This is a genomic window from Cupriavidus mimosae (assembly GCF_023952485.1).
GTDB lineage: Bacteria > Pseudomonadota > Gammaproteobacteria > Burkholderiales > Burkholderiaceae > Cupriavidus > Cupriavidus taiwanensis_C.
This window is the reverse complement of sequence record NZ_JALHRY010000006.1, coordinates 54897-166801: the sequence shown is the minus strand read 5'-3', so window position 1 is coordinate 166801 and position 111905 is coordinate 54897. Positions and strand designations below refer to the sequence as shown.

The following is a 111905-nucleotide window of genomic DNA, read 5'->3' as shown; positions in this document are numbered from 1 at the left end:
TCAGAAACCGATTACTGCTTGGCGGCCGGAGCCGAAGCGTCAGCAGCCGGAGCCGAGGCGTCAGCAGCCGGGGCCGAAGCGTCAGCAGCCGGAGCGACCGGGGCTTCAGCAGCCGGAGCCGAAGCTTCAGCAGCAGGAGCGGTAGCAGCCGGAGCAGCCGTATCAGCGGCCGGCGCGGCAGCTTCTTCCTTCTTGCCGCAAGCAGCGAGAGCAACAGCGGCCAGCAGCGATGCGATCAGGAGAGACTTCTTCATTGTTCGTCCTTTAACTTGTAATAACGAAAAACAGGCGATGAATAATTACCGGTAATTATCGCTCTTGAACTGCAAAATTAGGCCCTCCCGGGTGCCGACATATGCAGTGGTCCACAGTACTAGCCAGCCAACGATTATATCCGCGTTTTCCCGGCTTGTGTAGCGCCGAAATTTGCTGATTCGCAATGTTACGCATTATTACAGCCGCGGCCCCAATTGCAACCATCCTTCCAGGGTCCAGTGATGGAATGTTTCCATCAGATCGGGCAGGTCGGCGCAGTTCTCTACCTCCTGCGCACTAAGCTGCCGATTATCGGCCAACTTCTTCAGCCACGGCATCAATTCGGCCGGCGGCTCGTAGGCTTCTCCGTTCAGGAAGAAATTGGCCCGGTCGTAAAGCGCAATCGATGCCGGCGCCAGCACCACCCCATGCCGGGACGCCAGTGTCGCATAACGGCGCAACGGAATGTCATCGATCTCTGCAAATTCAACGCCAGGCTTGGGCTCGGACAGATGGCTGCCCAGGAATTCCGACACCATCTGGCTGTTCCATTGCAGTGCCTTGAGCCGTTCCGCAACCGCCTTGGCCATGCCCGCCGGCAATTGCGCGGGACGCGTCGCGGCGCCTTCGCCGGCATCGGCATAACGGCCGCCGAGCTCGTCGTTGTCCTCCACCGTTTCCGACAGCCATGCCAGGAAGTGTCCGGCCAATTCGCGATAGGCGGGCGCGCGGAAACCGATCGAGCAGGTCATGCATTCGCCCTCGGCAATACCATCGTGCGCATATTGCGGCGGCAGGTACAGCATGTCGCCCGGTTCCAGCACCCATTCCTGTTCCGCGCTGAAGTCGGCAAGAATCTTCAGCGGCATGTCGGGGATCAGCTCGAGACTGGCCTGTGACGAAATGCGCCAGCGGCGCCGGCCTGAGACTTGCAGCAGGAACACGTCATAGGAGTCGAAGTGCGGGCCCACGCCGCCACCGTCGCTGGCGTAGCTGATCATCACGTCGTCGAGGCGGGCGTCGGGCACGAAGCGGAAGCGGCCCATCAGTTCCGCGGCCGCGGCATCGTGCAGGTTGACGCCCTGCACCAGCAAGGTCCACTGGCGGGTCTTGACGCCGGGCAGGTTTTCGCGCGCAAATGGACCATGCGCGAGCTTCCAGCGGTTGCGGAAGTGCGTCACCAGGCGCGATTCGACATCGTCGCGATCGGCGAGATCGAAAAGCGCATCGCGCGACACCGGCGGCACAATTCCCGGCACCGCCTGTCGAATGAGCAAGGGCTTGCGATGCCAGACATCCCGCATGAATGCAGCAGGCGTCATGCCACCAAGCAAGTCGAGCGGAGTGTCTGGATCGACGGGGCCAGGGGGCAGGGCCTGCGCGTATAATGCGGAATCGTTCATGGAGTCAAGAATTGAAAATCGCTAAGAACACGGTGGTGTCCGTGATGTACAAGCTATCGGACGCGCAAGGCAATCTGATCGAGGAGTCAGATGAAGCCATGGTCTATTTGCACGGCGGCTATGATGGCACGTTCCCCAAGATCGAGGAAGCGCTCGACGGCCATGACACCGGCTTCGAGACTCAGCTGCAGCTGGAGCCGGAAGACGCGTTCGGCGACTACGATGCCGACCTGGTGAAGGTCGAGCCGCGCAACCGCTTCCCCGAACCGCTCGAAGTCGGCATGCAGTTCGAAGGCATGCCCGAGGACGGCGACGAAGAAGACTCCGTCATCTACACCGTGACCGACGTGGCCGAGGACAAGGTCGTGCTGGACGGCAACCATCCGCTGGCCGGCATGGCGCTGCGCTTCTGGCTGAAGGTTTCGGAAGTGCGCGAGGCTACCGCCGAGGAAGTCGAGCATGGCCACGCCCACGGCGCCTCGGGCGTTGAAGTGGTGGACGAAGACGAGGACGACGATACCCCGCGCACGCTGCACTGAGCCTTCGCTTGCAGTGGTGTCATCAGGAAGCCGGCGGTTGCCGGCTTCTTTGCTTTGGCGCGCGTCAGTTCGGTGCCGGGGCATCCTTCAGCACCACCGCGAACGGCGACGCCGCGGCGGGCGTGATCACCAGTTCGGCCCATTGCGAGATCGTGCTGGTCGGTAGCGACACGCGCGTGAAGTTCTGCATCACCTTGCCTGCCGGGTCGCGCAGCGGCTTGTCGATGCCGAAGCCGCTGTCGGGCCCGCTACCGGCCGCGTGCACCAGCAACACCTGGCCGTTGAAGCGCGCGCTCAGGTCGCGCAGCTGCCGCTTGAACTCGAGGTAGCCGTCGCGCGTGCGATGGCGCATGAAGCCGTCGAGCAGCGTGGGCCGACCCTTCTTCTCCCAGCCGTTGGCGAAATGCGGATCGGCGTGGGCCACCACGACGATGCCGTTCAGGTCGCGCTGGCGCGCCAGCGAGAACGCCCGCGCCAGCCACTGACGGTTGGCTTCGCGCCGGTCCTCGAATTCGCTGTTGCGCCCGCCTTCGTCGCGGTAGTGGTTGTTGTCGCCCGGCACGTTGAGGCCGACGATCAGCACGTCGCCGACACTGATGCGCATGTTTTCGCGGAAGCTGCGGAACAGCGCCTGGTCCGATTGCCGCACCAGCGGTCGCGTCTGCCGTCCGAGCGTGGCGTCTTCCGGGAAGAACAGTTCGCGCAGCCGGCTCAGCCGTTCGACCGGGTCGAAGCTGCCGTTGACCGGCAGCCTGCATTCGGACCAGTCGGTTTCACCCGGCACATAGATCAGCGGCAGCGGCGACTGGTTCAGCAGCTGCTGGCGGCTGCTGAGCACGGCGTCGCTGCATGATTCCGTATCGCCCTTGATGCCTCCCGCATGGATCACAAGGTTCAGCTTGCGCTCGGCGAAGTGGTCGAGCAGCGCCGCCATGTTGGCTTCGGCGGCGGGCCATTGCGGCAGGTCGGCGATCAGCGCGACGCGCACCACCTGCGGCTTGGCCGGGGCCCGCGCCGCCAGCGCGTGCGGCGCGACAGCCGCCATGGTGGTCAGGCACAGCCATGGCAGCAGCAGGGTCGGCAGGGCCCGGCGCAGCGCCTTCATGCCGTATCGACCGCCTCGCCCGCCAGCGCCTTGAGCCGGTACAGCGCCTCCAGCGCCGCGCGCGGCGTCAGCGTGTCCGGATCCAGGTCGGCCAGCGCGTCGATCACGGCTGCCTGCTCCGGCGCCAGCGCGGCGCGGAGGGTGGCCGCCGCCGTGCCGGCATCGCCATCGTGCCAGGCCTCGTCCTCGTCAGGTGTCGGCGGCGCGGCGAACAGGTCGAGCTGCGGCGTGGGCGTGGCATCGGCGGATTGCTGCTCCAGCCAGGCCAGGTGCTTGCGCGCGGCGCGGATCACCGGCTGCGGCACGCCCGCCAGTTGCGCCACCTGCAGGCCGTAGCTCTGGCTGGCCGGGCCGTCCTGCACCGCGTGCAGGAACACGATGCCGTCGCCATGCTCGACCGCCGACAGGTGCACGTTGGCCGCCTGCGGAAACTCCTGTGGCAGTTGGGTCAGTTCGAAGTAATGCGTGGCGAACAGGGTATGGCTGCGGTTGTGCGACAGCAGATGGCGCGCGATCGCCCAGGCCAGCGCCAGGCCGTCGAAGGTCGAGGTGCCGCGGCCGATCTCGTCCATCAGCACCAGCGATGCCGGCGTGGCGTGATGCAGGATGCCGGCGGCCTCGGTCATCTCGACCATGAAGGTCGAGCGCCCGCCGGCCAGGTCATCGGCGGCGCCGATGCGGGTAAAGATGCGGTCGATCGGCCCGATCACCGCGCGCCGCGCCGGCACATAGGCGCCGACGCAGGCCAGCAGCACGATCAGCGCGGTCTGGCGCATAAAGGTCGATTTACCGCCCATGTTCGGGCCGGTGATCAGCAACAGCTTGCGCGCCTCGTTGAGCTGGCAGTCGTTGGCGATGAACGCCACCGACTCCGCCGCAAGCTGGCCCTCGACCGCCGGATGGCGGCCCTGCACGATATCGACCACGTTCTCGGCGACGCGCTCCGGCGCCGACCAGTCCAGCGTCTGCGCGCGCTCGGCCAGGGCCGCCAGCACGTCCAGCCGCGCCAGTGCGGCGGCGACGCGCTGCAGTTCGCCGATATGCGGCAGCAGTGCCTGCAGCAGGCCATCGTAGAGCTGCTTCTCGCGCGCCAGCGCGCGGTCCTGCGCCGACAGTGCCTTGTCCTCGAAGGCCTTCAGCTCGGGCGTGATGTAGCGTTCGGCGTTTTTCAGGGTCTGGCGGCGGCGGTAATCGTCGGGCACCTTGTCGGCCTGGCCGTTGGTGACCTCGATATAGAAACCGTGCACGCGGTTGAACTCGACGCGCAGGTTGGCAATGCCGGTGCGCGCGCGCTCGCGCGCTTCCAGGTCGATCAGGAACTGGCCGCAGTTTTCGGAGATGTCGCGCAGCTCGTCGAGTTCGGCATCGAAGCCGCGCGCGATCACGCCGCCGTCGCGCACCACGGTGGCCGGTTCTGCGGCGACGGCGCGCACCAGCAGGTCCAGGCAGTCGTGCGGCACGGCCAGGTCCTGCAGGGTCTGCGCCAGCAGCAGGCTGCCCTGGTCGTCCTGCAGGCAGGCCTGCACCTCGGGCAGCGCGCGCAGCGTGTCGCGCAGCGACGACAGGTCGCGCGGGCGCGCGTTGAGCAGCGCCAGCCGCGAGGTGATGCGCTCGACGTCGGCGAGCCGGCGCAGCGCCCCGCGCAGCGCGTCGGTGCCCTGGTCGATCAGCACGCCGATGGCCTGCTGGCGCGCCTGCGGCACCGCCGGGTCGCGCAGCGGGTGGTGCAGCCAGTGGCGCAGCGCGCGGCTGCCCATGGCGGTGCAGCAGGTGTCCAGCAGCGAGAACAGCGTCGGCGACTCGCCGCCGCGCAGGGTTTCGGTCAGTTCAAGGTTGCGCCGCGTGGCGGAGTCCAGTCCGACATACTCCGATTCGCGCTCGACCTTCACGCCCTGCACATGGCGCAGCGACTGGCCCTGCGTGGTGGCGGCGTAGTTCAGCAACGCGCCCGCCGCGCCCAGCGCGGCGCCCAGCCCGGCACAGCCGAACGGGTCCAGGCTGGCCACGCCCAGCTGCTCGCGCAGCCGACGCGTGCCGGCGTCCTGGTCGAAATGCCATTCCGGCAAGCGCGTGCGTGCGCACGCCAGCGCCGGCAGTTCGATGCCATCCGCATACAGCAGCTCGGCCGGGCGGATACGCTCCAGCTCGCGGCCCAGCAGCGCCACCTCGCATTCCATCAGCCGCAGCTCGCCGCTAGCCAGGTTCAGCCACGCCAGCCCGGTCTTGCTGACGCCGCGGCGCGTGGTCTGCTGGTGCACGGCCATCAGGAAGGTATCGGCCTTGTCGGGCAGCAGCGCGGCATCGGTCAGCGTGCCGGGTGTGACGATGCGCACCACCTTGCGCTCCACCGGCCCCTTGCTGGTGGCGGGGTCGCCGATCTGCTCGCAGATCGCCACCGACTCGCCCAGCTTCACCAGCCGCGCCAGGTACTGGTCCGCCGAATGGAAGGGGATGCCGGCCATGCGGATCGGCACGCCATTCGACGAGCCGCGCGCGGTCAGCGTGATGTCGAGCAGGCGTGCGGCCTTTTCGGCATCGTCATGAAAGAGTTCGTAGAAGTCACCCATGCGGTAGAACAGCAGGGTGTCGGGGTGGTCCGCCTTGATGCGTAAATATTGCTGCATCATGGGCGTGTGGCGGCTGCCTGCGGCGTCTGCCTGTGACTGTTCAGGGTCGGTTTTCTTCTGCAATCCCATTGCCATTTAGCCTGTCTGGCGCTGGGCTGCGTCGTGCAGCCCGATCCGCGCCGAGCGCACCTTGCGTGCCAGGAAAAAGCGCCCCCGCGGGGGCGGGCCGGGCGCTGCTCCGGCGGCCTGTGGCCGCGGCACGAAGGGGCGTTTTCGAATATGGGCGATATGGTACAGCACGGTGCTGCCGCCGAAGGGTCGCCGAAGGGCCGCCGAGGGGTCGCCGAGGGATCGCCGAAGGGCCGGCGACGTGCCGCAGACCGCTGCGCCGACCCGGATCAGCGGAACACCAGCACCGGGATGTCGCTATGGGTCAGCACTTTCTGCGTTTCGCTGCCCAGCAGCAGCCCGCTGAGTCCGCGGCGGCCATGCGAGGCCATGAAGATGACATCGCAGCCCAGGTCGCGGGCTGCATGGATGATGCCCTGGTACGGCGCCGAAGCGCTGGAGACGTGGCCGCTGCATGGCACGCCGGCCAGCGCGGCCGCGGACTCGACCCTGGCCAGTTCGCGGCGCGCCTCGGCTTCGACGCGCTGCTGGTAGGCGTCGCGCTTTTCGTGCGAGCTGTCGCTGGTCAGCACATAGGGATAGCTCTCCACGCACATGTACGGCGTGAGACGCGCGCCCGCGGTGCGGGCGAACTGGATGCCGGCGGAGACGGCCTGTTGCGAGAGCTCCGAGCCGTCGACCGGGAGCAGGATGTGCTTGAACATGGGATCCCTTTTCTGTTATGGGAGGCAATGGCGCGAAGCGGACGAAAGCGGGCGTGTGCTTTGGCGCCGTGCTCAGTTGGCCAGCGCGCGCCCGACGATCAGCGGATCCGCCTGGCCGATGGCGGTGGTGTCGCGGTTGGCATAGGGAAAGCGCGACAGGATGTAGCGCAGCGCATTGAGCCGCGCGCGCTTCTTGCAATCGGAGCGGATCACTGTCCAGGGCGCATCGGCGGTATCGGTATGCGCGAACATCGCTTCCTTGGCGCGGGTGTACTCGTCCCATTTGTCGAGCGAGGCCACGTCGACCGGGCTGAGCTTCCATTGCTTGAGCGGATGGATCTCGCGCTCGCGGAAGCGCCGGCGCTGCTCCTTCTGGCTGACCGAGAACCAGAACTTGAACAAGTGGATGCCGCTGCGTACCAGGTGCCGCTCGAAATCCGGCGCCTGCTGCAGGAAGTCCTGGTATTCGCGGATCGAGCAGAAGCCCATCACGTGCTCGACGCCGGCGCGGTTATACCAGGAGCGGTCGAACAGCACGATCTCGCCGGCCGAGGGCAGGTGCTGCACGTAGCGCTGGAAATACCATTGCCCGCGTTCGGCTTCGGTGGGCTTTTCCAGTGCCACCACGCGGGCGCCGCGCGGGTTCATGTGTTCCATGAAGCGTTTGATGGTGCCGCCCTTGCCGGCGGCGTCGCGGCCTTCGAACAGGATCACCACGCGCTGGCCGGTTTCGCGCACCCAGGCCTGGAACTTGAGCAGTTCCACCTGCAGGCGGTACTTCTGCTTCTCGTAATTGCGCCGCGACATTAGGTTCTGGTACGGATATGCGCCTTCGCGCCAGCCGGCTGACAGTTCATCGTCCGGGTGGCGCTGGCGGCCAGCCTGCCAGGCGGCCGGGTCGCCTTCCAGGATCAGGCTGCGCAATTGCGCGGCCTCGTCCGGCGCCATGCCGTCGAGCAGCGTGCGGATGGCGCCCAGCATGCCGCTGTCATCGCCGGCTTGGCTGGCGAGGATGTCCTGCATGCCGCTTGCCGCGAGTTGTACTGCGGCTTCGACGGCACTGTCGACTTCATTGCGCTGCGCCGACAGCGCCGAGCGGGTGGGCAGCACATCGCCCCTGGCGGTGGCGCGCGGCCGTGTGGTGGTGGGGATACGGGTGGGGATACGCGTGGGGAGGGTGTCGCGATCGGTCATCTGCGCGCCTCCGGTCAGGCCGTGGTGCGGCGCAGGATCTGGTAGAGCTGGTCCTTGAGCAGCAGCTTCTCCTTTTTCAGCCGCTCGATCTCGAAGGTGGACGCCGGCACCAGGCCCGCCTCCATGTTGTGGATTTCCTGGTCAAGCGAATTGTGGCGGTGGAACAGCCGCGCAAAGCGGGCGTCCTGCGTCTTCAGGGCGGTGATCTGGTCGCGATACTCGGGAAACATGCTGGCTCTCCTGTGGCTGGATCCGCGCGCACATGGCGTGGCGCATGGATTCATTCTGGTGAGCGCAGGGCGGCGCGGCCTTGACCAGGATCATGGCTCGCCGGGGAATGAGACGAGGCCGCAATGCGGGACGCACGGGCATTCGGCCCCGGGAAAAACAAACGCCCGCCGGGGTGCGGCGGGCGTGCTTGCTGGCATGGCCGCTCAGGCCATCTGCAGCGTCAGGCGGCGCTGGGCTTGGCGTTGTCCAGTGAGTACGGCGACAGCAGGCGCACCATCTGCGCAAAGGCCTTGGGGTTGCCGGCCAGCACTTCGCCTTGTTCCAGCTGGCGCGGCTCGCCGGCGTAATTGCCGACCAGGCCGCCCGACTCGGTGATCAGCAGCATGCCGGCGGCCATGTCCCACGGCTGCAGGCCGCGCTCGAAGAAGCCGTCGAGGCGGCCGCAGGCCACGTAGGCCAGGTCCAGCGCGGCGGCGCCCGGGCGGCGCAGGCCGGCGCAGCTGCGCGTCATCAGCGCGAAGATCTCGAGGTACTCTTCCACGCCTTCCAGGTCACGGAAGGGGAAGCCGGTGCCGATCAGGCAGTCGGCCAGCTTGTCGCGGCGGGTGACGCGGATGCGGCGGTTGTTGAGGAAGGCGCCGGCGCCCTTGGTGGCGGTGAACAGCTCGTCGCGGGTCGGGTCGTAGACCACCGCCTGCACCGGGGTGCCGCGGTGCAGCTGGGCGATCGAGACCGCGTATTGCGGGAAGCCGTGGATGAAGTTGGTGGTGCCGTCGAGCGGGTCGATGACCCAGGTGTACTCATGGGTGGCTTCTTCTTCAGTCCAGGACTGGCCGGACTCTTCCGCTAGAATGCCGTGTTCCGGGTAGGCCGTGCGCAGGATCTCGATGATCGCGGCTTCGGCGGCGCGGTCCACCTCGGTAACGAAATCGTTGTGTTGCTTGCGCGAGACGCGCACCAGATCGACGTCGAGCGACGCGCGGTTGATGATGGATCCCGCCTTGCGGGCCGCCTTGATGGCGATATTGAGCATCGGATGCATGAATCTCTCCAGGCTGGCCACGACCGCGCGGCGGGGCGCCAAAGCGCCGCTCGCCCGCCCATGGGCAGCTGACAACACAACGGATTGTAGAAGAACGTGGGGCGTCGCCGGCCTTGCTGCAGGACGCTTCGCAAATGTGTCGCGAACGTCTCGCGCGCATGCATAAACCTGGCGCCGCGCCAAAGAAGAACCCCGAATTGTATATGAACCCGGCAATTGATACGAGCCAGCCCGCCACCCCCACGTCAGGCGGGGATGCCTTCGGCCGCGTGCGCTTCGTGCTGGTGGGAACCAGCCATCCCGGCAACGTCGGCTCGGTGGCGCGGGCGATCAAGACCATGGGCTTCGGCAGCCTGGTGCTGGTCTCGCCGCGCGAGCCCGAAGTGCTGCGGCATCCCGATGCCGTGGCCATGGCCAGCGGCGCCGACGACGTGCTGGCCGCCGCCGTGATCGTCGACCAGGTCGACGCGGCCCTGGCCGGCGCCGCGCTGACCGTGGCCATGACCGCGCGCCAGCGCGAGTTCGGGCCGCCGCGGCTGCTGCCGCGCGCCGCCGCCGCGCGGGCCCGGCAGACGCTGTCCGGCAGCGGCGACGTGGCGTTCGTGTTCGGCAACGAGCGCTATGGCCTGCCCAACGAGGTGGTGGAGCGCTGCAACGCCGTGACCCATATCCCCGCCAATCCTGCCTATGCCTCGCTGAACCTGGCGCAGGCGGTGCAGCTGGTCGCCTACGAGATGCGGCTGACGCTGCTGGAGGCCGCCCCGGACGCGGGCGCCAATATCGGCTATGCTGGCGAGCCGGCCACGGCGGAACAGGTCGAGGCCATGTTCGGCCACCTGCAGGCCGGGCTGGAGGCGATCGGATTTCTCGATCCGTCCAATCCGCGCAAGCTGATGACCCGGCTGCGCCGTCTGCTGGCGCGCAGCGGCCTCGAGCGCGAGGAAGTGAACATCCTGCGCGGCATTGCCAAGCACATGCTGATTGCCGCGCAGAACCCGTCTGGCCCGCCGGCCGACCGGTGACAGGAGCAATGGACTGTGGCAGCAACCCGTAGCGATGTGATGTGGGACCGGAACGGTGCATGCCGAGGCGGCGTGGCCTGGGGTCTTGCCGCCGCGGGTGGGCGCAGGCCCGGTCGATGTTGATCGCAGCATCGCAGCAATGTCCCTGGCGGATCAGGGGCCAAACGCCGGCGCCGCAAGGCGGACCGGCAAATCCCTTACACTCCTGATCCTCTTCACCGGCCCCCGACCGCGCCGGCGACCCCGCCCCGGGCCCTGGCCCGCGTGTCGTGGCGCACCGCGCGGCACCACGACACGACCAAGATGTTCTCTCGCCTGAAGGAAGATATCGACACCATCATGCTGCGCGATCCCGCCGCGCGCAGCCGCCTGGAAGTCCTGACCTGCTATCCGGGCCTGCACGCGGTGCTGCTGCACCGGCTCGCGCACGCGTGCTGGCGCGCGGGCTGGCACTGGCTGGGCCGCTGGATTTCGCACTGGTCGCGCTTTTTCACCGGCATCGAGATCCATCCGGCGGCGACACTGGGCCGGCGCGTGTTCATCGACCACGGCATGGGCGTGGTCATCGGCGAGACCGCGCAGATCGGCGACGACTGCACCATCTACCAGGGCGTGACGCTGGGCGGCACCTCGCTGTACAAGGGCCAGAAGCGGCATCCGACCCTCGGTGTCGGCGTGGTGGTCAGCGCGGGCGCCAAGGTGTTGGGCGGCTTCGAAGTGGGCGACGGGGCGCGGGTGGGCTCCAATGCGGTGGTGCTAAAGCCGGTGCCGCCGGGCGCGACCGCGGTCGGCATTCCGGCCCGCATCATCCTGCCGGATGCGCCGTCGGTGCAGCAGGGTGCAAAGCAGGAGTTCTCGGCCTACGGCATCACGCCGAATGCCGACGACCCGGTATCGCTGGCGCTCAAGAGCCTGATCGACAATGCCGCGCTCCAGCACGACCGCATCGAGGCCGTGCTGGCCGCGCTCGACCGGCTTGGCGAACATCTGGAAAACACGCCGAACGATCCGTTCGATGCCAGCGAACTGCGCAAGCTGATGAAGTAACGGCGCGAGCGACGGCTGGCGCCGCTCAGTCCGTCTGCGGCAGCAGCCGGAAGCCGTCGTGGTCCAGCTGCAGCACTGCGGCGCGCGGATGCACGCCGTCCAGGTCCCAGTCGGTCAGCACCCAGCGCACGCCTGTGCCTTCCTCGTGGCGGGCAGGGCGATGGGTATGGCCATGGACCAGCAGCGACGCGCCTGCGGCGCCGAGCAACTGGGCCGCCGCCGCGGGCGCCACATCGCCATAGACCGCCGGTGCCGCGGCACCGGCCTCACGTTGCCTGGCGCGGTTGCCTTCGCTGTCGGCGCGCAGCTTGCGGGCCACCGCCAGGCGCGCGCGCAGCGGCAGCGCCAGGAACACGCGCTGCACCCAGCGCTTGCGGGTCCAGCGGCGAAAGCGGTTGTAGCGTTCGTCGTCGATGCACAGCATGTCGCCGTGGCTCAGTACCACGCGCTGGCCGGCGCAGTGGATCACGGTGGGGTCGGGCAGCAGCGTGGCGCCGGCGGCATTGGCGAAGCGCCGGCCCAGCAGGAAGTCGCGGTTGCCGTGCATCAGGTACACCGCCACGCCGCGCGCGGCCAGCGCGCGCAGCGCCAGCGCCACGCGTTGCGCGAACGGTGCCTCGGTTTCTTCGTCGCCGACCCAGAATTCAAAGAAGTCGCCCAGGATGAACAGCGTGCGCGCGTGCGCGGCGGCGCGCTCGAGCGTGCGCTCGAACGCCGCCAGCGTGCGCGGCATGCCGGGCGTCAGATGCAGGTCTGAAATGAACCACGCCGGCGCCTGTACCTCGAGGGGACCGGCCACCGGCGTGTGGGAGATTGCGGTCATGCGTGGTGTCGGGAGCGAAAGGCCCGCACGCGGGCGCGCACGGTACCGCAATCGGCAGGCATCGGCTTACTCGACGACGACGGCCTTCTCGATCACGACGTCTTCCAGCGGCACGTCCTGGTGGAAGCCCGAGCTGCCGGTGCGCACGCCCTTGATCTGCTCGACCACGTCGGTGCCGTCGACGACCTTGCCGAACACGGCATAGCCGAAGCCCTGCGGGGTCGGCGACGAAAAGTTGAGGAAGTCGTTGTCGACCACGTTGATGAAGAACTGCGCGGTGGCCGAGTGCGGCGCATTGGTGCGCGCCATCGCCACGGTGTAGCGGTCGTTCTTCAGGCCGTTGCCGGCTTCGTTCTCGATCGGGGCGTCGGTGTCCTTCTGCTTCATGCCGGGCTCGAAGCCGCCGCCCTGGATCATGAAGTTCTTGATCACGCGGTGGAAGATGGTGTTGTCGTAGTGGCCCTTGCGGACATACGACAGGAAGTTCTCCACCGTTTTCGGGGCCTTCTCGGCGTCGAGTTCCAGGGTGATCACACCCTTGTTGGTCTGCAGCTGTACCTTGGACATGGCGGTTTCCTCTGTTCGGTAATTATTTGACGACGGTGGCCGACTCGATCACGATCGGCGCGGCCGGCACGTTGCGCATCGGGCCGTAGGCCGTGGTCGGCACGGCCTTGATCTTGTCGATCGTGTCCATGCCTTCCACCACCTTGCCGAAAACGGCATAGCCATTGCCGTCCGGCTGCGGGTAGTCGAGATTCGGATTATCCACCACATTGACGAAGAACTGCGCGGTGGCCGAATCCGGGTTGCTGGTGCGCGCCATGGCAACCGTGCCGGCCTTGTTCTTCAGGCCGTTGCGGGCTTCCAGCGGGATCGGCGCACGCGTGGGCTTTTCCTTCATGTCGCGGTCGAAGCCGCCGCCCTGCACCATGAAGCCGTTGATCACGCGGTGGAAGATGGTGCCACTGTAGAAGCCGCTCTTCACATATTCCAGGAAGTTCGCGACGGTCTTGGGCGCGGCCTCGGGATAGAGCTCGACCGTGAACTTGCCGGCACTGGTGACGAACTGGACGCGCTCGGCGGCCTTCTGCTGGGCCAGCGCGCTGAACGAAGACAGCGCGAGGGCGCCTGCGGCCAGGCCGGCAATGACGATGCGACGGGAACGGATCATGAAGGGAACTCCGGTAAGTCGGGATGGACACGGCCCGGGCATGCCGCGCCGGGCCTGCGGATGCATGCGGTCAGTTGGCCGCCGGGGCGCTGGCCGGCGACTGGCGCGCGCCTGGCGCCACCTTGCGGCCGGTGGCCGCGGGTGCGGCCGGCTTCGGTGGCGCTGCCACGGCGGAAGCCGGCGCCAGCTGGCGCAGGCCGGCACTGGCGCGGGCATCGCCGGGATTGCGGCGCAGCGCTTCGGTGTAGGCCTGCTCGGCCAGGCGGCGGTAGAGGTCGCCCAGGTTGGTGTAGCCGACCGCGAAGGCGGGCTTGACCTCGGTGGCCAGCAGCAATTCGGCTTCGGCGCGCTTCAGGTCGCCGCGCTTGGCATAGAGCAGGGCGAGGTTGTTGTGCGGCTCGGGCAGCTCGGGAAAGTCCTGTGCCATCTCGCTGAAGGCCTGGATCGCTTCGTCCTCGCGGCCCGCCTGGGCCAGCGCCCAGGCACGCTGGAAGCGGGCCTGCGCATTGCGCGGGTTGGCGGCGAGCACGCGGTCGAAGCCCTTGATGGCGTCCTCGTAGCGGCGCGCGTTGGCGGCTTGCTGGGCCTCGCCCATGCCAGGGTCGGTCGACTGGATGCCGCCGACCGGCGAGGTCGGCACCGCCAGCGACAACGGGCCATTCTGCGCGGACGCAGGACCTGCCAGCGCCGCGGCCAGGGCCAGCAGCGGCAGGACGGTGCGGGATCCGCGCCGGCGCGTGCGCGTAGCGGAGACGGCAGAAAACGGGGAGGGCAGCGGCAGGCTCATTGAGGACGGGTCCGTTATACTCCGCGGCATTCTAGCAAAGCGGCAAGTGCGGCACGAAGGCGATGCCGCGGCGGCCAGGCGTGCGGTGTTTATGCACGACGTGCGTGCGCACGTGCATGCGCGCCGGCCGGCCGGGCCGCGGGTCCGACTCGCGCACCGCCTTCCGGTAAGATATGGGGCGCGACGGCATTGCGCCAGCAGCGGCGTTCGCGCTGCCTGCCGTGTGGAACCGGCAGACTCCTCTCACCACTCACTTCGTTTCATGCAGCCCCTCAACATCTACAACACGCTCGCGCGTGAGAAGCAGCCATTCGTGCCAATCGAACCCGGCAAGGTCCGCATGTATGTGTGCGGCATGACCGTGTACGACTATTGTCACGTCGGCCACGCGCGCGTGATGGTGGTGTTCGACATGGTGCACCGGTGGCTGCGCGCCGCCGGCTACGAGGTGACGTATGTGCAGAACATCACCGATATCGACGACAAGATCATCCGCCGCGCGGTCGAGAACGGCGAGACCATTGGCGAGCTGACCACGCGCTTCATCCAGTACATGCACGAGGATGCCGCCGCGCTGGGCGTGATCCGTCCCGACTACGAGCCGCGCGCCACCGACTACGTGCCGCAGATGCTCGACATGATCCGCAAGCTCGAGGCCAGGGGCCTGGCCTACCAGGCCAGCGACGGCGACGTGAATTACTCGGTGCGCAAGTTCGACGGCTACGGCAAGCTGTCCGGCAAGTCGCTGGAAGACCTGCGCGCCGGCGAGCGTGTCAGCGCCAACGATGCCAAGCAGGACCCGCTCGACTTCGTGCTGTGGAAATCCGCCAAGGCCAGCGAGCCGCCCGAGAGCAAGTGGGACTCGCAATGGGGCGCCGGCCGCCCGGGCTGGCACATTGAATGCTCTGCGATGAGCTGCGCGCTGCTGGGCGAGCATTTCGAGATCCATGGCGGCGGGGCCGACCTGCAGTTCCCGCACCACGAGAACGAGATCGCGCAGTCCGAAGGCGCCAGCGGCAAGCCCTTCGTCAACCTGTGGATGCACAACGGATTCGTGCGCATCAACGACGAGAAAATGTCCAAGTCGCTTGGCAATTTTTTCACCATCCGCGAGGTGCTGAAGGCGTACGACGCCGAGGTCGTGCGCTTCTTCATCCTGCGCGCGCATTACCGCAGCCCGCTGAACTACAGCGACGCGCACCTGGACGATGCGCGCCACGCGCTGACGCGCCTGTACACGGCGCTCAAGGACAGCCAGCCGGGCGGCTGCGCGGTGGACTGGGACGAGCCGCACGCGAAGCGCTTTGCCGAGGCCATGGGCGACGACTTCAACACGCCGATCGCGATGTCGGTGCTGTTCGACCTGGCCAGCGAGATCAACCGCACCGGCTCCACCGCGGCCGCGCGCCAGCTCAAGGGGCTGGCCGGCACGCTGGGCCTGCTCGAGCGTGACCCGCATACCTTCCTGCAGGGCGGCAAGTCCGCCGACGGCCCTTCGCCGGACGAGATCGAAACGCTGATCGCGGCGCGCAAGGCCGCCAAGGCCGAGCGCAATTTCGCCGAGGCGGACCGCATCCGCGCCCAGTTGCTGGAAGCGGGCATCGTGCTGGAAGACAAGCCGGGCGGTGCCACCGAGTGGAGGCGTGCTTGAACGCTGCCGCGCGCAAGCCTGCTACTGCCACGCCGCCCGCCACCGCCGGCCGGGCGAAGGCGGCCGGCCCGCGCCCGGGCAAGGCCGGCGCCAGGGAGGCGCCGCTGCCGGATGGCAAGGACACCAGCAAGGATGCCACGCGCTCCGCGGCAAAGGTCGCGCGTAACGCCAAGGCCGTGCTGCCGGAAGCCCAGGCGGTGCCGCTGCCGGTCGAGACCGTCGACGACGCCGTGCGCCCTGCATACTGGGACGAGGCCTGCGCGGACCTGATGAAGCGCGACCGCATCCTGCGCAAGATGATCCCCACCTACGGTCCCGCGCACCTGGTCTCGCGCGGCGACCCGTTCGTCACGCTGGCGCGCGCGGTGGTGGGCCAGCAGATCTCGGTCAAGGCCGCGCAGTCGGTGTGGGAGCGCCTGCACGCGGTGTGCCCGCGGCTGGCGCCGGCGCAGTTCCTGCGTGCCGGCCCCGAGAAGCTGGCTGGCTGCGGCGTGTCCAAGCGCAAGGCGGAATACCTGATCGATCTGGCCGGGCACTTCAAGGCCGGCACGGTGCATGTCGCGCAGTGGGCGCAGATGGACGACGAGGCCGTCATCGCCGAGCTGACGCAGATCCGCGGCATCGGCCGCTGGACCGCCGAGATGTTCCTGATGTTCAACCTGATGCGGCCCAATGTGCTGCCGCTCGACGACGTCGGCCTGATCAACGCCATCTCGACCAACTATTTCAGCGGCGAACCGGTTACACGCAGCGAGGCGCGCGAGGTGGCGGCCAACTGGGAACCGTGGCGCACCGTGGCCACCTGGTATATGTGGCGCAGCCTCGACCCCTTGCCTGTGACGTATTGAGCATCGCAACAACAAAATTTAACCGCGGGTGCAGTCCGGGCTATCTGGCAGGCGCTAAGATAGCGCCCAATTTCCGGTAGAATGCGCCCCTTCACAGACAGGTACGTGTGATTTTATGAAAACCACCTTCCTGGATTTTGAGCAGCCCATTGCCGAACTCGAGGCAAAGATCGAAGAACTGCGCTTCGTGCAGGACGATTCGGCTGTCGATATTTCCGAAGAGATTTCGCGGCTGGCCGGCAAGAGCCAGCAGCTGACCAAGGACATCTATGCCAACCTGACCCCGTGGCAGGTTGCGCAAATCGCCCGCCACCCCCAGCGTCCCTATACGCTGGACTACGTGCGCGAGATCTTTACCGATTTCCACGAGCTGCACGGCGACCGCACCTTCGCCGACGACCTGTCGATCATCGGCGGCCTGGCGCGCTTCAATGGCCAGTCGTGCATGGTGATCGGGCATCAGAAGGGCCGCGACACGAAAGAGCGCGCCATGCGCAATTTCGGCATGCCCAAGCCCGAGGGTTACCGCAAGGCCAAGCGCCTGATGGAGCTGGCCGACAAGTTCGGGCTGCCGATCTTCACCTTCGTCGACACCCCGGGCGCGTTCCCCGGCATCGACGCCGAAGAGCGCGGCCAGTCCGAGGCCATCGGCCACAACCTGTACGTGATGGCAGGGCTGAAGGTGCCGCTGATCGCCACCATCATCGGCGAGGGCGGTTCGGGCGGCGCGCTGGCGATTGCCGTGGGCGACGTGGTGCAGATGCTGCAGTTCGCCACCTACGCGGTGATCTCGCCGGAAGGCTGCGCCTCGATCCTGTGGAAGACCGCAGAGAAGGCGCCGGAAGCCGCCGAGGCGCTGGGCCTGACCGCGCACCGGCTGAAGGCGCTGGGCCTGATCGACAAGATCGTGAGCGAGCCGCTGGGCGGCGCGCATCGCGACTACAAGGGCATGGCGGCGCTGCTCAAGCGCTCGCTGGCCGAGTCGCTGCGCCAGTTCCAGGGCATGAGCGTGAAGGAATTGCAGGCGCGCCGCTACGAGCGCCTGCTGGCCTATGGCAAGTTCAAGGAAACCGGCGCCCAGGACTGACCCGTCCGCCCGGCTGACCGACAAGGTCGCACAGGCCCTGCAGGCCGGTGCGGCCTTTGTTGTTTCTGGCGGTGCCACCGCGGCGCCGCCGACGGTCGCAGTGGCGCTGTCGGGCGGGCGCGACTCGGTGGCGCTGCTGCATGCCGCGCGCGCGGCGGTGGCGCTGCCGGGCGATGGCGCGCGCGTGGTGGCGCTGCATGTCCATCACGGCCTGCAGGCCGAGGCCGACGACTGGGACCGCTTCTGCGCCGCGCTGTGCGCGCAGTGGCAGGTCGGCTATTTCGTGCGGCGCGTGTCGGTGCGGCCGTCGGCGGGCGAGGGCGTGGAAGCCGCCGCGCGCCGCGCGCGCTATGCCGCGCTGGCGGCGATGTGCGCCGACAGCGGCGCGCGCCTGCTGCTGTTTGCCCATCACCAGGACGACCAGGTCGAGACCGTGCTGCTGCGGCTGTTCCGCGGCGCCGGCGTGGCCGGCATGGCGGGCATGCCGGCGCTGCGCCCGCTGGATCCGCGCAGCGGCGTGATGCTGCTGCGCCCGTGGCTCGATGTGCCCCGCGCCGGCATCGAGGATTACTGCGCCGCCAATGCGCTGCGCTGGGTCGACGACCCATCCAATGCCGACGGCCGCTACGCGCGCAATGCTTTGCGCCAGCACCTGCCGGCGCTGCACGCGGCGTTTCCGGCGCTGGCGGTCAACGTGGTGCAGGCGGCCGCGCATTTTGCCCAGGCCGGCGCACTGATCGACCAGCTCGCCGCCAACACGCTGGCGACGCTGGCGCGTGCCGGCCGCGACGCCGACACGCTGTCCGAACTCGACCTGCCCGGCCTGCGCGCGCTGCCGGCGGCGCAGGCCGATGCGGTGCTGCGCCTGTGGCTGCGCGACCTTGGCGTGCGCGCCCCGTCCACCGCGCGGCTGGCGGCGATGCGGGAACAACTGATTGCGCACGCGGGCGGCGAGCCGGCCATCGCGCACGAGGGCCTGGTGCTGCGCCGTTTCCGCGCGCGCGTGCTGGCCTGCGTGCCGCCGCCGGCGGTGGCGCCCGCTCCGGTGCTGCTGGACTGGCGCGGCGAGGCCCGCATCGTGGTGCCCGCCTGGCGTGGCGAACTCCATTTCTTGCGCGACGACACCTTCGGCGTGCCCGAAGCGGTGCTGCGGCAGCCCTTGCGCCTGGCCGCGCGCAGCGGCGGCGAACGTATCGTGCTGCGCCCCGGCGGTCCCGCCCGGGCGCTGAAGCAGGCCTGCCAGGAGGCCGGCATCCCGGCCTGGCGCAGGGCATGGCTGCCGTTGCTGTGGGCAGGGGACACGCTGGTGCTGGCCGCCGGGCTGGGCATGCATCGCCGCTGGCCCGACGCAGCGCCGGCGCCGCGCTGGCGCGTGGCGTGGCATGCGCACGCGCCGACGCTGGCAATGCCACCGCGCTGACCTTGCCGAACGGCGGTTCGATGGCGTTCGGCAGCCGTCGGCATCACATCCGGTCTGGTACAGATAGTCCCCGTGCGCCTTGCCTGACCGGGCCGCTTCGTGTATTTTCAAGGGCTTTGCACAATCGCTGGCGTCGACAAGAAGATGGCTCTCATCGTTCACAAATACGGCGGCACTTCGATGGGTTCCACGGAACGCATCAAGAATGTCGCTAAGCGCGTGGCCAAGTGGCACCGCGCCGGTCACCGCGTAGTCGTGGTGCCTTCGGCCATGTCGGGCGAGACCAATCGCCTGCTGGGACTCGCCAAGGAAATTTCGCCCCAGCCCAATCCGCGTGAACTGGACATGCTCGCCTCCACCGGCGAACAGGCCAGCGTGGCGCTGCTGGCGATCGCCCTGCACGGCGAGGACATCGACGCCGTCAGCTACACCGGCTGGCAGGTTCCGGTGAAGACCGATTCGTCGTACACCAAGGCACGCATCGAATCGATCGACGACGAGCGCATCCTGGCCGACCTCGACGCCGGCCGCGTGGTCGTGATTACCGGCTTCCAGGGCATCGACGACGACGGCAACATCACCACGCTCGGCCGCGGCGGCTCGGACACCTCGGCCGTGGCGATTGCCGCCGCGATCGAAGCCGACGAGTGCCTGATCTACACCGACGTCGACGGCGTCTACACCACCGATCCGCGCGTGGTCGAGGACGCCCGCCGCCTGGACCAGATCACCTTCGAGGAAATGCTGGAAATGGCCAGCCTGGGCTCCAAGGTGCTGCAGATCCGCTCGGTGGAGTTCGCCGGCAAGTACCGCGTCAAGACCCGCGTGCTGTCGTCGCTGACCGACCCGCTTATGCCGCTCGAGCAGGAAATGCACTCGGGCACGCTGATCACTTTTGAGGAAGAAGACTCCACCATGGAAGCCGCTGTCATCTCCGGCATCGCCTTTGCCCGCGACGAAGCCAAGATCACCGTCCTGGGCGTGCCCGACAAGCCCGGCATCGCCTACCAGATCCTGGGCCCGGTCGCCGACGCCAACATCGACGTCGACATGATCATCCAGAACCAGTCCGTCGACGGCAAGACCGACTTCACCTTCACCGTGCCGCGCGGCGAGTACCAGCGTGCCCTGGCCATCCTGAACGATGGCGTGAAGGCACACATCGGCGCCGGCAGCGTGTCGGGCGATCCCAAGGTGTCGAAGGTGTCGGTGGTGGGCGTGGGCATGCGCTCGCACGTCGGCATCGCCAGCAAGATGTTCCGCACGCTGTCGGAAGAGGGCATCAACATCCAGATGATCTCCACCTCGGAAATCAAGATCTCGGTGCTGATCGACGAGAAATACATGGAACTGGCCGTGCGCGCGCTGCACAAGGCCTTCGAACTGGAACAGGCGTGATCCGTTCGTAAGCTTTTCTGGCGAGGCCGCAAATTTGTGTTGAGTCATCGATTTTTCATTGACCAACCCAGTCGGCATCGCTAGAATACGCGCTTCGTTGTGTGGCTCCCTCACACAACGCAAGTTTGGGAGACGTGGCCGAGAGGTCGAAGGCACTCCCCTGCTAAGGGAGCATCCGGGCCAAAACCTGGATCGAGGGTTCGAATCCCTCCGTCTCCGCCAATGACAACCGTCCTTGGCGGCGGAACCCCGGAAGATCGCGGTCTTCCGGGGTTTTGTTTTTTTGGGCGCCCCGCAGGGCGCATCCCGCACCATCGGCATCCATTCGGGTTGCCTTGCGCCACTCCCCTGATGCGTGCACCGATCTCCTTCCCTCCTTCGCCCTGGCGCGCTCCAGATTCATATTGAGCATCGGCTTTGCCGGTGCCAGAATTCCCTGCATGCGGAGGCGTGGCGCCGGTAGCTGGCCGGATCGCCGCGCCGGGATGGCGGGACGGATCGGGATGCACATGGACCGGGAACTGCTGCACCAGGCGTCGGAGGGTTCGGTACTGTTCGCGGATGTCAGCGGCAGTACGCGGCTTTATGAACGGGCGGGCAACGCCGCCGCCCTTGCCGCGGTCGGCCGTTGCATCGGTGCGATGAAGTCCTGTTCCGAGGCCTCGCAAGGCCGGCTGGTCAAGACCATCGGCGACGAGGTCATGGTGCTGTTTCCCTGCGCCGAGCAGGCCTTGCAGGCGGCATTGGACATACAGCGGGCGGTTGCCGAGCTGCCGCCCGTGGCCGGCTTCACCATGTCGTCGCACATCGGCTTCCATCATGGCCCGATCCTGTCCGATGCCTCCGGCGATGTCTTCGGCGATGCCGTGAACCTTGCCGCGCGGCTGTCCGGGCTCGCCGCGCGCGGACAGATCATCACCAGCAAGGATGCGGTGGCGGACCTGCCCGCGCCGCTGCGCCAGATGACGCGCTACCTGTACCCGATCCACGTGCGCGGCAGGACGCAGCCGGTCGAGTTGTACGAGGCGATCTGGCAGCAGGCCACCGACCTGACCCTGATCGCGGGATTCAAGGAGCCGCTGGCGCATGCCGCCTTCCTTACGTTGCGCTACCGGGACACCGTGGTCGAGATGAACGCGGTCTCGGCGCCGGTCACCATCGGGCGTGACGCCGGCATGACCATCGTGGTGTCGGACCGCCTGGCGTCGCGGTTCCAGGCCATGGCCGAGCCGCGCGCCGGCCGCTATGTACTGATCGACAGGAGCTCGAACGGCACTCACGTCAGCATGGACGGCGCCGAGCCATTCATTTTGCGCCGCGACGAGGTCACGCTGAGGGGGCATGGCTGGATCGGGTTTGGCCAGTGGACGGGGCCGAGCGCGGAGTGCATCGAATTCGCCCTGCAGGTGGACAAGACCAGTGCGGGGCGATAGCTGGAATTCGCATGAAAACGGCCGGGGAATTTCAGTTTTGAATTTCAGGCGGGCGTGGCGGCACTGAAAATCCTTTTGTAAATCAACAAGAGCGTCGGTGGCTCGTTTCTTGCGCCCACCAGGATGCAGGCGCATGCTGGTTCCCGCCTGCGATCCGCCATTCCCCATCACCCGACTTTCCGTGGCCAGCGCGCCCGGAGGGCCATTTTCTTGCCGCCATGGACTACCGCCCGATCCAATCCCTGCTGATTGCCAACCGCTCCGAGATCGCGATCCGCGTGATGCGCGCGGCCGCCGAGATGAACGTCCGCACGGTGGCGATCTATTCGAAGGAAGACCGCCTCGCACTGCATCGCTTCAAGGCCGACGAGAGCTACCTGGTCGGCGAGGGCAAGAAGCCGCTGGCGGCTTATCTCGATATCGACGACATCCTGCGCATTGCGCGGCAGGCCGGGGTCGACGCGATCCATCCGGGCTATGGCTTCCTGTCGGAGAACCCGGAGTTCGCGCAGGCCGTGATCGATGCCGGCATCCGCTGGATCGGCCCGTTGCCGGAGGTGATGCGCAAGCTCGGCAACAAGGTCGCGGCGCGCAACGCGGCGATCGCCGCGGGCGTGCCGGTGATGCCGGCCACCGATCCGTTGCCGCATGACCTGGAGGCGTGCAAGCGCCTCGCCGCCGGCATCGGCTATCCGCTGATGCTGAAGGCGAGCTGGGGCGGCGGCGGGCGCGGCATGCGCGTGCTGGAGAGCGAGCAGGACCTGGAGGGCGCGCTCGCCGCGGCGCGGCGCGAGGCGCTGGCGGCATTCGGCAACGACGAGGTCTACGTCGAGAAGCTGGTGCGCAATGCGCGCCACGTAGAAGTGCAGGTGCTGGGCGACACGCACGGCAACCTGGTGCATCTGTATGAGCGCGACTGCACCGTGCAGCGGCGCAACCAGAAGGTGGTCGAGCGCGCGCCGGCGCCGTATCTCGACGCTGCCGGCCGCAGCGCGCTATGCGAGTCGGCGCTGCGGCTGATGCGCGCGGTCGGCTATACCCACGCCGGCACGGTCGAGTTTTTGATGGATGCCGACTCCGGCCAGTTCTACTTCATCGAAGTCAATCCACGCATCCAGGTCGAACACACCGTTACCGAGATGGTTACGGGCATCGATATCGTCAAGGCGCAGATCCGCATCACCGAGGGCGGCCATATCGGCATGACCGAGAACACGCGCGATGCCGACGGCAGGATCGTGGTGCGCGCCGCGGGCGTGCCGGTGCAGCAGGATATCGCGCTGAATGGCCATGCGCTGCAGTGCCGGATCACCACCGAGGACCCGGAAAACGGTTTCCTGCCGGACTATGGCCGCCTCACCGCGTATCGCAGCGCGGCGGGCTTCGGCGTGCGGCTCGATGCGGGCACCGCCTATGGCGGCGCGGTGATCACGCCGTACTACGATTCGCTGCTGGTCAAGGTCACCACCTGGGCGCCGACCGCGCCGGAATCGATGCGGCGCATGGACCGCGCGCTGCGCGAGTTCCGCATCCGCGGCGTCGCGTCCAACCTGCAGTTCCTCGAGAACGTCATCAACCATCCCGCGTTCCGCTCGGGCGACGTCACCACGCGCTTTATCGACAAGACTCCGGAGCTGCTGGCTTTTGCCAAACGCCAGGACCGCGCCACCAAGCTGCTGCGCTACCTGGGCGAAGTCTGTGTCAACGGACACCCGGAGCTGAGCGGGCGCGCGCTGCCGTCGCTGCCTCTGCCCGCGCCGGTGCTGCCGGCGATCGACACCAGCGCCGCGCTGCCGTACGGCACGCGCGACCGCCTGCGCGAGCTGGGCGCGGAGAAGTTCTCGCGCTGGATGCTGGAGCAGAAGCGGGTGCTGCTGACCGACACCACCATGCGCGATGCGCACCAGTCGCTGTTCGCCACGCGCATGCGCAGCGCCGACATGCTGCCGATCGCGCCGTTCTATGCGCGCGAGCTGTCGCAGCTGTTCTCGCTGGAATGCTGGGGCGGCGCCACCTTCGACGTGGCGCTGCGCTTCCTCAAGGAAGACCCGTGGCAGCGCCTGGAGCAGTTGCGCGAGCGGGTGCCCAACGTGCTGTTCCAGATGCTGCTGCGTGGCTCCAATGCGGTCGGCTACACCAACTATGCCGACAACGTGGTGCGCTTCTTCGTGCGCCAGGCGGCCAGCGCCGGTGTCGACGTGTTCCGCGTGTTCGATTCGCTCAACTGGGTGCGCAATATGCGCGTGGCGATCGATGCCGTCGGTGAAAGCGGCGCGCTGTGCGAGGGCGCGATCTGCTATACCGGCGACCTGTTTGACCCGAAGCGCTCCAAGTACGACCTGAAGTACTACGTCGGCATCGCGCGCGAGCTGCAGCAGGCCGGCGTGCATGTGTTGGGCATCAAGGACATGGCCGGCATCTGCCGGCCGCAGGCGGCCGCGGCGCTGGTCAGGGCGCTCAAGGAAGAGACCGGGCTGCCGGTGCACTTCCACACGCACGACACCAGCGGCATCTCGGCCGCGTCGGCGCTGGCCGCGATCGAGGCCGGCTGCGATGCGGTCGACGGCGCGCTCGACGCGATGAGCGGGCTGACCTCGCAGCCCAACCTGTCGAGCATCGCCGCGGCGCTGGCCGGCAGCGAGCGCGATCCGGGCCTGGACCTGGAGCGCCTGCACGAGGCCTCGATGTACTGGGAGGGGGTGCGCCGCTACTACGCGCCGTTCGAGTCCGAGATCCGCGCCGGCACCGCCGATGTCTATCGGCACGAGATGCCGGGCGGGCAGTACACCAACCTGCGCGAGCAGGCGCGCTCGCTTGGCATCGAACACCGCTGGACCGAGGTCTCGCGCGCCTACGCCGAGGTCAACCAGCTGTTCGGCGACATCGTCAAGGTCACGCCGACCTCCAAGGTGGTCGGCGACCTGGCGCTGATGATGGTGGCCAACGACCTGAGCGCGGCCGACGTGTGCGATCCGGGCAAGGAGATCGCCTTCCCGGAATCGGTGGTGTCGCTGTTCCGGGGCGAGTTGGGCTTCCCGCCCGACGGCTTCCCGGCGGCGCTGTCGCGCAAGGTGCTGCGCGGCGAGCCGCCGGCGCCGTACCGGCCCGGCGACCAGATCGCGCCGGTCGACCTCGACGCGGCCCGCGCCGCGGGCGCGGCGGCGTGCGAGCAGCCGCTCGACGACCGCCAGCTGGCCTCGTACCTGATGTATCCCAAGCAGGCCGCCGAGTACCACGCGCATGTGCGCCAGTACAGCGATACCTCGGTGGTGCCCACGCCGGCCTACCTGTACGGCCTGCAGCCGCAGGAAGAGGTGGCGATCGACATCGAGCCCGGCAAGACCCTGCTGGTGTCGCTGCAGGGCACCCATCCCGATGCCGACGAAGGCAAGATCAAGGTCCAGTTCGAGCTGAACGGGCAGTCGCGCACCACGCTGGTCGAACAGCGCAGCACCGCGCAGGCCGCGACCGCGCGCCAGGGCCGGGCGGTGGCCGAGCCGGACAACCCGCTGCATGTTGCCGCGCCGATGCCGGGCTCGATCGTGACGGTGGCGGTGCAGCCCGGCCAGCGCGTGGCCGCGGGCACCACGCTGCTGGCGCTGGAGGCGATGAAGATGGAGACCCATATCGCCGCGGACCGCGATTGCGAGATCGCGGCGGTGCATGTGAAGGCGGGCGATCGGGTGGCGGCGAAGGACCTGCTGGTGGAACTGAAGGCCTGACAGCCGGCGTGGCCCGCCGCGTCGTTCAGTTAAGGGATCAATCACTACCGTCATTCCCGCGCAGGCGGGAACCCAGCGTCTTTGAAAGTCACTGGGTTCCCGCCTGCGCGGGAACGACGGTCGTTAACTGAATGAACGGCATTTCGGTCTTGCCGGGGTTTTTTTTGTCTGGATGACGCTGCAGCCGGGCGGCCATGCCTCGCCTTCGCGGCGCGTCCCGCAACATTGTTCCGGCCTTGGAACACTGTGTTTGCCTGGAACGGGCTTCTGCAATGTCGAAGCGCTGCTATCGTGTCGAGCCGTGATCAAAACAAAGCGGTGGCGCCTCGATCTCGCAGGCGCTGTCCGACAGATACGGATGTCAGTGAAGAAAAACACATTGTCAGGGGGGCTGCCGCGCGCGGCTCTGGTGTCGATTACGGCTGGCCTGCTGGCACTGCCGTCCGCCGCGGGCGCCGCGGGATTCTCGATGCAGGCGGGCTATGGGCGCGACAACCGGCACGGCGTGGAGAAATACGAAGTGTCGGCGCGCTGGGACGAGATCGTGCAGTGGCAGCTGTCGAACCGGCTGGCGCTGGCGCTCGACGGCGAGGTCAACCTTGCCAACTGGCGCGCGCTGCCGTCGCGGCCGTCGAGCCAGTTGACCGAGTTCGGCGTGTCGCCGATCTTCCGGCTCAGCTATGCGGGTGACCATATCACGCCGTTCGTCGAGGCCTCGGTGGGCCTGCGCGTGCTGAGCCACACCGAAATCGCCGGCGGCCACCGCATGGGCTCGGCCTTCCAGTTCGCCGACATGCTCGGCGTGGGCATCGCCTTCGGCAAGGCGCAGCGGCTGACCATCGGCTACCGCTTCCAGCACTTGTCCAACGCCGGGATCAAGGACCCGAATCCGGGCACCAACTTCAGCATGGGATACGTGCGCTACCGCTTCTGAGCGCTGGCGCCATCGTTCCAGCCGCAGGACGCTGCATCGCAATCCCGCCGTCTACCGCGCACTGGCCGCAGCACCTATCATCGCTTCATGGATCATTGCCGGCCCCGCATGGCCGGCATTCTCGGAGATCGACATGAAGCGCATTCTGGGTGTCTACAGCGCACCGCGTCCGCACTGGGTCGGAGATGGTTTCCCGGTGCGCTCGATGTTTTCGTACACCAGCCACGGCAAACAGCTGAGCCCGTTCCTGCTGCTCGACTATGCCGGCCCCGCCGACTTCACGCCGACGCAGCGTCCGCGCGGCGTGGGCCAGCATCCGCACCGTGGCTTCGAGACCGTGACCATCGTCTACAAGGGCGAGGTCGCGCATCGCGACTCGACCGGGCAGGGCGGCGTCATCGGTCCGGGCGACGTGCAATGGATGACGGCAGGCGCCGGCATCCTGCACGAAGAGTTCCATTCGCCCGCGTTTACGCAAAGCGGCGGCGCGCTGGAAATGGTGCAGCTGTGGGTCAACCTGCCGGCGCGCGACAAGATGGCCGCGCCGGGATACCAGGCCATCGTCGACCGCGATATCCCGGCGGTGCCGATGCCGGACGGCGCCGGCACGGTACGCGTGATCGCCGGCGAGTACGAAGGCAAGCGCGGTCCGGCGCGCACCTTTACGCCGATGCACGTGTGGGACATGCGCCTGAACCAGGGCGCCAGCCCGCGCCTGGCGCTGCCCGAGGGCTGGCATACCGCGCTGGTGGTGCTGCGCGGCAAGGTCACGGTCAACGCCGAGGCCACCGTGCGCGATGCCGAGATGGTGGTGCTGGATGGCGCCGGCGATGCGGTCAGCATCGAGGCCGGCACCGATGCGGTGGTGCTGCTGCTCAGCGGCGAGCCGATCGACGAGCCCATCGTCGGCCACGGTCCGTTCGTGATGAACACCGAGGCGGAGATCGCCGAGGCGTTCCGCGACTTCAGCAGCGGCCGCTTCGGCAGCATGGCCGCGGGTCGGCAGTAGGCAACCGGCAGCAGGCAGGCCGGGGCACAGCGGGCGCAACGCCCGCTACCGCCGTGCCGCCTCAGGCGAGCGTGAAGGTCGGCACCGGCGCGCCGCCGTCGCTGGGCGAGAATTTGACCTGCACCTTCTGGCCGATCCGCACTGTGTCGAGATCGCAGTCGACGATATGAGTCATCATGGTCACGCCTTCTTCCAGCTTCACGTAGGCGATGCAGAACGGGTTGGGGCCGGCGCGGCGCGTCACGCTGTAGGTGTAGATGGTGCCGCGGCCGCTGGCCTGCTTCCACGAGGTGGTGCCCATGCAGAACGGGCACAGCACGCGCGGATACCAGTGCGGCTTGCCGCAGTCGTCGCAGACCTTGACCAGCAGCTTGCCCTCGCGCGTGGCCTGCCAGAACGGCAGGTTGTCGGGCTGTTCGTCGGGCGCCTTGTAGACGGCGGGGATGTGGGGGGTCGTCATGTCAGTGCTCCCGCGCTTTATTCACGTTCAAGGATCAGGGTGGCGCTGCCGTGGCGCGAGCCCAGGTAGCCGCCGGTGCCTTGCGCCAGCGCGAGGTCGCAATTGGCGACCTGCACCGCGGGGTGGGCCTCGCCGCGCAGCTGGCGCACGGCTTCGATGACCTTGGTGATGCCGCCGCGGTTGGCCGGGTGGTTGTTGCACAGGCCGCCGCCATCGGTATTGAAGGGCAGCTTGCCGACGCCCGAGATCAGGTTGCCGTCGGCGACGAACCTGCCGCCTTCGCCCTTCTTGCAGAAGCCCAGGTCTTCCAGCTGCATCAGCACGGTGATGGTAAAGCTGTCGTAGATCGACGCGTACTTGATGTCGGCCGGGCTCACGCCGGCTTCGGCAAACGCCGTGGCGCCAGAGAAGCGCGCGCCCGACCAGGTCAGGTCGACTTCGCCGCCGAGCTGGCCCTTGATGTATTCGCCGGCGCCGCGGATCTTCACCTTGGGCCGCCGCAGCGTGGCAGCGATCTCCGGGCGCGCCACCACCAGTGCGCCGCCGCCGTCCGAGACCACGCAGCAGTCCAGCTTGTGCAGCGGATCCGAGATCATCGGCGAGTTCAGCACGTCTTCCACTGTGACCACGTCGCGCAGCATGGCGTGGGGGTTGTGCTGCGCGTGGTGCGACGCCGCCACCTTGACCCAGGCCAGCTGCTCGGCGGTGGTGCCGTACTCGTGCATATGGCGCATTGCCGCCATCGCGTACAGGTTGACCGTGACCGGGCTGAACGGGCTTTCGAACGGCAGGTCGGGCAGGTTGGCGCCCCAGTTGCGCGCCTGCGTGCCGGTGGAGCCTTCCGAGCGCGGCCGGCCCGCCAGCGTGATCAGCGCGACGTTGCATTTGCCGGCGGCGATCGCCTGCGCGGCGTGCGAGACATGGACCAGGTAGGCCGAACCGCCGGTATCGGTGGAATCGACATGGCGCACCTTCAGGCCGAGGTAGTCGACCATGTTGACCGCGCCCAGCCCGGGCGCGTCGCCGGCGCAGAAATAGCCGTCGACGTCGGCCAGCGTCAGGCCGGCGTCCTGCAGCGCGCCCTTGGCGCTCTCGGCATGCAGTTGCGCCACGGTCTTGTCAGGTGCCTTGCGGGTCGGGTGCTCGTAGGCCCCGACGATGTAGGCCTTGCCGTTGATGCTCATCTATTCTCCTTCGGTGCGTCAGGTGGTGCCAGCGGGGGCGGTGCGGGCGCAATGCTGGCACGGCGATCCCGAGAGTATTGCGTAGCTTGCCCGCTGCCTTGTATTCGGAAGTGCCGAAGGGTGTATTCGGTGCGGGCGGGGACGCGGCCATCCAGGCCTGGCGCGACGCACTTGGCGCGCGAACGATTGCGGCGACCGCTACAATCTGCGCTGGATATTTCTGAGTCTGAACCAAAAGGATCGATGACCTACATCGTTGAAGCGGTGGATGAGGCCCTGGGCCTGCTGATGCTGGTGGCCGAGCACCCTTCGCTGGGCGTGACCGAACTGGCACGGCGCGCCGGACTGACCAAGGCGCGCGCGTTCCGCCTGCTGACCACGCTCGAGCACCGCGGCCTGATCGCGCGCGAGTCGCCGGCGGCGGTCTACAAGCTCAGCTACAACGCGCTACTGGTGGGCAATGCCGCGCGCGAACAGTTCGACCTGGTCAAGCTGGTGGGCCCGCGGCTGGCGGCGATCGGCGCGGCCTGCGGCGAGAACGTGATCGTGCGCGTGCGCGACGGGCTCGAGTCGGTCTGCGTGGCGCGGCACGAGTCGACGCAATCGGTGCGGGTGCATACCGAGATCGGCAACCGGCGGCCGCTGCATGTGGGGGCCTCCGGCAAGCTGCTGCTGGCCTTCGCCGCACCCGAAGTGGTGGAGGCGGTGCTGGCGCAGCAGCTGGAACGCTTCACCGCTAAAACCATCATCGAGCCGCAGGCGCTGCGCGACGAACTGGCGGCGATCCGTGCCGCCGGCTATGCGGTCTCGGTCGGCGAGCGCGATGCCGACGCCGTCTCTGCCGCGGCGCCGCTGCGCGACCACAGCGGCGCCGCGGTGGCGTCGCTGAGCATTGCCAGCCCGGCCAGCCGCACCACGCAGCAGGCCCTGGACAGCCATGTGGCGATGGTGGTGGCGGAGGCCGCCAACCTGTCGCGGGCACTCGGCTACGCGGGCGGCTGAGCCAAGTACCGCGCGGCTACGTCCCGCGCACTTCCCGTCTCAAACGGCGCTTCGGCGCCGTTTTTTTTGCGCGCGATGCACGGCTCGGGGGTAAACCCTGCTTATCGGGACCCGCTCCGATGTCTTATCCTTCGATACACGGTATCACTGAATGAAACAATGTATCGGGAATCGAACCACCCCACCATGCCCAGACCCGCCGTCAACCTGGCGTCGCGCCGTGCCGCCGCCGTCGTGGCCGCCCTTGCCGCCGCGGCGCTACTCACCGGCGCGCGCGCCGTCAACGCCGCAAGCACTGCCGACCTGCGCATCGGCTACAAGGCCGAGATCAGCGCTGCCGATCCCCATGTGCTCGACGCCGCCGGACGCAACCTGTGGGGCCATGTCTACGAAACCCTGGTCGGCCTGGACAATGCGCTGCGCCCGGTGCCGCAGCTGGCCACTGCCTGGCGCCAGCTGGACGACCGCACCTGGGAATTCCAGCTGCGGGCCGGGGTGCGCTTCAGCAATGGCGAGCCGTTTACCGCCGAGGACGCGCGCTACTCGATCGAGCGCGCGATGAAGCTGCCGGGCGCGCGCACCTTCCGCACCTACCTGAAGTCGGTGGCGGCGGTGGAGGTCAGCGGGCCGCTGGCATTACGCGTGCGCACGCGCTCGCCCAACCCGGTGCTGCCGCAGAACGTGGGCATGGTGGCGATGCTGCCGCGCTCGCTCGGCGCGGCCGTGCGCGAGGCCGATTTCGCCCATGGCGGCGCCGCCATCGGCACCGGCCCGTACCGGCTGGTGGCGTGGGAGCATGGCCAGCAGCTGACGCTGTCGCGCAATCCGGACTACTGGGGCGGGCCGCAGCCGTGGCAGCGGGTGGTGTTCCAGTTCATCCCCAAGGAGCCGGCGCGGGCCTCGGCGCTGCTGTCCGGGCTGGTGGACGTGATCGACGCCTCGTCGGCCAGCATTGCCGAAGCCTTTGCGCGCACCAACGGCCGCATCCGCACCGTCGCCGCCACCTCGTACATGCTGAACTACCTGCAACTGGACCAGGCTCGCGCGGTCTCGCCCTATGTGCAGGACCACGCCGGCCAGCCGCTGGCGGCCAACCCGTTGCGGGACGTGCGGGTGCGGCAGGCGATCAGCCTGGCGATCGACCGCGACCTGATCGCGGCGCGCGTGACCAAGGGCGATTCCGTGCCGGCCGGGCAGATGGTGCCGCAGGGCTTCTTCGGCTTCGCCCCGGCGGTGCCGGCGCCGCGCGCCGACGTGGAGCGGGCGCGCTGGCTGCTGGCCCAGGCCGGCTATCCCCAGGGCTTCCGCCTGACGCTGCATTGCCCCAATGACCGCTACCTGAACGACGCCAAGACCTGCGAAGCGGTCGGGCAGATGCTGACCCGCGCCGGCATCCGCACCGAGGTGCGCACGCTGCCGTATTCGGTCTATATCACCCGGGCCACCTCGGGCGGCGCCGGCGGCAAGCCGGAGTTCAGCGCCTTCCTGCTCGGCATCGGCGCGGTCAGCGGCGATTCGCTCGAGCCGCTGGTGGCGGTGGCGCATGCGCAGGACAAGGCCGCCGGCCTGGGCGCCAACAACCGCAGCGGCTATGCCAACGCCGCCGTCGATGAACTGATCGGACAGGCCATGCGCACCATGGCGCCGGGCCTGCGCGAACTGGCGCAGCAGGGCGCGGCGCAGCGCCTGGCGGCCGACGCCGGCATCGTCCCGCTGCATCACCTGCGCGCCGCCTGGGCCTATCGCGACGGCCTCGTGGTGCAGCCGCGCAGCGACGGCTTCACCTATGCCGGCAATATCCGCCCGGCACCGCCGGCCGCGCCGCAACGCTGACGTGCCACTCCGTATCCGCCTCCCACCGGCTTCCTACCATGCTTGAAACCCTACTCAAACGGCTGCTGCAGAGCATCGCAGTGCTCTGGATCATGTCGGTGCTGACGTTCGGCGCGGTCAACCTGATCGGCGACCCGGTGCACCTGCTGGTCAGCCCCACCGCCACCGAGCAGGAGATCACCGAGGCGCGCCATGCGCTCGGCCTGGACCTGCCCGTGCCGCAGCAGTACCTGCGCTTCCTCAAGGGCGCGCTGCGCGGCGACCTCGGCGACTCCTTCGTCTACAACCGGCCCGCGATCGAGCTGATCGTCAGCCGCGTGCCGGCCACGCTGGAACTGGCGGTGACGGCGCTGCTGCTGTCGCTCGGCATCGGCATCCCGATGGGCGTCTACGCCGGCCTGAAGCCGCACAGCCGGCTGGCGCGGATGCTGATGGCGGCCTCGCTCGGCGGCGTGATCATGCCCACTTTCTGGATCGGCATGATCGGCATCCTGGTGTTCTCGGTGAACCTGGGCTGGCTGCCGTCGGGCGGGCGCGGGCCGGTCAGCACGGTGCTGGGCATGCCGCTGTCGGTGACCAGCTGGGAGGGCATCCGCTTCCTGCTGCTGCCGGCGCTGACCCTGTCGCTGTTCAAGATCTCGCTGGTGGCGCGGCTGACCGAGGCCGGCACGCGCGAGGTGGCGGGGCAGGAGTACATCAAGTTTGCCCGCGCCAAGGGCGTGGGCGGCGCGCGGCTGGTGCTGCGCCACGTGGTCCCCAATGTGCTGATTCCAATCGTGACCGTGGTCGGGCTGGAGTTCGGCCACCTGATCGCCTTCTCGGTAGTGACCGAGTCGGTGTTTTCGTGGCCCGGCATGGGCAAGCTGATCATCGATTCCGTGCTGGCGCTGGACCGCCCGGTGGTGGTGGCGTACCTGCTGGTCACGCTGCTGCTGTTCGTGGTGCTGAACCTGGTGGTCGACCTGCTGTACGTGGTGCTCGACCCGCGCCTGCGGCACAAGGCGGCCTAGTCCCTGCCGCCTCCATTCCCCGCTATCAAAGACTGAATACCGAAGACCGAGACCGAACCGATGTCCCTGCCTCTATCCGAAAACGATGAAGCCGTTCCCGCGCTCCCGGCGCCGGCCGCGGTCCAGCCGGCGCCAGCCGCCGCGCCGCCGGCACGGCCTTCGCTGCTGCGGCGCTTCTGCGCCAACCGTGTCGCCGCCGCCGCGCTGGCCTTGCTGCTGGCGCTGCTGCTGGTGGCCGTGCTGGCCCATGCGCTCAGCCCGCAGAACCCCTATGACCTCGCCACGGTGTCGGTGATCGATTCCGAGCTGCCGCCCGGCAGCACGGGCTATGAAGGCCAGGCGCACTACTGGCTGGGCACCGACGGCGCCGGGCGCGACCTGCTCAGCGCCATCTTCTACGGCATCCGCATCAGCGTGGGCGTGGGCGTGATCAGCGCGGTGGTGGCGCTGATGGTGGGCAGCGCGGTGGGGTTGGCCGCGGCCTACTCCGGCGGCGTGGTCGATGCCGCCATCATGCGCGTGGTCGACCTGCAGCTGAGCCTGCCGGCGGTGCTGGTGGCGCTGATCCTGCTGGCGGTGCTGGGGCAGGGGGTCGACAAGACCCTGCTGGCGCTGGTGATCGTGCAATGGGCTTACTTTGCCCGCACCGTGCGCGGCGCGGCCCAGGTGGAGCGGCGCAAGGAATATGTCGAGGCCGCGCTGGGCCAGGGGCTGCCGGCGCTGCGCGTGATGTTCCGCCATATCCTGCCCAACTGCATGGCGCCGCTGGTGGTGACCGGCACGCTGCAGATCGCGCATGCGATCACGCTCGAGGCCACCATGAGCTTCCTCGGCATCGGCCTGCCGCGCACGCAGCCGTCGCTGGGCATGCTGATCGCCAATGGCTTCGAATACATGCTGTCGAACAAGTACTGGATCAGCGTGTTCCCGGGCGTGGCGCTGGTGCTGCTGATCGGCTCGATCAACCTGGTGGGCGACCGCCTGCGCCGCGTGCTCAACCCGCGGCTGGAAGCGTAAGGAGCCCGGCATGGCACTACTGGAAGTTTCCGGCCTGAGCACCAGCTTCGCGTTCGCGCACGGGGCGGTGAAGGCGGTCGACGGCGTGTCTTTCACGCTGGAACCGGGCGAGATCCTGGGCATCGTGGGCGAGTCCGGCTCGGGCAAGTCGGTGACGGCGTTCTCGCTGATGAACCTGCTGGACCCGCCCGGTCGCGTCACCGGTGGCTCGGTCCGCTTCAAGGGGCAGGAGCTGCTGGCGTGCTCGCCGCGCCAGTGGCAGGCGCTGCGCGGCGACCGCATCGCGATGGTGTTCCAGGACCCGATGATGTCGCTGAACCCGGTCATACGCGTGGGCGACCAGCTCGCCGAGACCGTGCTGGTGCATCACCGCCGCACCCGTGCGCAGGCCCATGCGCAGGCGGTCGATGCGCTGGCGCGGGTCGGCATCCCGGCGCCGCGGGAGCGCATGCGTGCCTATCCGCACGAATTGTCCGGCGGCATGCGCCAGCGCGTGGCGATCGCCAACGCGCTGATCAACCGGCCCGACCTGATCATCGCCGACGAGCCCACCACTGCGCTCGACGTCACCATCCAGGCACAGATCCTCTACGAGATGAAGCAGCTGGTGCGCGAGACAGGCGCCGCGGCGATCTGGATCAGCCACGACCTTGCCGTGGTCAAGGACCTGGTCGACCGCGTCTGCGTGATGTACGCGGGCCGGGTGGTGGAGCAGGGGCCCGTCGCCGAACTGATCAGGCGGCCGCTGCATCCGTACACGCGCGGCCTGCTCGATTCGCTGCCGACGCCGGCGATGCGCGGCGCCACCCTGCGCGCGATTCCGGGCGCGGCGCCGGCGCTGGCCGCGCTGCCGCCGGGCTGCGCCTTCGCGCAGCGCTGCCCGCGCGCGCGCCCGGCGTGCGCCCAGGTCCCTGTCGAAACCACTGTGCGCGGCCGCACGCTGCGCTGCTTTTATCCCCTGGAGGCGGCATGACGGTCATGCTCGAAGCGCACAACCTGCAGAAACGCTTTCTGCTCAAGCCCGGCCTGCTCGCGCGCATGGCCGGCAAGCCGGCGCAGGCGGTGCATGCCGTCAACGATGTCTCGCTGCAGGTGCGCCAGGGCGAGGTGCTGGGCGTGGTCGGCGAGTCCGGCTGCGGCAAGTCCACGCTCGGGCGCATGCTGGCCGGCCTGCTGCCGCAGACCGGCGGCGAGATCGCATGGCAAGGCCAGCGCGCCGACATTGCTTCCGCCGCCTATCACCGCGCGGTGCAGATGGTGTTCCAGAATCCCTATGCGTCGCTGAACCCGCGCCTGCGCATCGGCCAGGCCATTACTGAAGGCGCGGTCTACCACGGCCTGATCAAGCGCTCGCGTGCCGCCGCGGCCGCCGGCGAGCTGCTGCAGCAGGTGGGGCTGGATCGCGGCTATGCCGAGCGCTATCCGCACGAGTTCTCGGGCGGACAGCGCCAGCGCGTGGCGATCGCACGCGCGCTGGCGCTGCGTCCGCGCCTGCTGATCTGCGACGAGGCCGTATCCGCGCTCGATGTCTCGGTGCAGGCGCAAATCATCAATCTGTTCATGCAGTTGCGGCGCGAGCACGCGCTGACCTATGTCTTCATCAGCCACAACCTGGCGGTGGTGGAGCATATGTCGGACCGCGTGGTCATCATGTACCTGGGCCGCATCGTCGAAAGCGGCCCCGCGCGCGAGGTGTTCGCCGCGCCCAACCATCCCTATACGCGCGCGTTGCTGGCCGACGCGCCGCGCCTGGGCGCCAGTCCGCCCGCGCACCAGCCCATCCGCGGCGAACTGCCCAGCCCGCTGGCACCGCCCGGTGGCTGCGCCTTCCATCCGCGCTGCCCGCACGCGAGCGCGCGCTGCACGACGCAGGTGCCGCTGCTGCGCGATATCGGCGGACGCCTGTCCGCCTGCCACCTGAATGACTAGATAGCCGCCGTCCGGCGCGGCCGGCTCACGCTCCCGATCAAACGGTTCCATCCCGCCCGCGCGGGATGGGCGGGTGCGTGCGCGCTGCGCGGGCGCAACACGCGGCAGTTGGACCACAGAGGGGGGATTCTTGCATGACAGACCACGACAGGGGAGCAACAGCATGAACGGTATCCACACCCGGCGCACACTCGCACGCGCCTGCCTCGGCGGCGCGCTGGCGCTGCTGTCGGCCGCGGCCGACGCAACGGTGACGCTGTATGGCCGCATCGACACCGACATCGAATACCAGAAGGGGCCCGAGGGCCGGGCCGCGCAGATGGCGGACAACGCCTCGCGCTGGGGCCTGCGCGGCAACGAAGAGCTGGGCGGCGGCCTGCGCGCGGCATTCGGCCTGGAGCAGGGTTTCGGCGCCGACGACGGCGTCGCCACCAACCCGCAGTTCCGCCATGCCTTCGCCGGCCTGCAGGGCGGCTTCGGCGCGATCGCGCTGGGCCGGCTGGATTCGGCCACGATCGTGGGTTCGCCGATCTATTCGCAGGTGACGCAGAACATCGACTTCGCCATCCACGATGCGGGCGCCACCGCGATCGGCACCAGGGTGCTGAATGCCCGCAACCGCGTATCGAATGCGCTGGGGTATATGACGCCGAGCTTTGGCGGCTTCTCGCTGCGGGCGCGCATGAACCTGGCGGGGCCGGATTCGACCACGCCCAATACCCGGCCGCCGGTGCAGGCGGAGGACGATTTCCGCCAGTTCGACCTGGGCCTGAACTACGCCGCCGGCAAGTTCTCCGCAGGCCTGGGCTATTCGCGCGATGCCAAGAGCGGCGGCCTGGTGGCCAACGATTTCCGCGACAAGGTGCAGGCGGTGGCTTCGTACGACTTCACCGTGGTCAACCTCTACGGCATCGTCGGGCGCGACCGCTACGCCGGCACCGCGACCACGCGCACCGACGTGCCGTACTGGCTGGTCGGCTTCTCGGTGCCGTACGGCGCGCACAAGCTCACCGTCAACTACATGCAGCGCGCGGTGCAGCGCGACCCGCAGGGCCGGCTCAGCAAGGTGCAGGCCGGCTACGGCTACAGCCTGAGCAAGCGCACCATGCCCTACGTCTTCTTTGACCGCGAGGATCCCAACTCGCACAAGTCCGGCGACACCGTGACCACGGTGGGCGTCGGCATTCAGCACAAATTCTGACCATGACGCTTCCGTATTCGCTGACTGAACCGGCCGGGGCGGCGCTGCCGCTGGTGGTGGATTCCCCGCACAGCGGCCTGCTGCATGCCGAGACCCTGCCGCTGGCGGCGCCGCCCGAGGCCCTGCTGTCGGGCTGGGACGCCTATGTCGACCAGCTTTTCGCGCATGCGCCGCGAGTGGGCGGCACCTTGCTGTGCGCCAACTTCCCGCGCTGGCTGGTCGACGTCAACCGCGCCCGCGACGATATCGACCCGGACCTGATCGACGGCGCCATGCCTTATGACGTGCGCCCCAGCGACAAGTCCGGCCGCGGCATGGGCGTGCTGCGCCGGCTGGCGCTGCCGGGCGTGCCGGTCTATGCCGCGACCCTGTCGCCGCATATGGCGGAATACCTGCTCAAGACCTACTACGACCCGTACCACGCGGCGCTGTCCGGCCTGCTGGCGCGCCACCACGCGCGCTGGGGCGCGGTGTGGCATCTCGACTGCCATTCGATGAAGTCGCGCGGCAATGCGATGAACCTCGACAATGGCGCGGCGCGGCCGGATTTCGTCGTCAGCAACGGCGACGGCGCGACTTGCTCGGCGGCGTTCATCGAGCTGGTGTCAGAGTGCCTGCGCAGCCTGGGCTACCAGGTGGCCATCAACTGGCCCTACAAGGGCGCGCAACTGATCCGCGCCTATGCCGATCCGGCGCGGCGGCGCCACAGCCTGCAGATCGAGATCAACCGGGCGTTGTACATGGACGAGGGCACGCTGGCGCAGCATGCGGGGTTTGCCGTGCTGCGCGGGCATCTCGACGAACTGCTCGAGCACGTCGCGGCCTATATCCAGACCGAACTGCCCCAGACCGAACTGCGCCACACCGAACTGCGCCGCTGAGCGCGGGTGCGCTCACACCACCTTGCCGGGATTCATCAGCCCGAGCGGATCGAGCGCGCCCTTGATCGCCCGCATCATGGCGAGCTCGACTTCGCTCTTGTAGTGCCGGTTTTCCTCGCGCTTGAGCTGGCCCAGCCCGTGCTCGGCCGAGATCGAGCCGTTATGCGAGCGCACGCTGTCGTGCACGATGCGGTTGACCTGGTCCTGGTGCGCCAGGAAGTCATCGTGGTCGACGCCTTCGGGGGGCGCCACGTTGTAGTGCAGGTTGCCGTCGCCGAGATGGCCGAAGGTCACCATGCGCGCGCCGGGAAAGGCGTTCTGCAGCAGCGCGTCGGTGCACTCGATAAAGTCCGCGACGCGCGATACCGGCACGGCGATATCGTGCTTGATGTTCTTGCCGTCTTCCACCTGCGCCAGCGGAATATGCTCGCGCAGGTTCCAGAAATCGCGCGACTGCTGCACCGATTCGGCCACCACCGCGTCGGCGACCACGCCGGCGTCGAACGCGGCCGACATCATGGTCTCGAAGATGCCGCGCGCATGGGCTTCGCTCTCGCTGTCGGACAGCTCCAGCAGCACCAGCTGCGGATGCATGTCGGCGAACGGATAGCGCAGCTGCGGGAAGTGCCGCGTCACCAGCGTCATGCTGAGCGCCGACATCAGTTCGAAGCCGGTCAGCATGGCGCCGGCGTGCGACTGGGCGATGGCCAGCAGCGCCAGCGCGGCGCGCGGGCTCTGCACCGCGGCCAGTGCCGTGACCGACGCGCGCGGCAGCGGGAACAGCTTCATTACCGCGGCGGTGATGATGCCCAGCGTGCCTTCGGCGCCGATGAACAGGTCGCGCAGGTCGTAGCCGGTGTTGTCCTTGCGCAGGCCGCGCAGCCCGTGCCAGGTTTCGCCCGAGGGCGTCACCACTTCCAGCCCCAGGCACAGTTCGCGCGTGTTGCCGTAGCGCAGCACCGCCGTGCCGCCGGCATTGGTCGACAGGTTGCCGCCGATGGTGCAGCTGCCCTCGGCCGCCAGGCTCAGCGGGAACAGCCGGCCGTGCTCGCGCGCCACCTCCTGCAGCTGCTGCAGCACCACGCCGGCCTCGACCGTGATGGTGTTGTTGAGCGGATCGACCTGGCGGATGCGGTTGAGCCGCTGCAGCGAGATCACCACCTGCGGCGCGCCCGCCACCGGCGTGGCACCGCCGCACAGGCCGGTGTTGCCACCCTGCGGCACCACGGCGATCCGGTGCGCGTGGCAGGCATGGACCACCTCGGCGACTTCCGCGGTGGTGCCGGGGCGCAGCACTGCCAGCGCCTCGCCGCGAAAGCGCTTGCGCCAGTCGGTCAGGTAGGGCGCCTGGTCGGCAGCGTCGGTCAGCACGTGCTGCGGACCCAGCGCGGCGCGGCACAGTGCGAGGAAGGAGTCTTGAGGCGAGGTCATGGAGATGGGTGGACGCGATTCAGGACTTGCGCGCCGCGGCCTTGGCGGCGGCGCGGGCGCGGCGCTTGTACGGGCGCAGGTAGAGGATGGTGCTGGTGAAGAACACCAGCGTCAGCGCCACCTCGACCCACGCCAGCGTGGACGAGGGCGCGCGGTCGCTGGTGGCGCGCACGATGCCCTCGGTGAAGAACAGCAGGATCAGCATCGACGACCACTGCATGGTGTAGCGGTTGCGCGTGAGCACGCCGCGCAGTGGCAGCAGCAGCGGCAGGAACTTGAGGATCAGCCACGAGCCGCCGGGCCGCAGCGGCGCCAGGAACCATTCCCAGGCAATGCACAGCGCCAGCAGCGCCAGCAGGCTGCCCACGCTGAGCCGGTACAGCCACGGGCTGTGCAGGGCCTGGTCGTTGTCCGCGGCGCGGGTCATGCCTGCGCTCCGGCCAGGCGCAGCGCGGTCTGCGCCAGCCGCCGGCCCATGGCCAGGGCCAGCGCCGATTCGTCTTCGGTGACGGGGCCGCGGTTGTCGCCGTGGGCATGGTGGCTGGGGCCGTAGGGCGTGCCGCCGGAGGCCGTGGTCATCAGGCCCTTCTCGGAATAGGGCAGGCCCAGGATCAGCATGCCGTGGTGCAGCAGCGGCAGCATCATCGACACCAGCGTGGTCTCCTGGCCGCCGTGCAGGCTGCCGGTGGCGGTGAACACGCAGGCCGGCTTGCCGGCCAGCGCGCCCGACAGCCACTGGGCCACGGTGCCGTCGAGGAAGTACTTCACCGGCGCGGCCATGTTGCCGAAACGGGTGGGGCTGCCCAGCGCCAGCCCGGCGCATTCCTCCAGGTCGCGCAGCTCGGCATAGGGCGGGCCGTCGGCGGGGATGTCCGGCGCGGTGGCCTCGCACACGGTGGAAACCGGCGGCACCGTGCGCAGGCGGGCCTGGGCGCCGGGGACGCTGTCGATGCCGGTGGCGATCAGTTCGGCAAGCTTGCGGGTGCTGCCGTGGCGGCTGTAGTACAGGACGAGGATCTCGGTCATGGAGCGGGACGGCCGGCGGTGAAGGGACGGCGAAGGGGCGATGCGCGAGGATGCCGGCAACAATGCGCGTATTATAGATGCGCCCCCCGCGCCATCTCCCGATGGCCACGCGCCGCACGCGCAACGGGGCCATCCTTGAATTCGACAGACGATCCGACAGACCAGATCCAGGAGGTTGCTTGCGCATGATTGGAGCCCGCGTCGCCCGCCTGCGCCGGGAATGGAACCTGCAAAAGGTGCGTGCCCTGGCGCGCTATGCGCTGCGCCGCGCCGCCGAAGACCGGCTGCCACAGGTCTCGGCCAGCCTGACCTTCACCACCGTGCTGGCGGTGGTACCGGTGCTGACCGTGGCCTTCGCGCTGCTGGCCGCGTTCCCGGTGTTCCGCGACTTCCGCAACGCCATCGAGGCATTCCTGTTCCAGAACCTGATCCCGGGCAACGTCAGCGAATCGATCCAGCGCTATCTCGGCATGTTCGCCAAGAGCGCGCGCGGGCTGACCGCGATGGGCCTGGGCGGGTTGATGGTGACCTCGGTGCTGACCATGCTGACGGTGGAAGACGCGCTCAACGCGATCTGGCGCGTCAAGCAGCGCCGCCCGCTGGCGCAGCGGGTGCTGGTGTTCTGGGCGGTGCTGACCTTCGGCCCGGTGCTGATCGGCGCGAGCCTGTCGATCAGCTCCTACCTGATCTCGATCTCGGCGGGCTATGTCGGCACCATGCCGGTGGGCCTGGGCCTGCTGGTGGGCGCGGCGCCGGTGCTGCTGTCGGCGCTGGCCTTTGCCTTCCTGTACACGGCGGTGCCCAACGCCTATGTCGAGTGGCGCGATGCCATCGTTGCCGGGCTGGTCGCGGCGGTGGCGTTCGAGTTCGCCAAGCGCGGCTTCGGCTATTTCATCACCGAGATCCCGGCCTACACCGCGGTCTACGGCACCTTCGCCGCGCTGCCGCTGTTCCTGCTATGGATCTACCTGAGCTGGCTGGTGACCCTGCTGGGCGCCACCATCGCCGCCAACCTGCCGGTGATCCGGCAGGGCTACTGGCGCCGCCGCAGCTTTGCCGGCAGCGAGTTCTTCGACGCGCTGGGCGTGCTGCTGCTGCTCTACCGCGCCCGCGACGAAGTGCCGCGCAGTGTCGGCGAACTGGACCTGAGCCGCAAGCTGCGGGTCGAGGCCGATTACCTCTCGAGCCTGCTGGACAAGCTCAAGGCCATGCACCTGGTCGGCCGCCTGCAGCAGGAGCGCGGGCAGGCCCACTGGGCGCTGCTGTGCGACCCGTCGCAGGTAACGCTGCGCACGCTGCACGACCGGCTGGTGCTGAACCTGCCGCGGCTGCCGCGCACGGCGCTCGCGCAGCATCTGCGCGGCGCCGATGCGCTCAAGTCGATCCTGGACAATCCGCAGCTGGACCAGACGCTGGAGGCGGTGTTCCGGCAGCAGCCGGTGGATTTGCCGCCGACGGCCGGCGATGGCGACGGGCAGCGGCCGCGGCGTGCGCTGGAGGTGGTGCCGCCGGGTTGGCATGGGCAGGTTTGATTTTTGGCTGGTTGGCGCTTGGTTGGGCGGATCTCGTTCTTGACGGGCGTGGGCTGTTTCGCCGGCCTAGCCGGGGATCTGCTTCTCGTTCGACGTTGGCGCTATTTAGGGTGGTCGCTGTTGGTGACATGCTGTCGGCTTTTGAACCGCGTGGTTCCGCCCTGCTGGGCGGGTCACTTTTTGGCCGAGCGCCAAAAAGTAACCAAAAAACGCGTCGCCTATGCGGCTGGCAATCAATTTCACGGCGTTGGTGGATCGAGCGGTGGTGCTTTCCGTTTTGGCGTGGTTGCCCGTTCGGCCCTGCTACGCTATGTGAGTCAGGGGCGGTGCCTGCGATCACCCACTATTGGACAATCCCAATGAGGGTGTAGGCAGCCTGCTGCCGGCCGTATCGCGGGGACGCCTGCGGCTGCTGCGCAGGCTCGATTGCGGTGACGAGCATGGGGCGTTTGCGCGAATGCCGCCAAATGCGTTGTGCGATCCGCCAGCCCAGTCGCACCGACAGCGCCAAGCGAGCGCAGCGACGCGTCCCGTGCCAGGGCCGATGCCGCGCGATAGGGCCGGCGCGCAGCGCAGCCGTAGGCGTTCCTACGGCAAGGCCGGCAGCAGGGACCACTCCGCGCTCTGGGCTCGTTCAACCAACACTTCAACGCCCCACCCACCGTGGTGCACCCCTGCGGCAGGCAGTCCAGCTATGTGAGGAAGCCCAGCCCCGTACGAAAGCCCCCCGGCCCACTACGATAAGCATGCCGCCCGCAGGGCAATCAACGCGCTTTTTGGTTACTTTTTGGCGCTCGGCCAAAAAGTGACCCGCCCAGCAGGGCGGAACCAGGCGGTTCAAAAGCCGACAGCATGTCACCGACAGCCCCTGCGACGCTTCTACAGCCGACAGCATGTCACCGACAGCCCCTGCGACGCTTCAACAGCCCACAGCATGTCAACCCCAACGACTACCCCCAATAAGCGCCAAGCCCCGTCCCCCCTTCAAAACGGAATCCTCCCCCGCCAGACATCGAAATACATCACCCAATCCCCCATCAGGCTATAGATGGGATGCCGAAACGTAGCCGGCCGATTCTTCTCGAAGCCAAAGTGCCCGACCCAGGCGAAGGCATAGCCCGCCACCACCGCGGCGAGCAGCCACCACAAATTGCCGGTCACGACCAGCGCCACCAGGCACAGCAGCGCCACCGTCGACCCGGCAAAATGCAGCCGCCTGCAGGTACGGTTCTGGTGTTCGCTCAGGTAGTAGGGATAGAAGGCCGCGAAATTCTCGAACTCGCGTGCGCGGACGTGGGCCATGGCTGTCTCCGGCAGGTCTTGTTTGCTGCAGTGTAGACCTTCCGTGCCGCGATGTAGGGCGGATGGCCGCCGGCGTAGCGGCCGTCCAGGGAACGGCGTCAGCCAGCCGCTACCACCTTGCGCGCGAACGCCGCCAGTGCATCCAGCACTTCATCCGGACGCTCGCCCATCAGCGCATGGCCGCACGGCACCGTCACCACGCTGGCCCGCGCCATCTTGCCGGCCAGTGCCTGGGCCGCCTTGGGCGAAGTCATCATGTCCTTGCTGCCGGTGATGAACAGCGCCGGGCAGGCCGCCGCCGCGGCGGCTTCCTCGCCATGGGCATAGGCGTTGCAGGCCGAGAAGTCGTTGTGGAACACATGCGCCTGCGGGTTGTTGCGCGACACCCGTTCCATCAGCCGCTGGCTGCCGCCGTGCATCCACGCGCCGGGTCCCGGCGACGACGGCTTGTTGGCGAGGCTCGAATGCGACCAGGTGTTGACCATGGCGATGGCATCGCCCTCGCGGTTGAGCGAGGCGTCCAGCAGCGCGTCCGAGACCTTCATCGGATACGCCGTGGCCAGCAGGCCGATGCCGCGCACCGCCTGCGGATGCCGTGCCGCGCATTCCAGCGCGATCAGCGAGCCCATGCTGTGGCCGAACACGAAGGCCGGCGCCGTAACGCCCGCGGCGGCCACCAGCGCCATGACCCAGTCCGCCATGGCCTCGACCGTGGCCAGCGGCGGGCCCTTGCTGCGGTTGTGGCCGGGCAGGTCCACCGCCAGCACCGAGAAGCCATGGTTGGCGAACCAGCGCGTCTGCAGCGCCCAGACACTGTGGTCGTTCTGCGCGCCGTGGACGAAGACCGCGCAGGGCAGGGCGGGATCGAAGGCTTTGCCGCCGGTATAGGCGTAGGCCGGCTGGCCGGCAAGATTCAGTTCCATCAGGCTTGCCCTCCCTTGTTGCCCGCGCCCATGGCCTTCTCCGCTGCCTTCAGGCCGCGCTTGAGATCGTCGATCAGGTCGTCGGCATCTTCCAGGCCGACCGACAGCCGGATCGTGCCTTCGGTAATGCCTGCCGACTGCAGCGCGGCCGCGTCCATGCGGAAGTGCGTGGTCGAGGCAGGATGGATCACCAGCGAGCGCGCGTCGCCGACATTGGCCAGGTGCGAGAACAGCGCCAGGCTTTCGATAAAGCGCTGGCCGGCCAGGCGGTTGCCCTTCAGGTTGAAGCTGAACACCGCGCCGCAACCGCGTGGCAGCAGGCGCTTGGCCAGTTCGTAGTCGGGGTGCGATTCCAGCTCCGGGTACGACACCGACTCGACCATCGGGTGCGAGACCAGGAACTGCACCACCTTGCGGGTGTTGTCGACATGGCGGCTCATGCGCAGCGGCAGGGTCTCCACGCCCTGCAGCAGCTGCCACGCCGCCATCGGGTTCATGCAGGCGCCGAAATCGCGCAGGCCCTCGCGGCGCGCGCGCAGCAGGAACGGCGCGACCGTGCTTTCCTCGGTGAACACCATGTTGTGGAAGCCCTCGTAGGGCTCGGACAGTTCCGGGAAGCGCCCCGAGGCCTCGAAATCGAAGGTGCCGCCCTCGGCCAGCACGCCGCCGATGGTGGTGCCATGGCCGCCCAGGAACTTCGTCGCCGAGTGGTAGAGCAGGCCGGCGCCATGGTCGAACGGGCGCAGCAGGTAGGGCGTGGTGAAGGTGGAATCCACCAGCAGCGGGATGCCGTGGTCCTGGCCAAGTTGCGCCAGGGTCGGGATGTCGAGCACGTCCAGCCCGGGGTTGCCCAGCGTCTCGCCGAACAGCAGCCGGGTATCGGGCCGGATCGCGGCGCGCCAGGCATCGAGGTCGCGCGCCTTGACGAAGGTGGTCTCGATGCCGAAGCGGCGCAGCGTGTAGTGCAGCAGGTTGTGCGAGCCGCCGTACAGCGCCGACGACGCCACGATATGCGAGCCCGCGCCCATCAGCGTGGCCACCGCCAGGTGCAGCGCGGCCTGGCCCGAGGCCGTGGCGATGGCGCCGGCGCCGTTCTCGAGCGCGGCGATGCGTTCCTCGAGTACCGCCACGGTGGGGTTGGAAATGCGCGAGTAGACGTGCCCCGCGCGTTCCATGTTGAACAGCGACGCGGCGTGCTCGCTGTCGCGGAACACGAACGACGTGGTCAGGTGGATGGGGGTGGCGCGGGCCCCGGTGGCGGGGTCGGGCGCGGCGCCGGCGTGCAGCGCCAGCGTGTCGAAGCGGGTTCCGGACATGGTCGGTCGGCCTTGAGTTGTCTCCGGCCAGCATCGTAGCATCGTGCGCCCGCCCACGCGCGCCGACGGCCCGCAAACCGGCCTCCCGCTTTACTTTGGCGGCGGGTTTGGGCTAGGATCGGCCAACGGGCACACAGTGCCCGCACACCCATAGACAGATAACAATGCGACCGGTATCGCCCCCGGAGCCACGGCCGGCGCGATACCCTCAGTTTCAGCTCAGTGTGAGCGCAGGCAGCGGAGACCAACATGAAAGTCAGCGACATCCTCCAGATCAAGGGCAATACGCTCTACACCGTGACGCCTGACACCTCCTTGCTGGTCGCCGTGCACACCATGGCCGAGCACGATATCGGCTCGCTGGTGGTGATGGAGTACGGCGACCTGGTCGGCATGCTGACCTTCCGCGAGATCATCGAGACCCTGGCCCGCAACCACGGCAACGTCGGCACCAGCAGCATCCGCAAGGTGATGGACGATGCGCCGCTGACCTGCACCATGGAAACCGATGTGAACGAGGTCCGTCGCATGATGCTGGAGCGTCACACCCGCTACCTGCCGGTGCTCGACAACCGCACGCTGATGGGCGTGATTTCGTTTTACGACGTCGCCAAGGCCGTAGTCGAGGACCAGAGCTTCGAGAACAAGATGCTCAAGGCTTATATCCGCGACTGGCCGGAAGAGCGCGCCGAGTGATGGCGCCGGGCCGCGCCGGCTGAAGCCACCCCAAGCCTCCTTCAGCCGCCTGACGCCGCCTGCGGAAATACCCTCGGTTGCCGCCACGCGGCCGCGGCAAGGTGGCGCCAAGGCCGCGGCTGCGGCACACTAGCCGGCGTTCCCGTTTCCGTTGGCGGTCCCCCGACCGACCGGCCCCTCCATGAGCCAACACAGCCAGTTCCGACTGCTCGGCCTGCGCCGTTTCGCGCCGTTCTTCTGGACCCAGTTCCTGGGGGCGATGAACGACAACGTGTTCAAGGTCGCTTTCACCTCGCTGGTGACCTACCACACGGCGCTGTTCGAGGGAGTCGACGCGCGCAGCGCGGCGTTCCTGATCTCGGCCATCTTTATCGCGCCGTTCGTGCTGTTCTCGGCCACCAGCGGGCAGATCGCCGACAAGCTGGAGAAGTCACGGCTGATCCGGCTGGTCAAGTCGCTGGAGATCGCCATCATGACGCTGGGCCTGGCCGGCTTTGCCTGGCACAGCGCGCCGCTGCTGTACGCCGGCACCTTCCTGATGGGGCTGCATTCGACGCTGTTCGGGCCGGTCAAGTTTGCCTACCTGCCGCAGCACCTGGACGAGAGCGAACTGGTCGGCGGCAACGGTCTGGTCGAGATGGGCACCTTCGTCGCGATCCTGATCGGCACGCTGATCGGCGGCGAGCTGGCCGGGCTGCAGCGGGGCGGCGCCATGGTCGGGCCGCTGTACGTGGGCGCGGCTTGCGTGATCATCGCCGTGGCCGGGCGGCTGGTGGCGGGCCGCATCCCGGCCTCGCCGGCGCCGCAGCCGGACCTGCGCATCAACTGGAACCCGTTTTCCGAGACCTGGCGCAACCTGGTGCTGGCGCGCGGCAACCGCACCGTGTTCCTGAGCCTGCTCGGCATTTCATGGCTGTGGTTCCTCGGCGCGACCTTCCTGACCTCGTTCTTCAGCTATGCCAAGGATGTGCTGGGCGGCGACCAGAACGTGGTGACGCTGCTGCTGGCGGTGTTCTCGCTGGGCATCGGCACCGGTTCGCTGCTGTGCGAGCGTCTGTCCGGGCGCCATGTCGAGATCGGGCTGGTGCCGTTCGGCTCGATCGGCATGACCGTGTTCGCGGTCGACCTGTACTTTGCCAGCCAGGGGCAGGCGCCGGCCGCGTTGAGCGGCATCGGCGCCTTCCTGGCCGCGCCGCACCACTGGCGCGTGCTGGCCGACCTGTTCCTGCTGGCGATGTTCGGCGGCTTCTACAGCGTGCCGCTGTACGCGCTGATCCAGAGCCGCAGCGCGCCCACGCACCGCGCCCGCATCATTGCCGCCAACAACATCCTGAACAGTTTCTTCATGATCGCGGCCTCGCTGCTGGGCGTGGCGCTGACCCAGGCGGGCTACACCATCCCGCAGCTGTTCCTGGTGGTGGGGCTGCTCAATGCGGTGGTGGCGGTCTATATCTATTCGCTGGTGCCGGAATTCCTGCTGCGCTTTATCGCGTGGATCCTGGTCCATACCCTCTATCGCCTGCGCCGCATCAACGCCGAGCGCATCCCCGCCGAAGGGCCGGCGGTGCTGGTGTGCAACCACGTCAGCTTTGCCGATGCGGTGGTGCTGATGGCGTGCAGCCCGCGCCCGGTGCGCTTCGTGATGGACCACAGCATCTTCAAGGTGCCGCTGCTGTCGTGGTTCTTCCGCCAGGCGCGCGCGATCCCGATCGCGCCGGCGCACCAGGACCCCGAGATGCTCAGGCGCGCCTACGACAGCGTAGCCCAGGCGCTGGACGACGGTGACCTGGTCTGCATCTTCCCCGAAGGCAAGATCACCGCCACCGGCGATATCAATCCGTTCAAGCAGGGCGTGCAGCAGATCATCCGCCGCACCCCGGTGCCGGTGGTGCCGATGGCGCTGCGCGGGCTGTGGGGCAGCTTCTTCTCGCGCAAGGGCGCGCCGGCGATGTCGCGGCCGTTCCGGCGCGGCATCCTGAACCGGCTCGAGCTGGTGGTGGGCGAGCCGGTGCCGCCCGAGTCGGCCACGCCGGAAGGCCTCCAGCAGATGGTGCAGGCCCTGCGCGGCGACTGGCGCTAGCTGACGCAAAGGCGATCCCCGATGATCACCCTCTACACCTTCGGCCCCGCCTTCGGGCTGCCCGATGCCAGCCCCTTCGTCACCAAGGCCGAGATGCTGCTCAAGCTGGCCGGCCTGCCGTACCACGCGCGCCCCGGCAGCCTGCGGCGCGCGCCCAAGGGCAAGCTGCCGTACCTGGACGACATGGGCCGGATCGTGGCCGATTCCACCATGATCCGCTGGCATATCGAAAAGACCTACCACATCGATTTCGACGCGGGCCTTGGGCCGGCCGAGCGCGGCATCGCCTGGGCCGCCGAAAAGCTGATGGAGGACCATCTCTACTGGGCCGTGGCGCGGGTGCGCTGGCTGGACCAGGCCAATTTCGACAAGGGCCCGGCCCAGTTCTTCCGCAGCGTGCCGGCGCCGGTGCGCGGGCTGGCCGAGCGGCTGGTGCGCTACAAGGTGCGCAAGACGCTGTGGGGGCAGGGCCTGGGCCGGCATAGCGAGGAAGAGCTGGTGGCGCTGGCGAGCAAGGGTGTGACCTCGATTGCCGACATCCTCGGTGACAAGCGCTACCTGATGGGCGACCGGCCGTGCGGGGCCGATGCCACGCTGTTTGCCTTCGCCGGCAGCCTGCTGTGCCCCGTATTCGACACCCCGATCCGCACCGCGGCCGAGGGGCATGCCAACCTGGTGGCCTATATGGACCGGATGCGGGTCGAGTTCTACCCGGAGCTGGCCGCCGTGCCGGTGGCGCAGGGCGTCGCCGCCTGACCTGCCGACGCCGCCGAGGCCCGCCCGAGCCCGGCCATTGGCCTTACAATGGAGGCCGTCCCCAATTCCTGTGCGGTTTCCATCATGTCCGGCAACACCCTTGGCCTGCTTTTCACTGTCACCACGTTCGGAGAATCGCACGGGCCCGCCATCGGCGCGGTGGTGGACGGCTGCCCGCCGGGCCTGGCGCTGACCGAGGCCGACATCCAGGGCGACCTGGACCGCCGCAAGCCCGGCACCTCGCGCCACGTCACCCAGCGCAAGGAACCCGACCAGGTCGAGATTTTGTCCGGCGTGTTCGAGGGCAAGACCACCGGCACCCCGATCTGCCTGCTGATCCGCAACACCGACCAGCGCAGCAAGGACTACGGCAATATCGTCGAGACCTTCCGCCCGGGCCACGCCGACTACACCTACTGGCAGAAGTACGGCATCCGTGACCATCGCGGCGGCGGCCGCTCATCGGCGCGCCTGACCGCGCCGGTAGTGGCGGCGGGCGCGGTGGCCAAGAAATGGCTGCGCGAGCAGTACGGCACCGAGATCCGGGGCTATATGTCGCAGCTGGGCGAGATCGCGGTGCCGTTCACCGACTGGTCGCATGTGCCGGAGAACCCGTTCTTCGCCGCCAACGCCGACATCATCCCTGAGCTGGAAACGTATATGGACGCGCTGCGCCGCGACGGCGACTCGGTCGGCGCGCGCATCGAGGTGGTGGCCAGCCACGTGCCCGTGGGGCTGGGCGAGCCGCTGTTCGACAAGCTCGATGCCGATATCGCGCACGCCATGATGGGCATCAATGCGGTCAAGGGCGTCGAGCTCGGCGCCGGCTTCGACAGCGTCGCGCAGCGCGGCAGCGTGCATGGCGACGAGCTGACCGCCGCGGGCTTCCGCACCAACAACGCCGGCGGCGTGCTGGGCGGCATCTCCACCGGGCAGGACATCACCGTGTCGCTGGCGATCAAGCCCACGTCTTCGATCCGCACCCCGCGCGAATCGATCGACAAGGCTGGCAACGCCGCCACGGTCGAGACCTTTGGCCGCCACGACCCGTGCGTGGGCATCCGCGCCACGCCGATCGCCGAGGCCATGCTGGCGCTGGTGCTGATCGACCACGCGCTGCGCCACCGCGCCCAGTGCGGCGACGTCCGCGTCGAAACGCCGCGCATTCCCGCGCAGGCCGGCCAGACCCGCTGACTTGACGCCGCAGCGCGCGGGCGGCCAAAGCGGGGCCGACGGCCCCGACCATGCCCGCTTCGGGCTCTTTTACCTGGGCTATTACGGCTACGTCGGCCTGATCTCGCCCTACGTCAGCCTGTACTTCGCCGACCGCGGCTTCGACCCGGTGCAGATCGGCGTGCTGATGGCGAGCTTCCAGGTCAGCCGCATCGTCGGGCCCTACCTGTGGGGCTGGCTCTCCGACATGATGCACACGCGCGTGCGCATCCTGCGCGTGAGCGCGTTCACCTCGCTGCTGGCGTTCCTGGTGCTGCCCGGTGTCGGCAGCTACGGCGGCATGATGGCGATGATGCTGACGCTGAGCCTCTTGACCAGCGCGATGTCGCCGCTGGGCGATGCCCTGACCATTTCCACGCTGCGCCGTTACGGCGCCTTCGACCACAGCTACGGTCGCATCCGCATGTTCGGCTCGCTCGGCTTCATCGGCGCGGTGCTGGCCGGCGGGGCGCTGTTCGAGGCGGTCGGCATGCGCGCGTTCCCGTGGGTGGCAAGCGCGCTGCTGGCAATCCTGGCGGGGGTGGTGCTGACCATGCGCGACGCCGTCGACGAGGGCCCGCGCACGCCGCCGCCGCGCGCCTTGCCGCTGCTGCGCCGCCCGGACGTGGCCTGGTTCCTGGCGTCGGCCTTTCTGATGATGTTCGCGCACGCGGCGCTCTACGTGTTCTACTCGCTGTGGCTGGAGACGCTGGGCTACAGCAAGTTCGCGATCGGCGTGATGTGGACCATCGGCGTGGTCGCCGAGATCGTCTTCTTCTACTACCAGGGCCTGCTGTTCGCGCGCCTGGCCCTGCGCACCATCCTGGCGGGCACTTTCGTGCTGGCGGCGCTGCGCTTCGGGCTGACCGGCTACCTGGCGCAGTTCGCGTGGCTGATGGCGGTGGTGCAGGTGCTGCACGCGGCCACCTTCGCCGCGCACCACAGCGCCAGCCTGAAGCGGCTGCAGGCGTGGTTTGCCGGACCGCTGCAGGGGCGCGGGCAGGCGCTGTACACCGGCATCTCCTACGGCGTCGGCGGCACGCTGGGCGGGCTGGCGATGGGCTGGACCTGGAACGCGCTGGCGCCGGCGCATACCTTCGGACTCGCCGCCGTGGCCGCGGCGGCGGGGGCCTTCTGCGCGGTGATGAGCTTTCGCGCGGAAGGCGACGGCGCGCTTCAGTCCAGCGCCGCGCAGACCCGCTCGGCGATCGCCAGCGACGAAGTCAGCCCCGGCGATTCGATCCCGAACAGGTGAACCAGCCCCGGCACGCCGTGCACGGCGGGGCCGTCGATGCGGAAGTCCGCGGCGGCTTCGTGCGGGCCGCTGATCTTGGGGCGGATGCCGGCGTAGCCGGGCTGCAGCGCGCCGTCGGCCAGTCCCGGCCAGTAGCGGCGCACCTCGTCATAGAACGCGTCGGCGTCTGCCGCATCGACGCCGTATTCGATCTCGTCGATCCAGCGCACATTGGGGCCGAAGCGCGCCTGGCCGCCCAGGTCGATGGTCAGGTGCACGCCAAGGCCGGCGGCCTCGGGCACCGGATAGATCAGCCGTGAGAACGGCGCGCGGCCGGCCAGCGTGAAATAGCAGCCCTTGGCGTAGTACTGCGGCGGGATGTGGGCCTCAGGCATGCCGTCGATGCGGCGCGCCATCTCCGGGGCCGTGAGCCCCGCCGAATTGACCACCGTGCGCGCCAGCAGCGTGGTGGTGCTGCCGTCTTCCGCGCCGATCTCGAGCCGGATGCCGTCCGCCGTGACCGCGCCGCCCAGCACCGGCGACTGCACCGCCAGCATCGCGCCGGCGTTTTCAGCATCGCCCAGCAGCGCCGTCATCAGGCCATGGCTGTCGACGATGCCGGTCGAAGGCGACAGCAGCGCCGCATGGCACTGCAGCTGCGGCTCCAGCGCCTGTGCTTCGGCGCGGTCGATCAGGCGCAGGTCGTCCACGCCATTGGCGGCCGCCCTGGCACGGATGCCGTCGAGCGTCGCCACCTGGGCCTCGCTGGTGGCGACGATCAGCTTGCCGCAGCGCTGGTGCGCCACGTGGCGGCTGGCGCAGTAGTCGTACAGCATGGCCTTGCCGCGCACGCACAGCTGCGCCTTGAGCGAGCCGGCCGGATAGTAGATGCCGGCATGGATGACCTCGCTGTTGCGCGCGCTGGTGATGGTGCCGAAGGCGTTCTCGGCCTCCAGGATGATCACTTCGCGGCCTTGCAGGGCCAGCGCGCGCGCGACCGCCAGTCCCACCACGCCGGCGCCGATCACGACGCAATCCACTGTTTCCATGGTTATTCCTTGCTTCAGGGGTCTCGATATATTTGGCTTCAGGCGGGCAGGCCCAGGCGCGCGGCGGCGGCCGCCAGGTGCTGCTGCGCGGCCTTGCGCGCGGCCGTGGCGTCGCCAGCGGCAATGGCTTGGGCCAGCGCGGCATGCTCGTGGTCGGCGGCGCGCGGCGCGCCGGTGGCGCTGCTCAGCCGCGCGGTGTTCTCCCACGCGCGCTGGCGCGCGGCCAGCATCTGCTGGCCGACGAAATCCGTCAGGCCGGTAAAGCAGGGGTTGTGCGCGGCTTCGGCAATGGCGTGGTGGAACGCCATGTCGGCCGCGGCGGCGCTGGCCATGTCGCCGTGCCCGTCGGCCTGCGCCTGCATTGCCGCCAGCGCGACGCGGATGGCCTCGACGTCGGCCGCGGTGCGCCGCCGCGCCGCCATCTCGGCGCAGGCGGTTTCCACCACCCGGCGCAGCTCGAACAGCTGGGCCAGCGTCGGGCCGCCATCGGGCGCGCTGGCCACGCGCCAGGCCTGGCCGCCCGGGGTGTCGGAGACATAGGCACCGGAGCCCTTGCGCGTGACCAGCACGCCGTCGGCCTTCAGCTGGGCAATGGCCTCGCGCACGATCGGGCGGCTTACGCCGAAGGCGTCGGCCAGCGCGGACTCGGCCGGCAGGCGCGCGCCCGCGCCGTAGCGGCCGGCAAGGATGTCGTCATGCAGGGTCTGCGCGATACGTGTGGCAAGCGAAGCCGGACGGGGCAGGAGAGTATTCATGGCGCTCGATGTGTCAAGCTGTCTGACAGCTTTTCCAGATTCTGGCCGCAATCTTGCGGCGCGTCAAGCTTGCCGGAGGTAACCGATGCTACACATACGACCTCGACCTCCATCGCCCCGGACTAAATTTCGCCGCGCTGACGCCGATAGAAACCCAATACAGGTGGCGGAGTCCGTGCGTCAGTTCCGCCCAGGGCTCGTCGCGTCCCAGCACGCCCACGCCGGGGCCAACTGCAAACCGCCATGATCCAGCTCACCCCTAACGATCTTCCCGTCGGCCATCCTCTGCCCTGGTCATTGCTCGATGGCGAGGGCAACCTGGTGCTCGGCAGCGGCAACATCATTCCCGATGCGCGCGACCTGGCGCTGGTGTTCCGCCACGGCACGGTGTGCCGCGACGATGCCGGCGACGAGGCCGCCGACGACCTGCGCCCCGCCAGCGGGCCGCTCGGCCTGCAGGTCGGCACGCTGCTGCATGTCAAGCTCGACGGCGAGGCCGCGCGCCCGGCCGCAAGCCGACTGATCGGCTTTATCGAGCAGGGCCTCTTTATCACCTGGCCGCAGCTGGGAGGGCGCGACCTGCCATTGCAGGCCGGCGATGGCGTAGTGCTGCGCGGCTTTTCCGGGCAGGCCATCCACAGCTTTACCTCGGCCATCACCGCCGTGTGCCGCAGCCCGTTCCGCTACCTGGTGCTGTCCGCGCCGGTGCAGCAGCACGCGACGCCGGTGCGCAAGGCGGCGCGCGTGCCGACCCGGCTGGCCGCGTACCTGACCGAACCCGGCGACGACGACGGCATCGGCAGCGGCGCCGCGCGCTTGTCGCTGCTGTCGGACCTCAGCACCGGCGGCGCGCTGGTGCAGACCACTTCCCCGGCCCCGGCGCCGGGCAGCCGCGTGCGCCTGCGCTTCAACCTGCGTACCGCGTCGCTGGACAGCGAGGTGGTGATCGATGGCTGGGTCCGCGTGGCGCCAGCCGCGGCCGCCGGCGACGATGCCGACTTTCCCGCGTTCGGCGTAGCCTTCGATGTGCTGGCCGAGCGCGAACTGACGCTGCTGCAGTGCTACATCTACGAACAGCTGCTTTCCAGCACCCGCATGCCGGTGCAGCCGGCCGCGGTAGCAGCCGTTTAGAGGGAATCCGCTAATGTTTTGATTGTCTCCACGGGTCGGGCCGCCTTTACTGCTTCCAACATAAAAAGACCCACCACCGAGGAGACCAGATGGAGCACGGCGAACACCACGCGTGCGGGCAACGCACGCCCGTAGCACGCAGGCAGCAGCAGTCCCGCAATTCCCGGCGCAGGCTGGCAGGCACCGCCGCGGCGCTGGCCACCGCAGCCATGCTGGCGCAGCCGGCACCCGTCGCTGCGGTCACAACCAATGGCGACTACGCGAAGACGCGCTATCCGATCGTGCTGGTCCACGGCCTGACCGGCGCGGCGAAAATGGCCGGCGTGCTCGACTACTGGTATGGCATCCCCGAAGTGCTCCGGGCCCATGGAGCGCAGGTCTATGTCGCCACGGTGCCGTCGTTCAACAGCGATGCCGAGCGCGCGCTGGCGCTGCAGGCCTATGTGCGCGCGGTCAAGCTGGAGAGCGGCGCCGACAAGGTCAACCTGATCGGCCACAGCCAGGGCGGGCCGACCTCGCGCGTGCTGGCGGCGATGTCGCCGCAGGACGTGGCCTCGGTCACCACTATCGGCAGCCCGCACCGCGGCAGCGAAGTGGCCGACACCGTGCTCGACCTGATCCACGGCGTCGGCACCATCCCGATCGCCGGCCCGGTGCTGGTCAGCCTGATTCAGGGTGTGTTCGATACGGTCGGCTGGTTCAACGGCATCAGCAACGGGCAGGCGCTGGACCAGGATGCGCTGGCCTCGCTCCAGAGCCTGACCACGCGTGGCGCCGCCGAGCAGAATGCGCGGCTCGACGCTACCTTGGTGCCGGGCACCAGGTCGGCGCTGGGCGCGGACTGCGACAGTCCCGGCGCCGTGTCCGAGCAGCGCCAGGCGCGCGACGCCACGGGCAATCTCGTCACTCATGCCCAGGCCGCGTATTCGTGGACCGGGCAGGGCGGCCCGCTCAGCCTGCTGCGCTCCAACCTGCTGGATCCGTCCACGGTGATGATGTCGACCTCGGCGGGGCTGATGGCACTGAAGGGCGCCGGCGCCAATGACGGGCTGGTCTCGGTGTGCAGCAGCAAGTGGGGGCGGGTGCTGGCCACCGGCTATTACTGGAACCATCTCGACGAGGTCAACCAGATGGCGGGGCTGTACCAGGATGCCGATCCGCGCACAGTCATCCTGAACCACGCCAACCGGTTGCGCAATGACCAGCTCTGAGCGTGCACCGCGGCTCTGGCTGGCCTTGCTGCCGGCCGGCGCCGCGGCCGCTGCGGTGTACTGGCTGACCATGCCGCCGGATCCGCCGCCCGTGCCGCAGCAGGCTGCAGCGGCGCGCGCCCGGGGTCCGTTTGCGCCATCGGCGGATCCGGCGCCCGCTGGCGCCGCCACCTGGCCATCGCTCGCCGGCGTGGAGATGCCCGCCGGTCCCGAGGCCGATGCCGCCGGCAACCTGCGGCTGACCCGCGCGCTGCGCACCTATTTCGATCATTTCCTGAGCGCGCGCCATGACGCCGGCGGCATCGATGCGCTCGACCCGCTGGTGCATGACGACATCCGCCGCCATGTGCCGCAGCCCGCGGCCGGGCAGGCGTGGCAGCTGTGGCGCCGCTACGTCGCCTGCCTGGCCGAGATCCTGCCCGAGGCCGCGCGCAAGCCGCTGGCGGATGCGGACGGCACGCTGGATGCGCAGCAGGTGCAGCAGCTGCGCGCGCTGCTGGCGCAGCGCAACGCGGCGCGCCAGCGTTGGCTGCCCGAGGTGACGCAGGCCTGGTTCGGCGACGAGCAGGCCTATGACGAGGCCATGCTGGCGCGGCTGGAGATGGTGGCGCAGGCGGGCCTGGACGACGCGCAGCGGCGGCAGCGGCTGGCCGAGCTCGACGCCACGCTGCCCGAGCCCGTGCGCGCGGCGCGCGCTGCCAGCGCGCGCCCGCAGGCCATCAGCCAGACCATCGCCGACCTGCAGGCGGCTGGACGCACCACACAGGACATCGGTGCCGCGCTGGCACAGGCCTACGGCCCCGAGGTGGCGCAGCGCTACCAGCAGCAGGCGCAGGCCGAGCAGTCATGGCAGCAGCGCTACCACGACTACGCCGCGCGCCGCGCGCAGATCGAGGCGTTTTCGGGGCTGTCGGAGCAGGATCGGCGGCAGCAACTGGACACGCTGCGCAGGCAGGCCTTCGACAATCCGAGCGAGGCGCTGCAGGCGGAGGTAGTCGACCAGGCGATGGCAGCGCGGCGGCAGGCACGCTAACGCCTCCGCGGTCGCATAAAAAGAAAACGGCACCGGAAAATACGGTGCCGTTTTCGATTGCCAGCGCGCTTGCGCGGCCGGCTTACATGCCGACGTAGTTCGGACCGCCGCCACCCTCCGGCGTCACCCACACAATGTTCTGGGTCGGATCCTTGATGTCGCAGGTCTTGCAGTGCACGCAGTTCTGCGCGTTGATCTGCAGGCGCTCCTTGCCCGAGGTTTCGTCCTGCACGAACTCGTACACGCCCGCCGGGCAGTAGCGCGACTCGGGGCCCGCGTACTTGTTCAGGTTGATGTCGACCGGCACGCTGGCGTCCTTCAGCGTCAGGTGCGCCGGCTGGTTTTCCTCATGGTTGGTGTTGCTGATGAACACCGAGCTGAGGCGGTCGAAGGTCAGCTTGCCGTCCGGCTTCGGGTACTCGATCTTCTGGCATTCGGCCGCCGGCTTCAGGTACACGTGGTCCGGCTTGGCGCGGTGGATGGTCCAGGGCGGGTTGCGGATGCCCAGCTTGGGCAGCAGCCATTGCTCGATGCCGGTCATCAGCGTGGCGGTGGTGCGGCCCTTCTTGAACCACTGCTTGAAGTTCTTGGCCTGCAGCAGTTCCTTGTACAGCCAGCTCTGCTCGAACGCGGCCGGGTAGGCGCTCAGCTCGTCGTGCTGGCGGCCGGCCTGCAGCGCGTCGTAGGCAGCCTCGGCGGCGAGCATGCCGGTCTTGATCGCGGCGTGGCTGCCCTTGATGCGCGAGGCGTTCAGGTAGCCAGCATCGCAGCCGACCAGCGCGCCGCCCGGGAACACGGTCTTGGGCAGCGACAGCAGGCCGCCGGCGGTGATGGCGCGCGCGCCGTACGACAGGCGCTTGCCGCCTTCGAAGTACTGGCGGATTTCCGGATGAGTCTTGAAGCGCTGGAATTCCTCGAACGGCGACAGCCACGGGTTGGTGTAGTCCAGCCCGACCACGAAGCCGACCGCGACCTTGTTGTCTTCCATGTGGTACAGGAACGAGCCGCCGTAGGTGGCCGGGTCCAGCGGCCAGCCGGCGGTGTGCACCACCAGGCCGGGCTTGTGCCTGGCGGGGTCGATTTCCCACAGCTCCTTCAGGCCGATGCCGTAGCTCTGCGGATCCTTGCCTGCGTCCAGGCCGAACTTGGCGATCAGCTGCTTGCCCAGGTGGCCGCGCGCGCCTTCGGCGAAGATCGTGTACTTGGCATGCAGTTCCATGCCCAGCTGGAAGTTGTCGGTGGGCTCGCCTTCCTTGTCGATGCCCATGTTGCCGGTGGCCACGCCCTTGACCGAGCCGTCTTCGTTGTACAGCACCTCGGCGGCGGCGAAGCCCGGGAAGATCTCCACGCCCAGCGCCTCGGCCTGCTGGCCCAGCCAGCGCACGAAGTTCGACAGGCTGACGATGTAGTTGCCTTCGTTGTGGAAGCACTCGGGCAGCAGCGCCGGGGGCGTGCCCTTGGAGCCGGTCTCGTTCAGGAACAGGAACTTGTCCTCGGTCACGGCCTGGTTCAGCGGCGCGCCCAGCTCCTTCCAGTTCGGAATCAGCTCGTTCAGGGCGCGCGGGTCCATGATGGCGCCCGACAGGATGTGCGCGCCGGGCTCGGAGCCCTTTTCCAGGACGCAAACATTGACGTCGGCGCCTTTCTCCTGCGCGAGTTGCTTCAGGCGGATGGCCGTGGCCAGGCCGGCGGGGCCGCCGCCGACGATGACCACATCGTATTCCATGGCTTCGCGCGGGCCGAACTGCTCCAGGAGCTGTTGCTGATCCATTTGTCTCTAACCCTCTGTTTCTTTGCTGCTAGCTGGCAATTGTGGGAAATGCGGTGATCGTTGTGCTGAGAACCCGGCCCGGGCGCGGCGCGGGGGCCGCCGGGGGAGCCGCGCGGGCGCGGCGCGGTGAATCGGCGCCGTTTGGCGATCGAACAGCGCTGGAACGGCGTCCGGACACGGTCGGATCGCGCGTTTTCCCTCTTTCCCTTTGCGGGCCAAGTTCTTAGAATCTCCGGCATTGTCCGGGACTCGCCACCCACAGGCAAGGATTTTTTTGGAACGGTCGTTCTTTTTTTTGATATGCTGCCTCCTGCTCCTGGTCAGGCCAGAGGGGCTCCCGCACAAGAGGTAATCATGGGTTTGTCGATCAATCTGGAAGGCAAGGTGGCGCTGGTGACCGGCGCCTCGAGCGGGCTGGGCTCGCGTTTCGCCACGGTGCTCGCCGCCGCCGGCGCCAAGGTGGTGCTGGCCTCGCGCCGCACCGAGCGGCTCAAGGAGCTGCGCGCCGCGATCGAGGCCGAGGGCGGCAGCGCGCATGTGGTGCGCCTGGACGTGACCGACCCGGACAGCATCCGCGCTGCGGTGGCGCACGCCGAGACCGAAGCCGGCGCCATCGATATCCTGGTCAACAACTCCGGCGTGTCGACCACGCAGAAGCTGACCGAGGTGGCCCCGGAAGACTTCGACTTCGTCTTCGACACCAATACCCGCGGCGCGTTTTTCGTCGCCCAGGAAGTCGCCAAGCGCATGATTGCGCGCGCCAAGGGCGCCGAGCGCAACGGCAGCCCGCTGCCGCAGGCGCGCATCGTCAATATCGCGTCGGTGGCGGGGCTGAAGGTGCTGTCGCAGATCGGCGTCTATTGCATGAGCAAGGCGGCGGTGGTGCACATGACCAGGGCCATGGCGCTGGAATGGGCGCGCCATGGCATCAATTCCAACGCCATCTGCCCCGGCTATATCGACACTGATATCAACCACCACCACTGGGATTCCGACGCCGGGCAGAAGCTGATCCAGATGCTGCCGCGCAAGCGCCTGGGCAAGCCGGAAGACCTCGATGGCCTGTTGCTGCTGCTGGCCTCGGACCAGTCGCAGTTCATCAACGGCGCCGTTATCACCGCCGACGACGGCATGGTCTGAGCGCCCGCACGCTGACACCGGGGGGCGCAGTCCCCCCGCATCCCGCCCACGCGCCAAAAGCGCCGCGAGATGCCCGAGCGCCAACCCTGGGCTTATCCGGTCCCCTTGGGCGCGCCGTCGTCAGTACGCGTCAATATTCAGAAATTTCGTGCGCGGCAGGCCAGTCTTGGCATAATCCGCCATGTCTGCAGATTAAGTCTTTACATACAAAGCGAGAACGCCGCGGTGGCCGCATGGCCCGAGCGGCCCTGGACCGGAGGCCGGGGAGATGGAGCAACAACAAGAGGCACGGCGCAACGCCGTGCCGCAACACGTCGTCGATTCCGCGGTGATCCCGCGGGCCGCCGACGAAGCGCAGGACGCTGAATTCCGGGTATCGCCCCGCCTCGAGGACTGGATTGGCGTGATCGTGATGGTGCTGCTGGTCGGCATCACCTTCGCCAACGTGGTGGTCCGCTATTTCACCGACGAGTCGTTCGCCTGGACCGAAGAGTTCTCGGTCTTCCTGATGATCGTGCTGGCCCTGGTGGCCGGCAGCGCGGCGGTGGCGCGCGACCGCAATATCCGTATCGAGTTCTTCTTCGAACGCGGCAGCGCCGCGCGGCAGCGGCGCCTGGCGATCCTGTCGGCGCTGGCGGTGGCGGTGATGTTTATCGCCCTGGCAGTGCTGGGCGCGCGCATCACCTGGGACGAATACACCTTCGGCGAGACCTCGCCCGGCATCGGCGTGCCGAGCTGGTGGTACTCGATCTGGCTGCCGGTGCTGTCGGCCGGCATCGCGCTGCGCGCGCTGGCGCTGATGGTGCGCAACGTGCGCGCGCTCAAGGCGCTGCATGAACAGAGCCAGTCGGCGACGGAGCGTGCGAAATGACGCTGGTTGCCATCATCCTGTTCGTGGTCTTTATTGGCCTGATGCTGCTGGGCGTGCCGATTGGCGTGTCGCTGGGGCTGGGCGGCCTGGTCGCGATCGGCCTGTCCAATCTCGATACGCAGATGTTCGGCCTGCTGGCGGTGCCGCAGAACTTCTATGCGGGGCTGGCCAAGTATCCGCTGCTTGCGATCCCGATGTTCGTGCTGGTGGGCTCGATCTTCGACCGTTCCGGCGTGGCCCAGCGGCTGGTGACCTTTGCCATCGCCGTGGTCGGGCGCGGCCCCGGCATGCTGCCGCTGGTGGCGATCCTGGTGGCGATGTTCCTCGGGGGCATTTCCGGCTCGGGCCCGGCCAACGCGGCCGCGGTCGGCGGCGTGATGATCGCGGCGATGTCGCGCGCGGGCTATCCCGGCTCTTACAGCGCGGCGGTGGTCGGCGCGGCGGCCGCGACCGACATCCTGATCCCGCCGTCGGTCGCGTTCATCATCTACAGCGTGCTGGTGCCGGGCGCATCGGTGCCGGCGCTGTTCGCGGCCGGCATGATCCCGGGCGTGCTCGCGGGCATCGCGCTGATCGTGCCGGCGGTGTGGCTGGCGCGCAAGCACAATATGGGCGCCGCCGAAGCCGCGCTGCCGCGCCCGCCGTTCTGGAAGAGCCTGCGCGAGGCCGCGTGGGGCCTGGTGGCGCCGTTCCTGATCCTGGGCGGCATGCGCGCCGGCTGGTTCACGCCGACCGAGGCCGCCGTGGTGGCGGTGGTCTATGGCCTGTTCGTCGGCATGGTGGTGTACCGCAGCATCGGCATGCGCGACCTGTTCACGATCTTCCAGGAAGCGGCCGAGACCTCTGCCGTGATCCTGCTGGTGGTCGCGCTGGCCGGCATCTTCGCCTATGCGCTGTCGACGCTGGGCGTGATCGACCCGCTGGCGCAGGCGATCGCCACCTCCGGGCTGGGCGAGTACGGCGTGCTGGCGCTGATCGTGTTGCTGCTGATGACGGTGGGCATGTTCCTCGACGGCATCTCGATCTTCCTGATCTTCGTGCCGCTGCTGCTGCCGATCGCCAATGCCTTCCACTGGAACCCGGTGTGGTTCGGCGTGGTGCTGACGCTGAAGGTGGCGCTGGGCCAGTTCACGCCGCCGCTGGCCGTGAACCTGATGGTGTCGTGCCGGATCGCCCGCGTGCGCATGGAAGAGACCGTGCCGTGGGTTATCTGGATGCTGCTGGCGATGTTTATCGCCATGCTGATGGTGCTGGCCTACCCGCCGCTGGCGACCTGGCTGCCTGACTACCTCGGCTATTGACCGCGGTCGATGTCATGTTTGCATTCACCAACAAGAACCTGACGCTTTTCCCCTGAGGAGATGAAATGAAACGTCGTGCCCTGATGCTCGCCACGGCCGCCGCCCTGGCCGCTTCCGCCTTCGCCCCCGCCGGTGCGATGGCCCAGACCTACAAGTCCGAATACAAGATGTCGCTGGTGCTCGGCCCGGCCTTCCCGTGGGGCAAGGGCGGCGAGATCTGGGCCGACCTGGTCAAGCAGCGCACCAACGGCCGCATCAACATCAAGCTGTATCCGGGCACCTCGCTGGTGGCCGGCGACCAGACCCGCGAATTCTCGGCGATCCGCCAGGGCGTGATCGACATGGCGGTGGGCTCGACCATCAACTGGTCGCCGCAGGTCAAGGAACTGAACCTGTTCTCGCTGCCGTTCCTGATGCCCGACTACAAGGCGCTCGACGCGCTGACGCAGGGCGAGGTCGGCAAGTCGATCTTCGCCACGCTGGAGAAGGCTGGCGTGGTGCCGCTGGCGTGGGGCGAGAACGGCTTCCGCGAGGTCTCGAACTCCAAGCGCGAGCTGCGCAAGCCGGAAGACCTCAAGGGCCTGAAGCTGCGCGTGGTCGGTTCGCCGCTGTACATCGAGACCTTTAACGCGCTCGGCGCCAACCCGACCCAGATGAGCTGGGCCGACGCGCAGCCGGCGATGGCCTCGGGCGCGGTCGACGGCCAGGAGAATCCGCAGTCGGTGTTCGCCGCCGCCAAGCTGTACACGGTCGGCCAGAAATACGTCACCACCTGGGGCTACGTGGCTGACCCGCTGATCTTCGTGGTCAACAAGCAGATCTGGGAAAGCTGGACCCCGGCCGACCGCGAGATCGTCAAGCAGGCCGCCATCGACGCCGGCAAGCAGGAAATCGCGCTGGCCCGCAAGGGCCTGGCCGAGGCCGGCGCGCCCGCATGGAAGGAGATGGAAGCCCACGGCGTCAAGGTCACGCACCTGACCCCGGCAGAGCACGACGCCTTCCGCAAGGCGACCGCCAAGGTCTACGACAAGTGGAAGAAGCAGATCGGCGCCGACCTTGTCACCAAGGCCGAAGGCGCGATTGCCAAGCGCTGAGTCATGAAGCAGGCCCGCCGGTGTCGGCGGGCCTGTTGCATTGGAGGCTTTGATGAAACACGTCTACACGGTGGTCATGCCGATCCGGTGGGGCGACATGGACGCGATGGGCCATGTCAACAATACCGTCTACTTTCAGTACCTGGAGCAGGCGCGCATCGAATGGTTGCGTCGCTTGGGCGCGGCGGCAAGGATGCGCAAGGGCAGGGGCCGGTCATCATCAATGCGCATATGACCTTTTTGAAGCAGCTGCGCTATCCGGGCCAGATCGAATGCCGGGTCTATGCGGGACAGCTGGGGCGCACCAGTTTCGAGACGCGCATGGAAATCCGGCGCACCGATCTGCCCGGGGTGGTGTGGGCCGAGGGCGGAGCCAAGGTGGTGTGGTGCGATTATGCGGCCGAGAAATCGGTGCCGGTGCCGGCGGAGATCCGGGCGATCATCGAAGGGTGATTGTTTTCCGTGTCAGTGAGCCACCAGCCGCTGCACCAGATCCACCGACGTGCTTGCCCCATACTTCTTCATCAGCCGTGCCCGATAGATATCGACCGTGCGCGGGCTTATCGCCAGCAGCTTGCCGATCTGCTTGCTGGTCTTGCCTTCCACCAGCTGCGCCGCGATCTCGCGTTCGCGCGCGGTCAGTTCGGCGGTGACCTGGCGCTTTTGCGACAAGTCCTCGAAAGTCCAGATGCCGGCACCGAGCGGCTGGCTGCGGTCCAGCGCGCGGCCGGTGACGTGGCACCAGAACAGCTCCCCGCCGGCGCGCTTCATGATGCGCTCGTCCGAATACATGCCGCGCTTGCCCATGATCGGCGCGATGCGCGCGCCGGTACGCTCGAACTCGTCGGCGGTGGGGTAGAGCACCTGGAACGACTGGCCCAGCAGGGCCTCGCGCGTGGTGCCGAAGATGCGGCAGACCTCTTCGTTGCAATCCTCGATCACGCGCTCGCGTGACAGCACCAGGCCCACGGGGGCGAGCTGGAAGGCGGTCTGGTAGTCGATGGCGGGCATCTGCTTATGTATTTTTACGTAATGGCGTAGCCGGCTGTGCTTGCGTATGCTGTCGGTCGGACGCGTTACGGCGACGGCCAACCGCCCGTTGCCGATTGTACCGTTACAATTTCCTTGCGTCGCCCGCCGCACTACCCGCCGGCGGGGAGATCGACAGGGACTACCGAGGAAGGAGCGAAGCATGAACAAGGTCTACGCCAGCGCCGCAGAAGCGCTTGCAGGCGTCGTCCGCGACGGCCAGACGATCGCTGTGGGCGGTTTCGGCCTGTGCGGCATCCCCGAGGCGCTGATCGGCGCGCTGCGCGACAGCGGCGCCAAGCAGCTGACCTGCATCTCCAACAACGCCGGCGTCGACGGCTTCGGCCTGGGCCTGCTGCTGGCCACGCGCCAGATCAAGAAGATGATCTCGTCCTACGTGGGCGAGAACAAGGAGTTCGAGCGCCAGTACCTGGCCGGCGAACTGGAACTGGAATTCACGCCGCAGGGCACGCTGGCCGAAAAGCTGCGCGCCGGCGGCTCGGGCATCCCGGCCTTCTTCACCAAGACCGGGGTCGGCACCATCGTCGCCGAAGGCAAGGAAATCCGCGAATTCGACGGCGAAAAGTACGTGATGGAACGTTCGCTGACCGCCGACGTGGCGCTGGTCAAGGCCTGGAAGGCCGACAAGGCCGGCAACCTGGTGTTCCGCCGCACCGCGCGCAACTTCAACCCGATGTGCGCGATGGCGGGCAAGGTCACCGTGGCCGAGGTCGAACAGATCGTCGAGACCGGCGAGCTCGATCCCGACGAGATCCACCTGGCCGGCATCTTCGTGCAGCGCCTGGTGCTCAACGCCAACCCCGAGAAACGCATCGAGCAGCGCACCGTGCGCGCGGCCAGCTAAGGAGACCCATCATGGCATGGACACGTGACGAAATGGCCGCGCGCGCCGCGGCCGAGCTGCAGGACGGTTTCTACGTCAACCTGGGCATCGGGCTGCCGACGCTGGTGGCCAACTGGGTGCCGGAAGGCATGGAAGTCTGGCTGCAATCCGAGAACGGCCTGCTCGGCATCGGCCCGTTCCCGACCGAGGCCGAGGTCGACGCCGACATGATCAACGCCGGCAAGCAGACCGTGACCACGCTGCCGGGCTCGTCGATCTTCTCGTCGGCCGACTCGTTCGCGATGATTCGCGGCGGCCACATCAACCTGGCCATCCTGGGCGCGATGCAGGTCAGCGAGAAGGGCGACCTGGCCAACTGGATGATCCCCGGCAAGATGGTCAAGGGCATGGGCGGCGCGATGGACCTGGTCGCCGGCGTCGGCCGCGTGGTGGTGCTGATGGAACACACCGCCAAGAAAAAGGACGGCACCGAGGACCTCAAGATCCTGAAGCAGTGCAACCTGCCGCTGACCGGCGTGGGCGTGGTCAACCGCATCATCACCGACCTGGGCGTGATCGACGTGACCGCGGACGGCCTCAAGCTGGTGGAGACCGCCCCGGGCGTCAGCCGCGAGGAAATCCAGGCGAAGACGGGGGCGCCGCTGCTGTAAGCAGGTTCGGGCGGCACGCCGATATCAGCAACCCCCTGCAAGCTATGCGCTTGCAGGGGGTTCTTGTTTTCAGGCTACCTTGAGCGTGAGGTGACCGATCGGCTCCGGCGCGGGGCTGACCGTGATTTCGATGTCGTATCCAAGCCGGTTCAGGCAGTCCATCAGCTTGCGCTCCGACAGGTTGGCGAAGTCGCGGCGCAGCAGTCCGGAGACTTTCGGTTGCGGGATGCCCATGCGGTGGGCCGCTTCAATTTCGAGCACCCCGGCGCTGCCAAAACCCTTTAGAGTCTTCGCCGCATCGAGCGCCGCCGGAAACGCAAGGCTTGATTTGAGTCAGGCTTCAGTCTGTCACAGGGGTCGGGTGGTGCTTCGGCCTATGTCGTGTGGACGACGCTGCTAGCTCTTTTGGCGAATGGCCCGGCTGCTGGCCTTGCCACTAAGCTGGCCGCTTTCCGTAGGGGCGTTGCCCTGCGGCGAACCGACTTGACGGAAGGTACGCGATGCCCGCTTCCCCCACCCGATCCCTGCCACTGGTCTACGCCTGCTCGGGCTGCTCCAGCGTGGCGCAGCTGGCCAATGCTTGCGCGGTGCGGCTGGACCGCAGCGGACGCGCGGAGATGTCGTGCATCAGCGGGGTGGGCGGTGGCGTGCCGGCGCTGACGCGGGTGGCGCGATCGGGCCGGCCGATCCTGGCGCTGGACGGGTGCCCGCTGGCTTGCGTGCAGGCGTGCCTGGCCAACGCGGGCGTGGTGCCGGACCAGCACCTGGTGCTGAACCGGCTGGGCGCGGTCAAGCGCCAGCACGGCGAATGCACCGAGGGCGAGACCGGGGCGGTGTGGCGGGAGGTCGAGTCGGCGCTCCAGCGCCTGGCAGGGGAGTAGGGCATGGCCGGATGCGCCGCGGCGCATCCGGCGCGGGGCCCGTCAGGCCGCCGGCTTGTTGTGGCGGCTGAACACCGAGGCCGCGCCGTCGGCCTTGACCAGCAGCACGTCGAAGGGATCCTTGCGCGGTCCCTGTTCCATGCCCGGCGAGCCGACCGGCATGCCAGGCACCGCCAGCCCGACCGCCCTGGGTTTGGCGGCCAGCAGTTTGCGGATATCGGCGGCGGGCACGTGGCCCTCGATCGCATAGCCGGCGATATGGCCGGTGTGGCAGGAGCCGAAGCGCTCCGGCATGCCGAAGCGCTTGCGGTATTCGCCGGTATCCTCGACGTCGTGCACCGTCACGGTGAAGCCGTTGGCGCGCAGGTGCTTGACCCATTCCTCGCAGCAGCCGCACAGCGGGCTCTTGTAGACGTCGATGGCCAGCGGTTTCGCCTGCGCGAACGCATCCGCCGCGGGCCCCAGCACGCCCACGGCGAGCGTGCCGAGCGCGAGCGCGCCCAGGGTCCCGAGAAAACGTCGTCGGTGCATCATGGCTTCTTCCTCCTTTGTGGCGCCCGGATATGGCGCCTTACTGCGCCACCCAGCCGCCATCCATGTTCCAGATCGCGCCGCGCACCTGGCGGGCGGCTTCGGACGACAGGAACACGGCCAGCGCGCCCAGCTCATCGGGCGTCACGAACTGACCCGAGGGCTGCTTCTCCAGCACCAGCTCGCGCTTGGCCTGCTCTACCGGGATGCCTTCCTTCTGCGCGCGGGCTTCGACCTGCTTCTGCACCAGCGGCGTCAGCACCCAGCCGGGGCAGATCGCGTTGGCGGTCACGCCGGTCTGCGCGGTTTCCAGCGCTGTGACCTTGGTGAAGCCGACGATGCCGTGCTTGGCCGCCACATAGGCCGATTTCTGCGCCGAGGCCACCAGCCCGTGGGTCGAGGCGACATTGATGATGCGCCCCCAGTTCTTCTGCTTCATGCCGGGCAGCGCCAGGCGCGTGGTGTGGAAGGCCGAGGTCAGGTTGATGGCGATGATCGCGTCCCAGCGCTCGGGCGGGAAGTCCTCGATGGCCGCGACGTGCTGGATGCCGGCATTGTTGACCAGGATGTCGGCGCCGCCGAAGTCGGCCTGGGCGTAGCGCATCATGTCTTGGATGTCGGCCGCCTGGCTCATGTCGGCGCCGTGATAGCCGACGCGGATTCCCTGGCCGGCTTGCGCGATCTCGTGCTTTGCGGCGTCCGCGTCACCAAAGCCGTTGACGATGATGTGGGCGCCCTGCGCCGCCAGCGCCTTTGCGATGCCGAGCCCGATGCCGCTGGTCGAGCCAGTCACCAGGGCGGTCTTGCCGTTGAGCATGTAAGCCTCCGTCGAGAGAAAGGGATGCCACGGCAGTACAGCCGCCGGATGGGCGGCGCGCGCCGTGGCGGTGCGCGCCCCGCGCGCGGGGCGCGGACACTGTGCTGTGGCATTGTACCCGCTGCGGCGTACAATCCAGCTTTGCTCAACTTCCGGCGGCGGCGCCTGCTGGCGCCTTGCGTCCGGTTTGCCAGGGAGTCCAGATGTCTGCCCGTCCGCGTCTCGGTTTCGTCCAGTGCATCAGTCCGGGGGGCCTGCACCGCATGGCCTACCACGAGTGGGGCGACCCCGCCAATCCGCGCGTGCTGGTGTGCGCGCACGGCCTGACGCGCACGGGGCGCGACTTCGACGCCGTCGCCAGCGCGCTGTGCGGTGACTATCGCGTGGTATGCCCGGACGTGGCCGGGCGCGGCCGCTCGGAATGGCTGGCCAATCCGGACAGCTACATCGTGCCGCAGTACGTGTCCGACATGGTCACGCTGATCGCGCGGCTCAACGTCGAGCAGGTGGACTGGTTCGGCACCTCGATGGGCGGCCTGATCGGCATGGGCCTGGCCGGCCTGCCGAAGTCGCCGGTGCGCAAGCTGCTGCTCAACGACGTCGGTCCTCGCATCGCACCGTCGGCGGTCGAGCGCATCGGTGCCTACCTGGGCCTGCCGGTGCGCTTCAAGACCTTCGAGGAAGGGCTGGCGTACCTGCAGACCATCAGCGCCTCGTTCGGGCGCCACACCGCCGAGCAGTGGCGCGAGCTCAACGCCGCCATCCTGAAGCCGGTGCAGGGCGCCGACGGCCTGGAATGGGGCTTGCATTACGATCCGCAGCTGGCGGTGCCGTTCCGCAAATCCACGCCCGAGGCCATCGTCGCCGGCGAAGCCGCACTGTGGCGCAGCTTCGAAGCCATCGAGGCCCCGGTACTGGTGGTGCGCGGCGCGCAGTCCGACCTGCTGCTGCGCGAGACCGTGGCCGAGATGGTGGCGCGCGGCAAGCATGTGAGTTCGGTGGAAGTGCCCGACGTGGGCCACGCCCCCACCTTTGTCGATCCGGCGCAGATCGCGATCGTGCGCCAGTTCTTTACCGGCGCCTGAGCGCGCCCGTTGCGGCCAGGTTGCCATCCGGCTGTTTTTATCGAGTTAAGCATTGCCATGAGTCTTCCTGAACTGAAGCGCGCCCACGTGGGCAAGCGCTTGTCCGAATACGCGGTCTACAACGGCGTGGTGTATCTGGCTGGCCAGGTGCCCGAGGTCGATACCAAGGCTGACATCCGCGGCCAGACGCGCGAGGTGCTGGGCCATATCGACCGCCTGCTGGCCGAGGCGGGCAGCGACAAGACCCGCATCCTGTCGTGCCAGATCTTCCTGACCAACATCGATCTGATCGGCGAGATGAACGAGGTCTGGGATGCCTGGGTGCCGCAAGGCAACACGCCGCCGCGCGCCACCGTCGAAGCCCGCCTGGCCAATCCCGATTACCTGATCGAAGTGGTGGTGACCGCTGCGCTCAACTGATGCAGGCGCTGTGACATGGTGACGTCGACCGACCTGGCCGGCCGGGTCGCGGGCATTCCGGATACCGAGCTGGTCGAGCGAGCACTGGCGTACGTGCGCGAGCACGGCGCCGGCGTGGCGCTGCCCACCGGCGAGACCGTGCAGTCGCACGCGCAGGGGATGCTGCGCATCCTCGACGGCCTGCGCGTGGACGATTCCGCGCGCGCGGCCGCGTGCCTGTTCGGCCTGGCGGCATTCGTGCCCGAGACCGAAGCCGAGATCGAGGCGCGCTTCGGCGAGGAAGTGGCGCGGCTGGTCAATGGCGTGCGGCAGCTGCTGCGCATCGGCGCCATCGCCGGCAATCGCCCTGAGGTGGAGTCGGCCGCGCCGTCGAAGAACGAAGCCCAGGCGCGCCACGAGCAGGTCGAGGCGCTGCGCAAGATGCTGCTGGCGTTTGCGCAGGACATCCGCGTGGTGCTGGTGCGGCTGGCCTCGCGGCTGCAGACGCTGCGCTGGCTGGCTGAAACCAAGCAGTCGCCGATGCCCGGCGTGGCGCGCGAAACGCTCGACATCTACGCGCCGCTGGCCAACCGCCTGGGCATCTGGCAGATGAAGTGGGAGCTGGAGGACCTGGCGTTCCGCTTCGAGCAGCCCGATACCTACAAGCGCATCGCCAGGCTGCTGGATGAAAAGCGCATCGAGCGCGAAGGCTATATCGCCGGCGCGATCGCGCGACTGCAGTCCGAACTGGCCACCGCCGGCATCCGCGCCGAGGTGAGCGGCCGGCCCAAGCACATCTACAGCATCTGGAAGAAGATGCGCGGCAAGGAGCTTGATTTTGCCGACCTGTACGATGTGCGCGCCTTCCGCGTGATCGTCGACGATATCAAGGACTGCTATACGGTGCTCGGCATCGTCCACCATATCTGGCAGCCGATCCCGCGCGAGTTCGACGACTACATCTCGCGGCCCAAGGCCAATGGCTACAAGTCGCTGCACACGGTGGTGATCGGCGACGACGGGCGCGCCTTCGAGGTGCAGATCCGCACCCACGAGATGCACCACTTCGCCGAATACGGCGTGGCGGCGCACTGGCGCTACAAGGAGGCGGGCAGCCGCGGCTATGCCGGGCAGTTCTCCGCCAGCGAGCGCTACGACGAAAAGATTGCCTGGCTGCGCCAGCTGCTGGCGTGGAAGGACGATGCCGACCACAGCGTGGCGCACGACGAGTCGTGGGAGCAGATCAAGCACGCCGCGATCGACGACCACATCTACGTGCTGACGCCGCAGGCACGCGTGGTGGCGCTGCCGCAGGGCGCGACCGCGGTGGACTTCGCCTACTACCTGCACAGCGACCTCGGCCATCGCTGCCGCGGCGCGCGCGTGGATGGCACCATGGTGCCGCTGAACACGCCGCTCAAGAACGGCCAGACCGTCGAGATCATCGCGGTCAAGCAGGGTGGGCCGTCGCGCGACTGGCTCAATGCCGACCTCGGCTACCTCGCCAGCAGCCGCGCCCGCGCCAAGGTGCGCGCGTGGTTCAACGCGATGGACTCGCAGGAAACCATTGCGCAGGGCCGCGCGCTGATCGACAAGACGCTGCAGCGCGAAGGCAAGACCGCGGTCAAGCTGGAAGACCTGGCGACGCGGCTGGGCTTCAAGACCCCCGACGAGCTGTTCGCCGCGGTGGCCAAGGATGAGTTCAGCCTGCGCCATGTGGAGCACGCGCTGCGCCACCCGGAAGGCGAAGTCCAGGCGCCGCTGAGCGAGGAAGACGCCGTCACCAAGAAGAGCCGCGCCACCAGCGTGGCGCGCGGCGCCAAGAGCGGCGTGCTGGTGGTGGGCGTCGATTCGCTGATGACGCAGATGTCGCGCTGCTGCAAGCCGGCGCCGCCCGACGAGATCGTCGGCTTTGTCACGCGCGGGCGCGGGGTGTCGATCCATCGCCGCAACTGCCATACCTTCCAGCAGCTGTCGGCGCGCGCGCCGGAGCGGGTGATCCAGACCGAGTGGGGCAAGAAAAGCCACGCCGCGGTCTATCCGGTCGATATCCACGTCGAGGCCATCGACCGGCAAGGCTTGCTGCGCGACATCTCCGAAGTGCTGTCGCGCGAAAAGATCAATGTCACCGGGGTCAAGACCCTGTCCAGCAAGGGCGTGGCGCGCATGCAGTTCACCGCCGAGGTCTCCGAGGCCACGCAGCTGCAGCGCGCGCTGCAGCTGATCGAGGAAGTCCAGGGGGTGTTGCAGGCGAAAAGAAAGTGATGCTATACTTGCGGCTTCGCTAGGCTCGTAGCTCAGCTGGTTAGAGCACCACCTTGACATGGTGGGGGTCGTTGGTTCGAGTCCAATCGAGCCTACCAACGAATTGCAGTAAAAAGAAGTAAAGCAAGTCCGATTCAACCCCATACGGAACGGAAGCGCATCATGGTTATGACACCGCGAACTACTACCGCTGGCAAGCGACAGTAGTCGAGGTGCGCCTTCGGCCCGGTTGGATCGGGTTTGACAAAGAGAAACGCGGCCTTGGCCGCGTTTTTTTTCGTCCGTCGCTTGCCAGCGGCCCTGATAAGCTGCCGCCTCCGCATGCGGCAGGCGGGCAGCCAAAGAACAGATCGCCAGCGCGCAGGCATGCGGGCCGGCGCCACTAGATGCAGTTTGATCCGCTCAGGCCAGGCGCAAGGCGCCGCCGGCGGAACCTGGAGAGTCGAAATGATCGCAATCACGCTGCCGGACGGGTCCCGCCGCGAGTTTCCCGGCCCGGTGACGGTTGCCGAAGTGGCGCAGAGCATCGGCGCCGGCCTGGCCAAGGCCGCCCTGGCCGGTAAGGTGGATGGCCAGCTGGTCGACACCAGCTACAGGATCGAGCGCGATGCGGAACTGGCCATCGTCACGGACAAGGATGCCGACGGCGTCGATGTGATCCGCCACTCCACGGCGCACTTGCTGGCCTATGCCGTCAAGGAGCTGTATCCCGAGGCGCAGGTGACGATCGGCCCGGTGATCGAGAACGGCTTCTACTACGACTTCGCCTACAAGCGCCCCTTCACCCCGGAAGACCTCGCCGCCATCGAGAAAAAGATGGCGGAACTGGCGCGCAAGGACGAAAAGGTCACGCGCGAAGTGTGGAACCGCGACGAAGCGGTGGCACTGTTCGAGTCGATGGGCGAGAAGTACAAGGCCGAGATCATCGGCTCGATCCCGGCCGACCAGGAAATCGGCCTGTACCGCGAAGGCAATTTCGTCGACCTGTGCCGCGGTCCGCACGTGCCGTCGACGGGCAAGCTCAAGGTCTTCAAGCTGATGAAGGTGGCCGGCGCCTACTGGCGCGGCGATGCCAACAACGAGATGCTCCAGCGCATCTACGGCACGGCCTGGGCGAAGAAGGAAGACCAGGAAGCCTACCTGCACATGCTGGAGGAGGCCGAGAAGCGCGACCACCGCAAGCTGGGCAAGACGCTGGACCTGTTCCACCTGCAGGAAGAGGCGCCGGGCATGGTGTTCTGGCACCCCAAGGGCTGGCAGGTGTGGCAGGCCGTCGAGCAGTACATGCGTGGCCGCCTGACCGACGCCGGCTACGACGAGGTGCGCACGCCGCAGGTGATGGACCGTTCGCTGTGGGAGAAGTCGGGCCACTGGCAGAACTACAAGGAGAACATGTTCGTCACGGAGTCGGAGAAACGTGACTACGCGATCAAGCCGATGAACTGCCCGGGCCATGTGCAGATCTTCAACCACGGCCTGCGCTCGTACCGCGACCTGCCGCTGCGCCTGGCCGAGTTTGGCGCCTGCCATCGCAACGAGCCGTCCGGCGCGCTGCACGGGCTGATGCGCGTGCGCGGCTTTGTGCAGGACGATGCGCATATCTTCTGCACGGAAGAGCAGATCGTTGCCGAGGCCAAGGCCTTCAATGAACTGGCGTTCTCGGTCTACGACGACTTCGGCTTCAAGGATGTGAAGGTCAAGCTGTCGCTGCGCCCGGACCAGCGCGCCGGCTCGGATGAGGTCTGGGACCACGCCGAGGAAGGCCTGCGCCTGGCGCTGCGCGCCTGCGGCGTGGACTGGGAAGAGCTGCCCGGCGAGGGCGCCTTCTACGGCCCGAAGGTGGAATACCACATCAAGGATGCGATCGGCCGCTCATGGCAGTGTGGCACCCTGCAGCTGGATCTGGTGCTGCCCGAGCGCCTGGGTGCCGAGTACGTTTCCGAGGACAATTCGCGCAAGCGCCCGGTGATGCTTCATCGCGCCATCCTGGGCTCGTTCGAGCGCTTCCTGGGGATCCTGCTGGAAAACCACGCCGGTGCGCTGCCGGCCTGGCTGGCCCCGGACCAGGTGGTGGTGATGAATATTGCGGATTCGCAGGCAGAATACGCCGAAAGCGTCGTGCAATTGCTGCAAAAACAAGGGTTTAGGGCCAAGGCCGATTTGCGTAACGAGAAAATTACGTATAAAATCCGCGAGCATTCGCTTCAAAAGGTCCCCTACCTGCTGGTAGTGGGCGACAAGGAGCGGGATGCCAATCAAGTGGCCGTGCGTGCCCGTGGCAACGTGGATCTGGGTGTGATGCCCGTCTCTGCGTTTGTTGAGCGTCTGCAACACGACGTCGCCAGCAAAGCCTGAGGGTGGTGAGCACGGCTTGTTTTTTTGTCTTCTTGAGGTAACGCAACATCGCTACGGACAAAGGTCATCGCATCAACCGGGAAATCAGCGCGCCTGAACTGCGCCTGGTAGGGGTTGATAACGAGCAGCTCGGCATCGTCAAGTTCATGGACGCTCTGCGGCTGGCTGAGGACAAGGACTTGGACCTGGTGGAGATCGCCCCCAACGCGACTCCGCCCGTCGCCCGGATCATGGATTACGGGAAGTTCAAGTACGAGGAAGCCAAGCGCGCCCACGAGGCCAAGCTGAAGCAGAAGATCATCCAGGTCAAGGAAGTCAAGTTCCGGCCGGGTACGGATGATGGCGACTACAACGTCAAGCTGCGCAACCTGAAGCGCTTCCTGGAAGATGGCGACAAGACCAAGATCACGCTGCGGTTCCGTGGTCGCGAGATGGCCCACCAGGAAATCGGCGCGCGCATGCTCGAACGCCTGAAGGCGGACCTGGAAGAGATCGGCCAGGTCGAGCAGATGCCGAAGATGGAAGGGCGCCAGATGGTGATGGTGCTCGCCCCCAAGAAGAAGAAGTAATTCCTGCGCGGTGCGGCGGCCGGGATGCCAGTCATCCCGGCGCTGCTTCGTGCGGAAGTCGCGCGGGGTCCGCCAGGACCATCGTGCAACAACAAGTGGATGCGGGTCTTGCAAGCGTCGGCGTAAGCCGTCCACCTGCATGCATGTCATATGAGCTGGAGTTTTTCATGCCGAAGATGAAGACGAAGAAAAGCGCCTCCAAGCGCTTTACTGCCCGTCCGAACGGTTCGTTCAAGCGTGGCCAGGCCTTCAAGCGTCACATCCTGACCAAGAAGACCACCAAGAACAAGCGTCAACTGCGCGGTACTCAGGACGTCCATGAGACGAACCTGAAGTCGGTGCGCGCGATGATGCCTTACGCATAAACCCTGACGACAACGAAAGGAGAATTACATGCCTCGAGTAAAGCGTGGGGTCACTGCACGGGCCCGTCACAAGAAGGTTATCGACGCTGCCAAGGGTTACCGCGGCCGTCGCAATAATGTCTATCGCATCGCCAAGCAGGCGGTCATGCGTGCTGGCCAGTACGCGTACCGCGATCGCCGCAACAAGAAGCGCGTGTTCCGCGCGCTGTGGATTGCGCGTATCAATGCCGCGACGCGTGAGCATGGCATGACCTACAGCGTGTTCATGAACGGTCTGAAGAAGGCCTCGATTGAACTGGACCGCAAGGTGCTGTCGGACATGGCTATTCACGACAAGCCTGCCTTTGCCGCCATCGTCAACCAGGTGAAAGCCACCGTTGCCTGATGCCGGCTGCGGCAGCGCGCAAGCGCTGCCGGGCAAGCACCGACCGCAAGGTCGACCGCTGACCGCAAGGTTTGCTGAAACGGGGCTCCTTACCGAGCCCCGTTTTTATTTGCGTTTCCGGATTCCGTTTTGCGTTTGTTGCCGAGACGGCATCCGGAAACGCATACCGCACGTAGTGCCAACCCACGTCGGGCCGGCTTTGTCTTTTGACACTGTCCCGCCGACGTCAGAACACTCCACGACCGCCGCCATGTCTCAGGATCTGGACCAAATCGTCGCCGACGCCCAGGCCGCTTTCGCCGCCGCCAATGACAACGCCACGCTGGAAAACGAAAAGGCCCGCTTCCTGGGCAAGACCGGCGCGCTGACCGAATTGCTCAAGGGCCTCGGCAAGCTCGACCCGGAGACCCGCAAGAGCGAGGGCGCGCGCATCAACCAGGTCAAGCAGCAGGTGGAAGCCGCGCTGCAGGCGCGCCGCCAGGCGCTGGCCGATGCGCTGATGAACGCGCGCCTGGCCGCCGAGGCCATCGACGTCACGCTGCCCGGCCGCGCGGTGGCGCGCGGCAGCCTGCATCCGGTGATGCGCACCTGGGAGCGCGTCGAGCAGATCTTCGGCTCGATCGGCTTCGATGTGGCCGACGGCCCCGAGATCGAAACCGACTGGATGAACTTCACCGCGCTGAACAACCCGGACAACCATCCGGCGCGTTCGATGCAGGACACGTTCTACGTCGACGGCCGCGACAGCGACGACAAGCTCCTGCTGCTGCGCACGCACACCAGTCCGATGCAGGTGCGCTACGCCAAGATGCACGTGGAAAAGTACGCCGGCAAGGCGATGCCGCCGATCAAGGTGATCTGCCCGGGCCGTACCTACCGCGTCGACAGCGACGCCACGCACTCGCCGATGTTCAACCAGGTCGAAGGCCTGTGGATCGGCGAGGACGTCAGCTTTGCCGACCTGAAGGGCGTGTACACCGATTTCCTGCGCAAGTTCTTCGAACGCGACGACATCCAGGTGCGCTTCCGTCCGTCGTACTTCCCGTTCACCGAGCCGTCGGCGGAAATCGACATGGCCTTCGGCAACGGCAAATGGCTGGAAATCTCCGGTTCGGGCCAGGTGCATCCGAACGTGCTGCGCAACATGGGCCTCGATCCCGAGCGCTATATCGGTTTCGCGTTCGGTTCCGGCCTGGAGCGCCTGACCATGCTGCGCTATGGCATCAACGACCTGCGCCTGTTCTTCGAGGGCGATGTGCGCTTCCTGCGCCAGTTCGCCTGAGCGGCGCATCGTCAAAACTCTACACCGAATACTTACCGGATCAGAAGCGCCATGCAATTCTCGGAATCCTGGCTTCGCACCTTCGCCAACCCTGAAAAGATCTCCACCGACGCGCTGTCGCACAGCCTGACCATGGCCGGCCTCGAAGTGGAAGAGGTGGGCCCGGTCGCGCCGCCGTTCGACAAGGTGGTGGTCGCGCACGTGCTGTCGACCGAGCGCCATCCCAACGCCGACCGCCTCAACGTGTGCCAGGTCGATGCCGGCACCGGCGAGACCCTGCAGATCGTGTGCGGCGCGCCCAACGTCAAGCCCGGCATCAAGGTGCCGTGCGCACTGGTCGGGGCGGTGCTGCCGCCGGCAGAGGACGGCGGCAAGCCGTTCGAGATCAAGGTCGGCAAGCTGCGTGGTGTCGACAGCTACGGCATGCTGTGCTCGGCGCGCGAACTGAAGCTGTCGGAAGACCACGGCGGCCTGATGGTGCTGCCGGAAGACGCACCGGTCGGCCAGAACATTCGCCAGTACCTGGACCTGGACGACCAGGTCTTTGTCATCAAGCTGACGCCGAACAAGGCCGACTGCCTGTCGATCCATGGCGTTGCGCGCGAGGTGTCCGCGCTGACCGGTGCCGCGCTGAACCTGCCCGACATGCAGCCGGTGCCGGTGACGATCCAGGACAAGCTGCCGGTCAAGGTATCGGCCCCCGACCTGTGCGGCCGCTTTTCCGGGCGCATCATTCGCGGCGTCAACGCGCGTGCCGCCACGCCGCTGTGGATGGTGCAGCGGCTGGAGCGCTCGGGCCAGCGCAGCGTGTCGGCGCTGGTCGATATCTCTAACTACGTGATGCTGGAGCTGGGCCGTCCGTCGCACGTGTTCGACCTGCACAAGATCCATGGCGGCCTGGACGTGCGCTGGGGCCGCAAGGGCGAGCAGATCAAGCTGCTGAACGGCAACACCATCGAGGTCGACGAGCAGGTCGGCGTGATCGCCGACGACAAGGAGATCGAGAGCCTGGCCGGCATCATGGGCGGCGACAGCACTGCCGTCACGCTGGACACCACCGACATCTATCTTGAAGCCGCATTCTGGTGGCCGGCCGCGATCCAGGGCCGCAGCCGCCGCTACAACTTCTCGACCGACGCCGGACACCGCTTCGAGCGCGGCGTGGACTATGCCACCACGGTCGAGCATATCGAGCGCATCACCGCGCTGATCCTCGCGATCTGCGGCGGCCAGGCCGGCCCGGTGGACGACCACGTGGTCAACCTGCCGGTGCGCAAGCCGGTCAGCCTGCGCGTGGCGCGCGCCGAGCGCGTGCTCGGCATCGAGCTGTCGCCGGCCGCCATCGCCGATGTGTTCCAGCGTCTGCAGCTGCCGTTCACGCGCGCGCAAGGCGCCGAAGGCGAAGTGTTCGAGGTCACGCCGCCGAGCTACCGCTTCGACATCGAGATCGAGGAGGACCTGATCGAGGAAGTCGCGCGCATCTACGGCTTCGAGCGCATCCCGGCGCGCCCGCCGGTCGCCGAAAGCGAAATGCGCCCGACCAACGAAGCCAGCCGCTCCACCCACGTGGTGCGCCATGCCGTGGCCGCGCGCGACTACCAGGAAGTGATCAACTTCGCCTTCGTCGAAGAGAAGTGGGAGCGCGACTTCGCCGCCAACGATCAGCCGATCCGCCTGCTGAACCCGATCGCCAGCCAGCTGGCGGTGATGCGCTCGACGCTGATCGGCGGGCTGGTCGACAAGGTGCGCTACAACCTGAACCGCAAGGCCGCGCGCGTGCGCCTGTTCGAGGTGGGCCGCGTGTTCCATCGCGACGCCGGCGTCAAGGATGGCGGCCTCACCGTGGCCGGGTATGACCAGCCGATGATGGCCGCGGGCATCGCCTACGGCCCGGCGTTCGAAGAGCAGTGGGGCGTTGCCACGCGCAATGTCGACTTCTTCGACATCAAGGGCGATGTCGAGGCGCTGTTCCATCCGCGCTCGCCGCGCTTCGAGCCGGTCTCGCACCCGGCGCTGCATCCGGGCCGCGCCGCGCGCGTGCTGCTCGACGGCAAGCCGGTGGGCGTGGTCGGCGAACTGCATCCGCGCTGGCTGCAGGAATATGAGCTGGCGCATGCGCCGGTGCTGTTCGAACTGCGGCTCGACGCGCTGCGCGCTACCGGCCTGCCGGCGTACACCGAGATCTCCAAGTTCCCCGCCGCCGTGCGTGACTTGGCCGTGGTGGTAAAGCAATCGGTACGCGTGCAGGACCTGCTCGACACCATGCGCGCGGCCCTGGAAAAACAGGGTTACGGCCGCTTCTGCCAGAGCCTGGTGCTGTTCGACGAATTCCGTCCCAAGGGGGCTTCCACCGCCATCGGCGCGGACGAGAAAAGCCTTGCGTTCCGGGTGACCTTGCAAGATACTGGGTCGACCCTCCAGGACGAAACCGTCGACAGCGCGGTGCGCTGCATGGTCGACGCGCTCGCCGAAGCCTTCCAGGCGCGGCTGCGCGGCTGATCCGTCGCCAGCACCGGCGGAGCACCATAAAAAAGGGCGCCCGGGCTCGCCCCGGGCGGATCGCCAGACAGACACTTGAGCGATCGACATGAATGATCGAGACGCGAATTCCATGACCGCTGCAGCACTGGGTGAGATGAGCGACCGGCAGGCATCCTCCCTTGACGATGCAATGCCGGACGCCCGCGCGACCGAAGTTCCCACGCTGACCAAGGCCGAGCTTGCCGAGATGCTGTTCGACCAGGTGGGCCTGAACAAGCGTGAATCGAAGGACATGGTCGAGGCCTTCTTCGATGTCATCCGCGAAGCGCTGGAGCAGGGCGACAGCGTCAAGCTTTCCGGCTTCGGCAACTTCCAGTTGCGCGACAAGCCGCAGCGGCCCGGCCGCAATCCCAAGACCGGCGAAGTCATTCCCATCACCGCGCGCCGCGTGGTGACGTTCCACGCCAGCCAGAAGCTCAAGGGCCTGGTCGAAGAACGCGCCGGCATCGCCGGCTGATCCGTCACCCGAACGGCGGATTGCTTCCCGAGGCCGGCATCGGTATTCTTCTGGGCGCGCGCGTGAAGCGCGCCAATCTCCTGGCCGGCATGGCCTGACGCTCGTCTACACACTGCATGTCGGACAAACCCAGCGACCGCATCGCGTTGCCGCCGATCCCGGCCAAGCGCTACTTCACCATCGGTGAGGTGAGCGAGCTTTGCGCCGTCAAGCCGCACGTGCTGCGCTACTGGGAGCAGGAATTCACGCAGCTCAAGCCGGTCAAGCGGCGCGGCAACCGCCGCTACTACCAGCACCATGAAGTCCTGCTGATCCGCCGCATCCGCGAACTGCTCTACGAGCAGGGCTTCACCATCAACGGCGCGCGCAATCGACTCGACGAAGGCCGTCATCACAGCGCGGCCACGGCAACGCAGGAATCGATCGAAGCCGGCGTGGAAAAAGCGGCGGCATTGTCGGTCGACATCGCCGGCCTGCGCAATGCGCTGGTCGACGTGCAGCACCTGCTGGCGCAGCTGCGCGAGATCGCGAAGCGCGGATAATTTCCACGTCAGGAGCTAGTCATACGAGAAATGCTTCTGTTATAATCTTTTGCTTCGGGGCGTAGCGCAGCCTGGTAGCGTACCTGCATGGGGTGCAGGTGGTCGGAGGTTCAAATCCTCTCGCCCCGACCAGACAAAAAACCCGCTTGGTAAATCGCCAAGCGGGTTTTTTTATTTCCGTGTCCCGGTGGCAAACGCGTGCTACTTCGCGCCTGCAACGAGCGTGGTCTCAGCGTGAGCGCAGCCATGGCCGTTTTTCGATTCAGCCCGTTGCACCTATAGTTGTGGCACAGTGGACTTCAAGGCGACGGAGGCTGTAATGAGCGACAAGGGCAACGGGATCGTCGGCACAACATGCATTGCCTTGGCAGTAGCCGGCTTGGCACTGACCGCATCGCTGGTGCTTGCTTATTACGCGACGCGTGCGCGTGTGGAAGGGCAGCGCGCCGGCGGCGGCTGACGCGCTGCGGATTGTTCAGCCTTTGATATCGCGTGGATCGTTGCCAAAGCTGTTGCGCATCCGGATGCGGCCGTCACGGCCATGGACGAGCAGTTCTGCCTGGAGTTGCCGGGCTTTCTCGGTGCCCGCGGCGATCGCGTCTTCTTGCGTCGCGTAGAGTTGGCGCCCGCCCGCGCCGTCTTCGGATTCAATGGCCCAGCCGTTGTCGAGCGGTACGACGTGGATGTTCTTGGCCGGCATGGCGCACCTCCGTGGTGGAAGATGCCCTAGTCTCCACGCTGCTTCAAGCGGCCGGTATCGGTGACCGTCTGACAGCTCCGGTGCCGATTGCGACGCAGTGCGCATGTAGTGCCGATAACAATGTGATGGCGCGGGCCTGAAATCAGAAAAGGCGCCCGGATACCGGGATGCTCGGGACATGGCGCCGACGCAGGCGCACGTAGACTGGCGGGGCTGTACTCACCAGCCCGCCCGCACCCCGCCGCGGCGGGCTGTTTTTTCGTGCGGCGCTATCGGAGCAGCCGCTGCCACCGTAGGTCATGTCCGTGTCCGCGCACGAGCCCGGCAAGCGTCGCCGCGCTGGCCAGTTCGAACTCGCTGAACTGGAAGGCCGGGGCCACGGTGCAGCCGACCAGCGCAAAGTCCTCGAGGTCGCCGGTGTCCGCGCGTTCGGCGGCAAACCACTGGCCGCCCGGCACCAGCGCCTGGAAGGCCGCGCCGGGATGCCGCAGCGGGTCGCCCAGGCGCTGGGTGACGATGGTGCCGTCGACGATACGGTGCACGTCCAGCGGGGTGCCGGCGTGGTAGTGCCACAGCTCGTCGGAGCGGATGCGGTGCCAGGCGGAATAGTCGTTGCCGCAAAGCATGTAGTGGATGGCGGTGCAGGCTTCGCGCGTGCGTCCGTCCTGGCATGCGACGCGTTCCTCGCTGCGATAGGTTTCGCGGTAGTAGCCGCCTTCCGGATGCGGCCGCAGGTCGAGTGCGCGGATCAGCTGGCGGGCGGTCGGGCTCAGGTCTGGCATGGGGGCATGGCGCGGGGCGCATGGGGGGAATGGGAAGGGGTAGCTTAAAGCAGCGCAAAGCGCGCCTGCGCGGGGCCGACCAGCGCCGGGCGGCTCACCGGATAGCGGTGGCGCATGCCTTGCGCCTCGAATGAGAGGAAGTCCGGGGTCCAGCGCAGCGACTGCAGCTGGCGCGGCTCGATGCCGTCGACCAGGATGGCGCCCGCGTTGACGCAGACGCTGCCGCAGCGCAGGCGCACGGATTCGGTGTCGTCGCCGAAGTAATAGGCTTCGAGCAGGATGGAATCGGACTGGTACAAGGGCATGGAAGTGTCCCGATACTGTATGGATGTACAGTATAGCCGCGGCATGCCGTTCGGTCATCCTCCCGATTCTCAATTTCGGCCCTCGGTGCGCAGGTACGTGATCGCTGCCTGGTATAACCTGAAACCGGTGACAGTCTCACGACGCTGTCTTGCCGCGACCACCGGGTCGCTACAGGAGATGCCATGGCTGGAAGCGGAAGCAAAGCCTGCTGGTTCGGCCTTGGCGTGCTGCTTGGCGCGGCGGCCGGGGGCGCCTTGGCGCGGTCTGCGCTGTCGGCGCGCACGGCCGCTGGTCAGCGCGAACCGCGTCAGTCCGATGCGCCACTGCTGCCTGCCGATGTCACCGCGGACCAGGTGCTGACCGATGCCGCCACTGACGTGCTCGAGTACCGCGGCTTCGTCATCCACGTGTTCTGCCATGCGCTCGGCATGGGGCGGTTCAAGGCGCTGTGCGATATCTGGGAATCGGGCGCGGTGGTGCTGGAAGGCGGGGCGCCGCCGACCACCCATGCCACGCCGGACGAGGCACGGGCCGCGGCGATTGCGTGGGCGCAGCAATGGGTGCAGCGTAATGGTTGAAGCGCGGGGCCATCCCGGCCGACCGGCGCAATCGGCGGCAAATCGACCCGCTGGCGCGCGACAGGCCTGATAATCGCGTCGGTGCCGAGTCGATCGGCACGATCCTCCAGGAGAATTCATGTTTGTTTGTGGGAACCAGGCTTGCGGCGCCAACTGGGAGCCGGACGAGGTGCAGATCCGCGATGAAGGGCAGGGACTGGTGTTCCGCTGCCCGCAATGTGGCGCGCGCAACCATGTCGTGGCGCGCACGGCCAAGGATGGCAGCACGGCCTATCGCCAGGTACCCCCCAGCGCAGCGCAAAAGGCACCGGCGCAGCGGCCCGCCGGAGCACGGCCGAAGGCGCCGGCGAAGGGACCGCGGCAGGCACCGGCCCATGGCCGCGCCAAGCCCGCATCGCGCTGACCGGCCGCGGCGGCAGCCCGTGTTACCCCACCTGTGTGGGGTCAAATTCACATCGTTGGCGGCTTAAGCTAGTTTAGGCAGGACCGTTAAACACAACATGGACTTTGCCGACCTTCCCAACGACCCCGCTTCCAATGCCGAGCGCATGGGCTGGGCCAACGCTTCGCCCGAAGTTATCGCGAAGGTGTTGAACTCGGCGCTGGCGGCGCAGGACCTGTCCGGGTTTGCCGCGCTGCTGTCGGACATCGCGCGCGACCGCGGCCTGAAGGGCGAGCGCGCGGCGCACCAGTCGATCTACGACATGCCGTACGCCAGCCTGTTGCCGCGGCAGAAGCACCTGCTGTCCGATGCCTTCGAGCTACTTGTCCTGCTCGGCCTCGAGCTGCGCCCGCGCGGCGCCGATGCCGACGCGGATCTCGGCGCTGACCCTGACGCTGACACCGACGAGTAAGCCGCCACGCATCCGGCGCGGCTAGCTTCGCTCCAGCATGCCGATCTCGCGCACCGCGACCGACAGCATCGACAGCCCTGCCGCCCCCGACGCGCGCTGGTCCGCCAGCATGCGCGTGAAGCGTTCGAGTGCGCCGTGGCGGCTGGCGCGCCAGGCGTCGATCATCGCTTCCGGCGAGGCCTGGTCCCCCGCCTGCGACAGCACGCTGACCGTCAGCGCGCGCTTGAGCCGTCCCAGGTCTTCCAGCGTGGTGGTGCGTGCCAGCAGGTCCCAATGGGTGTCCGATGGCAGCGCCAGCGCGCGTTCGCGCAGCCAGCTGAAGCTCAAGTGGCTGTCCAGCGCGAAGTAGACCCCGGCCACCAGGTCCAGGCTGCGCTCGCACGCCGTGGCCACTTCGGCGATGTCTAGCGCCGCGGCAGAAATCTCGCTGCCGGCCACGCGCGCGGCCAGCGTCTCGCCCACCCCCGCCTCGATCAGCGCCCCCGTATGCTCGGCCAACGCCGCGGCATCGGCTTGCGGCAATAGTTGCGGCAAGCGTGGCCCCAGCCACTGTGCCGCCTGGGCAAAGCGCGCGAGGTCTTCGGTGGCGCTGCTGCCGCTGCGCAGATAGCGGATGAACCACAGGCATGCGCGCTCCAGCAGCAGCGCCACCGAGCCGAACATGCGCGCCTGTTCGGCGTCGGCCACGCGATTGTCGAGCGCGTCGATCTCTTGCCATAGCGCGGTCAGCCCGAACACGTCGCGCGCGATCAGGCACGCGCGCACGATATCGGCGGGTCGCGCATCGGTTTCTTCCATGATCCGGTGCACGAAGGTGGCGCCGATGCGATTGACCAGCATATTGGTCAGGTGCGTCGACAGGATCTCGCGCCGCAGCGGATGGCGCTGCATGGCCTCGCCGTAGCGCTGGCGCAGCGGCACCGGGAAGTAATCCGCGAGCAGGCCGGCGACCAGCGCGTCCTCGGGCACATCGGAGCCCAGCAGTTCGTCGTACAGCCACATCTTGCTGTAGGCCAGCAGCACCGCGCGTTCGGGCGAGGTCAGCCCTTCGCCGGCCAGCTTGCGCTCGGCAATGTCCTCGTCCGACGGCAGGAATTCCAGCGCGCGGTTCAGCCGCCCGGCGCGTTCCAGCCAGCGCACCAGGCGTGCCTCGCCGTCGAGCAGCGCGCCGCTGCTGCGGCCAGCCACCGACAGCGCCTGGGTCTGGTAGTAGTTGTCCTGCAGCACCAGCAGGCCGACTTCGTCGGTCATCTCGGCCAGCAGCTTGTTGCGCTGCTTCTCGGTCATCTCGCCGTCGGCGACCACCAGTCCAAGCAGGATCTTGATATTGACCTCATGGTCGGAGCAGTCGACGCCGGCCGAGTTGTCGATCGCATCGGTATTGATGCGGCCGCCCTTGCGCGCGAACTCGATGCGGCCCAGTTGCGTAAAGCCGAGGTTGCCGCCTTCGCCGACCACCTTGCAGCGCAGTTCGTTGCCATTGACGCGCACCGAATCGTTGGTGCGATCGCCCGCCTGCAGGTGCGTCTCCTGGCTCGACTTGACGTAGGTGCCGATGCCGCCGTTGTAGAGCAGGTCGACCGGCGCCATCAGGATGGCGTGGATCAGTTCGGCCGGCGACAGCGCCCTCGCGGTGATGCCGAGCACCGCCTGCACCTGCGCCGACAGCGGGATGGTCTTGGCGGTGCGCGGATAGATCCCGCCGCCGGCGGAAATCAGCGTGACATCGTAGTCGGCCCAGCTGGAGCGCGGCAGCCCGAACAGCCGCGCGCGTTCCTGCAGGCTGCGCGCCGGGTCCGGATCGGGGTCGAGGAAGACGTGGCGGTGGTCGAACGCCGCCACCAGCCGGATATGCGGCGACAGCAGCATGCCATTGCCGAACACGTCGCCCGACATGTCGCCGATGCCGGCCACGGTGAAATCCGTGGACTGGATGTCGACGCCCATCTCGCGGAAATGCCGCTTGACCGATTCCCACGCGCCGCGCGCGGTGATGCCCATTTTCTTGTGGTCGTAGCCAACCGAGCCGCCGGACGCAAAGGCATCGCCCAGCCAGAACCCGTACTCGGCCGAGATCGCATTGGCGAAGTCCGAGAACGTGGCCGTGCCCTTGTCGGCGGCCACCACCAGATAGGGGTCGTTGTCGTCGTGGCGCACCACCTCGGGCGGCGGCACTAGTTCGCCGCCGACGAGGTTGTCGGTCAGGTCCAGCAGTCCGCGCAGGAAGGTCTGGTAGCAGGCGACGCCTTCGCGCAGGAAGGCGTCGCGGTCGGCCGGCGGCGGCGGGCGCTTGACCACGAAGCCGCCCTTGGAGCCGACCGGCACGATCACCGTGTTCTTGACCATCTGCGCCTTCATCAGGCCCAGCACTTCGGTACGGAAGTCCTCGCGCCGGTCCGACCAGCGCAGCCCGCCGCGCGCCACGCGTCCGCCGCGCAGGTGCACCCCTTCCACGCGCGGCGCGTAGACCCAGATCTCGAACATCGGGCGCGGCTCGGGCAGGCCCGGCACCAGGGCCGGATTGAACTTGAACGACAGGTACGGACGCGGCTGGCCGTCCTCGCCGCGGTGGAAATAATTGGTGCGCACGGTGGCGTTGATCACGCCAAGGAAGAGCCGCAGGATGCGGTCTTCGTCGAGGTTGGGCACCTTGTCCAGCGCCGTGCCGATATCGGCCAGCAGCTTGTCGCAGCGCGCCTGGCGCGCGGTGTCGGCGGCCACCTGGCTGACGGTGTCGAAGCGCGCCACGAACAGCGCCACCAGCATCGCGGCAATGCCCGCATTGCCGGTCAGCGCCCGTTCGATATAGGCGTCGCTGAAGGTCGAACCCACCTGGCGCAGGTAGCGCGCGTAGGCGCGCAGGATTGTCACGTCGCGCGCGGCCAGTTCGGCGCGCAGCACCAGGCGGTTGAGGTCGTCGTTCTCGATCTCGCCGTGCCATGCGCGCGCGAAGGCGTCCTCGAACAGCGCCTTGACGCGCGCGATGTCGAACTCCGCGGCGCTGCTGCCGTCGGCGATTTCGAGTCCGAAGTCGTGCACCCATAGCGGTGCGCCGCTGTCGGGCTCGATCAGGTAGGGGCGCTCTTCATCGACGCGCACGCCCAGGTGCTCCAGCATCGGCAGGCTCAGCGACAGCGCGATCGGTTCGCCGGCGCGGTACACCTTGAAGCGGAACGCACCCGGCGCGGCTTCGATCGGCCGGTACAGGTTCATCGCCATGCCGTTGCCGCGCACCGCGTGCTCCATCAGCTCGATATCGCGCACCGCGGTGCGCGCCGGATAGTCTTCGCGATAGCCGGCGGGGAACGAGCCGCCATAGCGCTGCAGCAGCCGGTTGCCGTGCTCTTCGCCGTGGCTTTCGTGCAGCGCTTCGGCGAGGTCGTCCTGCCAGCGGCGGCTGGCATGCACGATGCGCGCTTCCAGCTCTTGCGTGTCGACTTTCGGCATGGTGCCAGGCTCGCCGCGCACGATCAGCTGGATGCGCGCCAGCGGCGATTCCGACAGCAGCGGCGTGAACTCGCAGCTGGTGCCGTGGAAGGCCGCGGTCAGCAGCTTCTGGATCTTCTGGCGCAGGTCGGTGTTGTACTTGTCGCGCGGCACGAACACCAGGCACGAGACAAAGCGGTCGAAGCGGTCGCGCCGCACGAACAGCCGCGTGCGCTGGTGTTCCTGCAGCCGCAGGATGCCGGTGGTGATGTCGAACAGCTCGTCCTCGGTCGCCTGGAACAGTTCGTCGCGCGGATACTGTTCCAGGATCGTGACCAGCGACTTGTACAGGTGGCCCTTGGCGAGGAAGCCGGCGCGCGCCAGGATGTTGGCGCACTTGCGCCGCACCAGCGGGATGTCGGCGATCGGCGCCATGTAGGCGGTCGAGGTATACAGGCCGACAAAGCGCCGCTCGCCGAACAGCTGTCCGTTTTCGTCGAGCAGCTTGACCCCGACGTAGTCGAGATAGCCGGGCCGGTGCACGGTGGCGCGCGAATTGGCCTTGGTCACGAAGATCGGCGAGCTGCCTTCGATGATTGCGGTGGCCGCCGCGGGCAGCGGGGTCAGGTCTTCGGCGTCGGGCTCGCGCAGGCTTTCGCGCAGGATGCCGGCGCCGGAGCCCGCCACGCCGCGCAGGAAGTAGCGCCCGTCGCGCGCCACCAGCTGGTAGTCGCGCTGTCCCAGGAAGGAGAAATGGTCGTCCATCATCCATTCCAGGAAGGCGCGCGCCTCGACGCTCTCCGCTGAGGCCGCGTCCGGCGCCTGCGCCATGGCGCCGATAGTGGCGCGGGTGATGTCGCACATCTTCGGCCAGTCTTCCACCGCGGCGCGCACGTCGACCAGCACCTGCGAGATACCGTTGCGCAAGGCGTCGAGGCGCGACGACTCGCCGGTGCGGTCGATCTCGAAATGGATAAAGGACTCCAGGCGCGAATTGTCGCCACCCTCGCCGGCGCCGGCAGGGGCGATCCGCTCGATGCCGGTGCCGCCGCGCCAGACCCGGAACACCGGATGGATGGCCGAATGCAGCGCCAGGCCCTGGCGGTTGATCTCCATGGTCACGGAGTCGACCAGGAACGGCATGTCGTCGTTGACGATCTCGACCACAGTGTGGTCTGAGTGCCAGCCGTGCTCTTCCAGATTGGGGTTGTAGACGCGGATGCGCGCGCTGCCGGGGTTAAATTTCTGCGCCGTCTGCCAGTGCGCCATCACGGCGCCGTACAGGTCGGCCACTTCGCGCCGCAGCAGGTCTTCGGCGTCGGCCTGGTCGTAGTAATGCTGCAGGAAGGGCTCGACCACGCTGAACATCGCCGCCGGCAGCCGCCCGCGTGCAAAGTTGGTCAGTTCGTCCAGCAGGTGCGCGATCTTGTCTTCGTTCTCCTGCGGCATGTTCCCCTCCTCGCGGTGTCGATGGGTCGCCGGGGCATGTGCCGGGGCATGCTCATACTTTAGGAAAAATCCGAGTGCCCGGCGCAACAAAGTGGCGGGTACTGGCGATGGCGAGGGAGGGAGCACGGACGGGTCCCGGCGGCGAGCCGCGGGACCCGGGCACGCTTAGAAGCGCGTGGCGAGGCTGGGGCAGGAAGACGGGCGGTGCGCGACCGGCGGCAGGCCGGGGCAGGGCAGCGGCTGGATATGCTGGCTGGGCCGTTCCTGCCGTGGGGCCTCGGAGACGGCCCTGACCTGGCGCGAAGTATGGCTGTCCAGCGTGGATTTCATCCGGTCCAGCAGGCTGCCCAGCGCGGCACGCTCCTGCGAATTGAAGGCCGCGACCGAGACGCTGTGCAGCGCGCTCAGCGCCTGCGCGGTACGTTGCACGCGCGCCGTGGCGCCTTCGGCGATGCGGGGTGCCACCGTCGCGGTGTATTCGATCCAGCCGTCGCGGCGCAGTTCGTCGAGCATGGTCTCCGATTGCGCGGCTTCGAGCGGCATCGGACCGGTCAGCGGCAAGCCGCGCTTGAAGGCACCCTGGCGGATGGCCCGCAGCAGCAGCCACTGGGAATAGTTAAGGCCCGAGGCGCGCAGGGTCTGGTCCAACGCACCTTGCCAGGCGGTGACTGCGTCAATCAGGGCAAGGACAACCGGCTCGCTGGGTTCGAGGGGTCTTGGCTGCATGAATGGCGTCTCCTGTTGTGTTTTGCCGCCACCGCAATGCACAGGCACCCGCAGGGGTGCAAGGGGCCGGAGCATGGCCGGCCCGGGCGGCACGGCCGCCGCAGCCTCTGGGGCGGGCTGGGTCGACCGAACGGCGAGACTAACAGAAACTTTTGCCAGTTTTGTGACAACTGCGGGAATGTCCTGAGCCGGTACCGCGCAATAGTGCCGCCTGCTGCGCGTCATTCGCCAGATTATGAAAAAAGCGACTTGAATGAATAACTTTAAATCATCGCTGGAATAGGCGTGGCTGGCTACACTGCCTGCCGGAGACCCCCCAACCAGCCGCCAGGCCAGCACGGGGCAAACGGCGCAGGCACGGGCCGGCCGTCAGACCGGAGATCAAAGATGTACAAGGAACGCATTCGCCTGGCCAGGCTGCATGACAAGGTAGTGTCGGCCGACGAAGCCGCCGCGCTGATCCGCGACGGCATGACGGTAGGCATGAGCGGATTCACGCGCGCGGGCGACTGCAAGGAAGTGCCGTTTGCGCTGGCGCGGCGTGCGGCCACCGAGCCGCTGCGCATCACCCTGATGACCGGCGCTTCGCTCGGCAATGACATTGACCGGGTGCTGGCCGAGGCCGACGTGATCGCGCGCCGCCTGCCGTTCCAGTCCGATGCCACGCTGCGCCGCAAGATCAATGCGGGCGAAGTCATGTTCATCGACCAGCATCTGTCCGAGACCGTCGAGCAGTTGCGTTCGGGCCAGATCGCGCCGGTGGACGTGGCGGTGGTCGAAGCGGTGGCGATTACCGAGCAGGGCGGCATCATTCCCAGCACCTCGGTGGGCAATTCGGCCAGCTTTGCCATGCTGGCGCGCAAGGTGATCGTCGAGATCAACCTGAACATGCCGCTGGAGCTGGAAGGGCTGCACGACATCTATTTCCCGGTGCAGCGTCCGTACCGCCAGCCGATCCCGCTGATCGCACCCGCGCAGCGCATCGGCCTGCCGTATATCCCGATCGATCCCGAAAGGATCGCGGCCATTGTCATCACCGCCAAGGACGACAGCCCGTCCAACGCGCTGCCGCCGGATGCCGGCACCAGCCAGATCGCCGGCCATCTCAATGAATTCCTGCTGCGTGAAGTGCGCGCCGGGCGGCTGTCGCCGTCGCTGCAGCCGCTGCAGGCCGGCATCGGCACCATTGCCAACGCGGTGCTGCACGGGATGGTCGCGTCGCCGTTCCGTGACCTGCAGATGTATTCCGAAGTGCTGCAGGACAGCACCATCGAGCTGCTGGATGCGGGGCGCCTGGCCTTTGCCTCGGCCTCGTCGGTGACGCTCACGCGCGAGGTGTACCAGCGCTTCCTGTCGAACCTGGACCGTTACCGCTCGCGCCTGCTGCTGCGGCCGCAGGAAATCAGCAACCATCCGGAGATCCTGCGCCGGCTGGGGCTGATCACCATCAACACGGCGCTCGAGTGCGATCTCTACGGCAACGTCAACTCGACCCATGTGGGCGGCACGCACATGATGAACGGCATCGGCGGCTCGGGCGACTTTGCCCGCAATGCGCACCTGTCGGTGTTCGTGACCAAGTCGGTGGCCAAGGGTGGCGAAATCTCCAGCATCGTGCCGATGGTGGCGCACGTGGACCATACCGAGCACGACGTCGACATCATCGTCACCGAGCACGGCCTGGCCGACCTGCGCGGCCTGGCTCCGCGCGAGCGCGCACGCACCGTCATCGCCAACTGCGCCGACCCGCAATACCGCGACCTGCTGGGCGACTATTTCCGCCGCGCCTGCGCGCATGGCGGCCAGACCCCGCACCTGGTGGAAGAGGCGCTGTCCTGGCATGCCGCCTTCCGCGACCGCGGCACCATGCAGGCGGCGCGGCCGGCACCGGCGCTGGCGGCTTGAGCCCTGGCCACCCCTGAAACAAAACAGCCCGCACGCGCGGGCTGTTCGTCTGCCTGGACGAAGGCGGGTTACTGCGCCTTGGTGCCCTGGCTGGCGGGCGCCTTGGCGCCATCGGTGTAGGGATCGGTCTTGCCCGCCTTGGCGCCGTCGGTGTACGGATCGTACTTGCCGGCCTTGGCGCCATCGGTGTTCGGATCGAACTTCTTGCCGGAGCTGTTCAGCTCCGACTTGGTCGATTGCTTGGCGCCGTCGGTGTACGGGTCGAACTTGCCGGACTTGGCCGCACTCTGGTTCGGCCCGGCCTTCTTGGTGTGGCTGCCGCTGTAGAGATCGCCGCCATCGGTGTAGTTCTTCTGCGCGTAGGCGTGGGTCGCGCCGAGCGCGGCCAGGGCTGCAACGATCAGGGTCGAAACGGACTTCTTCAGCATCTTGCTATCCTCGCGAATGACGGTCGCGCAGCGCCTGCGCGAAACCGGTTTTGGGGCCGGACGTTTGCCGGTCGAATGCCGGCGCGGTGTTGCGGAGCACCCGGTAAATGTACCGAGTCGGCGCATGTCCGCAAAGTGAAAGTTTCTTCTAAACGTATTGAACGTTACCGGCGGGACGGGCGTGCTGTGCGGGATCAAATGCCGCGGAAATAGGAAGACTCTGAGTGGTGCGCGGCGCATTTTCGGACACCGCCCGTAAAAAAAACCGGCTGCCGTGGCAGCCGGTTTTCCCGGTGCGGAAGCGGCTGATGCCGCCAGGCCGGCTTATTCCAGCGTGATGTTCTGGTCGCGCGCGATCTTCTTGCGCAGGTCCAGTTCGCGCTTGATCTGCGCGGCGTATTGCTGCGGCGTGTTGCCGTCGGTGTAGGCCCCGCTGTCGGCCAGGCGGCGCTTGACGTTGGGATCCTGCAGCGCCTTGACCGCGGCGTCGTGCACGCGCGTGATGATTGCCGCCGGCGTGCCGGCCGGGGCCACCAGCCCGTACCAGGCCATGTTGTTCATGTCCTTCATGCCGGCTTCGGCAAAGGTCGGCACGTCGGGCAGCCCCTCGACACGCTTGGGCGCCGCCACCGCCAGCGCGCGCAGCTTGCCGGCCTGGATATGCGGCATCGACGACGGCAGGTTGTCGAATTGCGCGTTGACCTGGCCCGCCAGCGTGTCGTTCAGCGCCGGGCCCGATCCGCGGTAGGGGATATGGACCATGTCGGTCTGGGTGATGTCCTTGAACAGTTCCCCATCCAGGTGCGAGATGCTGCCCTTGCCGGCCGAGGCGTAGCTGTACTTGCCTGGGTTGGCCTTCAGCATCGCCACGAATTCCTTCAGGGTCTTGGCCGGAACCTTCGGATTCACCGTCAGCACGTTGGGCACGTTGACCAGGTTGGTGATCGGCGCGAAGTCCTTGAGCGGATCGTACGGGTTCTTGGGATTGGTGGCCGGGTTGGTAGCCATGGTGCTGACCGTGGCGATGCCCAGGGTGTAGCCGTCCGGCGCGGACTTGGCCAGTGCGTCGGCACCGATGGCGCCACCGCCGCCGCCGCGGTTTTCAACCACCACCGGCTGGCCCAGTTCCCGGCCCAGGCCGTCGGACACCGCGCGCGCCACGATATCGGTGGTGCCGCCGGCCGCGAACGGCACGATCAGGCGGATCGGCTTGGCAGGGTAGGACTGGGCGTGCGCCAGGCCGGCGTGGGCCAGGCCGAGGGCCGCGATGCATGCGGCTGCGCCGGCGTTAAGGACTGCTTTCAAGGAGGGCCTCCATTCTTCTTTCACTGATGCGCCAGCCAGGCTGCAGGCGTGTCCGCGGATCTCCTACGGCTCCGCGTCCGCGCGGTCAGATCTTTCCGGGCTGGCATGACCGGGCCGTGCCGGGATGCGGTACGGCCGGCGCCTTGCGATAGTTCCGCGATACGGAACTATGTTCCACAATGGCGCCGGAGCGATTCAACCGGGAAAGCGCCTGCAAGGGAATTGGTGAGAACCCGCGTATCAAGAATCGGGCTGCACTGCCGATCGCGCGCGTGGTCGGGACGCAAGCGCCAAAGCAAAAAGCCGGAAGCAAGGCTTCCGGCTTTTCTGAATTCGCTGGTGGGGCGTGAGTGACTCGAACACTCGACCTACGGATTAAGAGTCCGCTGCTCTACCAACTGAGCTAACGCCCCAACGAAGAAAAAGATTGTAGCAAGGTATCGGATGCGGCGCAATAGCCTTTGCGGCATTTTTTGTGATGCGCTGCCGCTACAATGCCAGGCCGCCGTCATGTGCCTCGGCCCTCCACCCGAACCCACCTGTTTGCCCGGATCCATGCACGCCAGAGTCCTACGCTATCTCGATGAGGTCGTCCGCCGCGGTTCCATCCGCAAGGCGGCCGAGCACCTGCATGTAGCACCGACTGCGGTCAACCGGCAGATCCTGGACCTGGAGGCGGAATTGGGCGCGCCGCTGTTCGAGCGCATCAACAAGCGCCTGCGGCTGACGCCGCTCGGCGAGATGGTGCTGGCCCACGTCCGCCAGACGCTGCGCGAGCACGACGCGCTGCGCGAGCGTATCGAGGACTTCAAGGGCGCGCGCCGGGGCGAGGTCACGGTGGCGGTGACGGCCGGCCTGGCGGGCTCGCTGATGCCATCGCTGGTGCATGACTTCCGCCAGCGCTATCCGGGCATCGTGGTGCGCGTCAACGACCTGCCGGTGGGCGACATCGTGGCGGCGGTGGAGCAGGGCGATGCCGATCTCGGGCTGGGCTATGACCTGCCGGAACTGCCGGCGTTCCGCGCGCTGGCCAGCAGCGACTGGCAGATCGGCGCGGTGGTGCCGCCCGACCATGCGCTGGCGGCACGGCCATCGGTGCTGCTGAGCGAATGTGTCGGCTATCCGCTGATCCTGCCGGCACCGTCGTTGTCGATCCGCGGCATCCTCGACGCGGCTTTTGCGCGCAATGCAATCGAAGTCTCGCCGGTGGCGGAGTCGACTTCGACCGTGCTGATCCGCCAGCTGGTGCTGCTCGGGACCGGCATCGCGCTGCTGAACCCGCTCGACGTGATGGAAGAGCGCGCGCGCCAGGCGCTGGTGTACGTGCCCCTGCGCGACCGCCACCTGCAGGCTCAGACGCTGACGCTGGTGGCCCGCGCCGGCGGCCAGCTCAGCGCCGCGGCGGGGCTGATGGCCGAGCGCATCGGCGACGCGCTGGCGACGCTGTTCGCCCAGGCCCGCTGAGGCGGGCTTCTGGTGGATGTCCACTTTTTGTGGACAGGCTGCTCGGAATTCTATGCTTGGGAGGCGGCACCGCGCCGCCGTAGACTGGCGGCGAACGTATCTGCCCTCAATCCCATCCGCTTCACAGAAGGAATTCCGCCATGACCCTGATTGCCCTCAATGCCGACGTCCTGGTGACCATGGACGCGCAGCGCCGCGAGATCCGCGACGGTGCGCTGGTCGCCGAAGGCCCCGCGGTGCAATGGGTCGGCCCCACGGCCGAGTTGCCGCCGCAATACCGGCGCATGGTCGACGACGGCAGCGCGCAGGTGCTCGACATGCGCGGCCGCGTGGTCACGCCCGGGCTGGTCAACACGCACCACCACATGTACCAGAGCCTGACGCGCGCGGTGCCGGCGGCGCAGGATGCCGAACTGTTCTCGTGGCTGACCAACCTGTACATGCTGTGGTCGCACCTGACGCCGGAGATGATCGCGGTGTCGACCAAGACCGCGATGGCCGAGCTGATGCTGTCGGGCTGCACCACCACCAGCGACCACCTCTACCTGTTTCCCAATGGTTCGCGCCTGGACGATTCGATCGCCGCGGCGCAGGAGATGGGCATGCGCTTCCATGCCGCGCGCGGCTCGATGAGCGTGGGCCGCAGCAAGGGTGGCCTGCCGCCGGACGCCGTGGTGGAAGAAGAGGCTGCCATCCTGCGCGACAGCCAGCGGCTGGTGGAGCAGTACCACGACAGCGCGCGCCACGCGATGCTGCGCGTGGTGCTGGCGCCGTGCTCGCCATTCTCGGTATCGCGCGACCTGATGCGCGAATCGGCGGTGATGGCGCGGCACTACGGCGTGTCGCTGCATACGCACCTGGCCGAGAACGACAACGACATCGCCTATTCGCGCGACAAGTTCGGCCTGACGCCCGCGCAGTATGCCGAAGACCTCGGCTGGGTCGGCCGCGACGTGTGGCACGCGCACTGCGTCAAGCTGGACGACGAAGGTATCGCACTGTTCGCGCGGACCGGCACCGGGGTGGCGCATTGCCCGTGCTCCAACATGCGTCTGGCATCGGGCATCGCGCCGGTGCGTGCCATGCGCGATGCGGGCGTGCCGGTGGGGCTGGGCGTGGACGGCAGCGCGTCGAACGACGGCGCGCATATGCTGGGCGAGGCGCGCCAGGCGATGCTGCTGCAGCGGGTCGGCTACGGGCCGGCCGCGATGAGCGCGCGCGAGGCGCTGGAAATCGCCACGCTGGGCGGCGCGCGCGTGCTCAACCGCGATGATATCGGCGCGCTTGCGCCTGGCATGTCGGCGGACTTCGTGGCCTTCGACCTGTCGTCGGTCGGCTTTGCCGGCGCCGGCCACGACCCGGTGGCGGCGCTGGTGTTCTGCACGCCGGCCAATGTCGCGGCCAGCGTGATCAATGGCAGGGAAGTAGTGCGCGACGGCGAGTTGCTCACGGCCGACCTGCCGGCGGTGCTGCTGCGCCATCGCGCGCTGGCTCGCACGCTGTTCGAACGGGCCAGCATCGGCACTTGACGAAGTACCGCAGCGCATCCGCGCTGCCTGCAGCGACCAAAGCAAAAGGCCGGAAGCATTGCTGCTTCCGGCCTTTTTTGTATTCGCTGGTGGGGCGTGAGTGACTCGAACACTCGACCTACGGATTAAGAGTCCGCTGCTCTACCAACTGAGCTAACGCCCCAACGAAGAACGAGATTCTAGCATGATTTCCGGCGCTGTCAATTGCCTGACGCAATTGCCATGGCAAGCTGCGCGCAGGCGCCCCGCGTGCGTATGGGTCGGCCGACGGAACCGAACGGCGGTCGCGATGGTCTTCCGAATGAACCCGCTCGCATAGGGTTCTACCCATACGATTTTGCCGGAGCCATGTTAGGATGTTTCTCCACTTGCATATGGAGGGCTGCACCGATGGATATCAAATTCCAAGAGCAAGAGCGCTACGACATCAATAACGAAGGCTTGTTGTTCCAGGCACTTGTCAATGGCGAGAAGGTGACTTGCGTGGTGACACGCGAAGCACTGTGGGAAGGTTTCAGCGCCGACCAGGTGCTGTCACTGGAAGAGGCATTCCGCGCCGGCCGCGAAACCATCGAACGCGCCGCCGTGGTGCTGATCGAGCAGGGCGCACCGCAGCCTATCGTCGTCAAGCGCGCCCACGTGGCGCCAATCTGATGCGGATGGATGCCCCGGCCAGCCCCAGGCAAGCCGCGGGCGCCCATCCGGAATCAGGTAGCAGAGCATAGGCCGTCCGGCCTTGCATGCCAGCCGGCGCCGCCGGCGCAGGTAATCCCCGTTTCCGTTTTTGTTTTTTTGCCGCCGTAATCGTGGCGAAGCGCGCCTGTGCGGGCGCTCCGTTCATGGCTGCGCGGACTCCGCCGGCGTCGGCGTGACGCCTGGCCGTGACGCGCATTCCTCGAAGATGCGCACCGTGCAGCGGGCGCAGACGTCGGGCGACAGCTGACCGATGATGGTGTGCAGCGCCTGCCGCTTGGTCGGGAACACATGGTCCGCGCCGAGCTTGTCGGTAAAGCCGGTCTGCGCCCAGGTCTGCAGCACCTGCGTGCGCGGACGGTGGAAGTACAGGTCGCCGCCGAGCGCGCGGCGCTCGCTCAGCTCGTATTCCCACATTTCCGCGCCGGCGAGGTCGATGAAGTTCATGCTCTTGGTCATCGCCAGCAGGTGGGTCTGGCCGGCATCGACGGTGCGCAGCCAGTGCAGGCGGTCGGTCACGTATTGCACCGCGCCGAAGTAGATCGCACCCTCCATGCGCAGCAGCTTGAGCTGCGGGCATTCCGGCTGCGGCCGGCGCAGCTCGTCCAGCGGCGTGAAGCGCCGGCCGGGGTCGTCGGCATCCGGCACCAGGCTGCGCACGGCGGGCCGCGAGGTGCGGTACAGGTAGGCCACCAGCGACAGCACGGTGCCGAGCAGCACCGCCATTTCCAGCCGGATCACCAGCGTGGCGGCAAAGGTGCCGATGGCTATCGCGAACTCGGTGCGGCTGAGCGTGAAGATGCGGCGCAGCCGCGCGATGTCGAGCAGGCCCCACGCCACCAGCAGCAGCATCGCCGCGATCGCCGCCATCGGGATCTGCGCCAGCAGCGGCGCGCTGACCGCGACCAGCGCCACCAGCCATAGCGCCGAGAACACGCTCGCCAGCGGCGTGCGCGCGCCGGCCTCGAAGTTGGGCACCGAGCGGTTGAGCGAGCCGCACGAGATATAGCCGGAAAAGAAGCCGCCCGCGATATTCGACAGGCCCTGGCCGATGAACTCGCGGTTGGCATCGATATGCTGGCCCGAGCGCAACGCCACCGCCTTGGCGATCGAGATCGACTGGCCCAGCGCGACGATGGTCAGCGCCGCGGCGATGCCGAGCAGGTCGGGCAGCTTGCGCCAGTCGACGTCCGGCACCTGGAAGTGCGGCAGCGCCGACGGAATCGGCCCCACCACATCGACGTGGTGCCCGCCGGCCTGGTTCAGCAGCAGCGCCACGCCATAGCCGGCCAGCAGGCCCAGCAGCATGAACGGCAGGCGCCGCCACAGCCGCTTGCACAGCAGCGTCACCGCCAGCGTGACCGCGCCCACCATGGCCGCATCCCAATTGATGGCATCGGCATGCTCGAACAGATGGCGCAGCACGCCGAAGGCGCTGGTGCCGGTTGGCACCGCCAGGCCGAACAGGTCCTTCAGTGCGTACAGGCCGATCAGCGTCGCCGCGCCGCAAGTAAAGCCGAGCAGCACCGACGGCGAAATAAAGTTGGCCAGCGAACCCAGCCGCAGCGTGCCTACCGCCAGCTGCATCGCGCCCACCACGATGGTCACCGCCAGCGCCAGGCCGATATAGGCCGGGCTGCCCGCGAACGCGAGCGGGCTCAGCATCGCGAACAGCGCCAGCGAGTTGGCGTTGGTCGGCCCCGACATGACGTGCCAGCTGGAACCGAACAGCGCCGCGACGATGCATGGCACCACCGCGCTGTAGATGCCGTACTGCGGCGGCAGGCCGGCGAGCGTGGCGAACGCCACTCCCTGGGGCAACACCAGCACGGCGCCGAGCAACCCTGCCACCAGGTCGGCGCGCAGCGTGGTCGGGTCGACGCGCTGGCTCCAGGGGAACAGGCGCGGCAGCAGGGATGCGGTGGTAGGCGAAGGCATCGGCAAGAGACGGGCGGGCTAGCCGGCTTCGCCGCCGCGTCCGGACGGCGGCGAGGCGGCGGGGGCAGGCGCAGTGGATTGTGGTGCGGCCGGCTGCGGGCCCAGGCTGGCCAGCATGGCGTCGAGCGCGCGATAGACCTCGGCCAGGCGCTCGGCCCCCAGCTGCTGCGCGAGCTGCTGGTAGCGGGCGTCGATCAGCGGTTCCATCTGCGCGATGATGTCGCGCGCGGCAGCGGTCAGGTTGACCAGCTGGCGGCGCTGATCGGTGGCCGAGCGGGTGCGTTCCACCAGCCCGGCGTCTTCCATGCCCGCCAGCATGCGCGTCAGGCTGGGGCTCAGGATCAGGCAGGCCTCGGCGAGCTGGTTGGGCTCCATCGGCCCGCGCTCGTTGAGTGTGCGCAGTACGCGCCATTGCTGCTCGGTCACGCCGAACTGCCGCAGGACCGGCCGGAAGCCGGCCAACAACGCTTCGCGCGCTTGCAGCAGCAGGTGAGGGAGATTGCGATGGCGAAACATGGCCTGGCTGGGAGGGCTCATGCCCGCAGTGTAGCGGGCGCGGCCGGGCGCGACGAGCGGGGCTTGCCCGGGCTTGCCTGAACCCGCGCCACGCGCCAGTGCGGCCGGCAGGCGCGCACGCCGCGCAGGGTCAGCCGCAATGCAGCGTCGCCACCACCGGCGTGTGGTCGGACGGCTGCTCCCACGTGCGCGGCACCCGGTCGATCACGCAGGCGGTGCACTGCCCGGTCAGCGCCGGCGACAGCAGGATATGGTCGATGCGCAAACCGGCATTGCGCCGGAACGCCAGCATGCGGTAATCCCACCACGAGAACGCCTTTTCCGGCTGCTCGAACTTGCGGAACGCATCGGCCAGGCCCAGTTCGACCAGCGCGGCAAAGGCGGCGCGCTCCGGCGGCGAGACCAGGTTCTGCCCTTCCCACTTGGCCGGGTCGTGCACGTCGCGGTCCTCCGGCGCGATATTGAAGTCGCCCAGAAGTGCCAGCCGCGGGTGGCGCGCCATTTCCTCGCGCAGCCACGCGGTCATCGCTTCCAGCCATTGCAGCTTGTAGGCGAACTTGTCTGAATCGGGCGCCTGGCCGTTGGGGAAATAGGCGCAGACCAGCCGCAGGTCGCCATAGGTCGCGGCGATCACGCGCTGCTGCGCGTCCTCGAAGCCGGGGATGTTGCGCACCACGTCGACGGGACCGGGCATGCTCGCATCGCGCGCCAGGATGGCAACGCCGTTGTACGTTTTCTGGCCGGTGTAGACGCTGTGGAAACCGGCGTTTTCCAGTTCGGCCAGCGGGTACTTGTCGTCGGGCAGCTTCAGTTCCTGCAGGCACAGCGCGTCGATCGGCGCGCCGGCCTGGTCCTGCTCGGCCAGCCACTGCAGCACCTGCGGCAGCCGCACCTTGAGCGAATTGACGTTCCAGCTGGCAATGCGCAGCGGGCCCTGGCCCGGCAGTCCCGTTGCGCTCATGCCGCCATCCCGCCGTGACGCAGCAGCGCATCGATCTGCGGCGGTCGGCCGCGGAACGCCACGAACGAGTCCATCGCCGGCCGGCTGCCGCCCACCGACAGGATCTCGCGCTGGTAGCGCGCGCCGGTTTCGCTGTCGAGCACCGTGCCCGACAGCTGCGCGGCCTCTTCGAACGCCGCGTACACGTCGGCCGACAGCACTTCGGCCCATTTGTAGCTGTAATAGCCCGCGGCATAGCCGCCGGCGAAGATATGGCTGAAGGTGTTCGGCCAGCGCGACAGCGGATGCTGCGGCACTACGTGCACGCGGTCGTTGATCTGGCGCGACAGTGCCAGCACCGAGGTGGCGCCGGCCGGGTCGAAGTCGGTGTGCAGGTGCATGTCGAACGACGAGAACACGATCTGGCGCAGCGTCATCATGCCGTTCTGGAAGTTCTTGGCCGCCAGCATGCGGTCGAACAGCGCGCGCGGCAGCGGCTCGCCGGTGTCGACGTGCTGCGTCATGCCGGTCAGCACTTCGTACTCCCAGCAGAAATTCTCCATGAACTGCGATGGCAGCTCCACCGCGTCCCACTCCACGCCGTTGATGCCCGACACGCCCAGCTCGCCCACTTGCGTCAGCATGTGGTGCAGGCCGTGGCCGAACTCGTGGAACAGCGTGATGACCTCATCGTGCGTGAACAGCGCGGGCTTGCCGCCGACCGGCGCCGAGAAATTGCAGGTCAGGTAGGCCACCGGGGTCTGCACGCCGCCGTGCTCGAGCACCTTGCGCCCGCGCGCGTCGTCCATCCACGCGCCGCCGCGCTTGCCTTCGCGCGCGTACAGGTCGATGTAGAACTGGGCCAGCAGCGTGCCATCGGGGGTGCTGACGCGGAAGAAGCGCGCGTCGGGGTGCCAGGTCTGCGCCTGCTCGGGCTGGATGCTCACCGAGAACAGCTTCTGCACCACGCCGAACAGGCCCTCCAGCACCTTGGCTTCCGGGAAATACTGCTTGACCTCGTGTTCGGAGAACGCATAGCGCTGCTGGCGCAGCTTCTCCGAGGCATAGGCCACGTCCCATGGCGCCAGCTCCGGCAGGGCCAGCTCGGCCGCGGCGAAGGCCTTCAGCTCCGCCCAGTCCTGCTCGGCGTAGGGGCGCGCCTTGACCGCCAGTTCGTCGAGGAACTTGAGCACCTCGGCGGGCGACTCGGCCATCTTCGGCACCAGCGAGACTTCGCCATAGCACTGGTAGCCCAGCATCTGCGCCTCTTCGCGGCGCAGCACCAGCTGCTCGCGCATATTGGCGGTGTTGTCCCAGTCGGCCTGGCCCTGGCCGTGCTGCGGCCCGAGTTCGGACGCGCGCGTGACGTTGGCTTCGTACAGGGTCTGGCGCAGCGCGCGGTCGTCGGCGTACTGCAGCACCGGGAAATAGGAGGGGAAGTGCAGCGTGAACTTCCAGCCGGCCTTGCCGTCCTTGTCTGCGGCGTGGCGGGCGGCTTCACGGACATCGTCGGGCAGGCCGGACAGGCGCGCCTCGTCCTCGATGAGCAGCGCGTAGGCGTTGGTCGCGTCAAGCACGTGGTCGGAGAAGGCCTTGGACAGCTGGGCCTGCTGCTCCTGGATCTCGGCAAAGCGGGGCTTCTTGTCCTCGGGCAGTTCGGCGCCGCCCAGGCGGAAGCCGCGCAACTCGTTTTCGATCAGCTGGTGGCGCGCCGCGCTCATGCCGGCGAACTCGGGGCTGGCCGCCAGCGCTTTGTACTTGTCGTACAGCGCCAGGCTCTGGCCCAGTGATGACCAGAACTCGGTCATGCGCGGCAGGTTTTCGGCATGCGCCTGGCGCAGCTCGGGCGTATCGGCGACGGCGCTGAGGTGGCTGACCACGCCCCAGGCGCGGCCCAGCGGCTCGGTGGCCGTTTCCAGCGCCTGCACGGCGTTGGCCCAGTCGGCGGGCGTGGCGGGATCCTCGGCGCGGGCGACGGCCTGTTGCGCGCGTTCCAGCAGCACGTCAAGCGCGGGGCTGATGTGCTCCGGCCGGATCTCGGCAAAGCGGGGCAGGTCGGAAAAGTCCAGCAGCGGATTGGTAGCGTTGGCGGCGTGGTCCATGGCGTGTTCTCGGTTGGCTGCTCGGTTGACTGGCCTTGGTCAGGCGATATTCCCGCAGATGGGGCCGGGGCGGCGGATTTTCCAGTGCCCCGGGTGGCGCATCGGGCGCCGGCAGCAGCGGCGGGCGTCAGCCCGCGGCGCGCTCGGCCGCTTCCAGCGTATTGATCAGCAGCATGGTGATGGTCATCGGCCCCACGCCGCCAGGCACCGGCGTGATGTAGCCGGCGACTTCGCGCACGCCGGCGAAGTCGACATCGCCGCACAGCTTGCCGTGGTCATCGCGGTTCATGCCGACATCGATCACCACCGCGCCGGGCTTGACCATGTCGGCCGTGATCAGGTTGCGCTTGCCGACCGCGGCCACCACCACGTCGGCGTCGCGGGTATGGGCGCCGATATCGCGGGTCTTGCTGTTGCAGATGGTGACGGTGGCGCCGGCCTGCAGCAGCAGCATCGCCATCGGCTTGCCGACGATATTGGAGGCGCCCACCACCACCGCGCGCGCGCCGCGCAGCGGGTACTGGATCGATTCCAGCATCTTCATGCAGCCGTAGGGCGTGCACGGGCGGAACAGCGGGGCGCCCGTCATCAGCGCGCCGGCGTTGGCCACGTGGAAGCCGTCGACGTCCTTTTCCGGCGCGATCGCTTCGAGCACCTTGTGGCTGTCGATGTGCTTCGGCAGCGGCAGCTGCACCAGGATGCCGTGGATGCGGGGATCGCGGTTGAGGGCGTCGATGCGGGCCAGCAGGTCGGCCTCGGACAGGTCGGCCGGATAGCGGTCCAGCGACGAGTGGAAGCCATTGTCCTCGCAGGCCTTGACCTTGTTGCGCACGTAGACCTGGCTGGCCGGGTCTTCGCCCACCAGCACCACGGCCAGGCCGGGCTGGTGGCCGCGTTCGGTCAGGCGCGCGGCGCGCTGGGCGGCTTCGGAGCGGATTTGCTTGGCAAGGGCGTTGCCGTCGATCAGTTGGGCAGGCATGGGAGGCAGGGCGGGGTGATGGCGAGAAGGTGACGGCGCCGGCCAGCGCAGGCGCGCGGCAGGGCCAAAGGCCGAATTATAAGGGTTGCGCGGGCCCTGTCGCACGGAGCTTGACCGCCGGCAGCCATCGCGCCGGCCTGGTACTGGTAGCATCGGCCGCATGCCTACCGCGCTTGCCTCGACGCTATCCGATCTGCTGCTGGTGCTGCTGTCCGTGTCGGGACTGCTATGGGCGCTGACGCGCCGGCCCTGGCGGCTGCTGCGCCGCGATGCGCTGCAGCATGCCTGGCTCGGCGCGATGCTGCTGGTGGCCCTGCTGTGGACGGTGCGCGCGACGCTGGCAGGCGGCATGGTGATCCAGCTGCTCGGCGCCACGCTGATGGTAACGCTGTTCGGGTTGCCGCTGGCACTGCTGTCGCTGTTCGCCGCCGACGTGGTCTCGCTGCTGGGGCTGGAGTACCTGGCCGGGCACGGCTGGAGCCAGTTCGACTGGGCCGCGCTATGGGTGCGCTATGTCTGGCTGGCGCTGCTGCCGGCGCTGCTCTCGGCGGGCCTGCAGGCGGCGATGCGGCGCCTGCTGCCGCGCCATCCGTTCGTCTTTATCCTGGGGCACGGGTATTTCACCGCTGGCCTGGCCGCGCTGGGGGCCGGGACGGCGCAGGCGGCGTGGCGCTACCTGGCCATGCCGGGACAGCCCCTGAGCCTTGCCGACACCCTGCTCGGGGCCGTCATCCTGGCCTTCGGCGAGGCCTTCCTCACCGGCATGCTGGTCGCGGTGTTTGTGGTCTATCGGCCACAGTGGGTGGTGACCTTCCGCGACGAGGATTACCTCGGGCGCTGAGCGGTGGGCGGCAGGGCGTGGGGAAGGGGCGCAGCGGGGAGCAGGTGCGGCCCACGGCCGCACCGGGCAAGGGGGGCGGGCGCAGCCGCTCAGCTGTTGCGCGACAGCGCCAGGCGCAGCAGGTCGGCGACAGTGTTGACGTTGAGCTTTTCCATGATGTTGGCGCGGTGCGCCTCCACGGTCTTGATGGAAATCCCCAGGTCGTCGGCGATCTGCTTGTTCAGGCGGCCGGCCACGATGCGCTCCAGCACCTGCTGCTCGCGCGTGGTCAGCTTGCCCAGCAGGTCTTTGGCGGCGCGCTGCTCACGCGCGGTGGAGTGGTCGGTGCGGGCCTTCTGCAGCATGCGCTCGACCAGCGCGCGCAGCTCGGACTCGTCGAAGGGCTTTTCGATAAAGTCGATCGCGCCGCGCTTCATCGTCGATACCGCCATCGGCACGTCGCCGTGGCCGGTGATGAAGACGATCGGAATATCGATCTGCTCGGCCAGCATGCGCTCCTGCAGCTCGGGCCCGCTCATGCCGGGCATGCGCACGTCCAGGATCAGGCAGGACACCTGGCTGGCGTCGTAGGCGGCGAGGAACTGCTCGGCGCTGGTGAAGCTGCGCACCTGATAGCCATTGCCCTCCAGCAGCCAGGTCAGCGAGTCGCGCATGGCTTCATCGTCGTCGACGATGAACACGGTCTCGCCGCGGTGGGGCGTGGGGTTTGGCGTTGCGGTCATGTAGTCTCCTCGGGACAACAATTCATTGCTGCGAAGTGTAACCGGCAGCGGCCCTCTGTGGCGAGACAGGCCCCCCACGTCGGAGGGGAGGCGGCGCGGCCGGCATCGGGCAGTCGGTGATGCGCAAGGGTGCGCGCGGCCCGCATGCGCGGGCTCTGGTTATTCGGCCAGGGTTTCGGCCAGCGCCGACTGCAGCGGCAGCATGATCTTGAATGTACAGCCAATGCCGTCGATATTGTTCTCGACCCACAGCCGCCCCTGGTGCGATTCGATGATCGAGCGGCAGATGTTCAGTCCCATGCCCATGCCATCGGACTTGGTGCTGAAGAAGGGCTCGAACAGCCGCTCCTTGGTGGCCTCGTCCACGCCAGGGCCCTGGTCGATCACGTCGATATGGACGTTGTCGCCGATCTCGCCGGACTCGACCCGCGCGTGCAGCCGCACCACGCCGCCGGCGCGTATCGCCGGCAGCCCAGCCATGGCCTCGACCGCGTTCTTGAGCAGGTTCACCAGCACCTGTTCGATCAGCACCGGATCGACATAGACGGTCAGTGGCGGCGCCGGCAGCCGGGTCAGGATGGTGACGCGGCGGCGCGTGGCCTCCAGGTCGGCCAGGCCCACCGCGTCGGCGACGATGTCGTGCAGCGCGGCCTCGCGCCGCTGCGGCTGGCTGCGCTTCACGAAGCCGCGGATGCGGCTGATGATGGTGCCGGCCCGCACCGCCTGCGCCGAGGTCTTCTCCAGCACCGGGATCAGGTCCTCGGGCGTGCTGCGCCCCGAATGCAGCCGCGCCACCGCGCCCATGCAGTAGTTGTTGATCGCCGCCAGCGGCTGGTTCAGTTCGTGCGCCAGCGACGATGCCATCTCGCCCATGGTGGTCAGGCGGCTGGTGAACTGCAGGCGCTCTTCATGCTGGCGCGCCATTTCCTCGGCGGCCTTGCGCACGGTGATGTCGGTGGCGATCTGCATCTGCGCCAGGTGGCCGTCGACCCACTGGATATAGCGGCGGCGCACTTCAAACCATTTCTGCATGTCGGGCACGAACACCTCGCGCGCATCCGACGCGTACGGCATCAGCTCCGATGCCGGCAGGCCGGCATAGGCATCGACATAGTCAGTGTTGTCGCTGGAGACCTGGTCCTTGTCGAGCTCGTCGCCGGCCAGCTTGACGTGGCCCTCGGCCTCCCAGCCGAACAGCTGGCGGTAGTAGCGGTTGGCGAACAGCAGCTCGGCCTTGTCGGTGGCCAGCACCGACACCGCGGCGTCCAGGCTTTCCAGCACGGTGGTGAAGCGGTCGTGCGCGGCGGCCAGTTCCTCGCGCGCGCGCTTGGGCTCGGTGATGTCCGTCATCGAGCTCATCCAGCCGGTATGGCGGCCGCGGCTGTCGACCAGCGGCGACACGTACATGCGGGCATAGAAGCTGCTGCCGTCGCGGCGCATCACGCGCATCTCGTAGCCGCCGGCGGGCGACTTGCCCTGCAGCGTCAGGTCGATCTGCTTCTGCATCTCCTGCTGGTCGTTGGGCGGCCAGTAGGGGAAGGGCGGCAGGCGCCCGACCAGGTCGTTCTCCTGCCAGCCGGTCATGCGGCAGAACGCCGGGTTGACGTAGGTGATGCGGCCGTTCAGGTCGAGTGCGCGCAGGCCGATCAGCATCGAGTTTTCCATCGCGCGGCGGAACGAGGTCTCGGCCAGCAGCGCGCGCTGCGCCTCGGAGCGGCGGCTGGTGTGCCGCCACATGCTCCACAGGCTCCACAGCAGGAAGCAGGACAGCCCCACCACCAGCCACAGCAGCATGTTGTTGGGCAGGTTCGATGCCGGCGGGTAGGCATCGGCGCGCAGCGACAGCGAATGGCCGGGCGGGTCGAGCAGCACCTCGTACGACAGCGCGTTGCCCGGCACCGGCCGCAGCGAGGTGCTGGCGCGGGTCTGGTTGTTCTTGTCGATCAGCGAGAAGCGGTAGCGCTCGGTCAGCTCGGGCGGCAGCAGGTGGGTCAGGATGCCGTTGATCGAATACAGCGCGCCCAGCGTGCCGAGGAATTCGTTGTCGCGCACGATCGGCACTTCCATCAGCATGAAGCTGTCGCCGCGCTCGTTGACCAGCGGGCGCGAGTAGACCACGCGCTGGGTCTCGCGCGCGGCGTCGAAGGTGTCGAGCACTTCGGGTTCGAGCGGCTGGTCCTGGTTCTCGCGCAGGCGGCTGGCGAACTCGGAGGTCGACGGCAGCGACCAGCGCCCGCGCTTGGTGGCGTCGAGCCAGTTGATGAAGACGATCTCGGGGTTCTCGCGCAGGATTTCTTGCGCCGCGGTGCGGTAGGCGCCTTGCTCCAGCTGCGCGGCGGCGATGTCGCGCGCGAGCGAGGCCAGCTGGTCCTGGTTGCTCAGCAGCGACAGGCGCACGCGCTGCTGCGCCCACGCCGCGTCGCGGTACAGCGCGTCGCGCTGCTGCTGGCGTTCGGTCTCGTGCAGCGACCACAGGATCACGCCCATCGCCACGGTGAAGAGCACAATGGCAACCAGCGGGATGAACATGAACCAGCTGGTGGCGACCAGGTTGCGCCAGCGCAGCCACCACAGGCCGCGCGGGGGCGCCACCGGGACGCCGTCGTCCGGTCCCAGCGCCTCGATCGGCCCCAGGCCGGCCGCCGCGGAAGGCGCATGCGGGACATGCGCGGACTCGCCGCCGGCGGCCTTGGCTGTACCCGACGCATCGGAGGGGAGCATGGCGGCGCGCAGGCTGCGGAAAAGACGGTCGAGGCGGTTGGCAAACGGCATGGGAGGGATTGACGGCTGACCGACCAGTGTACCGAGATTATTGCGGTGCGTCGCTTGGGGAAAGCGCCAATGAAATCCCTGCGCCGCGTGCCGGCGCCGGCAGGGTGCAGGCATGCGGCATGCGGGCTCGGCAGTGCTTCTTGGTGCGCCGCCGCATAATTCCACATTATAAAAAACGATATCGCAATTTGAAAATTTCCCTTGTGCTCGCCATTGGGCTTCCATAGAATCGGTCCGACCCAAGAATGCGGGCGGTAGCCATGCGCCTGCCGCGCGGAGAAACCGGAACAGGTTTCCCGGCGGCGGCCCCGATGCAAGGCGGCAATGGCGCCGATCTCCGCAAGTCGGTGCGAGTCATACGTTGAGTCGTGTCCGGCGCTGCCAGCGCGGACGCGGAAGCCAAGAATTCACCCAGGAGACAGTCATGTCCGCCGTACCAGAGCAGATCCTCGGCGCCTCGAGCGCCAACGACGCCGATCCCCAGGAAACCCATGAATGGCTCGACGCCCTGCAGGGCGTGCTGGCCGCGGAAGGCCCGGCGCGCGCCGCTTTCCTGATCGACAAGCAGATCGAATACGCCCGCGTGAACGGCGTGACCCAGCCGTTCCACGCCGAGACCCAGTACATCAACACCATCCCGGTCGAGCAGCAGGCCCGCATCCCCGGCGACCAGGACATCGAGCACCGGATCCGCTCGTACACCCGCTGGAACGCCATGGCGATGGTGCTGCGCGCCAACAAGCACACCAATGTCGGCGGCCATATCTCGTCGTTTGCCTCGGCGGCCACGCTGTACGACGTCGGCTACAACCACTTCTGGCGCGCCCCGTCGGAGCAGAGCGGCGGCGACCTGGTCTTCGTGCAGGGCCACTCGGCGCCGGGCGTGTACTCGCGCGCCTTCCTGCTCGGCCGCCTGACGCCCGACCAACTCGATAACTTCCGCCAGGAAGTCGACGGCAAGGGCATCTCGTCGTACCCGCACCCGTGGCTGATGCCGGATTTCTGGCAGTTCCCGACGGTGTCGATGGGCCTGGGCCCGATCATGGCCATCTACCAGGCCCGCTTCATGAAGTACCTTGACAGCCGCGGCCTGGCCAAGGCCGGCGACCGGAAGGTCTGGGCCTTCCTGGGCGACGGCGAGACCGACGAGCCGGAATCGCTGGGCGCGATCGGCATGGCCGGCCGCGAGAAGCTCGACAACCTGGTCTTCGTCATCAACTGCAACCTGCAGCGCCTGGACGGCCCGGTGCGCGGCAACGGCAAGATCATCCAGGAACTGGAGTCCGAGTTCCGCGGTGCCGGCTGGAACGTGATCAAGGTGGTGTGGGGCAGCAAGTGGGATTCGCTGCTGGCGCGCGACACCAAGGGCCTGCTGATGAAGCGCATGATGGAATGCGTGGACGGCGAGTACCAGACCATGAAGGCCAAGGACGGCGCCTACGTGCGCGAGCACTTCTTCAACACGCCTGAGCTCAAGGCGATGGTCGCCGACTGGTCCGACGAGGACATCTGGCGCCTGAACCGCGGCGGCCACGACCCGCACAAGATCTACGCCGCCTACAAGGCCGCCAGCGAGCACAAGGGCCAGCCTACGCTGATCCTGGCCAAGACCATCAAGGGCTATGGCATGGGCGACGCCGGCCAGGCCATGAACGTCGCGCACCAGCAGAAGAAGATGCCGGTCGACGCGATCCGCAAGTTCCGCGACCAGTTCAACATCCCGGTTGCCGACGACAAGCTGGAAGAAGTGCCGTACATCACCTTCGAGGAAGGCTCGAAGGAACTGGAATACATGCGCCAGGCGCGCATGAACCTCGGTGGCTACCTGCCGGCGCGCCGGCAGAAGGCCGAAGCGCTGCAGGTGCCGGAGCTGAAGGCGTTCGAAGCCCTGCTCAAGGCCACCGGCGAAGGCCGCGAAGTGTCCACCACCATGGCCTTCGTCCGTATCCTGAACACGCTGCTGAAGGACAAGCAGATCGGCAAGCACGTGGTGCCCATCGTCCCGGACGAGTCGCGCACCTTCGGCATGGAAGGCCTGTTCCGCCAGGTCGGCATCTGGAACCAGGAAGGCCAGAAATACGTGCCGGAAGACCATGACCAGCTGATGTTCTACAAGGAATCGCAGACTGGCCAGGTGCTGCAGGAAGGCATCAACGAAGCCGGCGCCATGTGCGACTGGATCGCTGCCGCCACGTCGTACTCGACCCACGGCGTGCAGATGATCCCGTTCTACATCTATTACTCGATGTTCGGCATCCAGCGTATCGGCGACCTGTGCTGGGCCGCCGCCGACATGCGCTCGCGCGGCTTCCTGCTGGGCGGCACCGCCGGTCGCACCACGCTGAACGGCGAAGGCCTGCAGCATGAAGACGGCCATTCGCACGTGTTCCACGCCGTCATCCCCAACTGCATCTCGTATGACCCGACCTTCCAGTACGAGCTGGCGGTGATCATGCAGGACGGCCTGCGCCGCATGTACGCCGAGCAGGAAGACGTCTACTACTACCTGACGGTGATGAACGAGAACTACGAGCACCCGGAAATGCCGGCTGGCGTAGAGCAGGACATCGTCAAGGGCATGTACCAGTTCCGCAAGGGCGTCGAGAACAGCAACGCGCCGCGCGTGCAGCTGCTGGGCTCGGGCACGATTTTCCGCGAGGTGATCGCCGCCGCCGAGCTGCTGAAGAAGGACTGGGGCGTCGAGTCCGACCTGTGGGGCTGCCCGAGCTTCACCGAGCTGGCGCGCGACGGCCAGGCCGCCGAGCGCTTCAACCTGCTGCACCCGGCCGAGACCCAGCGCGAAGCCTTTGTCACGCAGAAGCTGAAGTCGGCGCGCGGCCCGGTGATTGCCTCGACCGACTACGTGCGCACCTTCGCCGAACAGATCCGTCCGTACGTGCCGCGCCGCTACGTGGTGCTGGGCACCGACGGCTTCGGCCGCTCGGACACGCGCGAGAAGCTGCGCCACTTCTTCGAAGTGGACCGCTACTGGGTCACGCTGGCCGCGCTCAAGGCGCTGGCCGACGAGGGCGCGATCGGCCGCGACAAGGTCGCCGAGGCCATCAAGAAGTACAACCTCGACCCGAACAAGCCCAACCCGATGTCGGTCTGATCCGGCAGCCTGCACCCACCCCCGCAGTACGGCAGCTGCCGTGCCGCGGGCGCCCCGGCACAGTCCCGATGGCGCCTTGCGGCATGGCGGCGTGACAGAAGCGGGCGGCGAAGGTAATCTCGCCGCTTGCGGATGTCGCGCGTGCCGGCCTGCTCAGGAGACACTGAATGAGTCAAGCAATTGAAATCAAGGTGCCGGATATCGGCGACTATGACGCCGTCCCCGTCATCGAAGTGCATGTGAAACCCGGCGACAGCATCAACGCGGAAGACGCGCTGGTGACGCTGGAATCGGACAAGGCCACCATGGACGTGCCCTCGCCTCAGGCCGGCGTGGTCAAGGACGTCCGCATCAAGGTGGGCGACAACGTGTCCGAAGGCTCGGTGCTGGTGATGCTGGAAGCGGCGAACGAGGCCTCCGCGGCACCGCCCGCCGCCGCCGCGCCCGCTCCGGCCCCCGCCGCCGCGGCACCTGCGCCCGCTCCCGCGCCGGCAGCTGCCCCCGCGGCTGCGCCTGCCGCCAGCGGTGGCGGCACCGTCGAGGTCAAGGTGCCCGATATCGGCGACTACGATGCCGTGCCGGTCATCGAGGTCCACGTCAAGCCGGGCGACACCATCAACGCCGAAGACGCGCTGGTGACGCTGGAATCCGACAAGGCCACCATGGACGTGCCCTCGCCGCAGGGCGGCGTGGTCAAGGAAATCAAGGTCAAGGTTGGCGACAATGTGTCCGAAGGCACGCTGCTGCTGATCCTGGAAGGCGCCGCCGGCGCTGCCGCGGCCCCGGCTCCGGCTGCCGCGGCGGCTCCGGCCCCGGCCGCAGCCAGCGCGCCCGCCCCGGCACCCGCGCCCGCGGCTGCCCCCGCGCCGGCAGCAGCGCCTGCCGCCGCGCCGGCAGTCGCTGGCGTAAGCGGCAAGGCCGCCCATGCCAGCCCCTCGGTGCGCAAGTTCGCGCGCGAGCTGGGCGTCGACGTGTCGCGCGTGGCCGGCACCGGCCCCAAGGGCCGCATCACCCAGCAGGACGTGCAGAGCTACGTCAAGGGCGTGATGACCGGCCAGGCCGCCGCGCCGGCCCAGGCCGCCGCGGCTGGTGGCGGCGGTGGCGAGCTTGGCCTGCTGCCGTGGCCGAAGGTCGATTTCACCCGCTTCGGCGAGGTCGAAAGCAAGGCCCTGTCGCGCATCAAGAAGATTTCCGGCGCCAACCTGCACCGCAACTGGGTCATGATCCCGCACGTCACCAACCATGACGAAGCGGACATCACCGAGCTGGAAGCCTTCCGCGTGCAGCTGAACAAGGAAAACGAAAAGTCCGGCATCAAGGTGACCATGCTGGCCTTCATGATCAAGGCCACGGTCGCGGCGCTGAAGAAGTTCCCGAACTTCAATGCCTCGCTCGATGGCGACAACCTGGTGCTGAAGAAATACTTCAACATCGGTTTTGCCGCTGACACCCCGAACGGCCTGGTCGTGCCGGTGATCAAGGACGCCGACAAGAAGGGCGTGCTGGAGATCAGCCAGGAAATGAGCGAGCTGGCCAAGCTGGCGCGCGACGGCAAGCTCAAGCCGGACCAGATGCAGGGCGGCTGCTTCTCGATCTCGTCGCTGGGCGGCCTCGGCGGTACCTACTTCACGCCGATCATCAATGCGCCGGAAGTGGCCATCATGGGCGTGTGCAAGTCGTTCCAGAAACCGGTGTGGGACGGCAAGCAGTTCGCGCCACGCCTGACGCTGCCGCTGTCGCTGTCGTGGGACCACCGTGTCATCGACGGCGCCGAGGCCGCGCGCTTCAACACGTACTTTGCGCAATTGCTGGCGGACTTCCGCCGTATCCTGCTCTAACTCGGCAGCGCGCACCGGCATTGCCGGTGTGCGCCCAAGCCTGACGATAGGAGCGAGCCATGACTACCTGTGTTGTC

99 protein-coding genes, 5 tRNA genes and 2 pseudogenes (1 of these 106 only partly in view) are annotated in these 111905 nt (G+C 67.7%); 63 read left to right on the top strand and 43 right to left on the bottom strand.

The window, feature by feature from the left end:
- Positions 1-11 precede the first annotated feature (11 nt).
- Together MKD50_RS13390 and MKD50_RS13385 are read right to left on the bottom strand one after the other, a co-directional pair.
- Positions 12-254: a hypothetical protein gene (locus MKD50_RS13390; RefSeq protein ID WP_092313758.1), complete on the bottom strand. Its 243-nt coding sequence runs from the start codon at positions 252-254 to the stop codon at positions 12-14.
- 198 nt (positions 255-452) lie between these two features.
- Positions 453-1658 (bottom strand): cupin domain-containing protein, encoded by a 1206-nt coding sequence (locus MKD50_RS13385; protein WP_172582622.1) that lies wholly within the window; start codon positions 1656-1658, stop codon positions 453-455.
- Positions 1659-1669: 11 nt separating this feature from the next.
- Here MKD50_RS13385 and MKD50_RS13380 point away from each other — a divergent pair, with 11 nt between their 5' ends.
- The gene (locus tag MKD50_RS13380; protein ID WP_025582242.1) at positions 1670-2197 is read left to right on the top strand and encodes an FKBP-type peptidyl-prolyl cis-trans isomerase; all 528 of its coding nucleotides are present in this window, start codon (positions 1670-1672) and stop codon (positions 2195-2197) included.
- A gap of 64 nt (positions 2198-2261) precedes the next feature.
- Here the strand turns inward: MKD50_RS13380 and MKD50_RS13375 are convergent, their stop codons facing one another.
- The 6 genes from MKD50_RS13375 to MKD50_RS13350 all read right to left on the bottom strand — a co-directional run bounded on the left by MKD50_RS13375 (position 2262) and on the right by MKD50_RS13350 (position 9169).
- Entirely contained in the window at positions 2262-3302 is a 1041-nt protein-coding gene (locus MKD50_RS13375) for a hypothetical protein (protein ID WP_252667322.1), read from the bottom strand.
- Positions 3299-5929, bottom strand: a complete 2631-nt coding sequence (mutS, locus tag MKD50_RS13370) for a DNA mismatch repair protein MutS (protein ID WP_371925340.1) — start codon at positions 5927-5929, stop codon at positions 3299-3301. The genes MKD50_RS13375 and mutS overlap by 4 nt, the downstream gene beginning before the upstream one ends.
- 338 nt (positions 5930-6267) lie before the next feature.
- A complete protein-coding gene (locus MKD50_RS13365) occupies positions 6268-6702 on the bottom strand; it encodes a universal stress protein (RefSeq protein WP_115706537.1) in 435 nt (144 codons plus the stop codon).
- Positions 6703-6774: 72 nt separating this feature from the next.
- On the bottom strand, positions 6775-7896 hold the full coding sequence (gene ppk2 / locus MKD50_RS13360; RefSeq protein WP_115706538.1) for a polyphosphate kinase 2: 1122 nt from the start codon (positions 7894-7896) through the stop codon (positions 6775-6777).
- 14 nt (positions 7897-7910) lie between these two features.
- On the bottom strand, positions 7911-8126 hold the full coding sequence (locus MKD50_RS13355; RefSeq protein WP_062802096.1) for an HP1242/YdcH family protein: 216 nt from the start codon (positions 8124-8126) through the stop codon (positions 7911-7913).
- A gap of 221 nt (positions 8127-8347) precedes the next feature.
- On the bottom strand, positions 8348-9169 hold the full coding sequence (locus MKD50_RS13350; RefSeq protein ID WP_115706539.1) for an inositol monophosphatase family protein: 822 nt from the start codon (positions 9167-9169) through the stop codon (positions 8348-8350).
- Between the two features lie 203 nt (positions 9170-9372).
- Between MKD50_RS13350 and MKD50_RS13345 the strand changes: the two genes are divergently transcribed.
- Both MKD50_RS13345 and cysE read left to right on the top strand, forming a co-directional pair.
- Entirely contained in the window at positions 9373-10191 is an 819-nt protein-coding gene (locus MKD50_RS13345) for an RNA methyltransferase (protein WP_371925339.1), read from the top strand.
- Between the two features lie 303 nt (positions 10192-10494).
- Positions 10495-11238, top strand: coding sequence for a serine O-acetyltransferase (gene cysE, locus MKD50_RS13340; RefSeq protein WP_092314140.1), 744 nt, complete (start codon positions 10495-10497; stop codon positions 11236-11238).
- Between the two features lie 25 nt (positions 11239-11263).
- Here cysE and MKD50_RS13335 read toward each other — a convergent pair whose 3' ends face one another.
- From MKD50_RS13335 to MKD50_RS13320, 4 genes are all read right to left on the bottom strand, one after another.
- Entirely contained in the window at positions 11264-12061 is a 798-nt protein-coding gene (locus MKD50_RS13335) for a UDP-2,3-diacylglucosamine diphosphatase (protein ID WP_252667321.1), read from the bottom strand.
- A 66-nt stretch (positions 12062-12127) separates the two neighbouring features.
- Positions 12128-12628, bottom strand: coding sequence for a peptidylprolyl isomerase (locus MKD50_RS13330; RefSeq protein ID WP_012352488.1), 501 nt, complete (start codon positions 12626-12628; stop codon positions 12128-12130).
- Positions 12629-12650: 22 nt separating this feature from the next.
- Positions 12651-13235, bottom strand: coding sequence for a peptidylprolyl isomerase (locus MKD50_RS13325; protein ID WP_111519693.1), 585 nt, complete (start codon positions 13233-13235; stop codon positions 12651-12653).
- A gap of 70 nt (positions 13236-13305) precedes the next feature.
- Positions 13306-14022 carry a tetratricopeptide repeat protein gene (locus MKD50_RS13320; RefSeq protein ID WP_252667320.1) on the bottom strand — a complete coding sequence of 239 codons (717 nt, stop codon included), beginning with the start codon at positions 14020-14022 and terminating at the stop codon, positions 13306-13308.
- A gap of 262 nt (positions 14023-14284) precedes the next feature.
- Here MKD50_RS13320 and cysS point away from each other — a divergent pair, with 262 nt between their 5' ends.
- The 10 genes from cysS to MKD50_RS13270 all read left to right on the top strand — a co-directional run bounded on the left by cysS (position 14285) and on the right by MKD50_RS13270 (position 27524).
- Positions 14285-15673, top strand: coding sequence for a cysteine--tRNA ligase (gene cysS / locus MKD50_RS13315; RefSeq protein ID WP_252667319.1), 1389 nt, complete (start codon positions 14285-14287; stop codon positions 15671-15673).
- Positions 15670-16521: a DNA-3-methyladenine glycosylase family protein gene (locus MKD50_RS13310; RefSeq protein ID WP_115706545.1), complete on the top strand. Its 852-nt coding sequence runs from the start codon at positions 15670-15672 to the stop codon at positions 16519-16521. The genes cysS and MKD50_RS13310 overlap by 4 nt, the downstream gene beginning before the upstream one ends.
- Before the next feature lie 115 nt (positions 16522-16636).
- Positions 16637-17608, top strand: coding sequence for an acetyl-CoA carboxylase carboxyltransferase subunit alpha (locus tag MKD50_RS13305; protein WP_025582220.1), 972 nt, complete (start codon positions 16637-16639; stop codon positions 17606-17608).
- A complete protein-coding gene (gene tilS / locus MKD50_RS13300; RefSeq protein WP_256503727.1) occupies positions 17574-19028 on the top strand; it encodes a tRNA lysidine(34) synthetase TilS in 1455 nt (484 codons plus the stop codon). The genes MKD50_RS13305 and tilS overlap by 35 nt, the downstream gene beginning before the upstream one ends.
- A gap of 144 nt (positions 19029-19172) precedes the next feature.
- Positions 19173-20426, top strand: coding sequence for an aspartate kinase (locus MKD50_RS13295; protein WP_092313717.1), 1254 nt, complete (start codon positions 19173-19175; stop codon positions 20424-20426).
- A 128-nt stretch (positions 20427-20554) separates the two neighbouring features.
- Positions 20555-20648, top strand: a tRNA-Ser gene (locus MKD50_RS13290).
- 281 nt (positions 20649-20929) lie between these two features.
- On the top strand, positions 20930-21859 hold the full coding sequence (locus tag MKD50_RS13285) for an adenylate/guanylate cyclase domain-containing protein (RefSeq protein ID WP_115706592.1): 930 nt from the start codon (positions 20930-20932) through the stop codon (positions 21857-21859).
- A gap of 218 nt (positions 21860-22077) precedes the next feature.
- Positions 22078-25581, top strand: a complete 3504-nt coding sequence (locus tag MKD50_RS13280) for a pyruvate carboxylase (RefSeq protein WP_252667318.1) — start codon at positions 22078-22080, stop codon at positions 25579-25581.
- 358 nt (positions 25582-25939) lie between these two features.
- Complete coding sequence (locus MKD50_RS13275; RefSeq protein WP_252667317.1) at positions 25940-26515, top strand: acyloxyacyl hydrolase; 576 nt, start codon at positions 25940-25942, stop codon at positions 26513-26515.
- A gap of 133 nt (positions 26516-26648) precedes the next feature.
- Positions 26649-27524: a pirin family protein gene (locus MKD50_RS13270; RefSeq protein ID WP_115706549.1), complete on the top strand. Its 876-nt coding sequence runs from the start codon at positions 26649-26651 to the stop codon at positions 27522-27524.
- Positions 27525-27585: 61 nt separating this feature from the next.
- On the opposite strand, the gene MKD50_RS13265 is transcribed toward MKD50_RS13270, so the two are convergent.
- On the bottom strand, positions 27586-27984 hold the full coding sequence (locus MKD50_RS13265) for a Zn-ribbon domain-containing OB-fold protein (protein ID WP_240074131.1): 399 nt from the start codon (positions 27982-27984) through the stop codon (positions 27586-27588).
- Between the two features lie 17 nt (positions 27985-28001).
- Complete coding sequence (locus MKD50_RS13260) at positions 28002-29168, bottom strand: thiolase family protein (RefSeq protein ID WP_240074133.1); 1167 nt, start codon at positions 29166-29168, stop codon at positions 28002-28004.
- A 243-nt stretch (positions 29169-29411) separates the two neighbouring features.
- On the opposite strand from MKD50_RS13260, the gene MKD50_RS13255 reads away from it, so the two are divergent.
- The 8 genes from MKD50_RS13255 to MKD50_RS13220 all read left to right on the top strand — a co-directional run bounded on the left by MKD50_RS13255 (position 29412) and on the right by MKD50_RS13220 (position 38041).
- Positions 29412-30170 carry an IclR family transcriptional regulator gene (locus MKD50_RS13255; RefSeq protein WP_252667316.1) on the top strand — a complete coding sequence of 253 codons (759 nt, stop codon included), beginning with the start codon at positions 29412-29414 and terminating at the stop codon, positions 30168-30170.
- A 186-nt stretch (positions 30171-30356) separates the two neighbouring features.
- On the top strand, positions 30357-32003 hold the full coding sequence (locus MKD50_RS13250; protein ID WP_252667315.1) for an ABC transporter substrate-binding protein: 1647 nt from the start codon (positions 30357-30359) through the stop codon (positions 32001-32003).
- A gap of 38 nt (positions 32004-32041) precedes the next feature.
- Positions 32042-33013, top strand: a complete 972-nt coding sequence (locus MKD50_RS13245) for an ABC transporter permease (RefSeq protein ID WP_115706553.1) — start codon at positions 32042-32044, stop codon at positions 33011-33013.
- A gap of 60 nt (positions 33014-33073) precedes the next feature.
- Positions 33074-34030: an ABC transporter permease gene (locus MKD50_RS13240; protein WP_252667314.1), complete on the top strand. Its 957-nt coding sequence runs from the start codon at positions 33074-33076 to the stop codon at positions 34028-34030.
- Between the two features lie 10 nt (positions 34031-34040).
- On the top strand, positions 34041-35003 hold the full coding sequence (locus tag MKD50_RS13235; RefSeq protein ID WP_252667313.1) for an ABC transporter ATP-binding protein: 963 nt from the start codon (positions 34041-34043) through the stop codon (positions 35001-35003).
- Positions 35000-35959: an ABC transporter ATP-binding protein gene (locus MKD50_RS13230; protein ID WP_252667312.1), complete on the top strand. Its 960-nt coding sequence runs from the start codon at positions 35000-35002 to the stop codon at positions 35957-35959. Before MKD50_RS13235 ends, MKD50_RS13230 begins: the two co-directional genes overlap by 4 nt.
- Before the next feature lie 163 nt (positions 35960-36122).
- Complete coding sequence (locus MKD50_RS13225) at positions 36123-37160, top strand: porin (RefSeq protein ID WP_252667311.1); 1038 nt, start codon at positions 36123-36125, stop codon at positions 37158-37160.
- A 2-nt stretch (positions 37161-37162) separates the two neighbouring features.
- Positions 37163-38041 (top strand): N-formylglutamate amidohydrolase, encoded by an 879-nt coding sequence (locus MKD50_RS13220; protein ID WP_252667310.1) that lies wholly within the window; start codon positions 37163-37165, stop codon positions 38039-38041.
- A gap of 12 nt (positions 38042-38053) precedes the next feature.
- Here MKD50_RS13220 and MKD50_RS13215 read toward each other — a convergent pair whose 3' ends face one another.
- Genes MKD50_RS13215 through wrbA form a run of 3 tightly spaced genes read right to left on the bottom strand, consistent with a single transcriptional unit; the run spans position 38054 to position 40498 of the window.
- Positions 38054-39472 carry an FAD-binding oxidoreductase gene (locus tag MKD50_RS13215; protein WP_115706559.1) on the bottom strand — a complete coding sequence of 473 codons (1419 nt, stop codon included), beginning with the start codon at positions 39470-39472 and terminating at the stop codon, positions 38054-38056.
- A gap of 19 nt (positions 39473-39491) precedes the next feature.
- Positions 39492-39899 (bottom strand): DUF2069 domain-containing protein, encoded by a 408-nt coding sequence (locus tag MKD50_RS13210; protein ID WP_240074143.1) that lies wholly within the window; start codon positions 39897-39899, stop codon positions 39492-39494.
- Complete coding sequence (gene wrbA / locus MKD50_RS13205) at positions 39896-40498, bottom strand: NAD(P)H:quinone oxidoreductase (protein ID WP_115706561.1); 603 nt, start codon at positions 40496-40498, stop codon at positions 39896-39898. Before wrbA ends, MKD50_RS13210 begins: the two co-directional genes overlap by 4 nt.
- Before the next feature lie 185 nt (positions 40499-40683).
- Here wrbA and MKD50_RS13200 point away from each other — a divergent pair, with 185 nt between their 5' ends.
- Positions 40684-42030, top strand: a complete 1347-nt coding sequence (locus MKD50_RS13200) for a YihY family inner membrane protein (RefSeq protein ID WP_115679967.1) — start codon at positions 40684-40686, stop codon at positions 42028-42030.
- Between the two features lie 984 nt (positions 42031-43014).
- Here MKD50_RS13200 and MKD50_RS13195 read toward each other — a convergent pair.
- The 3 genes from MKD50_RS13195 to MKD50_RS13185 all read right to left on the bottom strand — a co-directional run bounded on the left by MKD50_RS13195 (position 43015) and on the right by MKD50_RS13185 (position 45571).
- A complete protein-coding gene (locus MKD50_RS13195; RefSeq protein ID WP_115706594.1) occupies positions 43015-43332 on the bottom strand; it encodes an Mpo1-like protein in 318 nt (105 codons plus the stop codon).
- Positions 43333-43430: 98 nt separating this feature from the next.
- A complete protein-coding gene (locus tag MKD50_RS13190; protein WP_252667309.1) occupies positions 43431-44255 on the bottom strand; it encodes an alpha/beta fold hydrolase in 825 nt (274 codons plus the stop codon).
- The gene (locus tag MKD50_RS13185; protein WP_115706596.1) at positions 44255-45571 is read right to left on the bottom strand and encodes an O-acetylhomoserine aminocarboxypropyltransferase; all 1317 of its coding nucleotides are present in this window, start codon (positions 45569-45571) and stop codon (positions 44255-44257) included. Before MKD50_RS13185 ends, MKD50_RS13190 begins: the two co-directional genes overlap by 1 nt.
- A gap of 249 nt (positions 45572-45820) precedes the next feature.
- Between MKD50_RS13185 and MKD50_RS13180 the strand changes: the two genes are divergently transcribed.
- The 5 genes from MKD50_RS13180 to MKD50_RS13160 all read left to right on the top strand — a co-directional run bounded on the left by MKD50_RS13180 (position 45821) and on the right by MKD50_RS13160 (position 51570).
- Positions 45821-46267 carry a CBS domain-containing protein gene (locus MKD50_RS13180; RefSeq protein WP_092313657.1) on the top strand — a complete coding sequence of 149 codons (447 nt, stop codon included), beginning with the start codon at positions 45821-45823 and terminating at the stop codon, positions 46265-46267.
- Positions 46268-46448: 181 nt separating this feature from the next.
- A complete protein-coding gene (locus MKD50_RS13175) occupies positions 46449-48347 on the top strand; it encodes an MFS transporter (RefSeq protein WP_252667308.1) in 1899 nt (632 codons plus the stop codon).
- 21 nt (positions 48348-48368) lie between these two features.
- Entirely contained in the window at positions 48369-49103 is a 735-nt protein-coding gene (locus tag MKD50_RS13170; protein ID WP_252667307.1) for a glutathione S-transferase C-terminal domain-containing protein, read from the top strand.
- A gap of 84 nt (positions 49104-49187) precedes the next feature.
- Positions 49188-50297, top strand: coding sequence for a chorismate synthase (aroC, locus tag MKD50_RS13165; protein WP_240074153.1), 1110 nt, complete (start codon positions 49188-49190; stop codon positions 50295-50297).
- 1 nt (position 50298) lies between these two features.
- Positions 50299-51570 (top strand): MFS transporter, encoded by a 1272-nt coding sequence (locus MKD50_RS13160; protein WP_252667306.1) that lies wholly within the window; start codon positions 50299-50301, stop codon positions 51568-51570.
- On the opposite strand, the gene MKD50_RS13155 is transcribed toward MKD50_RS13160, so the two are convergent.
- Together MKD50_RS13155 and MKD50_RS13150 are read right to left on the bottom strand one after the other, a co-directional pair.
- On the bottom strand, positions 51492-52598 hold the full coding sequence (locus MKD50_RS13155) for an NAD(P)/FAD-dependent oxidoreductase (protein WP_252667305.1): 1107 nt from the start codon (positions 52596-52598) through the stop codon (positions 51492-51494). The two genes, MKD50_RS13160 and MKD50_RS13155, sit on opposite strands and share 79 nt — an antisense overlap.
- A 38-nt stretch (positions 52599-52636) precedes the next feature.
- The gene (locus MKD50_RS13150; RefSeq protein ID WP_115706602.1) at positions 52637-53353 is read right to left on the bottom strand and encodes a FadR/GntR family transcriptional regulator; all 717 of its coding nucleotides are present in this window, start codon (positions 53351-53353) and stop codon (positions 52637-52639) included.
- A gap of 243 nt (positions 53354-53596) precedes the next feature.
- On the opposite strand from MKD50_RS13150, the gene MKD50_RS13145 reads away from it, so the two are divergent.
- The 3 genes from MKD50_RS13145 to MKD50_RS13135 all read left to right on the top strand — a co-directional run bounded on the left by MKD50_RS13145 (position 53597) and on the right by MKD50_RS13135 (position 56728).
- The gene (locus MKD50_RS13145) at positions 53597-54484 is read left to right on the top strand and encodes a flagellar brake protein (protein ID WP_252667304.1); all 888 of its coding nucleotides are present in this window, start codon (positions 53597-53599) and stop codon (positions 54482-54484) included.
- Between the two features lie 89 nt (positions 54485-54573).
- A complete protein-coding gene (locus MKD50_RS13140; RefSeq protein ID WP_252667303.1) occupies positions 54574-55695 on the top strand; it encodes an esterase/lipase family protein in 1122 nt (373 codons plus the stop codon).
- Positions 55682-56728 carry a lipase secretion chaperone gene (locus MKD50_RS13135; RefSeq protein ID WP_252667302.1) on the top strand — a complete coding sequence of 349 codons (1047 nt, stop codon included), beginning with the start codon at positions 55682-55684 and terminating at the stop codon, positions 56726-56728. The genes MKD50_RS13140 and MKD50_RS13135 overlap by 14 nt, the downstream gene beginning before the upstream one ends.
- Positions 56729-56810: 82 nt before the next feature.
- Here the strand turns inward: MKD50_RS13135 and MKD50_RS13130 are convergent, their stop codons facing one another.
- Positions 56811-58499, bottom strand: a complete 1689-nt coding sequence (locus tag MKD50_RS13130; protein ID WP_115706605.1) for an electron transfer flavoprotein-ubiquinone oxidoreductase — start codon at positions 58497-58499, stop codon at positions 56811-56813.
- Positions 58500-58853: 354 nt separating this feature from the next.
- On the opposite strand from MKD50_RS13130, the gene MKD50_RS13125 reads away from it, so the two are divergent.
- The 5 genes and pseudogenes from MKD50_RS13125 to MKD50_RS13105 all read left to right on the top strand — a co-directional run bounded on the left by MKD50_RS13125 (position 58854) and on the right by MKD50_RS13105 (position 63358).
- Positions 58854-59639, top strand: coding sequence for an SDR family oxidoreductase (locus tag MKD50_RS13125; protein WP_092313627.1), 786 nt, complete (start codon positions 58854-58856; stop codon positions 59637-59639).
- Between the two features lie 268 nt (positions 59640-59907).
- Positions 59908-60510, top strand: coding sequence for a TRAP transporter small permease (locus tag MKD50_RS13120; protein ID WP_115706606.1), 603 nt, complete (start codon positions 59908-59910; stop codon positions 60508-60510).
- A complete protein-coding gene (locus MKD50_RS13115; protein WP_018006821.1) occupies positions 60507-61811 on the top strand; it encodes a TRAP transporter large permease in 1305 nt (434 codons plus the stop codon). The genes MKD50_RS13120 and MKD50_RS13115 overlap by 4 nt, the downstream gene beginning before the upstream one ends.
- A 65-nt stretch (positions 61812-61876) precedes the next feature.
- Positions 61877-62905 carry a DctP family TRAP transporter solute-binding subunit gene (locus MKD50_RS13110; protein ID WP_240074166.1) on the top strand — a complete coding sequence of 343 codons (1029 nt, stop codon included), beginning with the start codon at positions 61877-61879 and terminating at the stop codon, positions 62903-62905.
- A gap of 52 nt (positions 62906-62957) precedes the next feature.
- Positions 62958-63358 (top strand): annotated as a pseudogene (locus tag MKD50_RS13105) (acyl-CoA thioesterase).
- 12 nt (positions 63359-63370) lie between these two features.
- Here the strand turns inward: MKD50_RS13105 and MKD50_RS13100 are convergent.
- Positions 63371-63916 (bottom strand): PAS and helix-turn-helix domain-containing protein, encoded by a 546-nt coding sequence (locus tag MKD50_RS13100; RefSeq protein WP_018006818.1) that lies wholly within the window; start codon positions 63914-63916, stop codon positions 63371-63373.
- A gap of 181 nt (positions 63917-64097) precedes the next feature.
- On the opposite strand from MKD50_RS13100, the gene MKD50_RS13095 reads away from it, so the two are divergent.
- Positions 64098-64799 carry a CoA transferase subunit A gene (locus MKD50_RS13095; protein ID WP_012352543.1) on the top strand — a complete coding sequence of 234 codons (702 nt, stop codon included), beginning with the start codon at positions 64098-64100 and terminating at the stop codon, positions 64797-64799.
- An 11-nt stretch (positions 64800-64810) separates the two neighbouring features.
- Positions 64811-65449: a CoA transferase subunit B gene (locus tag MKD50_RS13090; protein ID WP_018006816.1), complete on the top strand. Its 639-nt coding sequence runs from the start codon at positions 64811-64813 to the stop codon at positions 65447-65449.
- Positions 65450-65518: 69 nt separating this feature from the next.
- Here MKD50_RS13090 and MKD50_RS13085 read toward each other — a convergent pair.
- Positions 65519-65695: pseudogene (locus tag MKD50_RS13085) on the bottom strand (helix-turn-helix domain-containing protein); the annotation flags it as partial.
- 254 nt (positions 65696-65949) lie between these two features.
- Between MKD50_RS13085 and MKD50_RS13080 the strand changes: the two are divergent.
- On the top strand, positions 65950-66330 hold the full coding sequence (locus tag MKD50_RS13080; RefSeq protein WP_115706609.1) for a putative zinc-binding protein: 381 nt from the start codon (positions 65950-65952) through the stop codon (positions 66328-66330).
- A 42-nt stretch (positions 66331-66372) separates the two neighbouring features.
- Here the strand turns inward: MKD50_RS13080 and MKD50_RS13075 are convergent, their stop codons facing one another.
- Both MKD50_RS13075 and MKD50_RS13070 read right to left on the bottom strand, forming a co-directional pair.
- Positions 66373-66864 carry a DUF411 domain-containing protein gene (locus MKD50_RS13075; protein WP_115706610.1) on the bottom strand — a complete coding sequence of 164 codons (492 nt, stop codon included), beginning with the start codon at positions 66862-66864 and terminating at the stop codon, positions 66373-66375.
- Between the two features lie 37 nt (positions 66865-66901).
- Positions 66902-67678: a 3-hydroxybutyrate dehydrogenase gene (locus MKD50_RS13070; RefSeq protein ID WP_252667301.1), complete on the bottom strand. Its 777-nt coding sequence runs from the start codon at positions 67676-67678 to the stop codon at positions 66902-66904.
- Between the two features lie 203 nt (positions 67679-67881).
- Here MKD50_RS13070 and phaZc point away from each other — a divergent pair, with 203 nt between their 5' ends.
- From phaZc to MKD50_RS13000, 14 genes are all read left to right on the top strand, one after another.
- Complete coding sequence (gene phaZc, locus MKD50_RS13065; RefSeq protein WP_252667300.1) at positions 67882-68763, top strand: 3-hydroxybutyrate-oligomer hydrolase PhaZc; 882 nt, start codon at positions 67882-67884, stop codon at positions 68761-68763.
- A gap of 57 nt (positions 68764-68820) precedes the next feature.
- Entirely contained in the window at positions 68821-69183 is a 363-nt protein-coding gene (locus tag MKD50_RS13060) for a RidA family protein (protein WP_252667299.1), read from the top strand.
- Positions 69184-69198: 15 nt separating this feature from the next.
- Positions 69199-71427: a RelA/SpoT family protein gene (locus MKD50_RS13055; protein ID WP_252667298.1), complete on the top strand. Its 2229-nt coding sequence runs from the start codon at positions 69199-69201 to the stop codon at positions 71425-71427.
- Between the two features lie 21 nt (positions 71428-71448).
- A tRNA-Val gene (locus MKD50_RS13050) sits at positions 71449-71525 on the top strand.
- A 349-nt stretch (positions 71526-71874) separates the two neighbouring features.
- Positions 71875-73782 (top strand): threonine--tRNA ligase, encoded by a 1908-nt coding sequence (gene thrS, locus MKD50_RS13045; RefSeq protein ID WP_252667297.1) that lies wholly within the window; start codon positions 71875-71877, stop codon positions 73780-73782.
- A 47-nt stretch (positions 73783-73829) separates the two neighbouring features.
- Positions 73830-74351, top strand: coding sequence for a translation initiation factor IF-3 (gene infC, locus MKD50_RS13040; RefSeq protein ID WP_081479471.1), 522 nt, complete (start codon positions 73830-73832; stop codon positions 74349-74351).
- Between the two features lie 167 nt (positions 74352-74518).
- Entirely contained in the window at positions 74519-74716 is a 198-nt protein-coding gene (gene rpmI, locus MKD50_RS13035) for a 50S ribosomal protein L35 (protein WP_006575466.1), read from the top strand.
- 28 nt (positions 74717-74744) lie between these two features.
- On the top strand, positions 74745-75101 hold the full coding sequence (gene rplT, locus MKD50_RS13030) for a 50S ribosomal protein L20 (RefSeq protein WP_008650487.1): 357 nt from the start codon (positions 74745-74747) through the stop codon (positions 75099-75101).
- Positions 75102-75351: 250 nt separating this feature from the next.
- Positions 75352-76383, top strand: a complete 1032-nt coding sequence (gene pheS / locus MKD50_RS13025; protein WP_029047729.1) for a phenylalanine--tRNA ligase subunit alpha — start codon at positions 75352-75354, stop codon at positions 76381-76383.
- A gap of 51 nt (positions 76384-76434) precedes the next feature.
- Positions 76435-78882 carry a phenylalanine--tRNA ligase subunit beta gene (gene pheT, locus MKD50_RS13020; RefSeq protein ID WP_240074180.1) on the top strand — a complete coding sequence of 816 codons (2448 nt, stop codon included), beginning with the start codon at positions 76435-76437 and terminating at the stop codon, positions 78880-78882.
- 88 nt (positions 78883-78970) lie between these two features.
- Positions 78971-79381 (top strand): integration host factor subunit alpha, encoded by a 411-nt coding sequence (locus MKD50_RS13015; RefSeq protein WP_026200608.1) that lies wholly within the window; start codon positions 78971-78973, stop codon positions 79379-79381.
- A gap of 116 nt (positions 79382-79497) precedes the next feature.
- The gene (locus MKD50_RS13010) at positions 79498-79923 is read left to right on the top strand and encodes a MerR family transcriptional regulator (protein ID WP_115706617.1); all 426 of its coding nucleotides are present in this window, start codon (positions 79498-79500) and stop codon (positions 79921-79923) included.
- 55 nt (positions 79924-79978) lie between these two features.
- A tRNA-Pro gene (locus MKD50_RS13005) sits at positions 79979-80055 on the top strand.
- Positions 80056-80242: 187 nt separating this feature from the next.
- Positions 80243-80383, top strand: coding sequence for a hypothetical protein (locus tag MKD50_RS13000; RefSeq protein ID WP_172582630.1), 141 nt, complete (start codon positions 80243-80245; stop codon positions 80381-80383).
- 15 nt (positions 80384-80398) lie between these two features.
- On the opposite strand, the gene MKD50_RS12995 is transcribed toward MKD50_RS13000, so the two are convergent.
- The 3 genes from MKD50_RS12995 to MKD50_RS12985 all read right to left on the bottom strand — a co-directional run bounded on the left by MKD50_RS12995 (position 80399) and on the right by MKD50_RS12985 (position 81710).
- Entirely contained in the window at positions 80399-80623 is a 225-nt protein-coding gene (locus MKD50_RS12995; RefSeq protein WP_115706630.1) for a DUF2188 domain-containing protein, read from the bottom strand.
- Positions 80624-80892: 269 nt separating this feature from the next.
- Positions 80893-81405, bottom strand: coding sequence for a cupin domain-containing protein (locus MKD50_RS12990; RefSeq protein ID WP_252667296.1), 513 nt, complete (start codon positions 81403-81405; stop codon positions 80893-80895).
- A 44-nt stretch (positions 81406-81449) separates the two neighbouring features.
- On the bottom strand, positions 81450-81710 hold the full coding sequence (locus tag MKD50_RS12985) for a hypothetical protein (protein ID WP_115706632.1): 261 nt from the start codon (positions 81708-81710) through the stop codon (positions 81450-81452).
- Between the two features lie 183 nt (positions 81711-81893).
- Between MKD50_RS12985 and MKD50_RS12980 the strand changes: the two genes are divergently transcribed.
- The 3 genes from MKD50_RS12980 (at position 81894) to MKD50_RS12970 (ending at position 83143) form a co-directional block, all read left to right on the top strand.
- The gene (locus tag MKD50_RS12980) at positions 81894-82289 is read left to right on the top strand and encodes a hypothetical protein (RefSeq protein WP_252667295.1); all 396 of its coding nucleotides are present in this window, start codon (positions 81894-81896) and stop codon (positions 82287-82289) included.
- 118 nt (positions 82290-82407) lie between these two features.
- The gene (locus MKD50_RS12975; protein ID WP_252667294.1) at positions 82408-82692 is read left to right on the top strand and encodes a hypothetical protein; all 285 of its coding nucleotides are present in this window, start codon (positions 82408-82410) and stop codon (positions 82690-82692) included.
- Positions 82693-82789: 97 nt separating this feature from the next.
- A complete protein-coding gene (locus MKD50_RS12970; protein ID WP_115706635.1) occupies positions 82790-83143 on the top strand; it encodes a hypothetical protein in 354 nt (117 codons plus the stop codon).
- A 21-nt stretch (positions 83144-83164) separates the two neighbouring features.
- Here the strand turns inward: MKD50_RS12970 and MKD50_RS12965 are convergent, their stop codons facing one another.
- Together MKD50_RS12965 and MKD50_RS12960 are read right to left on the bottom strand one after the other, a co-directional pair.
- Entirely contained in the window at positions 83165-88018 is a 4854-nt protein-coding gene (locus MKD50_RS12965; RefSeq protein ID WP_252667293.1) for an NAD-glutamate dehydrogenase, read from the bottom strand.
- Between the two features lie 165 nt (positions 88019-88183).
- Positions 88184-88744, bottom strand: a complete 561-nt coding sequence (locus tag MKD50_RS12960) for a winged helix DNA-binding protein (RefSeq protein WP_115706637.1) — start codon at positions 88742-88744, stop codon at positions 88184-88186.
- 387 nt (positions 88745-89131) lie between these two features.
- Here MKD50_RS12960 and scpC point away from each other — a divergent pair, with 387 nt between their 5' ends.
- Positions 89132-90649: a succinyl-CoA:acetate CoA-transferase ScpC gene (gene scpC / locus MKD50_RS12955; protein ID WP_252667292.1), complete on the top strand. Its 1518-nt coding sequence runs from the start codon at positions 89132-89134 to the stop codon at positions 90647-90649.
- A 68-nt stretch (positions 90650-90717) separates the two neighbouring features.
- Here the strand turns inward: scpC and MKD50_RS12950 are convergent, their stop codons facing one another.
- The 3 genes from MKD50_RS12950 to MKD50_RS12940 all read right to left on the bottom strand — a co-directional run bounded on the left by MKD50_RS12950 (position 90718) and on the right by MKD50_RS12940 (position 92795).
- Entirely contained in the window at positions 90718-91077 is a 360-nt protein-coding gene (locus MKD50_RS12950) for a hypothetical protein (RefSeq protein ID WP_115706639.1), read from the bottom strand.
- A gap of 324 nt (positions 91078-91401) precedes the next feature.
- Positions 91402-92382, bottom strand: a complete 981-nt coding sequence (locus MKD50_RS12945; protein WP_111519754.1) for a tripartite tricarboxylate transporter substrate binding protein BugE — start codon at positions 92380-92382, stop codon at positions 91402-91404.
- Between the two features lie 337 nt (positions 92383-92719).
- Positions 92720-92795 (bottom strand) — tRNA-Lys (locus tag MKD50_RS12940).
- 142 nt (positions 92796-92937) lie between these two features.
- Here MKD50_RS12940 and MKD50_RS12935 point away from each other — a divergent pair.
- A complete protein-coding gene (locus MKD50_RS12935; RefSeq protein ID WP_252667291.1) occupies positions 92938-93846 on the top strand; it encodes a LysR family transcriptional regulator in 909 nt (302 codons plus the stop codon).
- Between the two features lie 140 nt (positions 93847-93986).
- Positions 93987-95375, top strand: a complete 1389-nt coding sequence (locus MKD50_RS12930; RefSeq protein WP_240074196.1) for an 8-oxoguanine deaminase — start codon at positions 93987-93989, stop codon at positions 95373-95375.
- A gap of 87 nt (positions 95376-95462) precedes the next feature.
- On the opposite strand, the gene MKD50_RS12925 is transcribed toward MKD50_RS12930, so the two are convergent.
- Positions 95463-95538 (bottom strand) — tRNA-Lys (locus MKD50_RS12925).
- Between the two features lie 227 nt (positions 95539-95765).
- On the opposite strand from MKD50_RS12925, the gene MKD50_RS12920 reads away from it, so the two are divergent.
- The gene (locus tag MKD50_RS12920; protein ID WP_018006788.1) at positions 95766-96029 is read left to right on the top strand and encodes a DUF1488 family protein; all 264 of its coding nucleotides are present in this window, start codon (positions 95766-95768) and stop codon (positions 96027-96029) included.
- Positions 96030-96212: 183 nt separating this feature from the next.
- Here MKD50_RS12920 and MKD50_RS12915 read toward each other — a convergent pair whose 3' ends face one another.
- From MKD50_RS12915 to folD, 5 genes are all read right to left on the bottom strand, one after another.
- Positions 96213-98006, bottom strand: a complete 1794-nt coding sequence (locus tag MKD50_RS12915; RefSeq protein WP_252667290.1) for a SulP family inorganic anion transporter — start codon at positions 98004-98006, stop codon at positions 96213-96215.
- 18 nt (positions 98007-98024) lie between these two features.
- A complete protein-coding gene (gene hpaR, locus MKD50_RS12910) occupies positions 98025-98543 on the bottom strand; it encodes a homoprotocatechuate degradation operon regulator HpaR (protein ID WP_240074201.1) in 519 nt (172 codons plus the stop codon).
- 109 nt (positions 98544-98652) lie between these two features.
- Entirely contained in the window at positions 98653-99483 is an 831-nt protein-coding gene (gene xth, locus MKD50_RS12905; protein WP_172582631.1) for an exodeoxyribonuclease III, read from the bottom strand.
- Entirely contained in the window at positions 99480-101564 is a 2085-nt protein-coding gene (locus MKD50_RS12900; RefSeq protein ID WP_252667289.1) for a M3 family metallopeptidase, read from the bottom strand. The genes xth and MKD50_RS12900 overlap by 4 nt, the downstream gene beginning before the upstream one ends.
- A 127-nt stretch (positions 101565-101691) precedes the next feature.
- Positions 101692-102543 (bottom strand): bifunctional methylenetetrahydrofolate dehydrogenase/methenyltetrahydrofolate cyclohydrolase FolD, encoded by an 852-nt coding sequence (gene folD / locus MKD50_RS12895; RefSeq protein WP_115680008.1) that lies wholly within the window; start codon positions 102541-102543, stop codon positions 101692-101694.
- A 160-nt stretch (positions 102544-102703) separates the two neighbouring features.
- On the opposite strand from folD, the gene MKD50_RS12890 reads away from it, so the two are divergent.
- On the top strand, positions 102704-103384 hold the full coding sequence (locus MKD50_RS12890; protein ID WP_252667288.1) for a hypothetical protein: 681 nt from the start codon (positions 102704-102706) through the stop codon (positions 103382-103384).
- Positions 103385-103473: 89 nt separating this feature from the next.
- On the opposite strand, the gene MKD50_RS12885 is transcribed toward MKD50_RS12890, so the two are convergent.
- Together MKD50_RS12885 and MKD50_RS12880 are read right to left on the bottom strand one after the other, a co-directional pair.
- Positions 103474-104106, bottom strand: coding sequence for a response regulator transcription factor (locus MKD50_RS12885; protein ID WP_012352577.1), 633 nt, complete (start codon positions 104104-104106; stop codon positions 103474-103476).
- A gap of 159 nt (positions 104107-104265) precedes the next feature.
- Positions 104266-106878 carry a PAS domain S-box protein gene (locus tag MKD50_RS12880; protein ID WP_252667287.1) on the bottom strand — a complete coding sequence of 871 codons (2613 nt, stop codon included), beginning with the start codon at positions 106876-106878 and terminating at the stop codon, positions 104266-104268.
- A 424-nt stretch (positions 106879-107302) separates the two neighbouring features.
- On the opposite strand from MKD50_RS12880, the gene aceE reads away from it, so the two are divergent.
- From aceE to MKD50_RS12865, 3 genes are all read left to right on the top strand, one after another.
- Positions 107303-109990 (top strand): pyruvate dehydrogenase (acetyl-transferring), homodimeric type, encoded by a 2688-nt coding sequence (gene aceE, locus MKD50_RS12875; protein WP_115706647.1) that lies wholly within the window; start codon positions 107303-107305, stop codon positions 109988-109990.
- Between the two features lie 167 nt (positions 109991-110157).
- Positions 110158-111828 carry a dihydrolipoyllysine-residue acetyltransferase gene (aceF, locus tag MKD50_RS12870; protein ID WP_252667286.1) on the top strand — a complete coding sequence of 557 codons (1671 nt, stop codon included), beginning with the start codon at positions 110158-110160 and terminating at the stop codon, positions 111826-111828.
- Between the two features lie 59 nt (positions 111829-111887).
- Positions 111888-111905: the 5' portion of an Ntn hydrolase family protein gene (locus tag MKD50_RS12865; RefSeq protein WP_115706649.1), read on the top strand. It continues 642 nt past the right edge of the window; only the first 18 of its 660 coding nucleotides appear in the window; the start codon lies at positions 111888-111890; the stop codon falls past the right edge of the window.

Excerpts from the sequence above, each read along its gene's own strand:
- MKD50_RS13115 (WP_018006821.1), top strand. The coding sequence starts at position 60,507 with ATGACGCTGGTTGCCATCATCCTGTTCGTGGTCTTTATTGGCCTGATG.
- MKD50_RS13285 (WP_115706592.1), top strand. The coding sequence starts at position 20,930 with ATGCACATGGACCGGGAACTGCTGCACCAGGCGTCGGAGGGTTCGGTA.
- MKD50_RS13375 (WP_252667322.1), bottom strand. The coding sequence starts at position 3,302 with ATGAAGGCGCTGCGCCGGGCCCTGCCGACCCTGCTGCTGCCATGGCTG.
- MKD50_RS13120 (WP_115706606.1), top strand. The coding sequence starts at position 59,908 with ATGGAGCAACAACAAGAGGCACGGCGCAACGCCGTGCCGCAACACGTC.
- MKD50_RS13220 (WP_252667310.1), top strand. The coding sequence starts at position 37,163 with ATGACGCTTCCGTATTCGCTGACTGAACCGGCCGGGGCGGCGCTGCCG.
- pheT (WP_240074180.1), top strand. The coding sequence starts at position 76,435 with ATGCAATTCTCGGAATCCTGGCTTCGCACCTTCGCCAACCCTGAAAAG.
- MKD50_RS12935 (WP_252667291.1), top strand. The coding sequence starts at position 92,938 with ATGCACGCCAGAGTCCTACGCTATCTCGATGAGGTCGTCCGCCGCGGT.
- MKD50_RS12970 (WP_115706635.1), top strand. The coding sequence starts at position 82,790 with ATGGACTTTGCCGACCTTCCCAACGACCCCGCTTCCAATGCCGAGCGC.
- MKD50_RS13325 (WP_111519693.1), bottom strand. The coding sequence starts at position 13,235 with ATGATCCGTTCCCGTCGCATCGTCATTGCCGGCCTGGCCGCAGGCGCC.
- MKD50_RS13295 (WP_092313717.1), top strand. The coding sequence starts at position 19,173 with ATGGCTCTCATCGTTCACAAATACGGCGGCACTTCGATGGGTTCCACG.
- MKD50_RS12980 (WP_252667295.1), top strand. The coding sequence starts at position 81,894 with ATGGCTGGAAGCGGAAGCAAAGCCTGCTGGTTCGGCCTTGGCGTGCTG.
- hpaR (WP_240074201.1), bottom strand. The coding sequence starts at position 98,543 with ATGAGCCCTCCCAGCCAGGCCATGTTTCGCCATCGCAATCTCCCTCAC.
- tilS (WP_256503727.1), top strand. The coding sequence starts at position 17,574 with ATGGCAAGTTCAAGGAAACCGGCGCCCAGGACTGACCCGTCCGCCCGG.
- MKD50_RS13320 (WP_252667320.1), bottom strand. The coding sequence starts at position 14,022 with ATGAGCCTGCCGCTGCCCTCCCCGTTTTCTGCCGTCTCCGCTACGCGC.
- cysS (WP_252667319.1), top strand. The coding sequence starts at position 14,285 with ATGCAGCCCCTCAACATCTACAACACGCTCGCGCGTGAGAAGCAGCCA.
- MKD50_RS12890 (WP_252667288.1), top strand. The coding sequence starts at position 102,704 with ATGCCTACCGCGCTTGCCTCGACGCTATCCGATCTGCTGCTGGTGCTG.
- MKD50_RS13015 (WP_026200608.1), top strand. The coding sequence starts at position 78,971 with ATGAATGATCGAGACGCGAATTCCATGACCGCTGCAGCACTGGGTGAG.
- MKD50_RS12930 (WP_240074196.1), top strand. The coding sequence starts at position 93,987 with ATGACCCTGATTGCCCTCAATGCCGACGTCCTGGTGACCATGGACGCG.
- MKD50_RS13175 (WP_252667308.1), top strand. The coding sequence starts at position 46,449 with ATGAGCCAACACAGCCAGTTCCGACTGCTCGGCCTGCGCCGTTTCGCG.
- rplT (WP_008650487.1), top strand. The coding sequence starts at position 74,745 with ATGCCTCGAGTAAAGCGTGGGGTCACTGCACGGGCCCGTCACAAGAAG.
- aceE (WP_115706647.1), top strand. The coding sequence starts at position 107,303 with ATGTCCGCCGTACCAGAGCAGATCCTCGGCGCCTCGAGCGCCAACGAC.
- MKD50_RS13000 (WP_172582630.1), top strand. The coding sequence starts at position 80,243 with ATGAGCGACAAGGGCAACGGGATCGTCGGCACAACATGCATTGCCTTG.
- aceF (WP_252667286.1), top strand. The coding sequence starts at position 110,158 with ATGAGTCAAGCAATTGAAATCAAGGTGCCGGATATCGGCGACTATGAC.
- MKD50_RS13150 (WP_115706602.1), bottom strand. The coding sequence starts at position 53,353 with ATGAATACTCTCCTGCCCCGTCCGGCTTCGCTTGCCACACGTATCGCG.
- MKD50_RS13335 (WP_252667321.1), bottom strand. The coding sequence starts at position 12,061 with ATGACCGCAATCTCCCACACGCCGGTGGCCGGTCCCCTCGAGGTACAG.
- MKD50_RS13390 (WP_092313758.1), bottom strand. The coding sequence starts at position 254 with ATGAAGAAGTCTCTCCTGATCGCATCGCTGCTGGCCGCTGTTGCTCTC.
- MKD50_RS12960 (WP_115706637.1), bottom strand. The coding sequence starts at position 88,744 with ATGCAGCCAAGACCCCTCGAACCCAGCGAGCCGGTTGTCCTTGCCCTG.
- MKD50_RS13070 (WP_252667301.1), bottom strand. The coding sequence starts at position 67,678 with ATGCTCAACGGCAAGACCGCCCTGGTGACTGGCTCGACCAGCGGCATC.
- pheS (WP_029047729.1), top strand. The coding sequence starts at position 75,352 with ATGTCTCAGGATCTGGACCAAATCGTCGCCGACGCCCAGGCCGCTTTC.
- MKD50_RS13200 (WP_115679967.1), top strand. The coding sequence starts at position 40,684 with ATGATTGGAGCCCGCGTCGCCCGCCTGCGCCGGGAATGGAACCTGCAA.
- MKD50_RS12920 (WP_018006788.1), top strand. The coding sequence starts at position 95,766 with ATGGATATCAAATTCCAAGAGCAAGAGCGCTACGACATCAATAACGAA.
- MKD50_RS12990 (WP_252667296.1), bottom strand. The coding sequence starts at position 81,405 with ATGCCAGACCTGAGCCCGACCGCCCGCCAGCTGATCCGCGCACTCGAC.
- MKD50_RS13215 (WP_115706559.1), bottom strand. The coding sequence starts at position 39,472 with ATGACCTCGCCTCAAGACTCCTTCCTCGCACTGTGCCGCGCCGCGCTG.
- ppk2 (WP_115706538.1), bottom strand. The coding sequence starts at position 7,896 with ATGACCGATCGCGACACCCTCCCCACGCGTATCCCCACCCGTATCCCC.
- MKD50_RS13075 (WP_115706610.1), bottom strand. The coding sequence starts at position 66,864 with ATGATGCACCGACGACGTTTTCTCGGGACCCTGGGCGCGCTCGCGCTC.
- MKD50_RS13170 (WP_252667307.1), top strand. The coding sequence starts at position 48,369 with ATGATCACCCTCTACACCTTCGGCCCCGCCTTCGGGCTGCCCGATGCC.
- MKD50_RS13365 (WP_115706537.1), bottom strand. The coding sequence starts at position 6,702 with ATGTTCAAGCACATCCTGCTCCCGGTCGACGGCTCGGAGCTCTCGCAA.
- MKD50_RS13125 (WP_092313627.1), top strand. The coding sequence starts at position 58,854 with ATGGGTTTGTCGATCAATCTGGAAGGCAAGGTGGCGCTGGTGACCGGC.
- aroC (WP_240074153.1), top strand. The coding sequence starts at position 49,188 with ATGTCCGGCAACACCCTTGGCCTGCTTTTCACTGTCACCACGTTCGGA.
- MKD50_RS13010 (WP_115706617.1), top strand. The coding sequence starts at position 79,498 with ATGTCGGACAAACCCAGCGACCGCATCGCGTTGCCGCCGATCCCGGCC.
- MKD50_RS13145 (WP_252667304.1), top strand. The coding sequence starts at position 53,597 with ATGATCCAGCTCACCCCTAACGATCTTCCCGTCGGCCATCCTCTGCCC.
- MKD50_RS12880 (WP_252667287.1), bottom strand. The coding sequence starts at position 106,878 with ATGCCGTTTGCCAACCGCCTCGACCGTCTTTTCCGCAGCCTGCGCGCC.
- rpmI (WP_006575466.1), top strand. The coding sequence starts at position 74,519 with ATGCCGAAGATGAAGACGAAGAAAAGCGCCTCCAAGCGCTTTACTGCC.
- MKD50_RS13095 (WP_012352543.1), top strand. The coding sequence starts at position 64,098 with ATGAACAAGGTCTACGCCAGCGCCGCAGAAGCGCTTGCAGGCGTCGTC.
- MKD50_RS12995 (WP_115706630.1), bottom strand. The coding sequence starts at position 80,623 with ATGCCGGCCAAGAACATCCACGTCGTACCGCTCGACAACGGCTGGGCC.
- MKD50_RS13190 (WP_252667309.1), bottom strand. The coding sequence starts at position 44,255 with ATGGAACTGAATCTTGCCGGCCAGCCGGCCTACGCCTATACCGGCGGC.
- MKD50_RS13180 (WP_092313657.1), top strand. The coding sequence starts at position 45,821 with ATGAAAGTCAGCGACATCCTCCAGATCAAGGGCAATACGCTCTACACC.
- MKD50_RS13195 (WP_115706594.1), bottom strand. The coding sequence starts at position 43,332 with ATGGCCCACGTCCGCGCACGCGAGTTCGAGAATTTCGCGGCCTTCTAT.
- MKD50_RS13260 (WP_240074133.1), bottom strand. The coding sequence starts at position 29,168 with ATGAGCATCAACGGCAAGGCCTACATCGTCGGGGCCTACGAGCACCCG.
- MKD50_RS13265 (WP_240074131.1), bottom strand. The coding sequence starts at position 27,984 with ATGACGACCCCCCACATCCCCGCCGTCTACAAGGCGCCCGACGAACAG.
- MKD50_RS13270 (WP_115706549.1), top strand. The coding sequence starts at position 26,649 with ATGAAGCGCATTCTGGGTGTCTACAGCGCACCGCGTCCGCACTGGGTC.
- MKD50_RS13225 (WP_252667311.1), top strand. The coding sequence starts at position 36,123 with ATGAACGGTATCCACACCCGGCGCACACTCGCACGCGCCTGCCTCGGC.
- MKD50_RS13305 (WP_025582220.1), top strand. The coding sequence starts at position 16,637 with ATGAAAACCACCTTCCTGGATTTTGAGCAGCCCATTGCCGAACTCGAG.
- MKD50_RS13355 (WP_062802096.1), bottom strand. The coding sequence starts at position 8,126 with ATGTTTCCCGAGTATCGCGACCAGATCACCGCCCTGAAGACGCAGGAC.
- MKD50_RS13155 (WP_252667305.1), bottom strand. The coding sequence starts at position 52,598 with ATGGAAACAGTGGATTGCGTCGTGATCGGCGCCGGCGTGGTGGGACTG.
- MKD50_RS13090 (WP_018006816.1), top strand. The coding sequence starts at position 64,811 with ATGGCATGGACACGTGACGAAATGGCCGCGCGCGCCGCGGCCGAGCTG.
- MKD50_RS13055 (WP_252667298.1), top strand. The coding sequence starts at position 69,199 with ATGGTGACGTCGACCGACCTGGCCGGCCGGGTCGCGGGCATTCCGGAT.
- MKD50_RS12965 (WP_252667293.1), bottom strand. The coding sequence starts at position 88,018 with ATGCCGCAGGAGAACGAAGACAAGATCGCGCACCTGCTGGACGAACTG.
- MKD50_RS13060 (WP_252667299.1), top strand. The coding sequence starts at position 68,821 with ATGAGTCTTCCTGAACTGAAGCGCGCCCACGTGGGCAAGCGCTTGTCC.
- MKD50_RS13275 (WP_252667317.1), top strand. The coding sequence starts at position 25,940 with ATGTCAGTGAAGAAAAACACATTGTCAGGGGGGCTGCCGCGCGCGGCT.
- MKD50_RS12885 (WP_012352577.1), bottom strand. The coding sequence starts at position 104,106 with ATGACCGCAACGCCAAACCCCACGCCCCACCGCGGCGAGACCGTGTTC.
- MKD50_RS13080 (WP_115706609.1), top strand. The coding sequence starts at position 65,950 with ATGCCCGCTTCCCCCACCCGATCCCTGCCACTGGTCTACGCCTGCTCG.
- thrS (WP_252667297.1), top strand. The coding sequence starts at position 71,875 with ATGATCGCAATCACGCTGCCGGACGGGTCCCGCCGCGAGTTTCCCGGC.
- MKD50_RS13385 (WP_172582622.1), bottom strand. The coding sequence starts at position 1,658 with ATGAACGATTCCGCATTATACGCGCAGGCCCTGCCCCCTGGCCCCGTC.
- phaZc (WP_252667300.1), top strand. The coding sequence starts at position 67,882 with ATGTCTGCCCGTCCGCGTCTCGGTTTCGTCCAGTGCATCAGTCCGGGG.
- MKD50_RS13350 (WP_115706539.1), bottom strand. The coding sequence starts at position 9,169 with ATGCATCCGATGCTCAATATCGCCATCAAGGCGGCCCGCAAGGCGGGA.
- cysE (WP_092314140.1), top strand. The coding sequence starts at position 10,495 with ATGTTCTCTCGCCTGAAGGAAGATATCGACACCATCATGCTGCGCGAT.
- MKD50_RS13280 (WP_252667318.1), top strand. The coding sequence starts at position 22,078 with ATGGACTACCGCCCGATCCAATCCCTGCTGATTGCCAACCGCTCCGAG.
- MKD50_RS13135 (WP_252667302.1), top strand. The coding sequence starts at position 55,682 with ATGACCAGCTCTGAGCGTGCACCGCGGCTCTGGCTGGCCTTGCTGCCG.
- folD (WP_115680008.1), bottom strand. The coding sequence starts at position 102,543 with ATGCCTGCCCAACTGATCGACGGCAACGCCCTTGCCAAGCAAATCCGC.
- MKD50_RS13240 (WP_252667314.1), top strand. The coding sequence starts at position 33,074 with ATGTCCCTGCCTCTATCCGAAAACGATGAAGCCGTTCCCGCGCTCCCG.
- MKD50_RS12900 (WP_252667289.1), bottom strand. The coding sequence starts at position 101,564 with ATGGACCACGCCGCCAACGCTACCAATCCGCTGCTGGACTTTTCCGAC.
- MKD50_RS13100 (WP_018006818.1), bottom strand. The coding sequence starts at position 63,916 with ATGCCCGCCATCGACTACCAGACCGCCTTCCAGCTCGCCCCCGTGGGC.
- MKD50_RS13140 (WP_252667303.1), top strand. The coding sequence starts at position 54,574 with ATGGAGCACGGCGAACACCACGCGTGCGGGCAACGCACGCCCGTAGCA.
- MKD50_RS13230 (WP_252667312.1), top strand. The coding sequence starts at position 35,000 with ATGACGGTCATGCTCGAAGCGCACAACCTGCAGAAACGCTTTCTGCTC.
- wrbA (WP_115706561.1), bottom strand. The coding sequence starts at position 40,498 with ATGACCGAGATCCTCGTCCTGTACTACAGCCGCCACGGCAGCACCCGC.
- MKD50_RS13130 (WP_115706605.1), bottom strand. The coding sequence starts at position 58,499 with ATGGATCAGCAACAGCTCCTGGAGCAGTTCGGCCCGCGCGAAGCCATG.
- MKD50_RS13250 (WP_252667315.1), top strand. The coding sequence starts at position 30,357 with ATGCCCAGACCCGCCGTCAACCTGGCGTCGCGCCGTGCCGCCGCCGTC.
- MKD50_RS13110 (WP_240074166.1), top strand. The coding sequence starts at position 61,877 with ATGAAACGTCGTGCCCTGATGCTCGCCACGGCCGCCGCCCTGGCCGCT.
- MKD50_RS13255 (WP_252667316.1), top strand. The coding sequence starts at position 29,412 with ATGACCTACATCGTTGAAGCGGTGGATGAGGCCCTGGGCCTGCTGATG.
- MKD50_RS12975 (WP_252667294.1), top strand. The coding sequence starts at position 82,408 with ATGTTTGTTTGTGGGAACCAGGCTTGCGGCGCCAACTGGGAGCCGGAC.
- MKD50_RS13185 (WP_115706596.1), bottom strand. The coding sequence starts at position 45,571 with ATGTCCGGAACCCGCTTCGACACGCTGGCGCTGCACGCCGGCGCCGCG.
- MKD50_RS13210 (WP_240074143.1), bottom strand. The coding sequence starts at position 39,899 with ATGACCCGCGCCGCGGACAACGACCAGGCCCTGCACAGCCCGTGGCTG.
- xth (WP_172582631.1), bottom strand. The coding sequence starts at position 99,483 with ATGAGCGCAACGGGACTGCCGGGCCAGGGCCCGCTGCGCATTGCCAGC.
- mutS (WP_371925340.1), bottom strand. The coding sequence starts at position 5,929 with ATGATGCAGCAATATTTACGCATCAAGGCGGACCACCCCGACACCCTG.
- MKD50_RS12915 (WP_252667290.1), bottom strand. The coding sequence starts at position 98,006 with ATGCCTTCGCCTACCACCGCATCCCTGCTGCCGCGCCTGTTCCCCTGG.
- MKD50_RS13245 (WP_115706553.1), top strand. The coding sequence starts at position 32,042 with ATGCTTGAAACCCTACTCAAACGGCTGCTGCAGAGCATCGCAGTGCTC.
- MKD50_RS12985 (WP_115706632.1), bottom strand. The coding sequence starts at position 81,710 with ATGCCCTTGTACCAGTCCGATTCCATCCTGCTCGAAGCCTATTACTTC.
- MKD50_RS13345 (WP_371925339.1), top strand. The coding sequence starts at position 9,373 with ATGAACCCGGCAATTGATACGAGCCAGCCCGCCACCCCCACGTCAGGC.
- MKD50_RS13235 (WP_252667313.1), top strand. The coding sequence starts at position 34,041 with ATGGCACTACTGGAAGTTTCCGGCCTGAGCACCAGCTTCGCGTTCGCG.
- MKD50_RS12950 (WP_115706639.1), bottom strand. The coding sequence starts at position 91,077 with ATGCTGAAGAAGTCCGTTTCGACCCTGATCGTTGCAGCCCTGGCCGCG.
- MKD50_RS13330 (WP_012352488.1), bottom strand. The coding sequence starts at position 12,628 with ATGTCCAAGGTACAGCTGCAGACCAACAAGGGTGTGATCACCCTGGAA.
- scpC (WP_252667292.1), top strand. The coding sequence starts at position 89,132 with ATGTACAAGGAACGCATTCGCCTGGCCAGGCTGCATGACAAGGTAGTG.